This window comes from Hymenobacter aranciens (assembly GCF_030580865.1).
Classification (GTDB): Bacteria; Bacteroidota; Bacteroidia; order Cytophagales; family Hymenobacteraceae; genus Hymenobacter; species Hymenobacter aranciens.
In genome coordinates this window covers 57,672-172,302 of record NZ_JAUQSY010000011.1, presented here as the reverse complement: position 1 = coordinate 172,302, position 114,631 = coordinate 57,672, and the positions used below count along the sequence as shown (strand labels likewise).

Annotated in this window: 104 protein-coding genes and 1 other RNA gene (2 of these 105 only partly in view); 67 read left to right on the top strand and 38 right to left on the bottom strand. The window is 60.7% G+C overall.

Annotation, left to right across the window (positions count from 1 at the left end; translation table 11 throughout):
* From Q5H93_RS17140 to Q5H93_RS17065, 16 genes are all read left to right on the top strand, one after another.
* Positions 1-926: the 3' portion of a leucyl aminopeptidase family protein gene (locus Q5H93_RS17140; protein ID WP_305007844.1), read on the top strand. 535 nt of this gene lie to the left of the window's left edge; only the last 926 of its 1,461 coding nucleotides appear in the window; the start codon falls outside the window, past its left edge; the stop codon is at positions 924-926.
* 2 nt (positions 927-928) lie between these two features.
* Entirely contained in the window at positions 929-1,189 is a 261-nt protein-coding gene (locus Q5H93_RS17135; RefSeq protein WP_305007843.1) for an Imm32 family immunity protein, read from the top strand.
* 3 nt (positions 1,190-1,192) lie between these two features.
* On the top strand, positions 1,193-2,221 hold the full coding sequence (gene pdxA, locus Q5H93_RS17130; protein WP_305007842.1) for a 4-hydroxythreonine-4-phosphate dehydrogenase PdxA: 1,029 nt from the start codon (positions 1,193-1,195) through the stop codon (positions 2,219-2,221).
* A gap of 185 nt (positions 2,222-2,406) precedes the next feature.
* Positions 2,407-2,844: a YceD family protein gene (locus tag Q5H93_RS17125; RefSeq protein WP_305007841.1), complete on the top strand. Its 438-nt coding sequence runs from the start codon at positions 2,407-2,409 to the stop codon at positions 2,842-2,844.
* 64 nt (positions 2,845-2,908) lie between these two features.
* Entirely contained in the window at positions 2,909-3,139 is a 231-nt protein-coding gene (gene rpmF, locus Q5H93_RS17120; protein ID WP_305007840.1) for a 50S ribosomal protein L32, read from the top strand.
* Between the two features lie 118 nt (positions 3,140-3,257).
* Complete coding sequence (gene plsX, locus Q5H93_RS17115) at positions 3,258-4,199, top strand: phosphate acyltransferase PlsX (RefSeq protein WP_305007839.1); 942 nt, start codon at positions 3,258-3,260, stop codon at positions 4,197-4,199.
* Between the two features lie 106 nt (positions 4,200-4,305).
* Positions 4,306-5,313: a beta-ketoacyl-ACP synthase III gene (locus tag Q5H93_RS17110; RefSeq protein WP_305007838.1), complete on the top strand. Its 1,008-nt coding sequence runs from the start codon at positions 4,306-4,308 to the stop codon at positions 5,311-5,313.
* 165 nt (positions 5,314-5,478) lie between these two features.
* Positions 5,479-6,042, top strand: coding sequence for an elongation factor P (gene efp / locus Q5H93_RS17105; RefSeq protein WP_305007836.1), 564 nt, complete (start codon positions 5,479-5,481; stop codon positions 6,040-6,042).
* 104 nt (positions 6,043-6,146) lie between these two features.
* The gene (gene accB, locus Q5H93_RS17100) at positions 6,147-6,620 is read left to right on the top strand and encodes an acetyl-CoA carboxylase biotin carboxyl carrier protein (RefSeq protein WP_305007863.1); all 474 of its coding nucleotides are present in this window, start codon (positions 6,147-6,149) and stop codon (positions 6,618-6,620) included.
* A gap of 190 nt (positions 6,621-6,810) precedes the next feature.
* Positions 6,811-8,154, top strand: a complete 1,344-nt coding sequence (gene accC / locus Q5H93_RS17095; protein WP_305007835.1) for an acetyl-CoA carboxylase biotin carboxylase subunit — start codon at positions 6,811-6,813, stop codon at positions 8,152-8,154.
* Positions 8,155-8,243: 89 nt separating this feature from the next.
* Positions 8,244-8,747, top strand: coding sequence for a hypothetical protein (locus Q5H93_RS17090; protein ID WP_305007834.1), 504 nt, complete (start codon positions 8,244-8,246; stop codon positions 8,745-8,747).
* 76 nt (positions 8,748-8,823) lie between these two features.
* Positions 8,824-9,171, top strand: a complete 348-nt coding sequence (locus tag Q5H93_RS17085; RefSeq protein WP_305007833.1) for a hypothetical protein — start codon at positions 8,824-8,826, stop codon at positions 9,169-9,171.
* On the top strand, positions 9,171-9,542 hold the full coding sequence (locus Q5H93_RS17080) for a type II toxin-antitoxin system VapC family toxin (protein WP_305007832.1): 372 nt from the start codon (positions 9,171-9,173) through the stop codon (positions 9,540-9,542). Before Q5H93_RS17085 ends, Q5H93_RS17080 begins: the two co-directional genes overlap by 1 nt.
* A 4-nt stretch (positions 9,543-9,546) precedes the next feature.
* A complete protein-coding gene (locus Q5H93_RS17075; protein ID WP_305007831.1) occupies positions 9,547-10,155 on the top strand; it encodes a Uma2 family endonuclease in 609 nt (202 codons plus the stop codon).
* A gap of 6 nt (positions 10,156-10,161) precedes the next feature.
* A complete protein-coding gene (locus Q5H93_RS17070) occupies positions 10,162-10,545 on the top strand; it encodes a TonB family protein (RefSeq protein WP_305007830.1) in 384 nt (127 codons plus the stop codon).
* Positions 10,546-10,550: 5 nt separating this feature from the next.
* Positions 10,551-11,141: a hypothetical protein gene (locus Q5H93_RS17065; protein ID WP_305007829.1), complete on the top strand. Its 591-nt coding sequence runs from the start codon at positions 10,551-10,553 to the stop codon at positions 11,139-11,141.
* Positions 11,142-11,174: 33 nt separating this feature from the next.
* On the opposite strand, the gene Q5H93_RS17060 is transcribed toward Q5H93_RS17065, so the two are convergent.
* From Q5H93_RS17060 to dnaG, 6 genes are all read right to left on the bottom strand, one after another.
* Positions 11,175-11,858: a hypothetical protein gene (locus tag Q5H93_RS17060; protein WP_305007828.1), complete on the bottom strand. Its 684-nt coding sequence runs from the start codon at positions 11,856-11,858 to the stop codon at positions 11,175-11,177.
* A 420-nt stretch (positions 11,859-12,278) separates the two neighbouring features.
* Positions 12,279-13,502 (bottom strand): bifunctional 3,4-dihydroxy-2-butanone-4-phosphate synthase/GTP cyclohydrolase II, encoded by a 1,224-nt coding sequence (locus Q5H93_RS17055; RefSeq protein WP_305007827.1) that lies wholly within the window; start codon positions 13,500-13,502, stop codon positions 12,279-12,281.
* Positions 13,503-13,591: 89 nt separating this feature from the next.
* A complete protein-coding gene (locus Q5H93_RS17050) occupies positions 13,592-14,764 on the bottom strand; it encodes a glycosyltransferase (protein ID WP_305007826.1) in 1,173 nt (390 codons plus the stop codon).
* Positions 14,761-16,008 (bottom strand): glycosyltransferase family 4 protein, encoded by a 1,248-nt coding sequence (locus tag Q5H93_RS17045; RefSeq protein ID WP_305007825.1) that lies wholly within the window; start codon positions 16,006-16,008, stop codon positions 14,761-14,763. The genes Q5H93_RS17050 and Q5H93_RS17045 overlap by 4 nt, the downstream gene beginning before the upstream one ends.
* A gap of 32 nt (positions 16,009-16,040) precedes the next feature.
* Positions 16,041-17,117: a potassium channel family protein gene (locus Q5H93_RS17040; RefSeq protein ID WP_305007824.1), complete on the bottom strand. Its 1,077-nt coding sequence runs from the start codon at positions 17,115-17,117 to the stop codon at positions 16,041-16,043.
* 13 nt (positions 17,118-17,130) lie between these two features.
* A complete protein-coding gene (gene dnaG / locus Q5H93_RS17035; protein WP_305007823.1) occupies positions 17,131-19,188 on the bottom strand; it encodes a DNA primase in 2,058 nt (685 codons plus the stop codon).
* Positions 19,189-19,370: 182 nt separating this feature from the next.
* Between dnaG and Q5H93_RS17030 the strand changes: the two genes are divergently transcribed.
* Entirely contained in the window at positions 19,371-19,859 is a 489-nt protein-coding gene (locus tag Q5H93_RS17030; protein ID WP_305007822.1) for a hypothetical protein, read from the top strand.
* Positions 19,860-20,335: 476 nt separating this feature from the next.
* Positions 20,336-23,116, top strand: a complete 2,781-nt coding sequence (gene leuS, locus Q5H93_RS17025) for a leucine--tRNA ligase (protein WP_305007821.1) — start codon at positions 20,336-20,338, stop codon at positions 23,114-23,116.
* A gap of 151 nt (positions 23,117-23,267) precedes the next feature.
* Here the strand turns inward: leuS and Q5H93_RS17020 are convergent, their stop codons facing one another.
* From Q5H93_RS17020 to Q5H93_RS17010, 3 genes are all read right to left on the bottom strand, one after another.
* Positions 23,268-24,668, bottom strand: coding sequence for a discoidin domain-containing protein (locus Q5H93_RS17020; RefSeq protein WP_305007820.1), 1,401 nt, complete (start codon positions 24,666-24,668; stop codon positions 23,268-23,270).
* Positions 24,669-24,985: 317 nt separating this feature from the next.
* Complete coding sequence (gene ffh / locus Q5H93_RS17015) at positions 24,986-26,356, bottom strand: signal recognition particle protein (RefSeq protein WP_305007819.1); 1,371 nt, start codon at positions 26,354-26,356, stop codon at positions 24,986-24,988.
* A gap of 49 nt (positions 26,357-26,405) precedes the next feature.
* Positions 26,406-26,834 (bottom strand): hypothetical protein, encoded by a 429-nt coding sequence (locus Q5H93_RS17010; RefSeq protein WP_305007818.1) that lies wholly within the window; start codon positions 26,832-26,834, stop codon positions 26,406-26,408.
* Positions 26,835-26,907: 73 nt separating this feature from the next.
* Between Q5H93_RS17010 and Q5H93_RS17005 the strand changes: the two genes are divergently transcribed.
* Entirely contained in the window at positions 26,908-28,224 is a 1,317-nt protein-coding gene (locus Q5H93_RS17005; protein ID WP_305007817.1) for a glycosyltransferase family 4 protein, read from the top strand.
* A 15-nt stretch (positions 28,225-28,239) separates the two neighbouring features.
* On the opposite strand, the gene Q5H93_RS17000 is transcribed toward Q5H93_RS17005, so the two are convergent.
* Positions 28,240-29,127, bottom strand: coding sequence for a hypothetical protein (locus tag Q5H93_RS17000; protein WP_305007816.1), 888 nt, complete (start codon positions 29,125-29,127; stop codon positions 28,240-28,242).
* On the bottom strand, positions 29,127-30,599 hold the full coding sequence (locus tag Q5H93_RS16995; RefSeq protein ID WP_305007815.1) for an MBOAT family O-acyltransferase: 1,473 nt from the start codon (positions 30,597-30,599) through the stop codon (positions 29,127-29,129). The genes Q5H93_RS17000 and Q5H93_RS16995 overlap by 1 nt, the downstream gene beginning before the upstream one ends.
* Before the next feature lie 264 nt (positions 30,600-30,863).
* On the opposite strand from Q5H93_RS16995, the gene pseB reads away from it, so the two are divergent.
* Entirely contained in the window at positions 30,864-31,883 is a 1,020-nt protein-coding gene (pseB, locus tag Q5H93_RS16990; RefSeq protein WP_305007814.1) for a UDP-N-acetylglucosamine 4,6-dehydratase (inverting), read from the top strand.
* Positions 31,884-32,218: 335 nt separating this feature from the next.
* On the opposite strand, the gene Q5H93_RS16985 is transcribed toward pseB, so the two are convergent.
* The gene (locus Q5H93_RS16985) at positions 32,219-34,048 is read right to left on the bottom strand and encodes a T9SS type B sorting domain-containing protein (protein WP_305007813.1); all 1,830 of its coding nucleotides are present in this window, start codon (positions 34,046-34,048) and stop codon (positions 32,219-32,221) included.
* Positions 34,049-34,519: 471 nt separating this feature from the next.
* Between Q5H93_RS16985 and pseC the strand changes: the two genes are divergently transcribed.
* The 10 genes from pseC to Q5H93_RS16935 all read left to right on the top strand — a co-directional run bounded on the left by pseC (position 34,520) and on the right by Q5H93_RS16935 (position 45,166).
* Complete coding sequence (pseC, locus tag Q5H93_RS16980; protein ID WP_305007812.1) at positions 34,520-35,698, top strand: UDP-4-amino-4,6-dideoxy-N-acetyl-beta-L-altrosamine transaminase; 1,179 nt, start codon at positions 34,520-34,522, stop codon at positions 35,696-35,698.
* A 45-nt stretch (positions 35,699-35,743) separates the two neighbouring features.
* A complete protein-coding gene (locus tag Q5H93_RS16975; RefSeq protein ID WP_305007811.1) occupies positions 35,744-36,397 on the top strand; it encodes a pseudaminic acid biosynthesis-associated methylase in 654 nt (217 codons plus the stop codon).
* 1 nt (position 36,398) lies between these two features.
* Entirely contained in the window at positions 36,399-37,133 is a 735-nt protein-coding gene (locus Q5H93_RS16970; RefSeq protein WP_305007810.1) for a cytidylyltransferase domain-containing protein, read from the top strand.
* 29 nt (positions 37,134-37,162) lie between these two features.
* Entirely contained in the window at positions 37,163-38,206 is a 1,044-nt protein-coding gene (gene pseG / locus Q5H93_RS16965) for a UDP-2,4-diacetamido-2,4,6-trideoxy-beta-L-altropyranose hydrolase (protein WP_305007809.1), read from the top strand.
* 28 nt (positions 38,207-38,234) lie between these two features.
* On the top strand, positions 38,235-38,804 hold the full coding sequence (locus Q5H93_RS16960; protein ID WP_305007808.1) for a GNAT family N-acetyltransferase: 570 nt from the start codon (positions 38,235-38,237) through the stop codon (positions 38,802-38,804).
* An 84-nt stretch (positions 38,805-38,888) separates the two neighbouring features.
* The gene (gene pseI / locus Q5H93_RS16955) at positions 38,889-39,932 is read left to right on the top strand and encodes a pseudaminic acid synthase (protein ID WP_305007807.1); all 1,044 of its coding nucleotides are present in this window, start codon (positions 38,889-38,891) and stop codon (positions 39,930-39,932) included.
* Positions 39,932-41,224 (top strand): glycosyltransferase family protein, encoded by a 1,293-nt coding sequence (locus Q5H93_RS16950; RefSeq protein ID WP_305007806.1) that lies wholly within the window; start codon positions 39,932-39,934, stop codon positions 41,222-41,224. The genes pseI and Q5H93_RS16950 overlap by 1 nt, the downstream gene beginning before the upstream one ends.
* A 100-nt stretch (positions 41,225-41,324) precedes the next feature.
* Positions 41,325-42,638, top strand: coding sequence for a DUF7033 domain-containing protein (locus Q5H93_RS16945; protein ID WP_305007805.1), 1,314 nt, complete (start codon positions 41,325-41,327; stop codon positions 42,636-42,638).
* Positions 42,639-42,666: 28 nt separating this feature from the next.
* Complete coding sequence (locus Q5H93_RS16940; RefSeq protein WP_305007804.1) at positions 42,667-44,148, top strand: lipopolysaccharide biosynthesis protein; 1,482 nt, start codon at positions 42,667-42,669, stop codon at positions 44,146-44,148.
* 97 nt (positions 44,149-44,245) lie between these two features.
* Entirely contained in the window at positions 44,246-45,166 is a 921-nt protein-coding gene (locus tag Q5H93_RS16935; protein ID WP_305007802.1) for a hypothetical protein, read from the top strand.
* A gap of 39 nt (positions 45,167-45,205) precedes the next feature.
* On the opposite strand, the gene Q5H93_RS16930 is transcribed toward Q5H93_RS16935, so the two are convergent.
* Entirely contained in the window at positions 45,206-47,023 is a 1,818-nt protein-coding gene (locus Q5H93_RS16930; RefSeq protein WP_305007800.1) for an SWIM zinc finger family protein, read from the bottom strand.
* Positions 47,024-47,240: 217 nt separating this feature from the next.
* On the opposite strand from Q5H93_RS16930, the gene Q5H93_RS16925 reads away from it, so the two are divergent.
* Positions 47,241-47,789 (top strand): dihydrofolate reductase family protein, encoded by a 549-nt coding sequence (locus tag Q5H93_RS16925; protein WP_305007799.1) that lies wholly within the window; start codon positions 47,241-47,243, stop codon positions 47,787-47,789.
* 312 nt (positions 47,790-48,101) lie between these two features.
* Positions 48,102-48,647 (top strand): hypothetical protein, encoded by a 546-nt coding sequence (locus tag Q5H93_RS16920; RefSeq protein ID WP_305007798.1) that lies wholly within the window; start codon positions 48,102-48,104, stop codon positions 48,645-48,647.
* A 212-nt stretch (positions 48,648-48,859) separates the two neighbouring features.
* Here the strand turns inward: Q5H93_RS16920 and Q5H93_RS16915 are convergent, their stop codons facing one another.
* The 6 genes from Q5H93_RS16915 to Q5H93_RS16890 all read right to left on the bottom strand — a co-directional run bounded on the left by Q5H93_RS16915 (position 48,860) and on the right by Q5H93_RS16890 (position 57,305).
* Entirely contained in the window at positions 48,860-52,015 is a 3,156-nt protein-coding gene (locus tag Q5H93_RS16915; protein WP_305007797.1) for an efflux RND transporter permease subunit, read from the bottom strand.
* Positions 52,016-52,175: 160 nt separating this feature from the next.
* Entirely contained in the window at positions 52,176-53,264 is a 1,089-nt protein-coding gene (locus tag Q5H93_RS16910; protein ID WP_305007796.1) for an efflux RND transporter periplasmic adaptor subunit, read from the bottom strand.
* Between the two features lie 100 nt (positions 53,265-53,364).
* A complete protein-coding gene (locus Q5H93_RS16905) occupies positions 53,365-54,660 on the bottom strand; it encodes a TolC family protein (RefSeq protein WP_305007795.1) in 1,296 nt (431 codons plus the stop codon).
* 167 nt (positions 54,661-54,827) lie between these two features.
* On the bottom strand, positions 54,828-56,201 hold the full coding sequence (locus Q5H93_RS16900; RefSeq protein WP_305007794.1) for a sensor histidine kinase: 1,374 nt from the start codon (positions 56,199-56,201) through the stop codon (positions 54,828-54,830).
* Positions 56,202-56,279: 78 nt separating this feature from the next.
* Entirely contained in the window at positions 56,280-56,963 is a 684-nt protein-coding gene (locus Q5H93_RS16895; protein WP_305007793.1) for a response regulator transcription factor, read from the bottom strand.
* 3 nt (positions 56,964-56,966) lie between these two features.
* Positions 56,967-57,305: a tetratricopeptide repeat protein gene (locus Q5H93_RS16890; protein ID WP_305007791.1), complete on the bottom strand. Its 339-nt coding sequence runs from the start codon at positions 57,303-57,305 to the stop codon at positions 56,967-56,969.
* Between the two features lie 154 nt (positions 57,306-57,459).
* Between Q5H93_RS16890 and Q5H93_RS16885 the strand changes: the two genes are divergently transcribed.
* From Q5H93_RS16885 to Q5H93_RS16870, 4 genes are all read left to right on the top strand, one after another.
* Entirely contained in the window at positions 57,460-58,200 is a 741-nt protein-coding gene (locus Q5H93_RS16885) for an electron transfer flavoprotein subunit beta/FixA family protein (protein ID WP_305007790.1), read from the top strand.
* A gap of 129 nt (positions 58,201-58,329) precedes the next feature.
* Positions 58,330-59,307 (top strand): electron transfer flavoprotein subunit alpha/FixB family protein, encoded by a 978-nt coding sequence (locus Q5H93_RS16880; protein WP_305007788.1) that lies wholly within the window; start codon positions 58,330-58,332, stop codon positions 59,305-59,307.
* A gap of 277 nt (positions 59,308-59,584) precedes the next feature.
* The gene (locus tag Q5H93_RS16875) at positions 59,585-60,232 is read left to right on the top strand and encodes a bifunctional nuclease family protein (protein ID WP_305007787.1); all 648 of its coding nucleotides are present in this window, start codon (positions 59,585-59,587) and stop codon (positions 60,230-60,232) included.
* Between the two features lie 113 nt (positions 60,233-60,345).
* Positions 60,346-60,882: a YfiT family bacillithiol transferase gene (locus tag Q5H93_RS16870; protein ID WP_305007786.1), complete on the top strand. Its 537-nt coding sequence runs from the start codon at positions 60,346-60,348 to the stop codon at positions 60,880-60,882.
* 38 nt (positions 60,883-60,920) lie between these two features.
* On the opposite strand, the gene Q5H93_RS16865 is transcribed toward Q5H93_RS16870, so the two are convergent.
* Both Q5H93_RS16865 and Q5H93_RS16860 read right to left on the bottom strand, forming a co-directional pair.
* Positions 60,921-61,733: an ABC transporter ATP-binding protein gene (locus tag Q5H93_RS16865; RefSeq protein ID WP_305007785.1), complete on the bottom strand. Its 813-nt coding sequence runs from the start codon at positions 61,731-61,733 to the stop codon at positions 60,921-60,923.
* A gap of 97 nt (positions 61,734-61,830) precedes the next feature.
* The gene (locus Q5H93_RS16860; RefSeq protein WP_305007784.1) at positions 61,831-62,562 is read right to left on the bottom strand and encodes an MlaE family ABC transporter permease; all 732 of its coding nucleotides are present in this window, start codon (positions 62,560-62,562) and stop codon (positions 61,831-61,833) included.
* Positions 62,563-62,662: 100 nt separating this feature from the next.
* Between Q5H93_RS16860 and Q5H93_RS16855 the strand changes: the two genes are divergently transcribed.
* Positions 62,663-63,385, top strand: a complete 723-nt coding sequence (locus tag Q5H93_RS16855) for an SDR family oxidoreductase (protein WP_305007783.1) — start codon at positions 62,663-62,665, stop codon at positions 63,383-63,385.
* A gap of 9 nt (positions 63,386-63,394) precedes the next feature.
* Here the strand turns inward: Q5H93_RS16855 and Q5H93_RS16850 are convergent, their stop codons facing one another.
* On the bottom strand, positions 63,395-64,051 hold the full coding sequence (locus Q5H93_RS16850; protein ID WP_305007782.1) for a GIN domain-containing protein: 657 nt from the start codon (positions 64,049-64,051) through the stop codon (positions 63,395-63,397).
* 147 nt (positions 64,052-64,198) lie between these two features.
* Here Q5H93_RS16850 and Q5H93_RS16845 point away from each other — a divergent pair, with 147 nt between their 5' ends.
* From Q5H93_RS16845 to gldC, 6 genes are all read left to right on the top strand, one after another.
* Entirely contained in the window at positions 64,199-64,891 is a 693-nt protein-coding gene (locus Q5H93_RS16845) for an SDR family oxidoreductase (RefSeq protein WP_305007781.1), read from the top strand.
* Positions 64,892-64,908: 17 nt separating this feature from the next.
* Positions 64,909-65,814 (top strand): gliding motility-associated ABC transporter ATP-binding subunit GldA, encoded by a 906-nt coding sequence (gene gldA / locus Q5H93_RS16840; RefSeq protein ID WP_305007780.1) that lies wholly within the window; start codon positions 64,909-64,911, stop codon positions 65,812-65,814.
* A 110-nt stretch (positions 65,815-65,924) separates the two neighbouring features.
* Entirely contained in the window at positions 65,925-66,650 is a 726-nt protein-coding gene (gene gldF, locus Q5H93_RS16835; protein ID WP_305007779.1) for a gliding motility-associated ABC transporter permease subunit GldF, read from the top strand.
* A gap of 11 nt (positions 66,651-66,661) precedes the next feature.
* A complete protein-coding gene (gene gldG, locus Q5H93_RS16830; protein WP_305007778.1) occupies positions 66,662-68,392 on the top strand; it encodes a gliding motility-associated ABC transporter substrate-binding protein GldG in 1,731 nt (576 codons plus the stop codon).
* A gap of 480 nt (positions 68,393-68,872) precedes the next feature.
* Complete coding sequence (gene dnaN / locus Q5H93_RS16825; protein ID WP_305007777.1) at positions 68,873-69,997, top strand: DNA polymerase III subunit beta; 1,125 nt, start codon at positions 68,873-68,875, stop codon at positions 69,995-69,997.
* A 138-nt stretch (positions 69,998-70,135) separates the two neighbouring features.
* A complete protein-coding gene (gene gldC, locus Q5H93_RS16820; RefSeq protein WP_305007776.1) occupies positions 70,136-70,474 on the top strand; it encodes a gliding motility protein GldC in 339 nt (112 codons plus the stop codon).
* Between the two features lie 72 nt (positions 70,475-70,546).
* Here the strand turns inward: gldC and Q5H93_RS16815 are convergent, their stop codons facing one another.
* From Q5H93_RS16815 to Q5H93_RS16795, 5 genes are all read right to left on the bottom strand, one after another.
* Complete coding sequence (locus Q5H93_RS16815; RefSeq protein WP_305007775.1) at positions 70,547-71,089, bottom strand: DUF4890 domain-containing protein; 543 nt, start codon at positions 71,087-71,089, stop codon at positions 70,547-70,549.
* A 107-nt stretch (positions 71,090-71,196) separates the two neighbouring features.
* Positions 71,197-71,736 (bottom strand): dCTP deaminase, encoded by a 540-nt coding sequence (gene dcd / locus Q5H93_RS16810; RefSeq protein ID WP_305007774.1) that lies wholly within the window; start codon positions 71,734-71,736, stop codon positions 71,197-71,199.
* A gap of 39 nt (positions 71,737-71,775) precedes the next feature.
* Positions 71,776-72,678: a hypothetical protein gene (locus tag Q5H93_RS16805; protein WP_305007773.1), complete on the bottom strand. Its 903-nt coding sequence runs from the start codon at positions 72,676-72,678 to the stop codon at positions 71,776-71,778.
* A gap of 37 nt (positions 72,679-72,715) precedes the next feature.
* Positions 72,716-74,017 carry a glutamate-1-semialdehyde 2,1-aminomutase gene (gene hemL, locus Q5H93_RS16800; protein ID WP_305007772.1) on the bottom strand — a complete coding sequence of 434 codons (1,302 nt, stop codon included), beginning with the start codon at positions 74,015-74,017 and terminating at the stop codon, positions 72,716-72,718.
* A gap of 27 nt (positions 74,018-74,044) precedes the next feature.
* The gene (locus Q5H93_RS16795) at positions 74,045-75,805 is read right to left on the bottom strand and encodes an ABC transporter substrate-binding protein (RefSeq protein ID WP_305007771.1); all 1,761 of its coding nucleotides are present in this window, start codon (positions 75,803-75,805) and stop codon (positions 74,045-74,047) included.
* Positions 75,806-75,980: 175 nt separating this feature from the next.
* Here Q5H93_RS16795 and Q5H93_RS16790 point away from each other — a divergent pair, with 175 nt between their 5' ends.
* The 6 genes from Q5H93_RS16790 to dgt all read left to right on the top strand — a co-directional run bounded on the left by Q5H93_RS16790 (position 75,981) and on the right by dgt (position 83,161).
* Positions 75,981-76,658 (top strand): DUF1361 domain-containing protein, encoded by a 678-nt coding sequence (locus Q5H93_RS16790; RefSeq protein ID WP_305007770.1) that lies wholly within the window; start codon positions 75,981-75,983, stop codon positions 76,656-76,658.
* A 162-nt stretch (positions 76,659-76,820) separates the two neighbouring features.
* Positions 76,821-77,930: a hypothetical protein gene (locus Q5H93_RS16785; protein WP_305007769.1), complete on the top strand. Its 1,110-nt coding sequence runs from the start codon at positions 76,821-76,823 to the stop codon at positions 77,928-77,930.
* Positions 77,931-78,035: 105 nt separating this feature from the next.
* Positions 78,036-78,236 (top strand): hypothetical protein, encoded by a 201-nt coding sequence (locus Q5H93_RS16780; protein WP_305007768.1) that lies wholly within the window; start codon positions 78,036-78,038, stop codon positions 78,234-78,236.
* Between the two features lie 4 nt (positions 78,237-78,240).
* Positions 78,241-78,531 (top strand): type II toxin-antitoxin system RelE family toxin, encoded by a 291-nt coding sequence (locus Q5H93_RS16775; RefSeq protein ID WP_305007767.1) that lies wholly within the window; start codon positions 78,241-78,243, stop codon positions 78,529-78,531.
* A 104-nt stretch (positions 78,532-78,635) separates the two neighbouring features.
* A complete protein-coding gene (locus Q5H93_RS16770) occupies positions 78,636-81,662 on the top strand; it encodes a M1 family metallopeptidase (protein ID WP_305007766.1) in 3,027 nt (1,008 codons plus the stop codon).
* Between the two features lie 122 nt (positions 81,663-81,784).
* Positions 81,785-83,161 (top strand): dGTP triphosphohydrolase, encoded by a 1,377-nt coding sequence (dgt, locus tag Q5H93_RS16765; RefSeq protein ID WP_305007765.1) that lies wholly within the window; start codon positions 81,785-81,787, stop codon positions 83,159-83,161.
* A 152-nt stretch (positions 83,162-83,313) separates the two neighbouring features.
* On the opposite strand, the gene Q5H93_RS16760 is transcribed toward dgt, so the two are convergent.
* Positions 83,314-84,045 (bottom strand): type 1 glutamine amidotransferase, encoded by a 732-nt coding sequence (locus Q5H93_RS16760; RefSeq protein ID WP_305007764.1) that lies wholly within the window; start codon positions 84,043-84,045, stop codon positions 83,314-83,316.
* A gap of 133 nt (positions 84,046-84,178) precedes the next feature.
* Positions 84,179-85,714 carry a glutamine-hydrolyzing GMP synthase gene (gene guaA, locus Q5H93_RS16755; protein ID WP_305007763.1) on the bottom strand — a complete coding sequence of 512 codons (1,536 nt, stop codon included), beginning with the start codon at positions 85,712-85,714 and terminating at the stop codon, positions 84,179-84,181.
* A 242-nt stretch (positions 85,715-85,956) separates the two neighbouring features.
* Here guaA and ffs point away from each other — a divergent pair.
* The 5 genes from ffs (at position 85,957) to Q5H93_RS16730 (ending at position 88,806) form a co-directional block, all read left to right on the top strand.
* Positions 85,957-86,054, top strand: an RNA gene (ffs, locus tag Q5H93_RS16750) — signal recognition particle sRNA small type.
* 178 nt (positions 86,055-86,232) lie between these two features.
* Positions 86,233-86,889: a fructose-6-phosphate aldolase gene (fsa, locus tag Q5H93_RS16745; RefSeq protein ID WP_305007762.1), complete on the top strand. Its 657-nt coding sequence runs from the start codon at positions 86,233-86,235 to the stop codon at positions 86,887-86,889.
* Between the two features lie 101 nt (positions 86,890-86,990).
* On the top strand, positions 86,991-87,194 hold the full coding sequence (locus Q5H93_RS16740; RefSeq protein WP_305007761.1) for a fructose-6-phosphate aldolase: 204 nt from the start codon (positions 86,991-86,993) through the stop codon (positions 87,192-87,194).
* Positions 87,195-87,203: 9 nt separating this feature from the next.
* Positions 87,204-87,887, top strand: a complete 684-nt coding sequence (locus tag Q5H93_RS16735) for a cell division ATP-binding protein FtsE (protein ID WP_305007760.1) — start codon at positions 87,204-87,206, stop codon at positions 87,885-87,887.
* A 25-nt stretch (positions 87,888-87,912) separates the two neighbouring features.
* Entirely contained in the window at positions 87,913-88,806 is an 894-nt protein-coding gene (locus Q5H93_RS16730; protein ID WP_305007759.1) for a glycosyltransferase, read from the top strand.
* Positions 88,807-88,869: 63 nt separating this feature from the next.
* Here Q5H93_RS16730 and Q5H93_RS16725 read toward each other — a convergent pair whose 3' ends face one another.
* Positions 88,870-89,721, bottom strand: coding sequence for a DUF6565 domain-containing protein (locus tag Q5H93_RS16725; RefSeq protein ID WP_305007758.1), 852 nt, complete (start codon positions 89,719-89,721; stop codon positions 88,870-88,872).
* Positions 89,722-89,901: 180 nt separating this feature from the next.
* On the opposite strand from Q5H93_RS16725, the gene Q5H93_RS16720 reads away from it, so the two are divergent.
* Together Q5H93_RS16720 and Q5H93_RS16715 are read left to right on the top strand one after the other, a co-directional pair.
* A complete protein-coding gene (locus Q5H93_RS16720) occupies positions 89,902-91,050 on the top strand; it encodes a DegT/DnrJ/EryC1/StrS family aminotransferase (protein ID WP_305007757.1) in 1,149 nt (382 codons plus the stop codon).
* Positions 91,051-91,368: 318 nt separating this feature from the next.
* Positions 91,369-92,391, top strand: coding sequence for a Gfo/Idh/MocA family protein (locus Q5H93_RS16715; protein WP_305007756.1), 1,023 nt, complete (start codon positions 91,369-91,371; stop codon positions 92,389-92,391).
* On the opposite strand, the gene Q5H93_RS16710 is transcribed toward Q5H93_RS16715, so the two are convergent.
* From Q5H93_RS16710 to Q5H93_RS16700, 3 genes are all read right to left on the bottom strand, one after another.
* Positions 92,392-92,988, bottom strand: a complete 597-nt coding sequence (locus Q5H93_RS16710) for a DUF4276 family protein (protein ID WP_305007755.1) — start codon at positions 92,986-92,988, stop codon at positions 92,392-92,394.
* On the bottom strand, positions 92,985-94,268 hold the full coding sequence (locus Q5H93_RS16705) for an AAA family ATPase (protein ID WP_305007754.1): 1,284 nt from the start codon (positions 94,266-94,268) through the stop codon (positions 92,985-92,987). Before Q5H93_RS16705 ends, Q5H93_RS16710 begins: the two co-directional genes overlap by 4 nt.
* A gap of 101 nt (positions 94,269-94,369) precedes the next feature.
* The gene (locus Q5H93_RS16700; protein ID WP_305007753.1) at positions 94,370-95,071 is read right to left on the bottom strand and encodes a hypothetical protein; all 702 of its coding nucleotides are present in this window, start codon (positions 95,069-95,071) and stop codon (positions 94,370-94,372) included.
* 372 nt (positions 95,072-95,443) lie between these two features.
* On the opposite strand from Q5H93_RS16700, the gene Q5H93_RS16695 reads away from it, so the two are divergent.
* On the top strand, positions 95,444-96,487 hold the full coding sequence (locus Q5H93_RS16695; protein WP_305007862.1) for an NAD(P)-dependent alcohol dehydrogenase: 1,044 nt from the start codon (positions 95,444-95,446) through the stop codon (positions 96,485-96,487).
* A 162-nt stretch (positions 96,488-96,649) separates the two neighbouring features.
* Here Q5H93_RS16695 and Q5H93_RS16690 read toward each other — a convergent pair whose 3' ends face one another.
* Entirely contained in the window at positions 96,650-97,573 is a 924-nt protein-coding gene (locus tag Q5H93_RS16690; protein ID WP_305007752.1) for a DUF3078 domain-containing protein, read from the bottom strand.
* A gap of 219 nt (positions 97,574-97,792) precedes the next feature.
* Here Q5H93_RS16690 and Q5H93_RS16685 point away from each other — a divergent pair, with 219 nt between their 5' ends.
* Complete coding sequence (locus tag Q5H93_RS16685; protein WP_305007751.1) at positions 97,793-100,861, top strand: PD-(D/E)XK nuclease family protein; 3,069 nt, start codon at positions 97,793-97,795, stop codon at positions 100,859-100,861.
* Positions 100,862-101,014: 153 nt separating this feature from the next.
* Positions 101,015-101,449, top strand: coding sequence for a nucleoside deaminase (locus Q5H93_RS16680; protein WP_305007750.1), 435 nt, complete (start codon positions 101,015-101,017; stop codon positions 101,447-101,449).
* A gap of 146 nt (positions 101,450-101,595) precedes the next feature.
* Here the strand turns inward: Q5H93_RS16680 and Q5H93_RS16675 are convergent, their stop codons facing one another.
* Both Q5H93_RS16675 and Q5H93_RS16670 read right to left on the bottom strand, forming a co-directional pair.
* Positions 101,596-103,290, bottom strand: a complete 1,695-nt coding sequence (locus Q5H93_RS16675) for a phosphoglucose isomerase-related protein (RefSeq protein WP_305007749.1) — start codon at positions 103,288-103,290, stop codon at positions 101,596-101,598.
* Positions 103,291-103,457: 167 nt separating this feature from the next.
* Positions 103,458-103,964 (bottom strand): cupin domain-containing protein, encoded by a 507-nt coding sequence (locus tag Q5H93_RS16670; RefSeq protein WP_305007748.1) that lies wholly within the window; start codon positions 103,962-103,964, stop codon positions 103,458-103,460.
* Positions 103,965-104,231: 267 nt separating this feature from the next.
* Here Q5H93_RS16670 and Q5H93_RS16665 point away from each other — a divergent pair, with 267 nt between their 5' ends.
* Both Q5H93_RS16665 and Q5H93_RS16660 read left to right on the top strand, forming a co-directional pair.
* On the top strand, positions 104,232-106,019 hold the full coding sequence (locus tag Q5H93_RS16665) for a chloride channel protein (protein ID WP_305007747.1): 1,788 nt from the start codon (positions 104,232-104,234) through the stop codon (positions 106,017-106,019).
* Positions 106,020-106,214: 195 nt separating this feature from the next.
* A complete protein-coding gene (locus Q5H93_RS16660) occupies positions 106,215-107,456 on the top strand; it encodes a BaiN/RdsA family NAD(P)/FAD-dependent oxidoreductase (RefSeq protein WP_305007861.1) in 1,242 nt (413 codons plus the stop codon).
* A 197-nt stretch (positions 107,457-107,653) separates the two neighbouring features.
* Here Q5H93_RS16660 and Q5H93_RS16655 read toward each other — a convergent pair whose 3' ends face one another.
* Positions 107,654-107,908 (bottom strand): ATP synthase subunit B family protein, encoded by a 255-nt coding sequence (locus tag Q5H93_RS16655; RefSeq protein WP_305007746.1) that lies wholly within the window; start codon positions 107,906-107,908, stop codon positions 107,654-107,656.
* A gap of 192 nt (positions 107,909-108,100) precedes the next feature.
* On the opposite strand from Q5H93_RS16655, the gene Q5H93_RS16650 reads away from it, so the two are divergent.
* A complete protein-coding gene (locus tag Q5H93_RS16650; protein ID WP_305007745.1) occupies positions 108,101-109,558 on the top strand; it encodes a diadenylate cyclase in 1,458 nt (485 codons plus the stop codon).
* Positions 109,559-109,910: 352 nt separating this feature from the next.
* On the opposite strand, the gene Q5H93_RS16645 is transcribed toward Q5H93_RS16650, so the two are convergent.
* Complete coding sequence (locus Q5H93_RS16645) at positions 109,911-110,900, bottom strand: aldo/keto reductase (protein WP_305007744.1); 990 nt, start codon at positions 110,898-110,900, stop codon at positions 109,911-109,913.
* Between the two features lie 395 nt (positions 110,901-111,295).
* Between Q5H93_RS16645 and Q5H93_RS16640 the strand changes: the two genes are divergently transcribed.
* From Q5H93_RS16640 to Q5H93_RS16620, 5 genes are all read left to right on the top strand, one after another.
* Positions 111,296-111,718, top strand: a complete 423-nt coding sequence (locus tag Q5H93_RS16640) for a hypothetical protein (RefSeq protein WP_305007743.1) — start codon at positions 111,296-111,298, stop codon at positions 111,716-111,718.
* Between the two features lie 7 nt (positions 111,719-111,725).
* Positions 111,726-112,370: an SCO family protein gene (locus Q5H93_RS16635; RefSeq protein ID WP_305007742.1), complete on the top strand. Its 645-nt coding sequence runs from the start codon at positions 111,726-111,728 to the stop codon at positions 112,368-112,370.
* A 145-nt stretch (positions 112,371-112,515) separates the two neighbouring features.
* Positions 112,516-112,905, top strand: coding sequence for a c-type cytochrome (locus tag Q5H93_RS16630; protein WP_305007740.1), 390 nt, complete (start codon positions 112,516-112,518; stop codon positions 112,903-112,905).
* A 58-nt stretch (positions 112,906-112,963) separates the two neighbouring features.
* Complete coding sequence (locus tag Q5H93_RS16625) at positions 112,964-113,905, top strand: enhanced serine sensitivity protein SseB C-terminal domain-containing protein (RefSeq protein ID WP_305007738.1); 942 nt, start codon at positions 112,964-112,966, stop codon at positions 113,903-113,905.
* A 146-nt stretch (positions 113,906-114,051) separates the two neighbouring features.
* A protein-coding gene (locus Q5H93_RS16620) for a T9SS type A sorting domain-containing protein (protein WP_305007737.1) crosses the window boundary here: on the top strand, positions 114,052-114,631 show its 5' end (the start). The gene runs 1,097 nt beyond the window's last position; the window shows 580 of its 1,677 coding nt (coding positions 1-580); it begins with the start codon at positions 114,052-114,054; its stop codon lies off the right edge, out of view.

The following is a 114,631-nucleotide window of genomic DNA, read 5'->3' as shown; positions in this document are numbered from 1 at the left end:
ACAAGCTCAACGCCCAGCAATTGGCCGACCGCATGGCCGCGGCCGGCGACGAAGTCGGCTACACCACCGACATCCTCGACCAAACTAAAATCGAGAGCCTGCGCATGGGCGGCCTTATCGCCGTCAACCTGGGCTCGCCCGAGCCCCCCACCTTCAGCATCCTCGAATACAAGCCCGCCGGCGCCAAAAACGACAAGCCCTACGTGCTGGTCGGCAAAGGCGTCGTGTTCGACACCGGCGGTCTGAGCCTCAAGCCCACGCCCGGCAGTATGGACATGATGAAGTGCGACATGGCCGGCGGCGCCGCCGTGGCCGGCACCCTCTACGCCCTGGCCAAAAACCACGTGCCCCTGCACGTCATCGGCCTCGTGCCCGCCACCGACAACCGCCCCGGCGGCCTGGCCTACGTCCCCGGCGACGTACTCACCATGCACTCCGGCCTCACCGTAGAAGTGCTCAACACCGACGCCGAAGGCCGCCTCATCCTGGCCGACGCCCTGAGCTTCGCCAAAAAATACGACCCGGCGCTGGTCATCGACCTCGCCACCCTCACCGGCGCCGCCGTGCGCGCCCTCGGCATCGAAGCCTCCGCCATGATGGGCACCGCCGATAAAGCCACCCTCGACGCCCTCGAAACCGCCGGCTACCGCGTCCACGAGCGGCTGCTGAACTTCCCGCTCTGGGACGAATACGCCGACCACATCAAGTCCGACATCGCCGACATCACCAACCTCGGCAAGGCCGAAGCCGGCCACATCTCGGCCGGCAAGTTCCTAGAGCGCTTTGCCGTGGGCTACCCCTGGGTCCACCTCGACATCGCCGGCCCGGCCTACCTGACGGCGCCCAATAATTACCGCGGCAAAGGCGGCACGGGTACGGGCGTGCGGCTGCTGTACGAGTTTTTGACGAGTCAAATCAGCCATTAACCATGGAGTTTACCATAACATTACCAGACTATAATCCTTACGTAGGGTTCGAGTTCACTTGGGTTGATGACTGTGAGATAAAAGTCGATTTGGGGCATGACGGAGTTGTTATTACAGGTAACAAAGCAGGCCTCATCTCTCTAGCCGCTCAGTTACTCACCTTGGCTCAAGACGACTTTGGTGATGGCTATGACTTCCATCTTGATAAGTACAATGCGCTGGAAGATGATTCCATCGACTTAATTGTCGTTAAGACAAAATAGTATATGTCCCACCCCCTCCCCCGCCTCGGCTTCTCCGTGGGCGACCTCGCCGGTATCGGCCCCGAAGTCATCTACAAAACCCTGCTCGACGAGCGGCTGCTCAACATCTGCACGCCGGTAGTCTACGGTACCGCCGCCGCGCTCTTCGATGACTTCCCCGCCGCGCCCGACGCCGAGCACGTCACCTTCCGCCAGCTGCGCGATGCCGCCGACATCGCCCCCGGTCGCCTCAACGCCGTGACCTGCTGGGAAGAAGACTTCGTGCTTACGCCCGGCCAGCCTTCCACCGCCAGCGGCCGCGCCGCCCGCGAAAGCCTGCTCGCCGCCAGCCGCGACCTCAAGGCCGGCAAGCTCGACGGCATCGTCACCGCGCCCATCAGCAAGGAAAACACCCAGGCCGACGACTTCCGCTACCCCGGCCACACCGAGTTCCTGACCAGCTACTTCGGCGCTGCCGACAGCCTCATGGTGCTGGCCGATGAAACCCTGCGCATTGCCACCGTCACCGGCCACATGCCTCTCAAAGACGTGTCGGCCAAGCTCACGCCCGATTTGCTGCGCACCAAAATCCGCCTGCTGATGAAGTCTTTGCAGCAGGATTTTGGCATTCAGAAACCGCGCATTGCCGTACTTGGCCTCAACCCCCACGCGGGCGAAAATGGCTTGCTCGGCCGCGAAGACCTCGACGTAGTGACGCCCGTGGTGAAGCAGTTCGGCCACGACGGCCACCTCGTGTTCGGCCCCTACCCGGCCGACGGCTATTTCGGCACCGGCCAGTTCCGGCAGTTCGATGCCACGCTGGCCCTCTACCACGACCAGGGCCTCATTCCCTTCAAGCTCATGGCGTTCGAGCGCGGCGTCAACTTCACCGCTGGCCTGCCGGTGGTGCGCACCTCGCCCGACCACGGCACCGCCTACGGCCTGGCAGGGCAGTTCCGGGCCAGCGAAGAGTCGTTCCGCGCCGCCGTGTACATGGCCGCCGAGGTGTGGCGAAAGCGGCAGGAAGCCGCGCAGCCCCGCTCGGCCCGGTAGACCTATCGTGCTGAGAGTGCCCTTTGTGTGGCGTTTTATTTGGCTAAATGCCGGATTTTCGCTACTTTTGCACCCCCGCAAACCGGCTAGCCGTGAAAAAAGACCATCGTTACGACCTTCCCATCTTCAAACTGGCGCTCGGGCAGCACCGGTTCGAGTATGAATTGGGAGCCGACTTCTTTGCTTTGTTCGAACAACCCCTCTGCGAGGGCCAACTCCACGCGGTGGTTGAGTTGAACAAGACCGAGCGCGTGATGACGCTTGATTTTCACATCACTGGCACCGTGCAGCTGGTCTGCGACCGCAGCTTGGACGAGTTTGACCAGCCGCTGGACCTCAACGAGCAGCTGCTGGTGCGCTTCGGTGACGAGGCCAAGGAACTTGATGACAACGTGATGCAAATCACGCCCGACACGCAGGTTCTGCCACTGGCCCAGCACCTGTACGATTACATCGGCCTGGCCCTGCCGATGAAGAAGCTGCACCCGCGCTTCCAGAACGAGGACGACGATAACCCCGACGCCGAAACCAAGCTCATCTTCACCACCCGCTCGTCCGACGACGAGCCCGATGACGACGAGCCGGCCGACCCGCGCTGGGCCGCCCTCAAAAACCTGAACTGAATCCGTCAGCGCCCCGAGTCGCTTCCCAAACTCTTAACTTAAAACTCATAATTCATAACTCCTCATGGCTCATCCTAAGCGCCGCACCTCCTCCGCCGTTCGCGACAAACGCCGCACGCACTACAAGCTGACTCCTAAAGCGGTGACCCTCTGCCCGAACACCGGCGAGCTGCACCTGCGCCACAAAGCCTACGTAGTGGACGGCGACCTGTACCACAACGGGCAGCTGGCCATCAAAAACTACTCGAAAGTGGCCGCCGCCCCGGCTGCCGATACCGACACCGACGAGGAATAGCCGTAGAGGTTGTTACTTCGCGGTACCAGCAAAGTCCGGCTTCGCTGCCTTCCCAGACAGCGAAGCCGGCTTTTTTGGTGACACCCTATCCGCCTGACCTCTCCAAACACCTCGTTTCATGAAAATTGCCCTCGACGCCATGGGCGGCGACTTTGCCCCCGAGGCCGCCGTCGCCGGGGCCGTGCTGGCCGCTGAGCAGCTGGCTGGCAAGGCCACCATCGTCCTCATCGGCCAGGAAGACGCCGTGCGCCCCTTCCTGCAGCAGCACGGCGCCGCCGCTGCCAGCCTCGAATTTGTGCCCGCCTCCCAGGTCATCGACATGGGCGAGCACCCGGCCAAAGCCTTCCAGCAAAAACAGGATTCCAGTATTGCCGTCGGCTACAAGATGCTGCTGGCCGGTGAGGTCGAGGCCTTTTGCTCGGCCGGCAACACCGGCGCCATGCTGGTCGGGGCCGTCTTCACGGTGAAAAACGTGCCCGGCGTAATGCGTCCGGCCATTGCCAACTTTCTGCCCAAGCTGCACGGCGGCTTCGGTATCCTGATGGATGTGGGCGCCAATGCTGAGTGCAAGCCCGAAATGCTGGAGCAGTTCGGCGAGCTCGGCTCGCTATACGCGCAGTACGTGCTGGGCATTGCCCAACCCAAGGTTGGCCTGCTCAATATCGGCGAGGAGGAAGGCAAGGGCACGCCCGTTATTCATGCCGCGCACCAGCTGCTGAAGGTGAATCCGCACATTCAGTTTGTGGGTAATATCGAAGGCCGCGACCTGTTCAACGACAAAACGGACGTGGTAGTGTGCGACGGTTTCACGGGCAACATCGTTCTGAAAATGGCCGAGTCCATCTATGATATCATGGACGAAAAAAGCCTGCACGAGCCGTTTTTCGACATGTTTAACTACGAGACTGTGGGCGGCTCGCCCATTCTGGGCATCAACGACAACGCCATTATCGGGCACGGCCGCAGCACCCCCCGCGCCATCAGCAACATGCTGATGCAGGGCTACAACATGGCCGATTCCGGTATCGTGGACCAGATTAAGGCCACGTTTAAGTCGTAATTAAGTTCTACTTGAGCTTCGGAAAGTCCGGCCCCGGCCGGACTTTTTTGGCTCCCTTCGGCGGCGCAGGCGCGCACTTCCCGCATCCCGTCCTATTTTTGCCCACATGAAGATTACTGCCGCCATTACCGGAGTAGGCGCTTACGTGCCCGACTACGTGCTAACCAATGCCGAACTCGAAAAAATGGTGGACACCACGGACGAGTGGATTACCACCCGCACCGGCATCAAGGAGCGGCGGATTCTGAAGGGCGAAGACCAGGGCACTTCGGTAATGGGCATCGGCGCGGTGAAGGACTTGCTGGCCAAAACCGGCACCGACCCCAAGGACGTGGAGCTGCTGATTTGTGCCACCGTGACGCCCGACGTGCTGTTCCCGGCCACTGGCAACATCATTTCGCATAAGTGCGGCATCACGAATGCCTTTAGCTACGACATGAACGCGGCCTGCTCGAGCTTTCTCTACGCGCTGGCTACCGGTGCGCAGTTCATTCAGGCGGGTACGTATAAGAAGGTCATCATCGTTGGCGCCGATAAAATGTCGGCCATAGTTGATTATGCCGACCGTGCCAACTGCATCATTTTTGGCGATGGAGCTGCGGCCGTATTGCTGGAGCCCAACACCGAGGGCTACGGCGTGCTCGACCAGATTCTGCGCACCGATGGCAGCGGTGAGGCCTTCCTGCACCAGAAAGCTGGCGGCAGCCGTCGCCCGCCGACGCACGAAACCATCGACCGCAAAGAGCACTACATCTACCAGGAGGGCGCCACGGTGTTCAAATTCGCCGTGACCAACATGGCCGACGTAGCCGCCGAGGTGATGGAGCGCAACCACCTCTCGAAAGAAGACGTGGCCTGGCTGGTGCCCCACCAGGCTAACAAGCGCATCATCGACGCCACCGCCAACCGCATGGGCGTGGGCCCAGAGAAGGTAATGCTCAACATCCAACGCTACGGCAACACCACCAGCGCCACTATTCCGCTCTGCCTCTGGGATTATGAGAAGCAGCTCAAGAAGGGCGACAACCTGGTGCTGGCGGCCTTCGGCGGCGGCTTCACCTGGGGCTCGATTTACCTGAAATGGGCCTACGACGGCGCTTCTGTAAGTAGTTAATAATTAACAATGAATAATTAAAACTTGGTAGCCGACGGCTTTCAGTTTTAATTTTGTAGCTTTCCCTACCTAACCACCCATCAAGCTGATTAAAAACGGAGAAGTAAAAGCTAAGCCATTGGGCCAATTTTTAATTCTTAATTTTTAATTCTTAATTAAAATCCAATGGCATCCACCGCCGACTTCCGCAACGGCCTCGTATTGAATTACAACGGCGAGTTGCACGTTATCACCGAGTTTCAGCACGTGAAACCGGGCAAGGGCCCGGCTTTTGTGCGCACCAAGATGCGCAACATCAAAACCGGCCGCACCATCGACAACACCTTCAACGCTGGTGTTAAAGTGGAAACGGCCCGCGTGGAGCAGCGCCCCCACCAGTTCCTCTACAAGGACGACTACGGCTATACGTTCATGAACAACGCCGACTTCGAGCAAGTGGTGTTGCCGGAAGCCATGGTTCCCTTCGCCGACCTAATGAAGGAAGGCCAGGAAGTGACCATCCTCTTCCACGCCGAAACCGAGCAGCCCCTCACCGCCGAGCTGCCCGCTACCGTCGACCTCGTGGTGACCTACACCGAGCCCGGCCTGCGCGGCGACACCGCTACCAACACGCTGAAGCCCGCCACCGTCGAAACCGGTGCCCGCATTCAGGTGCCGCTGTTCGTGGACACCGACACCAAAATCCGCATCAAAACCAGCGACTACTCCTACGTGGAGCGCGTGAAGTAATTTTCGGTAGAGACGCAATATTTTGCGTCTCGTCGTCCGCGCCGTCTGGTAGTCGTTCAACGACGAGACGCTCCTTTCCTATGTCATCTAAAAAAGACCCCGCCTTGAAAGCTAAAGAATTACAAGAACTGCTTGACTTCATCGCCAAGTCGGGCCTCAACAAGGTCAACATCGAGACCGAGGAATTCAAAATTTCGGTGCAGCGCGAGCCCAACACCAAAACCACGCAGGTGATGAGCCACGCCCCGGCCCCGGTGCACCACGCCCCCGCTCCGGCGGCGGCAACCGCCGCCCCGGCAGCTGCTCCGGCCGCCGCCCCGGCCGCCGAGGCTCCCGCCGCCAACCACACGGCTCTGAAGGCGCCCATGATTGGCACTTTCTACCGCAGCAGCGGGCCCGACGTGGCTCCCTTCGTGCAGGTGGGCGACATGGTCGAGAAAGGTCAGGTTATCTGCATCATCGAGGCCATGAAACTCTTCAATGAGATTGAGGCCGAGCAGAGCGGCCGCATCGTGAAGGCGCTGGTAGAAAACGCCACACCGGTGGAATACGACCAGCCGCTGTTTTTGATTGAGTAGGTGCTGAACGTCATCCTGAGCTGACCGCAGGGAAGCGAAAGGACCTCGCCCGCTTCGTTGGGGTGGTAATTTCTTTTCGTCGAACGATTGAGATTACTGCTGCATGCGGCGCGGATGAGGTCCTTTCGCCGCTTCGCGGCTCAGGATGACGTTCTGATTTTTCCCTCCCTAGACTTTCCCACCCCTCCCCATGTTCAAGAAAATACTCATCGCCAACCGGGGCGAAATTGCCCTGCGCATCATTCGCACCTGCAAGGAAATGGGCATCAAAACGGTGGCCGTGTACTCGACCGCCGACAAGGAAAGCCTGCACGTGAAATTCGCCGACGAGGCAGTGTGCATCGGGCCGCCCGCCTCCAAGGACAGCTACCTGAGCATGCCCAACCTCATTGCGGCCTGCGAAATCACCAACGCCGACGCCATTCACCCGGGCTACGGCTTCCTGAGCGAAAACGCGGAGTTTTCGCGCATCTGCCAGGAAAACGGCATCAAGTTCATCGGGGCCTCGCCCGAGATGATTAACAAGATGGGCGACAAGGCCACGGCCAAGGACACCATGAAGAAGGCCGGCGTGCCCTGCGTGCCCGGCTCCGACGGCCTGCTTGACTCGGTGGAGCAGGGCAAAAAGATTGCCGCCAAAATCAAGTACCCGGTGATGCTGAAGGCTACGGCTGGCGGCGGCGGGCGCGGCATGCGCGTCATTAGCTCGGAGGACGAGTTCCAGAAAGCCTGGGACGACGCCCGCACCGAGTCGAAGGCGGCCTTTGGCAACGACGGCATGTACCTGGAGAAATTCGTGGAGGAGCCCCGCCACATCGAAATTCAGGTGGTGGGCGACCAGTACGGCCACGTGTGCCACCTTTCGGAGCGCGACTGCTCCATTCAGCGCCGCCACCAGAAGCTGGTGGAAGAGTCGCCGTCGCCGTTCATGACCGACGACCTGCGCACGCGCATGGGCGCGGCCGCCGTGAAGGGCGCCAGCAGCATCGGCTACGAGGGCGCGGGCACCATCGAGTTTCTGGTGGACAAAAACCGCGACTTCTACTTCATGGAGATGAACACCCGCATCCAGGTGGAGCACCCCGTGACGGAGGAAGTGGTGAGCTACGACCTCATCAAGGAGCAAATCAAGGTGGCAGCCGGCATCCCGATTTCGGGCGCCAACTACTTCCCCAAGCTCCACGCCATGGAGTGCCGCATCAACGCCGAGGACCCGCGCCACGGCTTCCGCCCCACCCCGGGCAAGATTACCACCTTGCACATCCCCGGCGGCCACGGCGTGCGCGTCGATACCCACGTGTATGCGGGCTACACCATCCCGCCGAACTACGATTCGATGATTGCCAAGCTCATCACCGTGGCCCAGAGCCGCGAGGAGTGCATCGTGAAAATGAAGCGCGCCCTGAGCGAGTTCGTGGTGGAAGGCGTGAAAACGACCATTCCCTTCCACTTGGCGCTGATGGACAACGAGGATTTCAAGGCTGGGAATTTCACCACCAAGTTTTTGGAGACGTTTGATTTCTCGGTGGTGTAGCACAGGCCACAATAGTTGACTTTGCAAAACGTCTGGCCTGTAAAAGCCAGGCGTTTTTGTTTATTTGCGCTGCCTTTAGCCTTTCTCGCATGCGGAACTTTATCCTTGGCCTGCTCTGCCTAACCTGCTGGGGTTTCTACTCCCCTGCTTGTTGGGCGCAGGTTAGGCCTGCCATTCAAAAGCTAGCCCGTGCCATAGCGGCCGATTCTACGGTTGATGCCGAACGCGTAGGGCGAGGTGGGGTAGAAACGGAACAGTACCGCCGTTACAAGCAGCTCCTGGCCCTGGCTACCGATGCCGAACTGCTGACCCTAACTGACCACCGTAGCCCGGCCGTGCGGTGTTACGCTTACCAGAGCCTCTGTCAGCGCAACTCGCTATCAGTGCTGTCAACTTTGCGCAAGCATGAATGTGATACCACGATGATAAAGGCTCGAGTCGGCTGTTTCGGGCTTTACATGCCCGTTATCGTGAGCATGAAACAAGATTTTGAGGCTTGGCAGAAGAAACAGCCACAGCCACTGGCCGCTGCTGATACATTGTTGCTCTCCCGTATCGACCAAGCTGATTACGAACGAAGAAAAGCCACCTGAATACGCCGCAAGCAGCACGCCGGACGCTGAAGTATATTTTGAACAGCCCCTGCCGATTCCGCGTTATCTTGCCACTATGAGAACCATCACCCTCACCGCCGAAAACGAGCAGGACTACGAGCTGGTGCTGAAGCTAGCGCAGCGCCTGGGCCTGGAGTACCGCGAAGAAACGCTGGCCGCCCCAGCTGCTGAATCAGCCGCGCCTTATTCTTTACCCGATTTGAGTCACCTTTCCCGTGAGGAACTCCTTGCTGTTATTGACGAAGGCGGCGATGGTAAAAGCTTTCCGGCCCCGTTGACGGAAGCTGAGCGTCAGCACCACTTGCGCATCCTGGCCCAAGGCGGTAGCGGCAAAAGCATTCCCGACCCGCTGGCCTGGCAACGTGAAATCCGGGCTGACCGTCCGCTGCCAGGCCGCGACTGATGGCTTACCTGCTCGACACAAACCTGCTGATTTACTCAGCCGATGCCACACACGCTTTCCTGCGGACGCTGGTGCAAGACCCGCAGAATTTCATCTCGCTGATTTCAAAAGTCGAAACCCAGGGTTACCATCGGCTCGACCCTATCGACGCGAATTATTTCCACTCTCTGTTTGCCTTAGCTACGCTGCTGCCGGTTACAGCTAGTATTGTGGAAGAAGCTATTCGGCTGCGACAACAGCGGCGCATGACGCTGGGTGATTCGCTCATCGCAGCTACGGCCATCGAATTTGGCTTGACGCTGGCGACGCGGAATGTTAGTGATTTTGCGTGGATTCCAGGGCTGACTGTCTACAATCCCTTCGCTCCCTGATTTCATGTCTGCCGCCCAACCCGCCCCCCGCCGCTACACCGTCGACGAATACTTCGCCCTCGAAGAGCAGTCCGACATCCGCCACGAGTATTACCACGGCGAAATCTTCCCTCTTGACGACCCCGCCGCCAAGGCCGGCGGCACCAAAGCCCACAACCACCTAGTGCAAAACTGTGCCTTCGCCCTGAAGCTGGGGCTACGCGGGCGCAGCTGCGAAGTGTTTGCCGAGAACGTGCGGCTGGCCGTGGACGAGGGCCAGCACTACAACTACCCCGATGTGGTAGTAAGCTGCGACCCCACCGACGACGACCCGCGCATCATCCACCGCCCGGTGCTCATCGTGGAAGTGCTGTCCAAAAGCACCGAGGCCCGCGACCGGGGCTGGAAATTCGAGCAGTACCAGCAGCTTCCGTCCTTGCAGCAATACGTGCTGATATCCCAAAACCGCATTTCCGTGGATAGCTTCACCCGCACCCCGGCCGGTTCCTGGGAACTGCGGCCGCTGCGGCAACTCACCGACACCCTGCGGGTGCCCTCGCTGGGACTGGAGATTTCCGTAGCCGACCTCTACGAGAACATGGACCTCCCGCCCCTGCGCCTCGCCGACCAGTAGCCCCGCATGAAACTCCTGCTCCTGACCCTGGCCGCCGCCCTGCCGCTGCTCCCGGCCCGGGCCCAGACCACGCCCGCCGCCCCCAAGCCCGCCCTCGCCGCCCTGCCGGGGCCGCCCCCTCCGGCCCCAGTCCCCCTCGACACCACGGGCTGGCGCTTCGCGCAGATGCCCCGCGTCGAAGCCCTCGACGACCACTCCGGGGCGGTGCGCTTCCGCATCACCCTCAACGAAACCGGGGCCGTCGAGCGCGTGGTAACGCTGCAAAGCACCGTGTCGGCCGCCCAGCAGCAGCTGTGCCGCGAGGCCCTGGAGCGGGCTACCTTCGTGCGGCTGTCGCCCACCGCCGGCCGCAGTTCGGGAGAGTACACCTTTCGGTTTACCGTGCGCTGACCCCCATGCGCTTGCTCAACGAAATCCTGGCCGACATGAGCCCCACCGAGCGGCTCGTCATGGCCGGGCTGGGCGGCGGGCTGGGTTTGCTGGTGCTGTATTTTTTCGGCGCGGGCATTCAGCGGGCCCTCGAGCTGCTGCTGTCGGTGGCCCTGACGGTGGCCTACTTCGCCTGGCTCTACGTGAAGCGCCACGAGCGCCACTGGCTGCCGCTGGCCGTGCAGCTGAGCTGCCTGCTGCTGGTGGGCCTCACCGACAAGTATGTGTTTCAGCTGGCCCAGGTGGAAAGCTACAGCCGCGAGGTGGGCTGGTTCAGTGACAGCGTGTCCTACTCGCCCAATTACGTGGGCGAGTGGATTCCGCTGGTGCTGGTGCTCCTCAGCCCCCTGCTGGGACTGCTGGGCCTGTGGATAATGCTGTCGGCCAACCGCGCCCGGCAGCTGCTGCACTACGTGGCCCTGCTGGTGGTGATGTATCCGGCCCTGGCATTTATGGTGTTTATCGCCGTCGAAGGCAACCTGAAACCGCGCTTTTCGGAGGGGGCCGAGCGGCCGGCCATCGGCACGAAGCACGTGCGCAACGACACGAAGTACTAAAAAAGGCCCACCGGATGGCGGGCCTTTTGCGGGCTATTGGGCGGGCTTCTCCCCTTTCTTCTTCTTCTTTTTGCCGCCCGTATCGAGCAGCGCCCGGGCCTGCTTGTAGCCCTTATACAGCTCCGGGTTTACCGTCTCAAACACGCCCATGGCTTTGTCGAGCTCATAAATCTGCGTCATCTGCGCCTCGTGTACTTCCTCGTAGGTGGCGTTGGCGTTTTTGCGGGCGTCGAGCAGGGTCTGGGTATCGGGCAGGCCCTTTTGAAAATTCTCGGCCTCGGCTTTCGCCAGGTTCAGAAACTCGGCGTCGATGGCGTAGTCCTCCAGCTCCTGGGCGTGGGCCTTGGCCTGGGCCAGAATCTGCTTGCCCACCCCAGCCTGCAGGTCGGGGCGCAGGTTGCGAAACTTGGTGCGCCCGATGGTGACGAGCCCCAGTAGCTCCATGTCGTTGGCGGCGGCAGCCAGCATCTGCATCGGCCCCAGCAGCGAGAAAATCCGTGTCTCGAACACCGCCTGCTGCTGGTTGCGGCGCTCGGTCACTTGCTTGGTTTCGGTGGCCGTGAGGCCGGCCTTGGCCTGCACCGCGGGCAGGCCGGCCACCACGTCGGCGGCCTCCTTACCGGCCACTTTGCTTTTGCCGATGGTAGTGAGATTGGTTTGGAGCCAGGGATGCAGGATGCCCATCATCCGGAACTGGTCGGCACGGAACGAATGCATAAACAGTAAGTAAGTTAAGGTGAGAATTACGGCCGTCAAGGTAAGCGTTATTTTCCAATTCTCACCGGTTCATTTTCCCAGTCGCGGGCGGTGGGTTTCGTTCGCAGGCCTTGCCGGGGCCCCCGCACCCCTTGCCGGCTGCTGTTCACCGCTTGCGCCGCCTTCCGCAGGCCTTGCGCGGCTCTCCGCAGCCCTTGCCGGCGGCTCCTCACGCCTTGTCCGGCTTTTTTCAACGCTTGCCGGCGCTTCCTCAACCCTTGTCAGCCTTTCCTCACGCCTTGCCAGGGCTTCCGCAGCCCTTGCCGCGGCTTCCTCACGACTTGTTGCCACTAATTCGCCATTTGCCAAGCAGTTACCAGCCAGTCTTCAACAAAAAAGCCGGCCCAGAGCCGGCTTTTCCGTCAAAAATAACCCGCTGGCCTACGCCGCCGCCCCATCCGGCAGCACGCGCATGATGTCGTGCCCCAGCTTGTCGCGCTTCGTGGCCAGGTAGCCCTCGTTGTGGGCGTTGGCCGCAATCTCAATCGGCACCGTCTCCACAATCTCCAGCCCGTAGCCAATCAGGCCGGTGCGCTTGCGCGGGTTGTTGGTCAGCAGGCGCATCTGCCGGATGCCCAGGTCGCGCAGAATGGCCGCGCCCACCCCGTAGTCGCGCTCGTCGCTCTTAAAGCCGAGGTCCTCGTTGGCCTGCACCGTGTCGCGGCCCTGCTCCTGCAGCTTGTAGGCTTTCAGCTTATTAAGCAGCCCAATGCCGCGTCCCTCCTGGTTCATGTAGATGATGGCGCCGCGGCCCTCCGCCTCAATCTGGCGCATGGCCTGCTGCAGCTGCGGCCCGCAGTCGCAGCGGCACGAGCCGAAGATGTCGCCCGTCACGCACGAGCTGTGCACCCGCACCAGCACCGGCTCCGGCCCCGAAATGTCGCCCTTCACCAAAGCCAGGTGCTTGGCATCGTTCGAGCGCTGCGTAAAGGCAAACAGGTCAAAATCGCCAAACTCCGTCGGCATCTTCACCGAAATCTCGCGCTGAATCAAGCTCTCCTGCGCCAGCCGGTACTTAATGAGGTCCTGCACCGAAATCAGCTTCAGGTTCCAGCGCTTGGCCACCTCGCGCAGTTCCGGCAGCCGCGCCATCTCCCCATCCTCCCGCAGAATTTCCACCAGCACGCCCGCCGGCTCGAAGCCCGCCAAGCGCGCCAAGTCAATGGCCGCCTCGGTGTGCCCCGCCCGGCGCAGCACGCCCTCGCGCCGCGCCTTCAGCGGGAAGATATGCCCCGGCTTGCCCAGCTCCCCGGGCTTCGTATCGGGGTCGATGAGCGCCAGAATGGTCTTCGAGCGGTCCGAAGCCGAGATGCCCGTCGTCACGCCATTCTTCAGCAAGTCAATACTTACCGTGAACGGCGTGGCGTGCAAAGCCGTGTTATACCCCACCATCAGCTCCAGCCCCAGCTCCTCGCAGCGCTCCTCAATCAGCGGCGCGCACACCAGCCCCCGCCCGTGGGTGGCCATAAAATTGATGACCTCCGGCGTGGCCGCCCGGGCGGCGCAGATAAAATCCCCTTCGTTTTCGCGGTCCTCATCGTCCACGACAATCACAACTTTGCCGGCCCGAATGTCTTCAATGGCGGCTTCGATGGTATCAAGCATTTGTGTAAGCTATTAGCTAATAGCTGCTAGCTGTTAGCTGTTATTTGAGAAAAAGGAGTTGCCGGGAGCTAAAAGCTAACGGCCATCAGCTAACAGCTAAATAAGGCCGTCAGTTTATCAGTCGCCGCCGTCCAGTTATACGTTGATTTGACAAAGGTATGCCCCTGCCCGGCCAGCTGCGCCGCCCGCCCCTCCTCGGCCAGCAGCCGGCCGATAACCCCGGCCAGCCCGGCCGCCGTTTCGGCCACCTCCAAATCCTGCCCCGGCCGCCCGCGCAGCGCATTATTGGCTAAAGGCGTGGTTACGCAGGGCAGCGCCATTGCCATCGCCTCCAGCAACTTATTCTGCAGGCCCGTGCCCACCCGCATAGGCGCCACAAACACCCGCGCCGCGGCGTAAGCCGCCCGGATATCGGGCACCCAGCCGCTCACCGTCACCGCCGCCGAGGCCAGCGCCAGCACCCGCGGCGCCGGCGTGGTGCCCGCCACCAGCAGCCGCGCCGCCGGGTGCTGCTGCCGCACCAGCGGCAGAATTTCCTCGGCCAGGTAGCAGGCCGCATCCACGTTGGGGTGGTAAGCCATGTTGCCGCAAAAGAGCAGGTCGTACTCCTTTTCGGCCGCCGGCCGGGGCTGAAAAAAGTCCGTATCGATGCCGTTTAGCACGATGTGAATCCGCTCCCGCCCCGGGTGCTGAATCAGTTGCCGGTCCTGGTCCGAGATAATAGTGTGGTGCCGGAACCAGTCAAACGCCGCCGCCTCGTAGGCCGTCAGCCGCCGCGCCTCCAGCGCCCAGATGGCCCGCTGCCAGGCCGGCGCCTGCGTGGCCCGCCGCCCCATCCCGGCCGAAAACACATCCATGTAATCCAGCGTCATGGGCCACTGCCCGGCGTGCTTGCGCAGGTACTCGGCCATGCGAATCAGCTGGCAGTACACGTGCTCGGGCCGGAACGTACGCAGCATCTCATCCACCCGGCGCTGCGCCCCGGCATCGTAGAAGTAGCCCACCTGCAGCGGGCGCCCCGTGGCCAGCGCCCGCGCCATACTGCGGGCAATGCCCGGCCGGCGCAGCCGCTGCACCACCAGCCCGCCCCGGCACAGCGGCCGCACGGCCGCCTCCATCTCGGCCGTCACCACCTCATCGGAGAGGGCAAAGAGGCAGATTTCGTGGTCTTCGGCCAGGCAGCGCAGCTGGTGGTAAGCGCGCAGCTTGTCGCCCTTGTCGAGCGGATACGGGAAGCGGGACAGGAGTATTAGTAGCTTCATGCGCCGCCCGTGGTGGTGCCGGTCCGTTGGTCCAGCAGTTGTTGATAAAGCGCCAGCAGGCGCTGCGTCACCCGGCGGGTGTCGTATTCGTTGTGCGCCGTGCGGGCCGCCGCCGCCCCCACGGCCGCCAGCGGCAGCCGCCCGTGGTAGTAGTCGCGTAAGGCGTCGAGCCAGGCGGCGGGCGAGTCGCGCAGCAGCATATTGTCGCCGTCGCGTGCCACGATGCCCTCCGCTCCCAGCGCCGTGCTCAGAATAACCTTGCCCAGCGCCATGCCCTCCACCACTTTCACCCGCATACCGCCGCCGCTCAGCAGCGGCACCAGCATCAGCCCATACTGCTGCATAAAGGCCGGGGCCGACTCCACAAAGCCGTGAATGAACACTTTATCCTTACCCGCCGGCCGCTCCGTCAGATGCGCCGGCGGGTGCGAGCCCGCCACGTGCAGCTCCAGTTCCGGCATTTCGGCGTGGGCCAGCGGCCATATTTCGCGCAAAAACCAATCAACGCCCTCCAAATTAGGCAACCAGTTGAGCGAGCCGATGAGGAACACCGTGCGCGGCCGGGGCGGCTCAGGGGCCGGCGTCAGGCGCGTGAGGTCGAAGCTGGCGGGGATGAAAGCAATGGGTGCCGTGCAGCCCAGCGCGCGCAGCCGGGCAATATCTTCCTCCGTGATGGCAGCCACGCCGTCGAAGCGCGGCAGCTCGCGGCGCTCCAGCTGCTCCAGGCGGGCAGCCATATTGCGGAGGTACCATTTTTTCAGCGGGTTGCCGGCCCGCGCCGCCAGCATCTGCCAGATGGTGTACTCGATGTTGTGCGCCCGCAGCACCAGCGGCGGCAGCTGGCTGCCTGCGGCCTGCTGGTGCAGCAGCTCCAGGTAAGGCGCCACAAAGGAGCCCTCAAACTGCACCACATCAACCGCATTTTCCCGCAGCAGGGCCATCAGCGCCGCCAGCAAGGCCGGGCTGATAAACCGCGCCACGTTATAAGGCTCGTGGCTGAGCAGCAGGTTCCGCAGTGCCTGCAGCGGCGACAGCTGCGTGTCCACGTCCACCGTCACCAGCCGCACGTTTGGCCCCAGGTGGTCGAGGGCCGTGGCCAGCTGGTGGTGCTTGGGCGTATTGGCGGCCAGCACCGTCACGCGGTGCCCGGCTTCGGCCAGCCCGCGCACCGTCTCGTACATGGCAATGGCCCCGCCATCGTGCGGCGGGTAGGGTACGCGGGGACAGAGTTGCAAAATGTGCATCAGAAGGGCAAAGATACCGCCGGGGGCCGGGCTTACAGCTGGCGGAACTGCACCTCGAAACTTTCAATCTGGCTTTCGCTGCCCAGCACCAGCAGCACATCGCCGTCCAGGGGCACGTAGTCCACCGGCGGGCTCACCAGCAGCGAGCCCTCAGCCGTACGCATGCCGATGATGGTGGCCCCGGTGAGCGAGCGCACGTCGAGCTCCCGGATGCTACGGCCGCGCAAGTCCCTACGCAGCTGCTGGTAGCTCATTTCCTCCAGCCGCAGCCGGTCGGCGCTCATGCCTGAAATCAAGTCCAGAAAGCGAATCACCTCGGGCCGCACCACCAGCTTGGCCATGTGCGAGCCCCCTATTTCGTCGGGCATCACCACCGAGTTGGCCCCGGCCGTGAGCAGCTTGCTTTCCGAGGTTTTGAGCGAGGCCCGGGCAATGATTTTCAGGCGCGGGTTCAGGGCCCGGGCCGACAGCGCCACGAACACGTTGTCGGCATCCTTGGGCAGCGCCGTGATGAGCGCCGAGGCGCGTTCCACGCCGGCCTGCTTGAGCACCAGGTCGGTAGTAGCGTCGCCGGCCACGGTGTAGATGTTGCCGCCGGCCACGCCGTCGCCGTCGTAGTCTTCGCCGGTCTGGCCGTCGGCGTGGCTTTTCATCAACTCCTGGTTTAGCTCAATCACCACCACCCGCACCCCGCTGGCGCGCAGCTCCTGGTAAGCACGGCGTCCGTTGCGCCCAAAGCCGCACACGATAACGTGCCCGCTAAAACGCCTGATTTCCTGGTCAGTTCGAATCATCTTGTAAATTTTGCGTAGCTCGCCCCCAAAAATAAACGAGGAAAAGGCCGACACGAGGTAGGCCACCACCACCAGATTGTAAAGGATATAAAACGAAACGAACAGCCTTCCACTCTCCGAAAACGGGTGAATTTCGCCAAAGCCCACCGTGGCAATCGTCGTCACGGTCATATAAAACGCATCGACCGGCCGGTAGTGCTCAATACCCATAAAGCCCGCCATGCCAAACAGTAAGCTTGACACGGTGAGCGCAATGGCCAGCACTATCTGGTTGAGCTTGACGCGCTGCAGCAGCGAGGATGGGGGCGTTTCCAAGGTGCAAAGAACGTCAGGAGCCGCGCCCAATCACCGTACCCAGCATGGCTCCCAGCTCATTATCCAACTGTTTTAGCGTTTTCACCTCGCCCAGCAGCCCAAACATCTCGGCCTCGTCCAGCCCCGGCTGGCGCAGCCGGTCCATCACCTTATCCAGCTTGCGCTGCACCTGGCACTTGTTGAGGCGCAGGATGGCGTTGTCGCAGGCCTGCTGCGGCAAATCCACTTCGTTAAACACGTAGATTTCCTTGGTCCGCCAGTTGGGGCTCAGTTCATAGCGCTCCGTGGCGAGGTCAGTAATAAGCGTGCGAACCTCGCTCCGGTCCGTCTGCACCAAGTTGCGCACTTCGGGGAAGCGGCCGGCCATCAGCTCCTGGTAGCACATGGTCCACACCTCGGCATAGAGCGGCGTTTCGAAGGGAGTTTCGCCGTACTGCCCCACCAGATACGCCGCCACGCTCACCTCCTCGCTGATTTCGCGGGCCGCGTACAGCACCAGCAGGCGCAATACCTCGCGCTCACAGGTTTGCAGCACGTCGGGCACCACGTCGAACTCGCCGAAGTCCTCATCGGTCTGGCCCGCGGGCGCCGATTGCAGCTCCGACGGGTCGGCCCCGTACATCAGGGCCAGCTCCTCGTCCTCGGCCGACATCGGGCGCGGCGGCTGCGCCGCCGGGCGGCCCGACTGCTGGCCCTGGCCTTGCGGGCGGGCGGCGTTGCCCTGCTCCGGGCGAGGTGCCGGTTTGCTCTGCACCACCTTGTTGTATTCGGTGATAAGCACCTGCTCATCGATGCCGAATACCTGGGCCGTCTGCTGCAAAAACACCTGCCGCTTAATGGCATCCGGCACCTTGGCAATGCTGTGCAGCACGTCGCGGATGGCCTCGGCCTTCTTCACCGGGTCGCCGGAGGCCTCGCGGGCCACGAGCGTGGTTTTAAAGGTGATGAAGTCCTGACTCTGGTTTTCGATGTAGTCGCTGAAGCGCTTGTCGCCCACCTTGCGGATGTAGGAGTCGGGGTCGTCGCCATCGGGAAAGAGCACCACACGCACGTTCAGCCCACCTTCGAGCAGCAAATCCGTCCCGCGCAAACTGGCCTTGATGCCAGCCGCGTCGCCGTCATAGAGCACCGTCACATTGTCGGAATAGCGCTTGATGAGACGTATCTGTCCCTCCGTGAGCGAAGTGCCCGACGAGGCCACCACGTTCTTAATGCCGCCCTGGTAGAGCGACAGCACGTCGAGGTAGCCCTCCACCAGGTAGCAAACCTCCTCCGTGCGAATAGCCTGCCGGGCCTGAAACAGCCCGTAGAGCACGTCCGACTTATGGTAAATATCCGACTCCGGCGAGTTCAGATACTTGGCCATCTTATCGTCGCGCTTCAAAGTGCGCGCCCCGAAGCCCACCACGCGGCCCGAGATGTTATGAATCGGGAACATCACCCGGCCGCGGAACCGGTCGTAGCGCCGGCCGGTGTCGTGGCCCTGGTCGTCCTCGCGCTTCACCACGAGGCCGGTTTTTTCGAGGTATTTCTGCTGGTAGCCAGCGGCGGTGGCCGCTTTCAGCAGGTCATCCCAGGCATCGAGCGAGTAGCCCAGCTCGAAGATCTGGATGGTGCTCAGGTTCAGGCCGCGCTCCTTAAGGTAGCCGTAGCCGATGCCCATACCTTCCTCGGTGTTGAGCAGCCGCTGGTGGTAGTGGTTCTTGGCCCAGTCGGAAACGATGAACTGCGAATCCCGCTCGTTCTGCTCCAGCTGCTGCTGGGGCGTTTTTTCCTCCTCCTTTATCTCGATGCCGTACTTGCGGGCCAGGTGCTTGAGGGCCTCGGGGTAGCTGCTGCCCTCGATTTCCATGATGAAGCGCACCGAGTCGCCCGACTTGCCGCAGCCGAAACACTTGAAGAATCCCTTGCTTGGCGTGACCGAAAATGACGGCGACTTTTCGTTGTGAAACGGGCACGGCGCCCACAGATTCTGGCCCTTGCGCTTGAGCTGCACGTAGTCGCCCACCACCTCCACGATGTCGGCGGCGTGCATTATCTGGTCAACGGTTTCTTTGGGAATCAAGGCCATACACAACTCGTAGCCAGCACCGGCTACGCACAAAAACAGCTTACGAAAGCAATTGCCCCATCAATACCAATCAAAAAGCCGGGCACCGGACCCGCTTCCTCTCTACAAATCTACGGCCCGGCTCGCTGGGAAATGCCGACTTTTTTCCGTTCTTGTTACCCAGAACTTTCACTCTCCAATCCATGAGCATGTTCGACTTTTTTCAGACCCAGCGCCAGCTGTGGCTGAACCAACCGACCGAGCACTCGCCCGAGTACGTAGCAGGCGGCGTAGTGGCGCTCGACCAGGCCGAAACTGCCTTCCTAGTCGAGCCCCAGGATAACCCCAATCAGGCAGACCACCAACTGCAACGCAAGCTGGACACCGCCCTGCTCAAGCTCCAGCGCCAAAATACGGAGCTGCAAAAGCAACGGTCGGCCAATCATAAGTTGCAGAAAAAACTAAATGAGATAACCCGAGAGCAGGAAAAGCGCCCCAAATGGGGTTCCCGCGCCCGCCGGCACCTGCGGCAGCTCAATGCCCTGGCCACCGACCCGCAGCAGTCGGCCGAAGCCCGGCTTGAAGCCCTCACGCACCTCATCGGCGATTTTTTCGCCCAGGCCCTGAACGAGCAGGCCGCCCAACAACAGCAAGCCGCACAAAACCCACCCTTGGCTGAACAAGACGACTAGCGCGTTGCCAGTTATTTTTGGTAAGTTTGCGCAATTTCTGCCCCGCTGCCGAAGTTAAACTCCCAAAGTAGGAAGGACTTTCGCCCTCCCTGCCGGCTACTGGCTTACTGGTGCAACAGCACGTAAGTGCTGCCCGCTATCAGTAGCCAACAACCCAGCTGCATCAGCAGCCTGACCGGGAGCCTGACGACGATTACCACGTAATCATCGCCGCTGTTTGGTTTGTTCCTCCTGGTTTCAATATTGAGTATGAACAAATCAACCACTTTCTAAGCCTGTGGTCTGCCGGCCACGGGCTTCGCCTTTTTCAGCTGGAGCCGAAAAAAGTGCCGTGGCGGCGGGAGAAAATGCGCATGAAGCATTTAGCCGCAGGCCCGCACAGTGAGACAAAACTAGCACAAAATTTCTCTGGCTAGCAAAAACGCTTCCCTCGCATCAGCCCCTGCGTACCTTTGCCCGAATAACCTTCGCGCAAGATGCCCGCTTATCATCCCTCCGACATCGAAAAGAAGTGGCAGGCCCACTGGAACGACCACCATACCTTTCGGGCCGATAACGCCTCTGAAAAGCCTAAGTACTACGTGCTCGACATGTTCCCATACCCCTCCGGGGCCGGGCTGCACGTGGGCCACCCGCTGGGCTACATCGCCTCCGACATCGTGACGCGCTACAAGCGCCTGCAGGGCTTCAATGTGCTGCACCCCATGGGTTTCGACTCCTTCGGCCTGCCCGCCGAGCAGTACGCCATCCAGACCGGCCAGCACCCGGCCCTGACCACGGAGCAGAACATCGCCACCTACATCAAGCAACTCAGCAGCCTCGGCTTCAGCTACGACTGGGACCGCGAGGTGCGTACCTCCGACCCCGAATACTACAAGTGGACGCAGTGGATTTTCCTCCGCTTGTTTGATGCCTGGTATAACCTCGACACCAACCGCGCCGAGCCCATTGACACGCTTACTACTAAGTTTGAGGACGACGGCAGCCACGGCGTGCGCGCCGCCGGCGACGGAACCGAACGCCCGAGCTTCACCGCTGGCCAGTGGCAGCAGCTAACTGAGCGCCAGCGCATGGCCACGCTCCTTCCCTACCGCCTGGCCTATCAGCAGGATACGTATGTGAACTGGTGCGCCGGCCTGGGCACGGTGCTAAGCAACGACGAGGTGAAGGACGGCCTCTCGGAGCGCGGCGGCTTCCCCGTCGAGCGCCGCCTCATGCCGCAGTGGAACCTGCGCATCACCGCCTACGCCGACCGCCTGCTGGCCGGCCTCGACCACATCGACTGGCCCGAGGCGGTGAAGGAAATGCAGCGCAACTGGATTGGCCGCTCGGTAGGTGCCGAGGTGAGCTTCCCGGTGCAGGACCGTGAGGACGTTGATATCAAGGTGTATACCACCCGGGTCGATACAATTTACGGGGTGAGCTTCCTGGTGCTGGCCCCCGAGCACGAGCTGGTGAACGAGCTCACCACGCCCGCCCAGCGCGAGGCCGTGGCCGAGTACATCGCCGCCACCAAGCGCCGCTCGGAGCGCGACCGCATGGCCGACGTGAAGGCCGTGTCGGGCGTTTTCACCGGCGCCTACGCCCAGAACCCGGTGAGCGGCGCGCCCGTGCCCATCTGGCTGGCCGACTACGTGCTGGCCGGCTACGGCACCGGCGCCGTGATGGCCGTGCCCAGCGGCGACCAGCGCGACTACCTTTTCGCCAAACACTTCGACCTGCCCATCGTCCAGATTCTGGACGGCCAGCAGATTGACCAGCAGGCCGACCCCACCAAGGAGGGCCGCTACGTCAACTCCGGCCTCATCGACGGCCTCGGCTACCACGATGCCACCGAGAAGCTCATTGCCTACCTCGAAGAGCATGGCCTAGGCCGCGGCAAGGTCAATTTCCGCCTGCGCGACGCCATTTTCGGCCGCCAGCGCTACTGGGGCGAACCCATTCCCATCTACTACAAGGATGGCACGGCCTACCCGCTGCCCGAGAGCGAGCTGCCGCTGGTGCTGCCCGAAATCGATGAGTACAAGCCCACCGAAACCGGCGAGCCGCCCCTGGGCCGCGCCAAAGACTGGAAGTACGAGGGCAAGTACGACTATGAGCTGAGCACCATGCCCGGCTGGGCCGGCAGTAGCTGGTACTACCTGCGCTACATGGACCCGCAGAACACCGCCCGCTTCGTAGGCGAGGAGGCGGAGCAATACTGGCAGCAGGTCGATTTATACCTCGGTGGTGCTGAGCACGCTACCGGCCACCTGCTCTACTCCCGCTTCTGGCATCTTTTCCTGAAGGATTTGGGACTGGTGAGCGCGCCCGAGCCGTTCCAGAAGCTGATTAACCAGGGGATGATTCTGGGGCGGTCGAATTTTGTGTATCGTATCAACGGCACTAACAAATTTGTAACGTCCTCCAGGAAGAGCGAGTACGAAACCACTGCCCTGCATGCCGACGTCAACTTCGTTGACAACGATGTGCTGGACGTCGAAGCCTTTAAAAACTGGCGTGAGGAATATGCCAACGCTGAGTTTATCCTCGAAGACAACGGCACTTACGTCTGCGGCGTGGAAGTCGAAAAGATGTCCAAGTCGAAATATAACGTCGTCAATCCCGACACGCTGATTGAGAAGTTCGGTGCCGACGCCCTGCGCCTCTACGAGATGTTCCTCGGGCCGCTGGAGCAGTTCAAACCCTGGAACACCAACGGTATCAGCGGCGTGAGCGGCTTTTTGAAGAAGTTCTGGCGCCTATTCCACCCCGAAGACGGGGCCTTGGCCGTGACTGACGAGGCCGCTACGCCCGCCGAGCTCAAAACCCTGCACAAGGCCATCCGCAAGGTGGAGGAAGACATCGAGAAGTTCAGCTTCAACACCACCGTGAGCGCGCTCATGATTACGGTGAACGAGCTGACGGCCCTCAAGTGCCACAAGCGCGCCGTGCTCGAGCCGCTAGTGGTGCTCATCTCGCCCTACGCCCCACACCTGGCCGAGGAACTCTGGGCTGAGTTGGGCCATGAAGCCGGCAGCATCAGCAGCGCGACTTACCCCGAGTTCCGCGAGGAGTACCTGGCCGAAGCCAGCGTGACCTACCCACTGGCCGTCAACGGCAAGGTGCGCGAGCAGCGCGAGTTTCCCGCCACCGCCACGGCCGCCGAGATTGAGGCGGCCGTGCGCGAATCCGATTTCCTGGCCCGCTTCGGCGAGGGCAAGGAGGCCAAGAAGGTGATTGTGGTGCCGGGGCGGATGGTGAATGTTGTGGTGTAATCATCTGTCATGCTGAACGCAGTGAAGCATCCTTTCACGCTTAAACGAAATCGTTGAGGCGCGAGAGGATGCCTCACTGCGTTCAGCATGACAGCAAAAAAGAGCCCGCTGAGTAGTCAGCGGGCTCTTCCTTTTTTACAAGTGGTACTTGTTACAAGGCCTTCACTACGCGGGCGCGCTGCACCGGTTGGCCGTTGCTCAACAAGTTGAGCATATACACGCCAGCCTGACAAGAGCTCAGGTCGAACGTGAAGCTGCTGGCGCTGGCCATTTCGCTCAGCGTGCCGGTGCTTACTACCTGACCGTTGCTGTTTATAAGGGCCCAGGCGGTGGGGGCGGCGTTGCAGGTCACGGTCACGCGGTCGGTGGCGGGGTTGGGGAATACCTCGCAGGCGGTGATAGTCGTCGGGGCAATTATTTTCACGGCGGCTATGGGGCTGTAGCTCACGCTGCCGTCGAGGTCGGTTTGCTGGAGGCGGTAGTAGCTGGTGCCGGCCAGCGGGGCGGCGTCGCGGTAGCCGTAGCTGCGTGGCGTAGCGCTGGTGCCCGCGCCAGCCACGGTGCCCAGCGCGGTGAATTCGCGGCCGTCGGCCGAGCGCTGCACCTCGAAACCGAGGTTGTTTTTCTCCGAAGCGGTGGCCCATTTCAGGTTCACGACCTGGCTGGTGGCGGTGGCCGCAAACGACGTGAGCGTGACGGGCAACGGCGTCGGGAAGGTGCCGTACACCCGCATCTCATAGAGCGAGAAGCCGTAGCCGGTACCGCGGGTCACGCCGTACATTCGGATGTAGCGGGCCGCACCGGTTACGGCCAGGTCGTTGAAGCGCAGCGAATTGTTAGTAACCGTATTGGCCGTAGTCCAGCTAGTGCCGTTGCTCGACAGGTCGATGTGGAAGTCCTTGCCGTAGGCTGTTTCCCAAACCAACGTCACCTGCGTGACATTGGCGCTGGCCCCCAGGTCGACATAAATCCACTGGTTATCGGCCGAGTTGCTGCCCCAGCGCGTGGCAGTGTTGCCATCGAAAGCCTGGGCCACCGGAAAGCCGCCCTGCGTGGTGGAGGCCGCGCCGGTCTTGTTCAGCGCCAGGTTGCTACCGGGGCTGTTAGTGTAGTTAAACACTTCCACTTCATACAGTGAGTAGCCATACGAGGTGGCCCGGGCCGTGCCGTACATCCGCACGTAGCGGCCGGTAGTGCTCAGGTTGGGGTACTCATTGACGGTAGTGGCGTTATTCGTAGTAGTAGCCACGGTGGTCCAGCTGGTGCCGTTGGTCGATACCTGAATGGTAAAGTCCCGGCCGTAGGCGTTTTCCCAGGTCAGGCGCACCCGGTCGATGGTTTGCACCGAACCTAAGTCCACGGCCAGCCACTGCGGGTCGCTGGAGGCGCTTTCCCAGCGGGTGTTGCCGTTGGCGTCCACGGCGTTGGCCGAGGGCTGGTTGTTGGAAGAAGCCGAAGTCGTTTTGCCGAGGGCCAGGTTCTGGGCCTGCCCCGGCTTGCTGGCCAGCAGGCAGGCGGCTAGTAGCCAGGCAAAGAGGAACAGGCTTTTCATAGCTTTGATAACTTGAGGGTTGGAACTGGGTCAAAATTACCAATAGCCTATACCCCTAATCAAGCCAGACTCGCCCGACCCAGTGTTTCAGCCGTTCATCACCGGTATTTCCTCGGCGACTGACAGCACGCTGTAAAATAGCAAAAAGCCCCAGCTCAGAGAGCTGGGGCTTTAATAACCAAAACACCTTAAAAACTATTCTTTCACGATAGGGCAAACAAAAACCGAACCGAAAGATTCCAGGCGCCGCAAAAATTTCTTAGCAAAACTTTTGACACACTGTTTTTCAAAGCATTTTGGCGCTGAACACTATGGGCTTATTGGCCAAACATGCCGCCGCCACCGCCGCGCATGGCGCCACCCATCATCTTGGCCATCTGGGCCATGCCGCCCTTGGTCTGGCTCATTTTGTTCATGGTACGCATCATTTTGCGCATGTCTTCGAACTGCTTCATCAGGGCGTTTACCTGCTGAATGTCAGTACCGGAGCCTTTGGCCAGGCGACGCTTGCGCGAGCCGTTGATGAGGTCGGGGTTGGCGCGCTCCTGCTTGGTCATCGAGCGGATGATGGCTTCCACGGGCTTGAAGGCGTCGTTGTCGATTTCGACGTCCTTGATGGCCTTGCTCATGCCCGGAATCATGCCCATCAAGTCCTTGATGTTGCCCATCTTCTTGATTTGCTCCAGCTGGCCGAGAAAGTCATTGAAATCGAACTGGTTCTTGCGGATTTTCTTCTCAATCCGCTTGGCTTCCTCTTCGTCGAACTGCTGCTGGGCGCGCTCCACGAGGCTGATAACATCGCCCATGCCCAGGATGCGCTGGGCCATCCGGTCGGGGTAGAACATGTCGAGGGCCTCCATTTTCTCGCCCGTCGAGATGAACTTAATGGGCTTCTCGACCACCGACCGGATGCTGAGGGCGGCCCCACCGCGCGAGTCGCCGTCGAGCTTGGTGAGCACCACGCCGTCGAAATTCAGCCGGTCGTTGAAGGTTTTGGCGGTGTTCACGGCATCCTGACCCGTCATCGAGTCCACCACGAACAGCGTCTCGGAGGGGTTGATGGCCGCTTTCACCTGCTCGATTTCGCGCATCATCTGCTCGTCCACAGCCAGGCGGCCGGCGGTGTCGATGATGACGACTTTCTTGCCGTTTTTGCGGGCGTAGTCGATGGCGTTGCGCGAGATTTCAACCGGGTTTTTGTTCTCGGTTTCCGAGTACACCTCCACGCCGATTTGCTCGCCCAGCACTTTCAGCTGGTCGATAGCGGCGGGGCGATACACGTCGCAGGCCACTAGCAACACATTGCGGCCCTGCTTTTTAATAAAGTTGGCCAGCTTGCCGGCGAAGGTGGTTTTGCCCGAGCCCTGCAGGCCCGAGAGCAGCACCACGGCCGGGTCGCCCTTGATGACGATGTCCTTTTTCTCGCCGCCCATGAGCTCGGTCAGCTCATCGTACACGATTTTGACCATCAGCTGGCCCGGCGACACGGCCGTGAGCACGTCGCGGCCCATGGCGGCGTCCTTAATCTTGTCGGTTACTTCCTTGGCAACCTTGTAGTTTACGTCGGCATCGACCAGCGCCCGGCGAATTTCCTTGATGGTGCTGGCAACGTTGATTTCGGAGATGGAGCCCTGGCCTTTCAGGGTTTTAAAGGCCTTGTCGAGCTTGGAGGAGAGGTTATCGAACATGAATCGCGAATTGGCGAGTTATTTAGTGATTGTGAGGTTACCAGGCTGCTTATGAAGCTTTGGGTAACACGATATTTTCCAGAGCCCGCAAACGTTGGTCAAGCTCCGCATTCGTAGGTTGTAGTGCGCCTTCTACATGCGTCAGGCGCAAGCTATTATTGTCGGCAACCTCAGTCAGGCGACCGGTTTGGTCAAATGTATTTCCTAGCCGACGGTTGATATCACCAACTTGCGTTTTGACTTCACGCATGTCTGTTTTCAATTCGGTCACTTCTTCCGTTAGGTGGTCAACACGCTCCGTCAGGTGGTCAACACGCTGATTGGTGCCTCTTACCTCCGTAGTCAAATCAGTCAACTGACTTGATAAGCGGCCAAATCCATCGTGCATCACCGTAATCAACTGCTCGAAACGGCGGTCGGTGTCGCGCATGTAATCACTCATGAGCGCCATAAATTCCAGCATGCGGTCCTCGTTCATATGGAATAGCAGTTAGCGGCCAAGCCTCAAAGTTACGGGAGAAACTCAGGTTGTAAACGTAGCTTTGCGCGTTTTGATTGCTACCCCCCTCCGCCTGCTCGTCATCACCTACTACTGGCCGCCCTCGGGCGGGGCCGGCGTGCAGCGCTGCCTGAAGTTTGTGAAGCACCTGGCCGGCTTCGGCGTGGAGGCCACGGTGCTGACGGTGGACCCCGCCCAGGCCACCTACCCGGTGCGCGACGAAAGCCTGCTGGCCGAAGTCCCCGCCACGGTGCGCGTTATTCACACGGCCACGTCGGAGCCGTTTGAATCGTATAAAAAACTGACCGGCAAGGCTGTGCCCTACGGCGGCTTTGCCAACGAAGGCAAGCCCGGCTTTACGCAGCAGGTGCTGCGCTTCGTGCGCGGTAACCTCTTCATTCCCGACCCGCGGCGCGGCTGGAACCGCCACGCCCTGCGCGCCGTGGACCAGCTGTGGGCCGCCGGCGAGCGGTTTGACGCCGTGCTGACTTCCTCGCCGCCGCACTCCACGCAGCTCATCGGGCTGGCCTTGCAGCGGCGCTACGGGCTGCCCTGGCTGGCCGATTTGCGCGACCCCTGGGCCGATATCTACTACGCCAAAGACCTGCACCGCACCAGCCTGGCCGCCTGGCTCGACACGCGCTACGAGCGGCAGGTGCTGCAGCAGGCCACGGCCGTGCTGGTGACGTCGCCCGAAACCAAACGCTTGTTTCTGAGCAAAAACCCGGCGCTGCCGGCGGCCAAAATCCACGTCATTCCGAATGGCTACGACGAGTCGGACTTCCGGCAGCCCTCGCAGCCGCCCACAGACTGCCTGCGCATTACGCACACCGGCACCATCACCGAGCTGTACCACATCGACCAGCTGCTAAGGGCCATTCGGACCTGCGCCGACCAGCATCCCGAGGTGCCCATCCGGCTGCGTTTCGTGGGGCAGGTGAGCGCCGAGCTGCGGCGGCAAATCAGCGACAACAAGTTGAGTGAGCGGACGGAATTTGTGCCCTTCGTGCCGCACGAGGAGTCGGTGGGCTACCTGCTGCGCTCGTCGGTGCTGCTGATGGCCATTCCCGATGTGGCGAATAATTCCGGCATTTTGCCGGGCAAAGTATTTGAGTATCTGGCATCTAATAAGCCGGTGCTGTGCGTGGGCCCGGCCGGCTGCGATGCCGACAACCTGCTGCGGGAGTGCGGGGCGGGGCGGGCCCTCCCCTACGCCGATTACGAGCTGATGCTGGAAACGCTGGAGGCGTTGGTAGCCCGCTGGCGCGTTAATCCGGATGTGGATTTGCCAACGCAGCAAAACCAGCGCTACTCGCGCCGGGAGCTGACGGGGCAGCTGGCCGCGCTAGTGAAAAAAATTGTGCGTTAGCAACTTACTTAACCACTACCGAAGGGCGGCCGCTAACTGCCGACTGAAGGCCGCCGCCGCCTCGCGCTGCAAATGGTTGCCGTCGGTAGTGGCGTAGGGCTGGGCGCTGTAATCAAGGTAGCGTACTTGTTGCTGCCGGGCCAACTGCTGCATCTGCGCGGCAAAGTCGGGCTGGAATTCCTGCTCCAGCTGCCGCAGCGGCGGGCCGACGGGCAGGCGCACCAAATACACGCGGCCGTGCTGGCGGAGCAGCTCGATGGTCTGGCGCAGGGCCGCCAGACGGCCGGCAGAAAGGTGCTGTGCGGCCATCAGCTTGCGGTAATCCAGCACTTTGCGGGCAGTGCGGGCGCGCACGGTGGCGCTGTCGGTGGCGATGCGGACTTCGAGCCAGCCGTCGGGGTGCAGGCGCTCGGTGGCGGTGGCGTAGTCGAGCAGCAGGCGGTAGAGCGGCTTGGTCTGGTAGCGCGTGAGGTACGGCAGGTTGGGATTCTGGCTGACCTGGCTGAGCTGGCCAATGAAGGAGCTGGCCTCGGGAAACTGCTCATTGACAGCGGCCAGCGACCACGGGTCCACCGCCACGATGAACAGGCCGTTCCTGGTTTCGGGCTTCAGCTTGCGGCGGATACTGGCCAGGTAAGCCGGGCCGTAAGGCGAATGCGTGAGGGTGAAGGCATAGTTCAGCAGCGGGCCATCGAAAGCGAAAGGAGCCTGGCTGGTAATAATATCGGGCCGGATGCCCTGCGCCGCCCGCGAGGTGCCCACGATGAGCGAGCCCGCCGGCGGGCTGGTGAAGCGCGCATAAAACGCATCGACCCGGCCGTTGCGCAGCACCGGCAGCAGCGCTAGCAGCCCCGCTCCAGCCGCGACCGTTAGCAATAGTAAGCGAATCAACAAGCGCCGCATCAGAACTGGAAATAAATAAATTGCGTGTTGTTGAAAATCCCCAGGTACACAATCAGCAGCGTCAGGGCCACGTAGCCGCTCCAGCGCCAGGCCGGCGGGCGGTGCGACCACCAGGCCTGCAGGCTCCGGTGAATACCGAAGTACTCCACGCCCATCATCAGCCCGATGCCCAGCACTGCCGCCAGCAATTCGGGCCGGTAGTGCTGCGAGAATTCCAGCAGCAGCTGGCCGATTTCGCGGCCGTTCAAATGGCCCCAGCCTTGCGGCAATTGTTTGGTGATGTAGAGCGCATCACTCAGACTATTAGCCCGGAAGAATATCCACGCATACGCCACCAGGGCGAAGGTGATGAGCCCGCCAACTCCGCGCCGCAGCGCCGGATGCGCCGCCAGCCCGGTGGCCTGCGCCAGTTGCTCGCGCCAGGGCCGAGCCCAGGTGCTGAGCACCAGATAAGCGCCGTGCAGGGCGCCCCACACCACGAAAGTCCAGTTGGCGCCGTGCCAGAGGCCGCTTACCAGGAACACCACGAAGAGGTTGAAGTAAGCGCGGGTGGGGCGCACGCGGCTGCCGCCCAGCGGGATGTACAGGTAATCGCGAAACCAGCTCGACAGTGAGATGTGCCAGCGCCGCCAGAACCCGGGCACCGAGGCCGAGAAGTAGGGCTGCCGGAAATTGAGGTTGAAATCGAAGCCCAGGATGCGGGCGGTGCCGCGGGCCAGGTCGGTGTAGCCGGAGAAGTCGCCGTAAATCTGGAAGGTGAAGGCCAGGGTGGCCAGCAGCAGCAGCGGGCCTTCGGGGTGCTGGTGGGGGTTGTTGAAGATGGGATTGACGAGCAGGGCCAGCCGGTCGGCCACCACCACTTTTTTGAACAAACCCCAGGCCATGAGGCGCAAGCCGCTCACCACGCGGGCATAATCGAAGGAATGCGTGCGCCGGAACTGCGGCAGCATGTGCCCGCCGCGCTCGATGGGCCCCGCCACGAGTTGCGGGAAAAACGCCACGAACAGCGCGAACCGGCCGAAATTCCGCTCGCCCTCAAGCTTGCCCTGATACACATCGATGATGTAGCCGACGGACTGGAAGGTGTAGAACGACACGCCCACCGGCAGCAGCAAACTCACCGTGGGCACGGCGGCTGTGGGCAGGTGTAGCGCCTGCGCCAACTGCAGCGCCGAGTCGCGAAAGAAGTTGAAATACTTGAACACGAACAATGTGCCCAGGTTGCTGGCCAGGCTAAGCCAGAGGTAGGGCCGGCGCCGGGCTTTATCGGGCAGCTGGCTCATGCGGTAGCCGCTGTAGTAGTCGATGAGCGTGGTGGCGAGCAGCAGCAGGGCGTACTCGGGGCGCCAGCTCATGTAGAAGTAGTAGCTGGCGATGAGCAGCAGCGGATTGCGCCAGCGCGGCGGCAAGCTGAAATACAGCCCGACGACTATCGGGAAAAAGACGAGGAAATGGAGAGAGTTGAAAAGCATTCGGCGGGGCTGGCCGCCAAAGTTCGGGATTCGGAGGGGATTAGTAGAACGACCGAAAAAGAACGTCATCCTGAGCCGAAGGCGAAAGGACCTCGCCCACGCCGCGTGCAGCAGTAATTGATTACCACCACAACGAAGCGGGCGAGGTCCTTTCGGCGCTCCGCGCCTCAGGATGACGTTCTATTTGCTTCTCCTCCCCGCCCCGCCCGCCTGCCAACGCCCTACGCACTACTTTTGCAGCCCTGTTTCGGCTCTTTTATTCTCATGGCTCTCGACCTCAATCATAAGTCTATTCTCGTTACCGGCGGCACGGGCTCGTTCGGCAAGCAATTCGTGCGCACGGTGTTTGAGAAATTTCCGCAGGTGAAGCGCCTCGTGGTTTTCTCGCGCGACGAGCTGAAGCAGTACGAGATGAGCCAGGAATTCAGCCCGACCAAGTACCCCGCCATCCGGTACTTCATCGGCGATGTGCGCGACCCGGAGCGCCTGCACCGGGCCTGCGAGGGCATCGACATCGTGATTCACGCCGCCGCCCTCAAGCAGGTGCCGGCCGCCGAGTACAACCCGATGGAGTGCATCAAAACCAACATCTTCGGGGCCGAGAACGTGATAAACGCCGCCCTCGACTGCGGGGTGAAAGACGTGGTGGCGCTGAGCACCGACAAGGCCGCCGCGCCCATCAACCTCTACGGCGCCACCAAATTGTGCTCGGATAAATTATTTGTGGCGGCCAACAACATGAAGGGCAGCCGCGATTTGCGCTTCTCGGTGGTGCGCTACGGTAATGTTATCGGCTCGCGGGGCTCGGTGGTGCCGTTCTTTTTGCAGGAGCGGCACAAGGGCGTACTGCCCATCACCCACCCCGACATGACGCGCTTCAATATCTCGCTCGAAGAAGGTGTTGACCTAGTGCTCTATGCGCTGGAGCACGCCTGGGGCGGCGAGATTTTCGTGCCGAAAATTCCGAGCTACAAAATCACCGAAGTGGCCCGCGCAATCGGCCCCAACTGCGAGCAAAAGATTGTGGGCATTCGCCCCGGCGAGAAGCTGCACGAGGAAATGATAACCGAAACCGACGCCCTGAGCACGGTGGAGCTGGACCGCTATTACGTCATCCTGCCCTCCACCCCACCCTGGGACGTGGATAAATTTATTGCGCATTTCCACGGCACCCGCATGCCCCTGGGCTTCCACTACAACTCGGCCAACAACGAGGAATGGCTGGATGCGGAGCAGATTCGGCAGGAAATCCGGCTGCACGTGGATGCCGACTTTGTAGCTTAGGCCGACGTAGCTTTTGGCAGGTAACTCTGCGGTCCTGGAAGCCTCCTCTGCTGCTTTGGCGGGGAGCTCTGCGGGCTTATAATCCTACTCTGCTCTCTTGGAAGGCCTCTCTGCTGCTTTGAAATACTACGCTGCTGCCATTTTAGCCAGGTCTGCGGTCCTGGATGGCAGCTCTGCTCCTTTGAAAGCCTGGTCTGCGGTCTTGAAATCCTACTCTACGGCCATTTTATCCTACTCTGCTGGCTTAGATAGCTGCTCTGGAAACAATGCGAGCCGGAAAGCAGCCTTTTCAGGGCTTTCCGGAGCATCGTAAGGAATAAGTCCAATTTCTATTCCTAACGCAGTACTTCTACCCAGCCTTTGTAGCGCTGGCCGGTCTGCGGATTGGTCAGCAGATAGTAATACACGCCATCGGCCAGCCCCTCGGCGGCCCAGGAGTTGTCATACTGCGCGTGCTGGTACACCTCGCGGCCCCAGCGGTTGTAGATGCGAATAGACCACTCGGGTGCCACTAGGCCTTGCAGCACGAAAGTCTGGTTGGCTCCGTCGCCGTTGGGGGTGATGATGTTGGGGATGCGCATGGGCACGCAGGCGTCCACGGTCACCGCTACCGAGTCGCGGGCGGTGCAGCCCTGGGCATTGCGCACTTCGAGCCGGTAAGTGCCCGAGATGCGGACGGCAAACGTGGCGGCGGTGCTGCCGTCCTGCCAGCGGTAGGTGCTGCCGGCGGGCTGGGCATTGGCTTGCAGCAGGAGCGGCAGGGCTTGTTGGCAGAGGGTCGTATCGGCCCGCAAGCGCACCGTGGGCCGGGGCTGCACCTGCACTTCTACCGAGTCGTAGCCACTGCAGCCCAGCGGCGTAGTCACCCTCAGCACGTAGAGCCCGGCCTGCCGGACTTCCAGCGCGGGGCTGGTCGAGCCATCGGACCAGTGGTAGGCCATACCCGCCGGGGTGCTGGGGCTGCTCAAAGTCACCGACTCCCCGGCGCAAATCGTGCGCTGGGGAGGGCCCAGGTTCACGACCGGAATGGTCCCCACCGTGATGGTGTACTGGCGGGTCAGCACGCCGGCAGTGGTTATCACGGTCAGCGTTATGGTGTAGATGCCAAAGGTTTGGTAGACGTGCGCGGCGGTCGGGGTAGTGGCAGTATTGAATACGCCCGAACTGGGGTCGCCAAAATCCCAGGCGTAGGTAGCCCCGGCCGGAGCGTTGCTCAGGGTGCTGCTGACGGGGACCACGCTACCGACGCAGGCGTTGGCGGGAATGCTCAGGGCCAGGGTAGGGAGCAAGGGCTTCGCGTAGCGGTTCGGAAAATTCGGTAGTCCCTGCCGCGCCCGCCTGGTACCGAGCGAGGCCCCACTGGCCACCAGTCCGCAAGTAACAGCAGTACCGTTTGGGTTTGTAATAGCCGCCAAGAAAGTAGACTGTTCCACGGCTACGTACAGCACATTGTCAGGGCCGCGGACAATAGCACCAGTGTAGTTGCCCGGCGACCCGACATACTGCGCGCTCAACGGCGAAGCCAGCAGATTGACCTGACGAATGGAATTGCCGGTCAGGTCTGTCACATAGAGCTTGCTGCCATCGGGCGAAAACTCCAGGCCATAGTAATAAGGGGCCGAGATATTCACCGGTTGGAAGTTACTGATTTGACCGGTAGACGGGTTGAAGTCAAACACATCCAGCCCTACTTCCCGGATGGCCGAAGCCAGCCGACGCCCATCGGGCGAGGCTCGCAGGTAGCCCACGGCATTGCCATTGCCAAAAGAGCCGCCCCCGCCCACATGAACGGTACCCAGATTACTCACTACGGGTGTCATAGTCAAACCGCTTGCTGTCAGCAGATAGCTAAAGAAAGCATTGGAGCCGTAGGCGTGTACCACAATCCAGTAATCGCGGCCATTGGTGTGGCGCACGGCCGTCAGCTTTTCCGTCAGCTTTACGTTGTTGGGCGCAGGCACCGCCACTTCCTTTACAGCTCCAATATCCCCCAGGCCGCCCCGTAAGGTCATATCTACAATCGAATAGCGCAGGCCACCAACTAAGTTATTATCAACTGCGTCGACCGTAAACAGATACTGCTGGCTACTGCTGCCCGGGCTGGGCAGTAGCAGGGCCGATTGCGTGGCCGAAACGTGACTGTGGGCCAGGATACCATTCGGCATCAATGTGTTGAAACCATCCCACACCCGTTCGCCATCCGTGAAACACAATAAGTTGCCCAACGAATCGGATACCGTTGAGCAGCCCTCCCGCCCGTCGCGGCCGGTGAGGGACAGAGGGCTACCGGCGACCGGCGTGGGGCTGCCCGCCGCCGGAAAAACCAGTCCGGCTTACACACTAAAGCGCCAATTGGCCATTTGGCGTTGCGCCAGAACCGTTTGCTGCCAGCTCACCAAAGCCAGCAGTAGTAAAAGTAACTTGTTTTTCATTTGAAGTTTAAATCCTTAACTCAAAGGTACTACTCAATTACTTTTGCCTTCCACCACCCCGCGCCCAACCTGCCGCCTATCTTTGCCAGGCCGTTGCAGCGCCGTTTCCGGCAACCGCCCCGACGCAGACTAACCCCTGCCCTTTCCTTCGGATTACTGAGCGGCTTCCGTTTCAACTGCTGTCGCACTGTACTGCTTACTCTTATGTCATTTCAGCCTGAGGCTCCTATCCCCTATGGCCGCCAGCACATCACCCCCGCCGATGAAGCGGCCGTCCTCCAGGCCCTGCACGCCGATTTCCTGACCCAGGGCCCGCGCGTGGCCGAGTTCGAAACCCGCTTTGCTGAGTACATCGGCGTGAAATACGCCGTGGCGTTGAGCAACGGCACGGCGGCCCTGCACCTGTGCGCAATGGCGCTGGGCGTGCAGCTGGGGCAACGCGTCATCACCACGCCCATCACCTTTGCCGCCAGCGCCAACTGCGTGCGCTACTGCGGCGGCGAAGTGCACTTTGCCGACATCGACCCCAGGACCGGATTGCTGGATTTAGATTTGGTGCGCCAATTATTAGAGGCGCATCCTAAAGGACATTTTCATGGCCTGATTCCGGTTGATTTTGCCGGGCTGGCCGTGAACCTGGAGAAGGCCCGCCAGCTGGCCGACGAGTTTGGCCTCTGGATAATCGAGGATGCCTGCCACGCGCCGGGCGGCTTTTTCGTGGACAGCCAGGGCCGCGAGCGACGTTGCGGCAGCGGCCAGCTGGCCGAGCTAGCCATCTTCAGCTTCCACCCCGTCAAACACATCGCCACCGGCGAGGGCGGCATGATAACCACCAACGACGAGCAGCTCTACCGCCACCTGCTGCGCCTGCGCACCCACGGCATCAGCCGCGACGAGGCCACATTCGTGAACCCCGGCGAGGGCGGCTGGTACATGGAAATGCAGGAGCTCGGCTATAACTACCGCATTTCGGACCTCAACTGCGCCTTGGGCCTGAGCCAGCTGGCCCGCGCCGATGAAGGCCTGGCCCGCCGCCGCCAGCTGGCCGCCCAGTACGACGACGCCTTTGCCAACCTGCCCGGCGTGACGGTGCTGGCCCCCGGCGCGCCCGGCCACGCCTATCACCTCTACGTCATCCAGATAGCCGACCGGCGCGGCTTGTATGACTTCCTGAAAACCAGGCAGATTTTTGCTCAGGTGCATTACATTCCGGTGCATCGCATGCCCTACTACGAGGGCCTGGGCTGGAAAAAGGGCGACTTCCCACTGGCCGAGAAGTATTATGCCCACTGCCTCAGCATCCCGATGTTCCCCATGCTGACGGACGAGGAGCAGGAGTACGTCGTGGCCTGCATCAAGGAATTTGTTGAGCAAGGAAGTTAAATCCCCGACAATTGCTCATTGCTCATTATTAATTGCTCATTGCTAGTGCAACACACCCAACAAGAAGACTTCTGGTCCGGCGACTTTGGCCGCCATTACACCGACCGCAACTCGCGCCCCCTGGCCGAGTGGAACGAGTTTTACGAAACCTGCTACGGCCACACCAAGCTCGACATGAACGCCGCCTTCCTCGGCGAGCTTGACCGCGAGGCGCGCATCCTGGAAGTGGGCTGCAATACCGGCATGCAGCTGATGGGCCTGCAGCACCAGGGCTTTCAGAATCTGTACGGCATCGAGCTGCAGCACTACGCCGTGGAAAAAGCACGTGACTTCGTGCGCGGCGTGAACGTGCTGCAAGGTAGCGGCTTCGACTTGCCCTTTAAGGATGGCTTCTTCGATGTGGTGGTTACCAACGGGGTATTGATTCACATTGCCCCCGACGATTTGCCGCGCATCATGGGTGAGATGGTGCGTTGCTCGCGGCGCTACATCTGGGGCTTCGAGTATTTTGCCCCCGAAACGACGGCCATTCCCTACCGCGGCAACGAGGGCTTTTTGTGGAAAGCCGACTACGCCCAATTGTTTCTGGACCAGTTTCCGGAGTTGCGCCTGGTGAAAAAGCAGCAGTACCCCTACATCAACGCGGCCGAAAGCGGCAACGTGGATGCCATGTACCTGCTCGAAAAAGTCGGGGCTTAGCATGCACAGCGTCGGCATTATCTCGCAGGTGCGCATGGGCAGCACCCGGCTACCGGGCAAAGTGCTGCTGCCGGCCGCCGGCCGCCCCCTGCTCGACTACCACGTGGCCCGGCTGCAAGCCAGCGGCCTGCCCGTGCTGCTGGCCACCACCACCGAGCCCGCCGACGACGTGCTGGCCGACTACGCCACCGCCCACGGCCTGCCCTGCCACCGGGGCTCCGAAACCGACGTGCTGGCCCGCTACCACGAAACCGCCCAGCGCTTTGGCCTCGACGTGGTGGTGCGCGTAACCAGCGACTGCCCGCTCATCGACGGCGAGCTCATCGGCCGCGCCGTGCAGCGCTACCTGGCCGCCAACAACCCACTGCTCTACTATTCCAATGCCCTGGAGCGCAGCTTTCCGCGCGGCCTGGATTTTGAGATTTTCTCAGCCGAGCTGCTGGCCGAAACCTACGCCCAGGCCACCCTGCCCTACGAGCGCGAGCACGTGACGCCCTACCTGCGCAGCAACCCCGCCACCCAGGGCCGCGTGACCTTGCAGAACGAAGCCTGGCCCGGCGGCGACTTCAGCCGCTTCCGCATCACGCTCGATACGCCCGAGGACTACGAAGTCATCCGGGCCCTGATTGAGCGCTGTGGCGCGGCCGAACTGAGCACGGCCGAGCTGCTGCCAGTGCTGGAGGCGCATCCCGAAATCATGGCGTTGAATGCCCACGTCGAGCAGAAAACGACATAGTTACCAGCTTTAGCTTAAAGGCCTGCTGCATGCCTGTTACCGCCGCACTTCTTCCCCGCCTGGTGCTGCGGGCCGACGGCAACAGCCGCATCGGCCTGGGCCATGTGATGCGGTTACTAGCCTTGGCCGACATAGTGCGCGATGCCTTTGCCACGGTAATCTTTGCCACCCGCGATGCCAGCCTCGCGCCACTACTGACCGAAGCTGGAGTGGAGTTCGTGCTCATTCCCGAGCTATTGCCCCAGACCGAAGCAAGCTGGCTGCGCACGCGGGTGCTGCAAGCCACCGACGTGCTGATAGCCGATGGCTACGCTTTCGATGCCGACTATCAGCAGGAACTCCGCAGAGGGGCTGGTCGCCTGGTATACGTCGATGATTTGCGCGCCTGGCCGGTGGTGGCCGATGTGCTTATCAACCACAGTCCTGGCATCATGCCCGGGATGTACGACTTGACCCGGCCAGGCGCGCAACTGCTACTCGGCCCGGCGTATAGCTTGTTGCGTCCGGCCTTTCGGGCAGCTGCTGCACCACCGCGCCCGCCGCACCCGATTCGGAAGCTGCTGCTGTGTTTTGGCGGGGCCGACCCCTTGCATCTCACCGCGCGCTGCCTGCGCCTGCTGCTGCATGAACCGGCATTAGAGGAAATTGGCCTACTGGCTGGCCCCGCCAATCCCGACAGCTCGGCCTTGCAACAATTGGTGAAACAGGCTAATGGCCGGGCCATACTGCATCCGCCCGCTGGGGCCCAAGAGCTGGTAACCTTGCTCCGGAATTACGATGCCGTGGTGTGCCCCTCCAGCACCATTCTGATTGAGGCACTGGTGCTGGGCACGGCAGCCCTTACGGGGTATTACGTCGAAAATCAGCATCATCTGGCCGATTTCGTGCATGCTCACCAGCAGGCTTATTCGGTGGGTCACTTCGCCGTGCTTGACGATGCCGCGTTACTAACCCGCCTGCGGGCCGGGTTGCATTTCCTGGCTCACACGCCCCGGCCCCCCTACGCCCCGCCCCTGCGCACGGTTGAGCTGCGGGCCGCCATTGCGGCCCCGCTGCCCGCTTCTGACGGCTAAGCCCGGCCGCTGGCGTAATTTTGCCCGCATGGCAACCCTTCCCGACGACCTGGTGCAGCTGCGCCACGCCTACGAATCTGAGCACCTCTTCCTGCGCCCGCTGCGGGCCGCCGACTTCGATGAGGCCTTCCTGAGCTGGTTTCAGGACGAGGAGTTGATGCGCTTCTACACCAACTCGCGGCAGCAGCACACCCGCGAGTCGCTGTGGCAGAGCATTTCGCAGGGCGCGGCTGCTGGCACATCCTACACCTTCGCCATCATCGACAAGGACAGCGACGCCTGCATCGGCACCATCAAAGTCGGGCCCATCAACCGCGACCACCGCATTTCCGACCTCGTCGTGCTCATTGGCGACCGGCGTTACCACGGCCGGGGCCTGGCCATCGAGGCTATTCGATTGGGCAACACGCTGGCATTTCAGGAGTTCGATATTCGTAAGCTGTTCGGGGGCATGTTCGAAACCAACCAAAGCTCCTATAAAGCCTACACCCGCGCCGGCTGGGTCGAGGAAGGCCGTCTAAAAGGCCATTACCTGGTAGATGGCCAGCCGGTTGACCGTATTCTGGTGGCGTGTTTCAATCCTGTTTATTTTAACTAGTAGTCAGTATTGAGTAGTGAGTAGTTGGACACGCAATGTTCTGTCCGACTACCCGCTACTAAGTACTGACTACTACCTACTAACATGTCAGAAATTTCCATCGGCGGCCGTCTTATCGGCCCCGCCCACAAGCCTTTTATCATTGCCGAAATGTCGGGCAACCACAACCAGAGCCTTGACCGGGCGCTGGCGCTGGTAGATGCCGCCGCCGCCGCGGGCGTCGATGCCCTTAAGTTACAGACTTACACTGCTGATACCATCACGATGGACACCGGCTTTGCCATCGATGAGGAAGGCCGCTCGCTGTGGGAAGGCAAGAATCTGTACAAGCTCTACGAGGAAGCGCACACGCCCTGGGCCTGGCACGCCGAGATTTTTGCCCGCGCCCGGCAGCACGGCCTGCTGGCGTTCAGCTCGCCGTTTGACGAGACGGCGGTGGATTTCCTGGAGTCGCTGGACGTGCCGGCCTACAAAATTGCCTCTTTCGAAAACGCTCACTGGCCCCTGCTACGCAAAGTAGCCGCCACCGGCAAGCCGGTGATTGTGAGTACCGGGGCTGCCTCACTGGCCGAAATTGACGATGCCGTGCGGGTGCTGCGCGCCGCCGGCTGCCGCGAGCTGGTGCTGCTCAAATGCACCAGCACCTACCCCGCCTCGCCCGCCAACACCAACCTGCGCACCATCCCGGTGCTGGCCGAAACCTTCGGCTGCCCCATCGGCCTGAGCGACCACACGATGGGCGTGGGCGCCAGCGTAGCGGCCGTGGCCCTGGGCGCCTGCGTCATCGAAAAGCACTTCACCATGAGCCGCGCCGAGGGCGGCGTCGACTCCGCCTTTTCGCTGGAGCCGCAGGAGTTGGAAAGCCTGGTGGAAGAAACCGAGCGGGCCCACCAGGCCCTGGGCGGGGTGCAGCTCTGCATTCAGGCCAGCGAGGAAAAAAGCCGGCTGTATAAGCGTAGCATCTACGTTTCCAAGCCCATCGCCGCCGGCGAGGAGCTAACCACCGACAACCTGAAAATCATCCGCCCCGGCGACGGCCTCTGGCCCCGCTACTGGGACGTGGTGCTAGGCCGCCGCGCCACCCGCGACCTGCGCCCCGGCACCCCGCTAAGCTGGGACGCGCTGTAATGACGCAACTTATCCTGCGGCTGCGCAACATCCTGCAACTGCGTTTTACCGACGTTTTTGCGGGCATGACCCCGGCGGCGCTCAACACAATTTCCCCCGCCAACCCGCTCAAGCGCCTGGCCCGCGTGCTGGGCTACACCGGCCTGCGGCTGGTGGGCAACATGTTCCGCCCCATCAAAAACCCCGAAAACCTGCACGGCGCCGTGTGGCTCTACGTGGTGAGTGCCAACAACTACGAGGCCCTGCAATTTGTGCAGCAAACCCGGCCCGATGCGGTGCTGCTGGCCGGGCAGGCTAAGAACATCGGGCGCTACGGCAAGGTAGTCAACCGGCTTTCGTTGCGGCGCAAGCTGTTGTATTACTGGCAATATCCACTGGTGCTAACTGGTTTGCTGCTCTCCGAAGGCCGGCGGGCCTGGCGCTTTTTCGACCTCATCTACTACGCCATCGGCTACTATGAGGTGTACCGCCGGGCGCTACGGCACTACCGGCCCCGCGCCGTTATTTTCTCCAACGACCACAACGACGATACCCGCGCCCTGCTGCTGGCCTGCCGCGCCGAGGGCGTGCCCACGGCCTACGTGCAGCACGCCAGCGTGAGCAGCAGCTTCCCGCCCCTGGGCTTCGACCTCAGTTTGCTTGAAGGCCAGGACGCGCTGGACAAATACCGCCTCTGCGGCCCCGTGGCGGGCCGGGTGGAGCTGGTAGGCATGCCCAAAGCTGATACTTACCTTGCCCAACGCAATACTGCGCCCGCCGTGCGCCGCGTGGGCCTGGCCTGCAACATCCACGACCCGCTACCCGCCATAACCGCCACGCTGCTGTTTCTAAATCAGGAGTTTCCCGACCTAATTTTCACGCTGCGCCCCCACCCCAGCGACACCCGTGACTTCGGCCCGCTGCGGCAACAGCTGCCCACGTTACGCTGGTCCAATGCCCGCGAGGAAAACGTCTTCGACTTCCTGCACCAGCAGGATGCGCTGGTGGCCGCCGACACCTCCACCCACCTCGAAGCCACGCTGCTGAACGTGGCCAGCGTCTATTTCCGCTTCGCCGACAACCCACTTACCCGCGACTACTACGGCTACGTGGCCCACGGCCTCATTGACGCGGCCGCCGACCTGCCGGCCCTGGCCGCCTGGCTGCGCCACTACCAGCAGGCCAAGCCGCTGGACCTCTACCGCCGCGCCGCCTACTACAATGCCACCCTGGGCACGCCCGACGAGGGGCGCAGCCAAGCGCTAGCCGCCCGCCTGCTGGCCGGGTGGCTGGCCGTCCCGGCTTCGCGCTAAGGCGGCCTTACCTTTGCCGCTCATGGCGCAGGCTGCATCTTCTTTCACTTTGCCCCCGCTGGCGGCGGTGCCGGTTTCGCAAGCGGCACGACTAGCTTATGTGCTACAGCATTTTGCACTGGCACACGAAGGCTTGCCCGAGGACCTGCCCATCGGCTACGATACGGCCAGGGGCGGCGTGGTGCTTGATGACAACTCGGCCGGCTTTTTCGTGAAAACCGCGCCTTACCCAGCCGCTCCCAACTGGCGCGAATGGAGCGGGCAACAGGTGCCGTTTTTCTTCGACCCGCACCCTGAAAAGCCGCTACTGGAGCTGGCCCCCGGCACCGCCTGCATCAACGCCGATATCATCTCGGCCGCCTTTTACCTGCTCAGCGGCTGGCAGGAGTATTTTTCGGCCGAGCGCGACCGGCACGGGCGCTTTCCCTACGCGGCCAGCGTGCAGCGGCAGTACGGCTTTGTAGCCCTACCGGCAGTGAACTACTACTTTGACGTGCTACGGGTGGCGCTGGAGCACGTGCTGGGCCAGCCGCTACGGCCCCGGCGCTGGGGCGGGGCGCGGACGAAGTTTGCCGCCTTCGTCAGCCACGACATTGATACCATCCACGGCAGCTGGAAAGCTCCGGCCAAAGCCGCGCTCCGGCAACGGCAGCTGTTGACATTCGGGCGCTTACTCTGGCAACGCCTGCGCCAGCCCGATGCCTGGAATAACCTCGAAACCGTAGCCGCCGCTACGGCGCACTACGGGGCGCGCTCCACGTTTTTCATCCTGCCCGAGCACCGCCCGGGCCCCGACGGCACGCCGCAGGCCGATTATGAAATCTCGCCGCAGCTGCTGGCCCGGCTGGAGGCGCTGGAAGCCCAGGGCCACCCCTGGGAACTGCACGGCAGCCTCGGCACGGCCACCGAGCCGGAGAATCTAGCCCTTGATGATTACCGAATTAAGCACCATGCCCGCGGCATCCGGTTTCATTACTTGCGCTGGGAGCCCCGCCGGACGCCACAGCTGGTGGAAGGCATTTTTGAGTTCGATTCGACGCTGGGCTTCGCCGAGCATTTTGGCTTTCGCCACTCCTACTGCCATCCGTTCTACCCTTTTGATTTCGAGCAGGGCCGGGCCTGTCGCTTCCTCGAAATCCCGCTGAATGTGATGGATGCCACCCTGTACCATCCCAACTATCTGCAGTTGGCCGCCGCCGAAATCCTGCCGGCCCTTCAGCCGCTGTTCACCGAAATCGAAAAGTTCGGCGGCGTGGCAACTATCCTTTGGCACAACGACCATTTCGACCCGGCCAACGAAACCACCGGCCCCGCGCAGTTCCGCGAAATCATGCGCCACTTGCAGCAGCGCGGCGCGGCCTTCCTCACCGGCCGTCAGGTTACCGACCAGTTTTCCAACTGGCGACCGGTCTAAGCACTCACCATCTCACCATTTCACCACCTTGGGCCTCGTTCAACGCCAAAGCCTGCGCAATACGCTGATTTCCTACGTCGGGCTGATTATTGGCTTTGTCAATACGACCATTATTCTGCCCCGGCTGCTGTCGTCTAGCCAGTTGGGGCTTACCACAACGCTGGTAGCTATTGCCACGCTCGGGGCACAATTGGCGGCGTTCGGGCTGGCCAGCACCACCATCCGCTACTTTCCCTATTTCCGCAATCAGGGCCGGGCACACGCCGGCTTTCTGCCGCTGCTGCTGACGCTGCCGCTGCTGGGCTTTGGAGTAGTGGCGAGCGTTTTATGGCTAGGTAAACCGCTGATACTGCAGCTGTACCACCGCGACACGGCGCTGCTGGCGCCGCACTACGGCGTGGTGTTCGGGCTGGCGGGCGTCATGTTGCTATACGCACTGTTCGATGCGTTTTTGCGGGCCTTGTTCCGCTCGGCTTTTTCGTCCTTCCTGATGGAGGTGGTTATCCGCCTGCTCATTGTGGCGGCGGCGGCGGCCTATTGGCAGGGCTATCTGAATTTCAGCGGCTTCGTGCTGGCCTACGCCGGCAGCTACGCCGTGGTGGCGCTGCTGCTGCTGGTGTATGTAGCCGCCATCGGCGAGCTGAATCTGCGGCCCCAGCGCCATTCTCTGCGCATCAAACCATTGCGCGAGCTGGTGGGCTTCGGCGCTTTTGCCCTGCTCAGCAATATCTCAGGCACGGTGCTATTAACCATCGACAACCTGATGGTCGGGGCCAAGCTCAGCCTGGCGGCGGCCGGTGTCTACGCCATTGCCACCAACATCAGTACGGCCCTCACCCTACCCTTCCGCGCCCTCAACAAAACGGCCTTCCCCCTCATCGCCGAATACTGGAAAGACGGCGCGATGGACAAAATGGCTGATTTCTACCGCCGCAGCACCCGCGTGGGCACCATCGTGGGCTGCTACCTGGCCCTGGGCATTGGCCTGAATCTGGACTTCATCTACGGCCTCATCCACCGGCCCGAGTATGCCACGGCTACCACGGCCGTGCTGCTGCTCTTACTGGGCCGCCTCATCGATGGCATCACCGGCGTCAACGGCAGCATCGTTCTCACTTCGCCCCGCTACCGCTACGACTTGATTTTCAACCTCTCGCTCTCGGCCTCCATCGTGGGTTTGAACTGGTTGCTCATCCCGCGCTACGGCCTCACTGGGGCCGCGCTGGCCTACTGCGTGGCCATCAGTAGCATCAACCTCATTCGGACAGCCTTCGTGTGGTACGTCTACGGCCTGCAGCCCTTCGACCGGCGCATCGGCCTCATTCTGCTGGTGGCGGCGGTGGCGGGCGCGGTGGCCTGGGCGCTGCCCACCCTGCCCAATAGCTGGCTGACGCTGCTGCTGCGTGGGAGCACGCTCACCATCATTTTCGGCCTCGGCCTGCTGCTCACCCGCACCGCGCCGGAGCTGAATAACTTGATAACGCGGGTGCGCCAGCTAATAAAGCATTAATTTGCAAATGCATACTCCGTGACCCTACCTTAATTCATTCGCCAAATTAAACCACTTTTATTGCAGCCTATTTTTCGAATTTTAACTCCCCTGCTCCATGCCCGCACTGGACTTTACTAACCGAAAGCCGCAACTAGCGCTCAATGAGCTTCCTTCTAATGCTGGTCTGGCAGAATTATTTGCCGGAGCAGATAAAGTTGTCATTAAAGACGGCGGAGTTAGCGGCGAAAAAGCCATGTCTGACACTATTTTGCTGGTGCTTTCGAATGCAGATAAGGTCATTGATTTCCAGGCATTATTGCAGATTATCGAACCTACCACCAGCTTTTATTGCATGTGTTTGGGGACGTATGCTATTGAACTTTATGCTGGCACGCTTATTAGGGCAACCATTGGGTTTCACCACGAGGTTTCCATTCGTTATCACGGCTGGCATGGCGATGCCGAGCTTGCCAACAGCGATGAGCTTCTGGAGTTTCTCGCCCGTCAAGGATTCACGAAGCCGCTGGAAGACCAAACAGCAGCCAAGCGCAGAATGGAAGCCGACCAACTTGCCGAAAAACGGTGGCTACGCACCGCGCCTAAGTCAGTCAGCAAGTACTGGGAGCAAATCAAAATGATGGACTACAACAGCCTGCCCGCCCTTATCAATGAGCTTAACCAGGAAATCCCTGAACGAGAGCAGCGAATAATTACGCTACTTCAATTATTTGGACAAACGGACAATTTCTGGACCGCTTATCCCTCTTATGAAGAACTGCCCAACGTCATCCTGCAAACAGTTGAACTACCAGCAATTATTATAGCCTATATCCATTCTGACCGAAATTATAAAAGCCGGAAAGGGCTTGGTCGGTTTTTATGCTCGTTTGATGCTAAGCAACACAGGAAAAAGCATCTACCTCATATTACATCGGAAGTAATTAGTGATTTGGAAGAATGCTTTGAATGGCTAGGCGAAAAGCGTGGCATAAATGAGATTTTCAGCCTAAAAAACGCGAAGGCCAAGGCAGGCTAAGGTTTGCAGCGCTGCTGTTTCGTACCGCCATCCTAAACACTACTGCTTCTTCTTCCTGCCCCGCCGGGCTGGCGCTTCAGTTGGCAACTCAGCCTCCGGCAGCAGCCCCTGCGTCCGGAGCGCATCGCGCAGCCCGTGCAGCGTGCGAAACTCCTCGCGCAGCGCCTGCGCCAGCCGCAATACTGGCTCGGAGAGGCGCGGTGCCGCCCGGCGCACCGTCGCCAGCCAGCTCGCCAGCCGCTGATACAGAAAGCCTCCGCGCTGGACTCCGCCCCGGCCCATGAGGTAGGCGGGCAGGCGGGTTTCCAGCTCCAGCATCAGCGGCAGCGGGTTCAATTCGGCCATTCGGGCCAGCGCCAGGTCCATCTCGTCGGGGCGCGACACGGCCAGCCACTCCAGTTCCAGCACGAATTCGCGCAGCACCCCGGCATCTGAAGCTTGAAACAGCAGCTCGGCCGCGAAACCTACGCCGTAGCGCGTGGCGCGGGCCCGTGCCACGGCCACCTGCACCAGCCCCGCCAGCTCGGCGGCCGACAGCAGCGGGCGCAGGCGCTCCACATCGGCCAGACTATGATTGGCCAACGCGCGGTGGCGCAGGGCGGCCCGGTAGAGGCTGGGGGCTTGGGCAGGGCCGAAGGTGTCGAGGATGTAGCCCTCAAACCGGTCGGGCCAAGTGGCGAAGGCAGCTTCGGCGGTGCGCAGCAGGGCGGGCTGGTCGGCCTGATTGCGGTAGTAGTGCAGAAGCTGGTCGGCCACGGCGGCATCGGTGGGCAGCAGGGTTTCGGCGGCGGCCAGCCAGCGGCGGTCGTCGGCCTGGGTGCGGGCCAGCTGCAGGTTGAGGCGGGCGCGGGTGTCGGGCGTCAGCGGGGTTTTGGTCAGGGCTTTGTGCAGCAAGGGGGCGGCCGTGGCATCGGCGGCCAGGGCCAGCAGCAGGGGCAGCCAGCTTTCTTCCCAGGGCTGCCAGCGGCCGGGCGGGTCGGCGAGGTAGCTGCTCAGCCACTGCAGGGCAAGCTTCAGCTCGGCGGGCGGCAGCACGGTGCTGAGCAGCAGTTCGGGCCAGTGAGCGGCCTGCAGGTCGGCGTGCCAGCGCAGCAGCACCTCGGTGCCGTAGTCACCAAATGCGCCGCAGTCGTCGCTGGCCGGCGCTTCCACTTGAAAAATAGCCAGGCAGGCCATAGCCCAGTATTCCAGCGTCCGCGTGAGCTTGCCCGCCCTGGCCAGCGCCAGCAGCTCAGCGGCAAAGGGTTGCAGCTCGGCACTCACCTCGTCGAGGGCGGCCAGGGGCAGGTTTTCGCCTTCGCCGTAGTCCTCGTAATCCCGGTCGTAGCGCTCCCAAAACTCCTCGCCGAACTCCAGCGCCTCCAGCGTTTCGCGCAGCCGCTCGGTAAGGGTTGTCGGGTCGTCGGCCGCCGGGGCTTCGTCGGCCCCGGGCGCGGCCCCGAAGGCTAAAAACTGCTGGGCCAGGTCGGCATTTTTGGCTAGCGCCTGCTCCAGAAAACGCAGCTTCTCAGCCGTCGAATACCGCTCCCAGGCCTGTTGCAGCCGGGCGGCAGGCGCGGCGGCCGGCGCTGCCGGGGCCGGGACGGTGTGCGGGTAGCCATCCAGAATAGCCAGCCCCAGCGCCACGGCGTGCTTGCAAATGCCCTCAAACTCATACGGGCAGTCGCAGCTGAATTCTGCGTCGCCCTGCGCCAGCCAGGCCGCCACATTGTACGAGTACGTGCCCTTCACCCGCGCCAGAAACCGCGTCGGCCCCGCCTGCTGTAGCTTCTTCACGGCCCCGGCCTGGTACAGTTCCTGCCCCCGGTCAAATACCTTGTCGGTGGCCAAGTGGCGGAGGCGCTGGCGGGTGAGCATATTCTGTTGGATTGTATGTTTGTGAATGGCTTGCTATTGCTGGCGCAAGTAATATTCAAAGGTGAGCGGCGAATAGTGTAGAGACGCGACCCTTCGCGTCTTGTCGTCTGCGCCGAATGGCTGTTCTAATGATATCGTTCAACGACGAGACGCGAAGGGTCGCGTCTCTACACGCCACCGTCGATTTCCTAAACAGCTTGTGTTCAACCGTCCTTCCATGCGCAAAGTAATCTACTCCATCAATCTGACCATCGACGGCTGCTGCGACCACACCAAAGGCATCGCCGATGACGAGCTGCATCACTTTTATGCCAACCTGGTGCGGGAGGCGGGCGTGCTGGCGTATGGCCGCATCACTTACCAGCTGATGGTGCCCTACTGGACCGATATCGCCAACAATCCAGACGGCCAACCCTCCGCCGATGTCGCATTTGCCCAAGCCTTCGACGCCACCGAAAAAGTCGTTTTCTCGCAATCCCTAGCCGAGCTCACCGATAAGAACTCACGGCTGGTGCGCACCAAGCCCGAGGATGAAATCCGCCGCTTGAAACAGGAAGCGGGCGGCCCCATCCTGCTGGGCGGCGTAACCCTCCCCTCCTACCTGATACAGCGCGGGCTGGTCGATGAGTTGATTTTCGTCGTGCATCCCGTCCTGGCGGGCGACGGCCGGCGCTTGCTCGAAGGCAGCAGCCTGCAGGAGCAATTGACGCTGGTTGATTCACGGGTTTTTCAATCGGGCTGCGTGGTGCTGCACTACCGGAAATAGGGAGGTAGGCAGTTTGTAACTGTACCACAATCCCTTAAAACAAGGAATTCTAACTGGTGAAACGGTTGGCGCTTCAGAAATCTGCTGGCACATACATCTTACAGACACATGAGTATTTAGTGCTTGTGGCTACCTTGTGGAGGTTATACAGCCATTGGTCATCAGATAACATCTATCAACGATTCTTGCACCTGTGTATTTCTACAAGTTGGCAGCAGCACTATGACAGCATCCTATTCAATCATTCTACTAATTTTATTTTCTGTATTGTTCAGCAGTTGTGAACAATCCAATAACAAATCACTTTAGCAAATGGCTAAGAAAAACTACTTTGACAGCAGCAAAAAAGTATTTGTCAAATTATACAAAAAGCGAGGTTCTACTTATTCCTACTGGGAAGTTTGGAATACAGATAACAAAAATGCAACAACCCATTGGGGGAAGCTGGGTAAGCTGGGTAAACAAGAAGGTGTTAGTGCTGCATCTTACCCAGAGTTCAAATCTAAAATCAACTCTTTGATTGCCGACAAGGAGAATGAATGCTATGCTGAAATCCCCGAAGAAAAACAGTTCACAGTTGTTGTGACATTTAAGCTGAAAACGTGGGGGACAACGGCAGACCTTGATAGAAGAGAACAGATAAGGAGCATTTTGACAGAACATCTAGGATGGACTGGCAATGGTCGTTGTGACGATGGTGACATTGGCAGCGGAGAAATGGCGCTCTATGCTGACGTTATCGACCCATACTTAGCAATAAAAACAATCTCGAAAGAATTCACAACCAAAAAAGTAACCGAAGAACATTCTTTCACTATTATGCAAGGTGACACAATCATAGAAAGAATAAACCAGTAAGCACAAATAGCTAATTGTTTTCTTAAAAAGCAGTAAAAACGCCAGAACGACTTCGTTCTGGCGTTTTCACTCCAACACCTCACGCCCCCACTAACACCGGCTCCTGCCGCTCCGACAGCGTCGGCGTAGGCCCATCCTGCCGCATTTCGCGGTAGCAGAAGGCAAAGGTTACATGGGAGTAGCCGGTAGCAGGAAGGCTGGTCAGGTTAGGCCTAGTGGGCTGCTTGCAACGGCCCCGTCGTCGCGTTTTCGGGGTGGCCGTAACGCGTGTGCTCGCTGCGATAAAACCGCTCGAAAACCAGCGGGAAGATAAACAGCGTCAGCACGGTACCAGTAATCAGCCCGCCGATAACCACGATGGCCAGCGGCTTGGAGGTTTCCGAGCCAATGCCGGTACTCAGGGCGGCGGGCATCAGGCCAATAGTGGCCATGAGGGCCGTCATCACCACCGGGCGCACGCGGCTCACCACGCCGTCGTGGATGCTGTGGTCGAGGCTGTACTTTTTGACCAGGTTTTGCTTGAAGACGGAGATGAGAATCACCCCGTTCTGAATGCAGATGCCGAACAGCGCGATGAAGCCGATACCCGCCGAAATACTGAAGTTAGTGTGCGTGAGGAGCAGCGCCGCAATGCCGCCGATGATGGCGAAAGGCACGTTGAGCAGCACCAGCCCGGCATCCTTGAGGTTGCCAAACAACACGAAGAGGATGAAGAAGATAAGCCCAAGCGAAACCGGCACTACCTGGGCCAGACGCTGGGTGGCGCGGCGCTGGTTTTCGAAGTCGCCGGTCCACTTCATCTCGTAGCCTTTGTTGAGCTTCACCACTTTATTCACCTTCTGCTGGGCCTCGGCGATGGTCGAGCCCATGTCGCGGCCCCGGATACTGAACTTCACGGCGGCGAAGCGGCGGTTGTCGTCGCGGTAGATGAGGCTGGGGCCGGTCACTTCGCGAATATCAGCTATCTGACTCAGGGCAATGGTCTTGCCATTTTGCATGGGCACCTGCAACAGCGCAATCTGGGCCGAGGTCTGGCGGAACTGGGGCTCGAAGCGCAGGCGGATGGGGAATTTGCGCTCGCCCTCGTAGAGTTGGGTGGCTTGCTTGCCGCCCACGGCCATTTCGAGCACGGCGTTGGCATCGGCCTTGTCCACGCCGTAGCTGGCCATGCGGCGCTCGTCGAGGTCGACGTGCAGCTCGGGCTGACCGATATTGCGCAGGACGCCCAGGTCATCAACACCTTGCACATTTTTCAACACCTCGTACACCTCACGGGCTTTGCCTTCGATGGTGGGCAGGTCGGCCCCGTAAATCTTGACGGCGATGGAGCCTTTCACGCCCGAGGCGGCTTCCTCCACGTTGTCGGTGATGGGCTGCGAGAAGTTGAAATCGACGCCCGTAAAGCGGTCCAGCTTGCCCTTCATACGCTCGATGAGCTCCTCGCGGTAAGCCTTGGATTTCATTTTCTTCTGCACCTCCGGCGTGTGCTTGATTTGCACCAGAAACTCGTTGTTGTAGAATCCTGTAGGGTCGGTGCCGTCGTTGGGGCGGCCAGTCTGGCTCACCACATCGCTCACCTCGGGGAAACTCAGAAACACCCGCCGCATCTCGTTGCAAAGGTCGTTGGAGGCTTTCAGATTGATGCTCAGCGGTAGTTGGGCCCGCACGTAAATAGAGCCTTCGTTCAGCTCCGGCAAAAACTCGGAGCCCAGGAAATTGAAGCTGAACAGACCAACAGCCGTCACGGCAAAGGCAATGATGAGACTGGCAGTTTTGCGGCCGTAGGTGAAGCGAAAGAATTTTTCGGCACCCTTATTCACACCGCGCACGAAGAAGTTATCCTTCTCCACCACGTTCTTATTCAGCAGCATGCTCACCAGCACCGGCACCAGCGTGAGCGTGAACACCAGCGCTCCGAGCAGGGCAAAGCCCAGCGTCCAGGCTAGCGGCGAGAAGACTTTGCCTTCCACTTTCTCGAAGGAGAAAATCGGCAGCAACGCGGTGATAATAATGGCCTTGGCGAAGAATATGGACTTACCCATGTCGCGCCCGGTTTTCTTAATCAGGCTGCGCTTGGCCAGCTTGTTGAAGCGGTCCATACCCAGCTCGTGCGCCCGGTGGTCGAGCGCCACGAAAAGTCCTTCCACCATCACCACCGCCCCGTCGATGATGATACCGAAATCGATGGCGCCCATACTCAGTAGGTTGGCACTCATGCCTTTCAGCCGCAGGCAGATGAAGGCGAAGAGCAGCGCCAGCGGGATAATCACCGACACGATGACCGTGGTGCGCCAGTCGGCCATGAACAGGAACACGATGACCGTGACGAGCACCACGCCTTCCAGCAGGTTGTGAATCACCGTTTCCGTGGAGAAATCGATGAGCTGCTGACGGTCGTAGAAGGTCTTGATTTTGACGTCCGAAGGCAGAATCTTCGAGTTCAGCTCCTCGACTTTGTCGTGCAGGCGGTTGATGACTTCGGTGGGGTTTTCACCCTTGCGCATCACCACGATGCCTTCCAGCTTGTCGTCTTCGAGGCCGCGGCCTACCTGGCCCAGCCGCGAGAGGGCGCTTTCGGTCACGTTGGCAACGTCGCGCACCACAATGGGCACGCCATTCACGTTCTTAATGACCGTGTTGTTGATGTCGCCGATATTGTTTAGCAACCCGATGCCGCGCACCACGAAGTTCTGCTGGCCTTGGTTTATCACGTCGCCGCCCACGTTGATGTTCGAGCGCTGCACGGCGTTATACAGGTCGAGCGGCGTGAGGCCAAAGTCCTGGAGTTTACCGGGATTTACCGAAATCTCGTAGTCCTTCACCTCGCCGCCGAAGCTGTTCACGTCGGCCACGCCGGGCACGGCTTTCAGGTTGCGCTCCACCACCCAGTCCTGCAGGGTTTTGAGTTCGCGGGCAGATTTTTCCTTGCTTTCCAGCGTATAGCGAAAAATTTCGCCGGTGGGGCCGTAGGGTGGCTGCACCTCGGGCTCGGCGCCCTCGGGCAAATCGACCTCGCGCAGCTGATTATACACTTGCGGGCGGGCAAAAGCGTCGTCCACGCCGTCATCAAAAATCACCTTCACCACCGACAGCCCGAAGAGCGTGGTGCTGCGCACCGAAGCCTTCTTTTGCACCGGGTTCAGGGCAATTTCGATGGGCACCGATACGAATTTCTCCATCTCCTCGGCCGAGCGGCCGGGCCACTGCGTGATGATGGTGATTTCGGTGTTCGTTACATCGGGGAAGGCCTCGATGGGCGTATTGCTGTAGCTTACCACGCCCATCACAATCACCAGCAGGGTGAGAAGGAATACGAAGCCCCGGTTTTTCAGCGAAAAGGCAATGATGCCCTGGATGAACTTGTTCACTGCTTTAGAATTATGAGTTATAAGTTATGAATTATGAGTTGGGCAAAGCGCGGCCAGAACGGCCCGCATTAGGGTCGCTTGGGGGCTGAATCAGGAGTAATGAGCACCAGTCAAATCGGACAACTCACAACTCATAATTCATAACTCATAATTAAAAGGGCTAATCGTTTAGCTCGTCATACACCAGCAGTTGTTCCTTGGCAATGATGATGTCATTCGGCTTCAGTCCTTCACTCACGTAGCTCACGTCGCCCACGGTTTTGAGGATGGTCACGGGGCGGGTTTCCACGTGCTGCCGGTCCTTGTACACCATCACGAAATTGCGGTCCTTGTCGAATACCACTGACTTGGCCGGAATAGCCATAGCCTGCTGGTTTTCGGTGTTTTGAATGCGCACCTGGGCGTACATTTCGGGCTTGAGCAGGTAGCCGGGATTGTCGAGGCGCACCCGTACTTTCATCACCTTGCTCTCCGGGTCGAGCACGTTGAACACCTTGTCGACCTTGCCGCGGAAATGCTTGTCGGGATAGGCCAGCGTAGTTACGTCGGCATCGTAGCCTACCTGCACCTTCGAGATGTCCGATTCGAAGACGTTGGCCAGCACCCACACCTGGTCCAGGTTAGCGATAGTGAAGAAGTTATCGACATTGTTGTCGTTATACTGCATGCTTTCCGTCACGTTCTTCTCCGTGATGAAGCCCGAAATTGGCGCTTTAATAGTGTAGCGGCCATCCTGCGTCACGTTGTAGATACCCAGCTGCTTGCGGCTGCGGTTCACGTTTCCGGCGGCGCGGCGGGCTTCCTCACGGGCCAGCACCACGTCGCGCTCCGAGGCCAGTCCCGCCTGAAACTGGTCCTCGGCCACGGCGAGGTTCTTTTTGGCAATAGCCAAATCAGTACCGGCCGAGCTACTCTGGTTTTGAATATCAGCGATTTCCCCCGAGCGCACCACCGCCAGCAGCTGGCCTTTGGTAACGTGGTCGCCGAGTTCCACTTTGAGGTCTTCTACCACGCCGCCCACCAGCGGAAACACCTTGGCCGTCTGGTCGCCATTGCTCACCACCTGACCCGAGAAGGTCAGCTCGCTGAGCACCGGCTGCAGGCGCACGGTGTCCAGCTCAATTTGCTGCATCATCGTGTCTGACAGCTCGAAAGCAGCCTTTTTTTCTTCGGTTTCTTCGGCGGGAGCCGGCTTCTGGCAGGCGGTCAGGGCCAGGGCGGCGAGCAGGGAAAGGGAGATGCGGTTCATATCAGGTTTCTGGTTTCTAGTTTCTGGTTGTTGGTTTCTGCTGTAAGCTCCGATTCCTTTAGACTGTCAACCAGCAACCAGAAACCAGAGACCAGAAAGTCTATTCGGCCCGGAACACCGTTTTGCCGACGGCGAAATTGATTTGCTCGAACGCCCTCATTCGGCTGGCTCGCAGCGCGTTTAGCTGCACCACTTCGTTTTTGTAAGCTTCGTAAAAGTCTAGGTACTCCACCACGCTGATGACGCGCTTGGCGTAGCTTTTCTCGATGCCTTCCATGAGGCGGGCGAAGGGCGTGGTGTTGCGGTCGGTGTTTTGGTAGAGGGCATCGGCGCGGACGGCCACGTCGTAGGCCTGGCGCACCTCGGCCTGCACCCGTAGGCGCTGTTCGTCGGCCTGGGCCTGGGCCCCGGCAATCTGCGCCTTGGCAGCCCGGATGTTGCCCTGGTTGCGGTTGAAAATCGGCACGGCCATGCCCAGCGTCAAGGCGCTGTAATTGTTGATGTAGGAGCCGGCGCGGTCGTAGGTGTAGCCCACGGCCAGGTCGGGCGTAGCCAGCTTGCGCTGCAGGGTCAGGTTCAGGTTTTGCTGCTCTACGGTGGCTTGGCGGGCGCGCAGGTCGGCGCGCACGGTCACGGCCGTATCGGCCAGCGTGGCTTCGGGGTAAGTCGCCAGGCTCAAGGTCTTCAGGCGGGCAGGGTCAAGCAGCGGGCGGTAGCGCGTATCGGCGGGGTCGCGCAGCAGCACGTGCAGGTCGGCCTGCTCGCTGCCCACGTCGGCCAGAATAGCCTGCCGCTCCGTTTGCAGGTCAAACAAAAAGGCTTTCAGGCGAATAACCTCTTTCAAAGCCACGTTACCACGCTCGTACTGCGTCTGGTACAGTCCCACGGTGCGGCTCAGCGAGTCAATTTCAGCGTTGTAAATCCGCAGCGTCTGCTGCTTGAAATACAGGTCGTAGAACGAAGTGCGCAGCTCGTAGCGCAGGTTGCGCAGCAAATCCTGCAAGTTGAACTGCTCTACTACGGCGTTTTGCTCGGCCACGCGGCCGGCCGCCTTGCGCCGCCCAGCCAACGACACCAGTTGCTGAAAATTGGCGGCTACCTGCGTGCCGGCCGTGCCGGTGGGCACCTCCCGCCGCATCACCTTCCGCCCAATCAGGTCCTGCTCCAGATACACCGTTGGATTGTCGACCAGCCGCGCCTGCAAGGCCTGTGCCTGGGCCACCGACACGTTGTATTGCTGGGCAATAAGGGACAGGTTATTCTGCGTGAAGCGCTGCTCCGCCTCGGGCAAGGTGAGGCGCAAGGTATCGGTAGCAGCAGTAGCCAGCAGGTTCTGGGCCCGGCTGGTAAGGGAAGCGGCCAGCAGGCCGGCGGTAAGCAAGAGGTAGCGGAGCATGGAAAAGGGGGCGTCTGCAAGAACTGATGCAAAAGTCCCCTCCCCGAATTAGGCCCGAATTAGAGGCGCATTAGAGGCGGATTAGAATGCCGTTTTTTTCGAAAAAACCGCAAAAAAAGTCGTTGCCGTTGCTCCCACGCGTTAGAAACGCGAGGGAGCAACGGCAACTAGTGCTCTTTAAACCACACCTCCGCCACCGTGCCGCGCCCCAGCTCCGAGCGTAGCTCCAGCCGCCCACCGTGCAGCTCCAGAATGCGCTTGGCCAGCGGCAGGCCCACTCCGTGCCCCACCACTCCGCGCACGTGGGCCGAGCGGAAAAATGGCTGGAATACGTTCGCCAAATCGGCCCTGGCAATGCCTAAACCCTGGTCTACCACCCGCACGCGGCAGCTACCAACGGGCCCGTCACAACGCAGTTCCAGCCGCACCGGCTGGTCGGCTGAGTATTTCAACGCATTGTCAACCAGGTTGCCCAGCGCCCGGCCCAGCAACGCCCGGTGTCCCTTGATTTCCAGCGTAGCCGGGTCGTCGGGCAATGCGCCCAAATCAACCTGCACCCGGCTGCGTAAGGCCGGCGGCACGGCCTCCCGCACCTCTACCAGCAGCTCATCCAGGCGCACATCTTCCGTCAGGGCACTCCCACCATCGGCCTGGGCCATATCCAGCAGACTGTTGATGAGCACTTTCAACTGTTGCAATTCACCGAGTACCGAAGCGACACCCTCCCGGTAAGCCTCCGGACTGCGCTCCCGCGTCAGCAGCACCTGCAGCTCGCCGATGCTCGACGTGAGGGGCGTGCGCAGCTCGTGCGAGGCATTGCTGACGAAGGTACGCTGGCCTTCGAAGCTGGTTTCCAGTCGTTCCAGCAGGCGGTTGAAAGTACGCGCCAGCCGCAGCAAATCGTCTTGCTCGCTCACCGGCAGTTGGGTTTCATCCACCCGCAGGTGCAAATCCTGAGCGGTAATACGGTCCACCTGGTCGTTCATCGCCGCGATGGGGGCCAGCGCCCGCCCCGCAAACAGCCGCCCCACCCAGTAAATCACCACCAGACTGCCCACAAAAATCACCGCCATTATGGTAATCAGGTAATTCAGCCGTTTCTGGCCCGACGAATTCTCTGCCGCCGCCACAATAATGAAGTCGCCCTGATTATCATGGTAAAACAGTCCAACGGCCTTGCGTTTCCCTAATTCAAAGAAAATCTCCTTGTTCAGAATAATGCGCGCCAGTACGGCATCCGGCAGCTGCACCCGCTCATCCTCCGCCACAAACCGCACTTCCCCATTGGCATCATACACCTGCAAAATCTCGCTGTTCAGTGATTGCAGGTACTTTTTCTCGAAATCCCGAAAGGCGCTGGCCCGCATCTCGTCCTTTTCTAGGTAGATGTAGCCCGTAATCTGCGCCCGTTCCCGCAGCCGCTGCCGAAACTCCCGCAAGGTGTAGCGCGCCTGAAACACGAACACGACCGTGAGCGTAGTAGCCAGCAGCACCGCCACCACGCCCACAAACAGCCAGGTCAGTCGATTACGGATGGTCATTTTTTAATGGTTAATGATTATTTGTTAGTGATTAATTGGAAGGGCGTCGTCAACCGTTAACCATTAACCACTAAAAGACTATTCTTCACGCAGCACATACCCCATCCCTACCACGGTATGAATCAATTTCTTGCCAAATCCTTTATCGACCTTATTGCGCAAATAATTCACGTACACGTCAATCACGTTCGAGCCCGCGTCGAAAGCCTCTTCCCAGGTGTGTTCCGCAATTTCTCCCCGGCTCAGCACCCGGCCCTGGTGCCGAATAAGCAACTCTAACAAGTTGAATTCGCGGGCCGTGAGTTTGATAGCCTGCCCGGCCCGAGTCACCGTTTTGGCGGCAGTGTCCACCGTCAGGTCGGCCAGGTTGAGTTGATTTCCTTTCGCCTCTCCCCTATTCCGACGGCGCGTAAGGGCGCGCACCCGGGCCAGTAGTTCCACGAAATCAAAGGGTTTTACCAGGTAGTCATCAGCGCCGCCGTCGAAACCCAGCAGCTTATCCTGCGTGGTGCCCAGCGCCGTGAGCATCAGAATGGGCATTTCCTGGTCCTGCGCGCGCACGGCTTTCAGCACCTCCAGGCCGCTCAGGCCGGGCAGAATTACATCCAGAATGAGCAGGTCGAACGCGTGGCCCAGCGCCAGGCGTACGCCGAAAGGTCCATCATAGGCGACCTCCACCTCGAAGCCTTCTTCCTCCAGTCCGCGCCGGATGAAAGCGGAAACTTTCGGCTCGTCTTCAACTACTAAAATACGGGTTGCCATAACTTAGTCGTCTTCGTAATCCAGGCCCAGGCAGCTGTTCAGCGCCTGTAGCAGTTCGCTGGCCGCGTGTTGCTGCCCGGCTTTCTTGGCTACCATGATGCCTTTGCGGTACACCGGTTCGGCTTCCTCCTTCTTGCCAAAACCTTCCAGTAGCTTGCCGGCGTGGTAGTAAGTTCCCACGTAGTCAGGATGCTCCGCCAGTAGCTTTTCGTAGTACTCCCAGGCGCGCAACGGCTCCGTGGCGCGGTATTCGGTAGCGATGGCGTAGATGGTGAAGGGGTCGGTAGGGTCGTCTTCGTAGAAGGCTAGCAGCTGTTGCAGGCGGGAGGGAGTATCGGACATGGGACGGGGAGTTTTCTCTATCTTTGGGACAAAATTGCGGCTTTTCCACTCCCCCGCAATTCCATAGCTCCGGGCCTTGTGCCGTCCGGGGGCTAGGAATTGTTATGCAAGCCGACTACTTTTGCCTCTCTTTGCCCACCAACTCCCTCTTTAGATGAAATTTTTGGTCTGCATCAGCAACGTGCCCGACACGACCACCAAAATCACCTTCACGCCCGACAACAAGGAATTTAACAAAGCCGGCGTGCAGTTTGTGATTAACCCCTGGGACGAATACGCTCTCACCCGTGCCATCGAGCTGAAGGAAGCCGCTGGCAGCGGTACCGTCACGGTACTCAATGTGGGTGAGGCCGATACCGAGCCCAACATCCGCAAGGCCCTGGCCATCGGTGCCGATGACGCCATCCGCGTCAACGCCCACCCGCAGGATGCCTACTTCGTGGCCGAGCAAATTGCCGCCATCGCCAAGGAAGGCGCCTACGACGTCATCCTGATGGGCAAGGAAAGCATTGATTACAACGGTTTCCAGGTGCACGGCATGGTGGGCGAGATGCTCGGCATCCCGACGGTAGCCCCGGCCATGAAGCTGGATATGAGCGGCAACACCGCCACGCTGGAGCGCGAAATCGAGGGCGGCAAGGAAATCGTGAGCGTGAACACGCCCTTCGTGGCCAGCTGCCAGCAGCCCATGTGCGAGCCCCGCATCCCCAACATGCGCGGCATCATGACGGCCCGCACCAAGCCCCTAAAAGTGGTAGCCGCCGTCGGCGAGCCTGCCCGCACGCAGGTGTCGGAGTTTGCGCTGCCGCCCAAGAAGCAGGGTGTGAAGCTCATCGATGCCGCTAATGCTGGCGAGCTGATTAAGCTCCTCCGCAACGAAGCGAAGGTTATTTAATTCATTCGTCTGTCATGCTGACGAAGGAAGCATCTTATCACGGCTGCTTTCGTTGGCACTTTCAAACCCTGACGGCGCACGCGTGATAAGGTCCTTCGCTGCGCTCAGGATGACAAAAAAACACATTCCATGTCTGTTCTTGTAGTTGTTGAATGCGACAAAGGCGAAGTGAAAAAATCTTCGCTCGAAGTAGCCACTTACGGCGCCAAAGTCGCCGCCCAGCTGGGCACCACCGCCACGGCTATTGCCGTGGGCGAAGCCACCGAGGCTAACCTCGCCAAGCTCGGCGAGCAGGGCATCGCGAAAGTGCTCTACGACGCCGAGCCGCGTCTGAAAGACTTCGTTAACAATGCCTACACCAAGCTCATCGCCACGGCGGCCGAGCAGGAAGGCGCCAAAGTCATCGTGCTGGCCAACTCCAACATCGGCGCGGCCGTGGGCTCGCGCCTGTCGGTGCGCCTGAAAGCCAGCCTGGCGACCAACGTGGTGGACCTGCCCAAAACCGACGGCGGCAGCTTCACTGTGAAGCGCGGCGCCTTTTCGGGCAAAGCTTTCGCCGACGTAACCCTGAGCGGCGACCGCAAAATCATTGCCGTGAAGAAAAACTCGCTTGAGGCCCAGCACGAAGCCGGCAAGACGGCCGAAGTAAGCAGCTTCTCGGCCCAGCTGTCGGATGCTGACTTCGCCGATGCGCCCAAGCAGGTAGTGATGCAGGACCAGGCTGGCGGCGTGCTGCTGCCCGAAGCCGAGCGTGTCGTGAGCGGCGGCCGCGGCATGAAAGGCCCCGAAAACTGGCACCTCATCGAAGACCTGGCCAAGGCCCTGGGTGCGGCCACGGCCTGCTCGAAGCCGGTGTCGGACGTCGACTGGCGCCCTCACCACGAGCACGTTGGCCAAACCGGTATCACCGTGTCGCCGAATCTGTACATTGCCTGCGGCATCTCGGGCGCCATCCAGCATTTGGCGGGCGTTAATAGCTCGAAGGTCATCGTGGTTATCAACAAAGACCCCGAAGCTCCGTTCTTCAAAGCAGCCGATTATGGCATTGTGGGCGACGTGTTCGAGGTGCTGCCCAAGCTGACGGCGGCGGTGAAAGAACTCGGCTAGGTCGCGAAAATTCCTTGAGAACGTCATGCTGACGAAGGAAGCATCTCGCCTGCGTAACTAATCCTTGCGATTGAGGTTACTGCGGCGGGTCAGATGCTTCGCTGCGTTCGGCATGACGTTCTTTTTTTGTACCTGACCGAGCGTTCTTTTTTTCATTTTAGCTCGCTTCCGGCGCCGCTTCCGCGGCAAGTTCTGGCCATTTTGCCTTTATTTGTCGTAAGAAACGCTCTTCTATTCCTGTCCCCGGCGCCAGTGGCGCCAAAGACCTTCCAATCCCTTGAAAAAAATACAGCTTGAAATTCTGGGCCTCTCGTCCAGCCAGTCGCAGTCGGGGTCGTTTGCCCTGATTCTGGGCGAGAAAAACGGTAGCCGCCGGCTGCCGATTATTATTGGCATGTTTGAGGCTCAGAGCATTGCCATCCAGATTGAGAAAATCAGCCCCAACCGGCCCCTCACCCACGACCTATTCAAGGCCTTTGCCGAGCACGTGCACGTGGTGATTCTGGAGGTGATTATTTCGGACCTCAAGGAGGGCGTATTCTACTCGCGCATCGTGTGTTCGGACGGCGCTACCACCTTCGAGATTGACGCCCGGCCCTCCGATGCCATTGCCATCGGCCTGCGTTTTGGGGTGCCCATTTTCACCGTCGAAAGCGTACTTAGTGAAGCCGGCATCATCCTGACCGACCTTGATGAGGGCGAAGAAGGCGCCGAAAGCGACGAGGAAGAAGATGAGGACGATGAGGATGATGATGACCTGCCGCCCGCCCGCAGCAGCCGTCAGCCTGCCGAGCCGCGCGAGCCCAGCGGCCAGGTGTCCTTCGAAGAACTATCCAAAATGCTGGCCCAGGCGCTGGAAAAGGAGGACTACGAAAAGGCCGCTAAAATCCGCGATGAGCTTAACAAGCGCGGCCCGCAATCCTAGACCGCAGATTTAACGAATTTTAGCGAATTAAACGGGTTTTTGTGGGTCCGCTTGTTCTTAAACATTGCAAACGCCACCCTTCCCGGGGTGGCGTTTTTGCTTTCTTTGCACCCATGACTACTTCTGTTTCCGACGAACTGCTGCGCTACCCGGTGGGGCAGGCGCAATTGCCCGAGGGGCCACTCTCGGCGGCCGGGCGCACGGCCCTTATCCAGGAATTGGCAGAGCTGCCGGCGCAGCTCACGGCGATGGCCCGCGCCGTGGGCGGCGAGCGGCTGCAATTCCCCTACCGCCCCGGCGGCTGGACGGGGCGGCAGGTTATTCACCACGTCGCCGATTCGCACCTGAATTCTTACGTTCGCTACCGCCTGGCGCTGACGGAGGACAACCCGACGATTAAGCCCTACGATGAGCAAGGATGGGCCGAACTGCCCGACGTAGCGGCCACGCCTATCACGGTGTCGTTGAGCATGATTGAGGCGATGCACTCGCGCTGGGTGACGCTATTGCACCACCTCACGGATGAGCAGTGGCAACGCACTTTTTACCACCCTGGCTACGACCGCACTTACACCCTCGACCAGGCGCTGGCGCTGTATGCCTGGCACGGGCGGCACCATTTAGGGCATTTGAAACTATTGATGGCCTAGAGAACGTGTACCCAGACCTTCGCTTCGGGGTACACGTTTTATATACCGCCGCCTTCGTAGCTTTCCTGGAAAGCGGCCAGGCCGCCTTCGTTTTCTTCGTCCACGCGCTTGGCGGCGCGCACCAGGCTGCTGCTGAAGATGAATTCCTGCAGCTCGGGCACCTGGGCGGTAAGGATTTCGTCCTTCGTGCCATCCCAGAGCTTCATGCCTTTGTGCAGGAAGATGATGTGCTCGCCGATTTCCACTACCGAGTTCATATCGTGGGTGATAATGACGGTAGTGATGTTGTATTCGTGGGTGATTTCGTGAATCAGCTCGTCGATTTTGATGCTCGTGGCGGGGTCGAGGCCGGAGTTGGGCTCGTCGCAGAAGAGGTAAGTGCAATTGGGGGCAATGGCGCGGGCGATGCCGACGCGCTTCTTCATGCCGCCGGAAATTTCGGAGGGCATTTTGTTGCCCGCGCTTTCCAAGCCCACGCGCTTGAGGCAGAACTCGACGCGGTCGCGGCGCTCGGCGGGCGTCATTTCGGGCGTCAGCATCTGGAGGGGGAATTCCACGTTCTGGGCCACAGTCATGGAATCGAACAGGGCCGAGCCCTGGAAGAGCATCCCGATTTTGCGCCGGATTTCCTGGCGGATGTCGATTTTATTGTTCGTGTACACCGTGCCATCGAAGGTGATGGAGCCGATGTCGGGCTTCATCAAACCCACGATGCACTGCAGGAGCACGCTTTTGCCGGTGCCGGAGCCGCCGAGCACGAGGTTGCACTTGCCGGTTTCGAAGGTGCAGGTGACGCCCTTCAGCACGGGGTTGCCATCGAAGGCCTTCTGGACGTTGGAAACTTCAATCATGGGAACAATGAGTGAATGAGTGAATGGGCGAATAGGCGAATGGTTGAGGCGTTGTGCTCATTCATCCATTCAGCCATTCGCCCTTTCACCCATTGAATTACAGCAGAACGGCCGCCAATACGTAGTCGGCCAGCAGGATGGCGATGATGGAATTGGTAACGGCGGTGGTGCTGGCCGCCCCTACTTCGAGGGCGCCGCCGCGGGTGTAGAAGCCTTTGTAGGCCGAGATGCCGGAAATCAGGAAGGCGAAAACCACCGATTTGATGAGGGCGAAAACGATGTTGTAGGGAATGAAGGCGTCGCGGATACCTTCGACATATTCTTCGCCCGTCATGGCGCCGGAGAGGGTGCCGGCCAGGTAGCCGCCGATAATGCCCAGGCCCATGGCCATGATAACGAGCAACGGGAAGGTGATGATGGCCGCCAACATGCGCGGCAGCACTAGGTACGAAGCCGAGTTGATACCCATTACCTCCAGCGCATCAATCTGTTCGGTGATGCGCATGGTGCCCAGGCCGCCGGCGATGCTACTGCCCACTTTGCCCGCCAGCACGATGCAGGTGATGGTGGGCGCCAGCTCCAGAATGGTCATTTCACGCACCATATAGCCAATGGTAGACTTAGGAATGAGCGGATTGGTGAAGTTATAGGCAATCTGAACGCAGGTAACCGCCCCAATGAAGGCTGATACAATGCTGACAATGACCACCGAATCGACCCCGATGAGAATGGCTTCGTCGATGGTGCGGTTCCAGAGAGTAGCGAACCGCTCTTTGCGCACGAGCATGTTGCGCAAAAACAGCACGAACGAACCTAATATTTTAAGCATGAAAAAGAAGCAAGAAGGGTAAACCACAGCCCGGAACTGGCGGTTGCAAGCAACTGCCGGCCGGGTTATTGGTCAGCTTACGTAAAATCAACTGTTGATAGTGGAAGCACCGCAAAAATTAGTCGTCGTCACGGGCGGCAGCAAAGGTATTGGGTTAGCCGTAGTCCGGCGCTTTCTGGCGGCGGGCTACGCTGTGGCTATCTGCGCCCGCTCGGCTCAGGATTTAACAGAGGTGACGCAGCAGGCGGGAAAAGATTTTCCCAGCGCGCCGCTCCATGTTCTACCGGCCGACTTGAGCCAGGCCGCCGACTGTGCCCGCTTCACCGATTTCGTGCTCAACCTTGGGCTGCCGGTAGAAGTTTTGGTGAACAACGCCGGGGCCTTCCTGCCCGGCCGCCTGCAGGACGAGCCCACCGATGGCTCGCAACTGCGCCAGATGCTGGCCGTCAACCTGCTCAGCGCCTATGACGTGACGCTGGCGCTGTTGCCGGGGTTTATCGAGCGGCGGCGGGGTCACATTTTCACCATCTGCTCCACAGCCAGCATCATGGCTTATCCTAATGGCGGCTCCTACGGCATTGCTAAACACGCGCTCTACGGCTTCACCCGCAACCTCCGTGAGGAGTTGAAGGAACAAGGCGTGCGCGTGACGGCGGTGCTGCCCGGCGCGACGCTCACCGCCAGTTGGGCGGGTGTCGATTTGCCAGCCGAGCGGTTCGTTCGGGCGGAGGATGTAGCCGAAGCAGTTTTTTCGGCCCATCAGCTTTCGCCGCAGGCAGTACTGGAGGAATTACTGATTAGGCCGCAGCTGGGTGATTTATAGGAAACTCAGCTATTCTGGTTGGGCCGAGCCGAAGCCCTTAATCTGCAAGTCCTTGGTTGCCGGATTGCCGGAGTAGTATACTGTTCCAGTGCCCTCCACACTGCCCCCCACAATGTCCTGTGCCCGCACATGCGCATCGCCGTTGCTGTCGCGGGTAGTTTTGAAATAATTCCGACGCGTTTGCAGGTCGTGGGCAAAGAGGCGGCCATTGCCACCCAGCACCCAGGTAAATTCCTCCATCGTACCCCGCAGCGTTATGTCACCCAGCTCAAACATATCCATGTTCAGGTAGTTGCCTTGCAATTCCAGGTTTATGTCGCCAGCACCCAGCAGGTGCAAAAACAGCGTGTCCTGCCGGAAAACCCCTACTGAGCTGATATTACCGTACCCATTCAGGCGCACATCGCGCAGCTGGGGCACATGCAGGGTCACTTCCCGGGGCACGTCGTAGCTGCGAGCCCAGTTGCATTTGCTGGTATTGGCAATTTCGAGGCCATTGCCTTTTATGGTAAACGTGATGTCGGCCAGTAGATTCTCGCCCGACCGCACCTCGGCGTAGGTTTCGGTATCCTGCACGATTTTCAAGTCAACGTTGTCGTAGGTCGTAACCAGCAAGATATCAGTGGGTATTTCACGGCGCTCCGTCACAATGTCGCCGGTGCGCATAAGGCAATCAGTGCCGTGACCGGGGCCGCAGGTAGTAAGTAAAAAGCACAGCCCGGCCCCAAGTATTCCCGCAAACCATCCGCTGCCGCTAACTTGCGTCCGGAAATTCGTATTACCCATTTTCCTCATTCTTTTTCCAAAGATAAGATGGAGTTATCAGGCAAAGTCGCCATTGTAACCGGCGTCAGCTCCGGCATCGGCCGGGCCGTGGCCGAAGCGCTGCTGGCCAAGGGTATGGCTGTGGCCGGCTGGGGGCGTCACGCTCCCGAGGGCCTTACGCACGAGCGTTTCCAGTTTTTTACCTGCGATGTACGCGACGAACACAGCGTCATTGAGGCTTTTACGAACACCCAGCGCGAGCTAGGTCCGGAAATCCAGGTGCTGGTCAATAACGCGGGCATTGGCAAATTCGGCGCCGTAGCCAACTTCAAATCAGAAGATTGGCACGACCTATTCGATACCAATGTGCATGGCCTGTTTTATTGCACCCGCGTTGCTTTGCCGCAAATGCAACAGCAAAAAGGAGGGCACATCGTGAACGTGGCTTCGCTGGCGGGCACGGCTGGCTCGGCCCACATGGCCGGCTACTGCGCCACCAAATACGCCGTGCGCGGCTTTTCCGACGCGCTGTTTAAGGAAGTGCGGCCGCAGGGCATCCGCGTTACCTGCGTGATGCCGGGTTCGGTCGAAACGAACTTTAATGGCGCGGAGCCCGGTTCGGAGCCCAACCCGCACAAGATGCAACCGGAGGATATTGCGGCGGCCATTGTGCACGCGCTGGCAGCGCCGCAGGCCACGATGATTTCGGAAATCCAATTGCGGCCGACTAACCCCAAGTAACTTCTTATTTTTTATCTGTGGTTGAAGTCAATCAATTAATAAAGACCTACGGCGCTCAAAATGCCGTCGATGATATCAGCTTCACCGCTGAAAAAGGTGAGATTGTAGGCTTTCTGGGCCCGAATGGCGCGGGCAAAAGCACAACCATGAAAATCGCCACCGGCTACCTCCCCCCTACGGCGGGCACAGTGCATGTGGCGGGCCACGACGTGGCCACCGACAGCCTGGCTGTGCGTCAGCGCGTGGGTTACCTGCCCGAGCACAACCCGCTCTACCTCGACATGTACGTGCACGAGTATCTGGAATTTATCGGCTCGGTGCACGGCCTGAAAGGCAGCAGCCTGCGCAACCGCGTAGCCGAGCTGGTGCGCCGCGTGGGCCTGAGCCGTGAGCAGAACAAGCTAATTGGCGCCCTCAGCAAAGGCTACCGTCAGCGCGTGGGCCTGGCCCAGGCCCTGATTCACAACCCCGATGTGCTCATTCTGGACGAGCCCACCACTGGCCTCGACCCGAACCAGATTCTGGAAATCCGCCAGCTCATCCGTGAGGTGAGTGAGGATAAGACCGTTATTTTCAGCACCCATATTCTCCCTGAAGTCACGGCGCTGTGCTCCCGGGTCATCATCATCAGCCGCGGCAAGCTGGTGGCCGATGCCCCGGTAGCCGAGCTGGCCGCGCGCGCCGCCGGCGAAACCGTGGTGCGCGCCGAGTTTGAGGGCACGGTGGACATAGAGGCACTGCAGCAGTTGCCGGGCGTGCATAGCGTAACAGCGGAGGCCGGTGCTTACGTGCTCCGCAGCTCCGCCGGGCGCGACCTGCGCCCCGCCATCTCGCGGCTGGCGGCCGAGCGCGGCTGGCTGCTGCTGGGGCTGCGCCAGGAGCAGCAAAGCCTGGAGGAAGTGTTTGGAGAATTAACCCGCTAACTGTCAAGCTGACGAAGGAAGCATCTTATCACGGCTGCTTTCGTCAGTACTAGATTTCGACCTGACACAAGCGTGATAAGATGCTTCCTTCGTCAGCACGACACACGTCAATGCTTACCATTCTCCGCAAAGAATTCAATTCCTTCCTGAACTCGCCCGTCGCCTACGTGGTGCTGGGCGTGTTCCTAGTGGCTACCGGCCTGTTCGTCTGGGTATTTCCGGATAGCAGCGTGCTCGACTACGGCTACGCCGACCTGCAGACGCTGTTCGGACTGGCGCCGTGGATATTCCTGTTTCTCATCCCAGCCATCACCATGCGTACCTTTGCCGAGGAAAAAAAGGCAGGCACCATCGAGCTGTTGCTCACCCGCCCGCTCACCGATGGGCAGATTATTGGGGGCAAGTACCTGGCCTGCTTTCTACTGGCTTTGCTGGCGCTGATTCCAACACTGCTTTATTACTTCTCGGTGTATAAGCTGGGTAGCCCCGAGGGCAACATCGACTCAGCTGCTACGGTGGGCTCTTACCTGGGGCTGGCGCTGCTGGCCGCAGTGTTTGCGGCCATTGGCATCCTGGCTTCAGCGCTCACGCGCGACCAGATTATTGCGTTTCTGGTGGCGGTGGTTGGGTGCTTTCTGGTGTATTCGGGCTTCGACTCATTGGCCTCGGTGCTGGATGGTAGCGCTGCATATTATGTTAGCCAGCTGGGTATTGCGGCACACTACCGCGATTTGAGTAAGGGCCTGGTCGATTCGCGGGACTTGGTTTATTTCTTTAGCGTGGTGGCCGTGGCATTGCAGGCCACGCGGGTAGTATTGCGCAGCCGGAACTGGTAATGGAACAAACAATGGCTGATTCTCTCCCTGCTCCTGCCGTTGCGGCAGTGCCTTCGCGTAAGCGCCGCGATTTGCTGCGTTTTGTGGCCGTGCTGGGCGGCTTGCTGCTGTTCAATTTCGTGGCTCAACGCTTCTTTTTCCGCCTCGATTTGACGGAGGAAAAGCGCTACACCATGTCGCCGGCCACCAAAAAGCTGCTCAGCAACCTGCAGCAGCCAGTGACGGTGACGGTGTACCTCACCGGCGACTTCCCTCCTTCCTTCCGCCGTCTGGAGCAGGCCGTGCGCGAAACCCTGACCGAGTTCCAAGTGTACGGCGGTTCCAATCTGCACTTCATCTTTATCGACCCCAGCGCCGCCAGCACCGAAGCGGCCCGTAGTGAATTTTATACCAGTCTGTTCAAAAAAGGTCTGAAACCCACCAACCTCGGCGCGACTGAAAACGGCAAGCGCGTCGAGAAAATCATTTTCCCCTGGGCCACCGTCACGCTCAACGGCCGCAGCAAAAACGTGCTGCTGCTGCGCGGCAACCAAGCCGAAGCCCCCGAAGTGCGCCTCAATCAAAGCATTGAGGGCCTGGAATACGAGCTAGCCAACGCCATTCGGGTGCTTACGCCCGACCTGCGCAAGCGCTTGGGCGTAGTGATGGGCCACGACGAACTCACCAATGAGCAGGCTGGCGACATGCTCGGCGCCTGGCAGCAGCAATACGACGTGTTCCGCGTCGACCTCAGCAAAGTGCGCGACTTGAAAGCGCTGGACGCGTTGGTGGTGGCCCAGCCCAAAACACCCTACTCTGAAGACGAAAAATTCAAGCTTGACCAGTTTATCACCCAGGGCGGCCGGGCGCTGTTTTTCGTGGATGCCTTGCGCGTAGACCTCGACAGCGTGAGCCGCAACGGCGTGGCCCTGGCGACGCCCTACGACCTGAACCTGGACGACTTGTTCTTCAAATACGGTGTGCGCCTGAACCAGAACCTGGTGCTGGACCTCAACAGCGGCCAGATTCCGCTGGTGACCGGCATGGACGGCAACCGCCCCAAAATCGAGCCCATGCCCTGGCAGCTCTACCCGCTCATCAACAAATTCAGCAAGCACCCTATCACCCGCAACCTCGACGCAGTGTATCTGAAATTTGCGGGCAATATCGATACAGTGAAGGCGGCCGGCATCCGCAAAACGGCGCTGCTCAGCACCTCGCGCTACACGCGGGTGTTGCCCGCCCCGGTGCCCATCAACTTCAACGATGCCCGCCTGGAGCCCAATCCGAAGCTGTACCAAAACAGCTTCCAGAATGTGGGCTACCTGCTCGAAGGCCAGTTCACCTCGCTCTACGCCAACCGCGCCAAGCCGGGCACCATGCAGTTTCAGCCCGAAAAAGCAGCCGAGGCGCGCCCATCCAAAGTCCTTCTCATCGCCGACGGCGATTTTATCCGCTCCGACATCGACGCCAAAACCGGCAAGCCTTACCGCCTGGGCTACGACCGGCTGGCCAACACCGAGTTTGCTAACCGTGAGCTGGTGCTCAACGCCACCGATTATCTGCTCGACGAAAGTGGCCTCATTTCCGTGCGCGGCAAGCAAATCACCCTCCGCCCCCTCGACAAGGTGAAGCTGGCCGAGCAGCGTCGCGGCTGGCAGCTGCTAAATATCGGCGCGCCGCTGGCGCTGCTGGCGCTGTTTGGCGCCGTGCGGGTGTGGCGGCGCAAGCGGCGGTATGCGTCGTTTGGGGCACAATATTGACTGTAAGCCTGAATAATGAGCTATAATCAGGAGCGTCAACCTAAATTCACAAAGCGTGAACTGGTCGAAAGCGCGCTTTGAAAAGGCAAAGAGCAAAGCGCACATTATAACCTTCAGTTACCCACCGTTAATATCTATGGAACGGCAACTGTCAAACTACTTGATGGACAGTTCCGCGTCCTTATCAGGGAAATCCATGACCCGAGTAGGACGGATGAGTATGAGTTCGATGTTGATGAGTCGCATAGCTGTGCCGACTTAATCGCCGTCGGAACGTTGCTATGGCAACGACTAGAGATTGTTCTGAGTGACTTGGGACCTTCCAAAGGCAATAAGCACTTTCACTAAGGGCTCTTTTCTGTTGGGTTTTATCAGCTAATTTTTACCTCCAGTAAATCGTACAGCAAATAAGCGAAGCTCCCTTCCAAACCCCGCCCCGGCCGCGTATCTTTGCCCTCCATCCCAAAGCCCTCCTCTCGCATGAAATTCATTGTTTCGTCCTCGGCGCTGCTCAAACAGTTGCAGAGCATCAACGGCGTGGTTACGAACAACCCCGTGGTGCCCATCCTGGAGAATTTCCTCTTCGAAATCGAAGCCGGCAAGCTCACCATCACGGCTTCCGATTTGGAAACCAGCATGATTACCGAGCTGCCCGTGGAAGCGCGCGACACCGGCCGCATTGCTGCTCCCGCCCGCATCCTGCTCGATACGCTCAAAAACCTCCCCGACCAGCCCGTGACCTTCACGCTGGACGAGGAGACCTACACCATCGAAATTGCCTCGTCCAACGGCCGCTACAAGCTGGCGGGCGAGAATGCCGCCGACTTCCCCCGCGTGCCGGTGGTGAAGGGCTCGGCACCTATTGAGATTCCCTCGTCGTCGCTGGCCCGCGCCATCAACAAGACCATCTTCGCCGTGAGCACCGACGAGCTGCGACCGGCCATGACGGGCATCCTGGTGCAGCTGGCTGATAACCAGGTTACCTTCGTCGCCACCGACGGCCACCGCCTGCTGCGCTACCGCCGCCAGGACGTGGGCGCCGGCCAGACGGCCAACCTCATCATCCCGCGCAAGGCCTTCAACCTGCTGAAGAGCACTTTGCCCTCCGAGGCTACGCCGGTGAAAGTGGAGTTCAACCAGAGCAACGCTTTCTTCTCCTTCAACCAGATGCGCCTCGTGTGCCGCCTCATCGACGAGCGCTACCCCGACTACGAGAACGTTATCCCGGTGAGTAACCCCAACAAGCTCATTATCAATCGCCAGGAGCTACTGAACTCGGTGCGCCGCATCAGCATCTATTCCAACAAAACCACCCACCAGGTGCGCCTGCGCCTGGCTGGTTCGGAGTTAGTGATTTCGGCCGAAGACCTGGATTTCAGCAATGAAGCCAAGGAAACCCTGGCTTCCCAATATGACGGTGAGGACATGGAGATTGGCTTCAACGCCCGTTTCCTCATCGAGATGCTGTCGAACATTGATTCGGATGAAATTACGCTGGAGCTGAGCACGCCCAACCGCGCCGGCCTGCTCATGCCCACACTTGCCGACGATAACGAGAGCATTCTGATGCTGGTGATGCCGGTGATGCTCAATAACTACGTTTAATTAACGATTGTGCTTACTTAGAACGTCATGCTGACGAAAGAAGCATCTCGCCCGCGCAACTAATTCTCAAGATTGAGGTTGCTACTGCCGACGAGATGCTTCCTTCATTAGCATGACGTTCTTTTTATCTTTTGAAAAATGAAAAAATCAGAAATCCGCTTCAGCATTGCTCTCGACGACCAGAAAGTGCCTGAGGCCATTAGCTGGTCGGCTACCGATGCGGGGCCCAACATTCACTTTGCCAAGGCCATCAACATTGCGCTGTGGGACCGGGAGCAGGCCGGCACCATGAAAATCGACCTCTGGACCAAGGACATGCCAGTGGACGAGATGAAGCGTTTCGTGGTCGATAACATTGGCTCGATGGCAGAAAACATCGTGACAGCCACCGGCGATAAGGAAATGGCCGAGCAGATGCGGGCCCTGTGCAAGCAGCTTTCGTTGTATCTGGACAAGCAGGAGCAGCAGCAGCAATAACCGTCACTGCAACGCACAAGAAAGCCCTTCCATTGCAAAATGGAAGGGTTTTTTCAATAGTCAAGCCTTTGCTTACTTTAAGCGAGCGTTACGCCCCAGATTGCCAGCAGGCCGTGGCGTCTTTTTGGTAGTGGGGGAAATTACGGCATCGTTGGCACGCATGGGCGCAGGATTCTGCACCGATTCGGCTAGCAGGATGCTGGCCGACTGATTAGCATAGTCGCGGTCGTATTTGTAGTAAGTGGAGCGGGCACCGAAGTACGTGCTATACTGGTCGTTGCTAAGCACAGCCTGGAGCTCCTTGTCACGTTCCTTGCACACGCCGTGACATTCATCGTCAATAACTTTGGCGTTGCCTGCGTTTTTACGCTCGATGGCGGCCATCTTCGCCACTTTATCGGCATTTATAGCTCGCAAGCGGCTGGCCTGGTAACCATTGAGGTGCAGGTCGCGCACCATGCGGTCGGACAGACGGTCGGCACGCTCGGCAACGGGATTAAGGCGGGGGGTAGGCTGAGTTTTATCCTGCACGGCTGCGGACGGCGCCTGCTGGGCAAATGCAGGAGCGGTGGCGAGGGCTAGTAGCAGGGCGGCGAAAAGCGGTTTCTGGTTCATGGTCGAAGGCTTTTTAGACAACAGATACGCAAGTTCCGGGCCAGCTAAAGCTGCGCCGGTGCCCGTTTCTAACGGGCAAAACCGCCGCACGGTTCAGGAAAGGCTGCTTAAAAGCTGTTTTTCCACATCATTGACTCGACCGGACGGTCAGTCTTGTCGTTGTACTTGGCGTTCTGCTTGCGGTTGTAGAAGGTAACGACTTCGCCCTGCACGGTGAAGTAAATTAATTGGCCGATGGGCATCCCCCGATACACCCGCACGGGCATTGACACGCTGATTTCCAAGGTCCAATGGTTGCAGAATCCCACATCGCCTTTGCCGGCGGTGGCGTGGATATCGATGCCGAGGCGTCCTACGCTGCTCTTGCCTTCGAGGAAGGGCACGGTGGCGTGGGTTTCGGTGTATTCCTCGGTTACGCCCAGGTAGAGCGTGCCGGGCTGCAGCACAAAGCCTTCTTCGGCGTCGATTTCGAAGGTATCGATTTCGTTGTGCCGGCGGGCGTCGAGCACGGCGTCGCGATAGGTGGCGAGGTAGCGGCCGAGGTGAACGTCGTAGGAATTGGTACCCAAGCAGCCGCGGTCGTAGGGCTCGATAACGATGGTGCCTTTTTCGATTTCAGCCAGAATTTGCTGGTCGGTTAGAATCACAAGGATGGTGGATTGGTGGGGTGGTGGATGGGTGACGTGCTAGCGGTCGTCGCGGTCGTCGTCGTAGCGCGAACGAGGTGCTTCTTCCTCCTCTTCGTCGTCCTCGTAATTATCGTGCAGGTCGGTGGAAGGCGTGGGGCGCAGGCGGTTGAAGAGACTGCGTGGGGTTTCGGGCTCGGGTTCCGGCTCAGGCTCGTAGGCTAGGTTGTTAACGCGGCGGCTGAGCGTGGGCAACACGTTGACGATGAGGTGCAGCAGCGCCAGGAAGCTACCCAGGCTGAGCAGCAGCGTGAAATAGTCGAGCCAGTCGTGGCGTGGGGCGGGGCCACCGACGGGCGTAGCTACGGGCGGCTCGTCGGTTACCACCGTGGCCTCGGCGTCAGCGTCGCCGTGGGTGGTGAGGGGCGCGGTTTCGGCGGGGGCGTCGGCATCCACGTCGGCGGGGGGCACGGCGGCCACGTCTTCGGGGTTGCCAGAGTCGTTGAACTGCGCGGCGGCCTGTTTGATGAGGCGCTGCTCGGCGCGGATAAGGGCCACCCGCTCGTCGCGCGGCAGGTTATGGATAAAGAACTCGAAGTTCTTGTCCAGCAGAATGCTGTTGAGTTGTTTATCGAACTCCGCCAGCGTCATCGGCCCATTGCCGAAGCGCGATTTGTAGCGTTCGGCAATGCCATTATAATTCAGGAATAACTGCTTCAGACCCTTGTTATCGCCGAAGCCATCGAATTTCTTGCGGGCGGCGGCGGTGCGGAGCGTCAACGGGAATTTGCCGCGGGTAAACGACTTGTCATACACCGTTTCGAAGGTGCGGAAGTTAAGCTCGTCCACCGTTTTGTCGAAGAGGCGCTTATTGGCCTCAGCCGGCGTTTCGGCGAAGGCCGTGAGGCGAAGCAGCAGGAACAGCGTGAGCAGGAAACCGGATTTGGGCATGAGCGTGGGCATTATTCAAAGCTGTTAGCCAACAGCTATTAGCATAAAACTAGCTCAGGTTGTGAGCTTCAATGAGCGACTCACGGCAGGCCGTGAGGTATTTGTCCACCAGCTCGTCGGTGATGGCAGTGGAGACAAACAGCGTCTCGTACTGCGAGGGTGCCAGGTAGATACCGCGCTCTAGCATGGCGTGGAAATAGCGGGCAAAAGCCGCCGTGTCCGACTTCTTGGCATCGTCGAGATTAGTTACCGGCTCCGATGTGAAGAACAGGCTGAACATGGAGCCCACCTGGTTTACCGTATAGTGCAGGCCCAGCTCGGCAGCAATCTGGCGGGTGCCGTCGGCCAGGCGGGTGGTAGTAGTGTTGAGTTGCTCGTAAATGCTCGGATTTTCGTGCAAATAACGCAGCTGGGCCACCCCAGCGGCGGTAGCCAGGGGGTTGCCGGAAAGCGTACCCGCCTGGTATACCTTGCCCGCCGGTGCCACCCAGTTCATGATGTCCTCACGGCCGCCGTAAGCACCCACGGGCAGGCCACCGCCAATGATTTTGCCCAGCGTCACGAGGTCGGCCTTGATGCCGAACAGCTCCTGCGCGCCGCCCCGCGCGAGGCGGAAACCGGTCATTACTTCGTCGAAAATCAGCACAATGCCGTGCTGGGTGCAGAGCTCGCGCAGGCTCTGCAGGAAGCCCTGTGCAGGCGGCACCAGGCCCATATTGCCCACTACCGGCTCCAGGATGAGGGCGGCCACCTGGTTAGGATTGGCGGCGATGAGGGCTTCGACGGCCACCAGGTCGTTGTAGGGCGCAGTGAGCGTATCCAGCGCCACGCCTTCTGTCACACCGGCCGAGTCGGGCTCGCCCATCGTGAGGGCACCGCTACCGGCCGCGATGAGGAAGGCGTCGCCGTGGCCGTGGTAACAGCCCTCGAATTTAATAATTTTGCTGCGTCCGGTGTAGCCCCGCGCCACCCGGATGGCCGACATGCAGGCCTCAGTGCCGGAGTTTACCAGCCGCACTTTTTCCACGCCCGGCACCATCTCGCGGATGAGCTCGGCCATTTCGACCTCGCGCCGGGTGGGCGCGCCGAAGCTCAGCGAATGGGGCAAAGCCTCGCGCACGGCATCGAGCACTACGGCCGGGGCATGCCCCAGAATCATTGGTCCCCAGGAGTTGATAAAATCAACGTAGCGGTTGCCGTCGACGTCGGTGAGCCAGGCACCTTCGGCCGACTGCATGAAAACAGGGCCACCGCCCACGCTACGAAAAGCGCGCACCGGAGAGTTTACGCCACCGGGAATGAGGGCTTTGGCACGGTCGAAAAGGGCAGCGGAGGTGGTTTGATTGAGCATTGGGCAAGAGTAAAGCGAAACGAAGTTTTACCGCACCACCTGAAGCTCCAGATTTTCGAGCTTGGTGATGGGCACTAGCTGATTATCATGCGCACCGTTAGCGTAGCTTTCACCTTCGAAAACAGCGCCGGTGACAGGGCCAGCGGTGGCCAGGCTGGGTTGGAAATTAGGCCCGTATTGGTGGAGAGTGGTACCGAAGAACAGCAATAGCTCGAAGCCTTGGCTGGCGAACACGGAAGGCGGCAGATGCTGTTGCGCCAAGTACAGTTGGCGGAAGCGGCGAAAGCCCAATGCCTGGTCGTTATAATACTTGGGGTGAATAAAATATACGCCCGGCCCACCGAGTCGTTCGATGTCGAGACGGGTGTTATCGAGCCAGGAAGCAGGGCAGAGCAGCGGCGGGCGCGCCACTACCGGCGGCGGCACGGGCCGGGGGGTGGCGGGCGTTTTGGACGGGACGGGCTGGGCCACGCCCAGCGCAGACAGCGCGGTCATTGTGTAGGGACCGGTGCGGCGGTTGTCGGAGGCCACTACGAGGTGGCTGGCGCCGCCCAGGTCGAGGCCGGCAAAGGCCGCTTTCAGGCTTTCATCCACATCGGGATTGAAGCGGCGCAGGGCACTGATTTTGCCGCCCTGCGCTTCGTAGGTTTCCTTGTAGGCAGCGGCAAAATCGGCTTCGTCCTTGCTGTCTTCGTGCAGAATAATGCCGGGCTTGCCACTGCCGAAGGCCGTAAGGGCAAACTGCGCGGCTACCCGGCCCTGCGTCGCGGCGCTGGGACTAAAGAGGTAATGCCAGGAGTTATCTACTACCAAATCAGCGTCCTGCGACAGCGGATTGACGCAGGCAATCTGGTGCTCGCGGGCGTAGCGGGCCAGCAGCTTGGCGCCCGATTTATAGATGGGCCCCACAATCAAATCCATGCTGCCCAGCTCGGGCAGAGCCAGCACCTGCTTCAGTTTCAGGGTGTCGGCGCCGGTATCGTAGGCGAATAGCTGCACCGGGTGGCCGGCGCGCTCCAGCGAGTCCTGGGCCAGGCGCAGGCCGGCGTAGAGGTCGGTGACGAACTGGTTTTTGCGCTGGGTTTGCCAGCTGGGGTCGTTGAGCTCGAAGGGCAGCAGCACGGCCACGCTGTAGCTGCTTTTGCGGGCGGCGCGGGGGCGCGGAGCGTAGCGGCTGCGGTCGAGGTTGAATTTGGTTATCAGCTCTTCCAGCTGGGGACGGTCGGCCTCGGTGAAGAGGCCACCGGGGCCGAGGCGCTCGGCGTAGGCGCGGGCCAGGGTGGCATCGGCGGGGTAACGCTTGAGTAGGCGCTGCCAGGTGGCGCGGTCCTGAATGCGAGACAGATAGGCCGTTTTCATAGCCTCGCGCTCGGTGGTGAAGCGGTCGGCGGGAAGCTGCGCTAGCGCCTTCAGCGCAGTGTCAAAATCCTCCTGCTCAAACGATACCTGCCCCTGCAGAAACAGCGCATCAGGCAGGTTGGGGTACGTGGGATACTCAGTGCGCAACAGGTTGAGCAGCTGTTCGGCTTCGGGCCACTGCCGGAGGCGGGCGGCAGCCACGGCGCTGAGATAGGCCGCATCGGCGGCGCGGGCAAAGCGGGCGGCGGGCGCGGCCAGGGGTTCCAGCTCCTTGAGGGCAGTTTCGTAGTGGCCCTGGTCGAGCTGGGATTTGCCGCTGCGGTAGCGCAGGTCCTGCGCGGCCGGGCTGGTGGCCAGCTTGGTGGTGCCAGCGGGCTGGGCCAGGGCCGAAGCCGTTACCAGCAAGCCCATTACCGCACCAGTTGCCATTTTCCGAAGCGGAGAAAAAAACATCATCAAACCGAAGCGAGTTAGCCTAACCATGCGGAAAGGTGGGCAAAATTAGCCACAAACCCCGCCCGAATTCCTATAAGTAGCAACCGGAACGATACTTGCTGCGACCTTTTCGGCGTTATCTTCCCTCCTGCCCCCTTATTTATTGCCCATGCAGCCCTCTGCCCTCTCCCTGAGTCGCCCGCGTTTAACGCTCCTTTTTGTCCTGGCGTTATCGGTGGCCTTGAGCGTGTTGCTGGTAGCGGGGCGCGTGGTATTGTCTGGCCGCTGGCACTTCGTATTCATGCTCTGGAATTTGTTTCTGGCGTTGGTGCCCTACGGTTTGAGCACGCTGCTGGGATTGGCGCGGGGACGGTTGCGGGCGCGGCTTTTATTGCCGGTAGGCGCGATATGGCTGCTGTTTTTTCCCAATGCGCCCTACATCATCACCGATTTATTTCACCTCGACACCCGGCCGGACGTGCCGCTGTGGTACGATTTAGCTTTGATAATGAGCTGCGCTTGGAACGGCCTGATGCTGGCCTATGCCTCGCTGAGCGACATGCAGCAGCTGGTGCAGCGCCGCCTGGGTTTCGGGGCGGGCTGGGCATTTGCCACGCTGGCCCTGATGCTGAGCAGCTTCGGCATTTATCTGGGGCGCTACCTGCGTTTTAATAGCTGGTACGTGGTAACGAACCCGCTGACGCTGTTTTACGACATCGTGGACCGGTTTGTCCACCCCTTCGCCTACCCGCGCACCTGGGGCGTGACGGTAGTGTTTGGCGTGTTTCTGCTGGTGGGGTACGCTACGATTCGGGCGCTGGGCCGGGCGCAGAAGGAAGATTTATAAAGTCCTTGACTAAAAAAGCACTTTCCCGATAAAACATATTGACCATCAAATAGTAGCTTGGAAAATCACAGCGGCTTTTTAAGCAAAATCGAAGTCTGATTTTACCCGCGAAAGTCTGACACAGATGGTGTGCGGCGTCCATCGGCCCAATAAGTTTGAGCCATGAACGCACAATTCCTCGCTTCGGCCGACCGAAGCTCCGCTTGGCTGACCAAGCTCATTTTCTGGATGGGTACCACGGTGCTGGCGCTGCTGCTGGCCGGACCGGCGGCCGCCCAGGCCTCTTTCGCCGACCGGGCAGCTTCGTATGAAGCCCAAAAGACGATGACCATCAGCACCATTCGTTTCCCCGAAACGAAGGCGGCCACGCTGAATTTCATTCGGCGCCGGGCCACGCAGCTGCAGAAGCAAGAAGAAACCCCCGAGCAGCTGGTAGCGGAGTTTTCGCTGCCGCTCAGCGCCGTGCCGGCGCTCGATTCGCTGGTGGGCACCTTCGGCTACGTGCAGGAAAACAACCTGAACCGCCGCAACCAGGAACCGCGCCTGGAGGAGCAGAAAAGCGAAGTGCGGGCCGACTCGCTGCGCTTGGTGCGCCTGCAGGAAAAGCTGCTGCTGGCCGAACCCAGCTCGGCCAAAGCCCTAGAACTGCAAACCCAGATTGACGCCAACGAGGCCGCCTTGCGCCGCCAGCGCCTCGACCGCAGTCGCTACGCGCAGCATGAGGGCCACGCCTACGTGACCCTGCGCCTGTTCGATGAGGTGAGCTTCCCGGTGGCCAACCGCAAGGTCAACTTCGTGAACATGCCGGGCGTGGAGTTTGGCTACCTGTTCGTGGCCAACCCCAAGCTGGGCCTGAGCGCCGCCCGCTACCAGGGCTATTCCATCAAATACCTCGTGACACGCGGCAAGAGCTACTTCAATCTCGGCATTTACAAGCCGGTGAGCCCCAGGGCGGAACCATCCGATTCATCGTTTATCAACGAGATGGCCGTCATCAACTTCGGGCAGGATTTTTACCCGCGCAATTTCGGCCGGGGCAAGCGCCGCTTCTGCAACCTCTACACCAGCTACCAGCTCGGCGGCTTCATTGCCAACCGCCAGGGGGCCCGCAGTGAGTTCATTCCGAACCTCAATCTGGGTATGGGCGTGGAAGTGGTAAAAACCAAGCACGTGCTGCTCGACTTGAAGGGCAGCTACTTCGTGCCGCTGCACGGCGATAGCCGCAGCCTGCGCGGGGTGCTGGCACAGGGGGCGTTCAACTTTGTGTTTTAAAAGCCCGGCGGCCTATCTTGCATTGCGTATTTTCTTTGTTGCCAGCGGAAGAAGCGAAACTTATTCCGCTGGCAACAACTTTTCTTACTGCAAACTTCGATTACCATGCAAGTAACCATCCCCGACGAGGCCCTGCGGGCGGCGCTAAAATCGACGCTGACTGAAATGCTGCAGCAGCGCGACGCCGCAATCATGGACGTACTGGCCGAGCTTCTGGAAGAAGCAGCTTTGGGTAGTGCAATGCGCGAAGGCGACCAGCACGACCTGGTACCCGCAACGGACGTGTGGCAGGCTTTGCAGAGCTAAGCTGATGGAATTGCAGTTTGAGCGCACATTCTTAAAAGATGTGCAGCGGCTGAACGACAAGCGTATCAAGGAGAAAACGGCAGCACTACTGGCGCAACTACAGCAATGGCCTACCCTTGAAGCGGTGCTGGCGAATGCCGGGGATGTGAAAAAGATGCAGGGCTTCGACGGATATTATCGCATTCGCCTGGGCGACTTCCGGCTGGGCTTTGCCATCGATACTTTACCAACGGGGCCAGCCTTACGTCTGATTCGACTACTGCACCGGAAAGAGATGTACCGGTATTTCCCTTGAGCAAATTGATTGGAGTTTGAGGACCGCAGTTTCTGGGTGTTGCCCGCCCCGGCCGTACTTTCGTCGGCCCGAACTGCTTCGGCTGCCCTCCATTTTCCCGCTGCGTGAAAAAACTGCTCCTCACTCCGCTTCTGCTGCTACCCGTTCTGACTTTCGCCCAGAAGAAGCCCACTCCCAAATCCAAACCTAAAACCACGGCCGTGGCCCCGGCCGCGCCCTACTTCCAGCAAGAGGTCAAGTACACCATCGACGTGCAGCTCGACGACCGCAAGCATCAGCTGCGCGGGCGCGAGGAGCTGGCCTACACCAACAACTCACCGCAGCCGCTGACATTCATCTGGTTTCACCTCTGGCCCAACGCCTACCGCGACAACCATACGGCCTTCGCGGCCGAGCAACGCCGGCACGGCAGCCTCAAGTTTGAGTTTGCCAAGCCCAACCAGCGCGGCTCTATCGACAGCCTGAATTTTGTGGTGAACGGCCAGCCCGCCAGGCTGGAATACGACCCGATGAACCCCGACATTGCCAAGCTGGTGCTGCCGCAGCCGCTGGCGCCGGGCGCCACGGCCACCATCGCCACGCCGTTTCGGGTGCAGGTGCCGGGCTCGTTTTCGCGGCTCGGGCACGTGGGGCAGAGTTACCAGATTTCGCAGTGGTACCCCAAGCCAGCGGTGCTCGACCGGCGCGGCTGGCACCCGATGCCCTACCTGAGTCAGGGCGAGTTTTATTCGGAGTTTGGCTCATTTGATGTCACCATTACGCTGCCCACCAACTACACCGTAGGCGCCACCGGCGAGCTGCAAAACCCCGACGAAAAAGCCCGCCTGGCCCAGCTGGCGCTGGCCGACGTGACCAAGAAAACCAAGGAGGATTTTGGCAAGGACATGGCCTTTCCGCCCTCCGATGCCAGCACCAAAACCCTGCGCTACGTGCAGGACCGCGTGCACGACTTCGCCTGGTTTGCCGACAAGCGCTTCCACGTATTGCAAAGCAGCGTGACGCTGCCCTCGGGCCGCAACGTGCAGTCGATGGTACTCTTCACCAACAAGGAGCCCCAGAAATGGATAAAGGGCCTGCAGGATGTCAACGACGCCCTGACCTACTACTCGCGCTGGGTGGGCGACTACCCCTACGCCAGCGCCACGGCCGTGGATGGCGCTCTGGTGGCCGGCGGCGGCATGGAGTACCCGATGGTGACCGTGACCCAGCCCGGCGCCATCGTGCACGAGGTAGGCCACAACTGGTTCTACGGCATCCTGGGGTCCAATGAGCGCGACTTTCCGTGGATGGACGAGGGCGTGAACTCCTACACCGAAAACCGCGTGAGTGAGCTCGACACGCTTAAATCCAGCGGGATGGCGTCCATCCTGAAATCGCCCAAAATGAGTGCCCGCCTCGGTATCGACAAGCTGCCGCCGGCCGCCCTGGCCCAGGTGCCTTACCAGATGCTGGCCAGCCGCGGCCTCGACCAGCCGGTGCAGGGCCCCTCGTCGGCCGACTATACCTCGCTCAACTACGGCTTCGTGGTGTACCAGAAAACGGCCTCGCTGCTCAAGTATCTGGCGGGCTACCTCGGGCAGGAAAAGTTCGACCAGGCCATGCGCCTGTACTACCAGCGCTGGCAGTTCCGGCACCCCTACCCCGAGGACATGCAGGCCGTGTTTGAGGAAAGCACGGGCCAGAAGCTGGGCTGGTTTTTCAAGGACATGCTGACCGGCACCCAGCACTACGACGCCGACGTATTCGCCATCGCCACTTTCCCCGACGTGGTGAAAGTGTTGGCCACCACGAGCTCGACCACGCCCTGGTCGGTGCCGGTTTCCAGCGTCGATGCCCAGGGCAACATCCTCGAAACGCAGTGGACTGCGCCCTTCGGCAACGTCGAAGAAGACCCCGAAGAGGAAGTAACCAGCCAGGTCGACTTCCGGGTACAGCGCGACAAAATCGCGGCTCTGGTGGTGGATGCCGGCTACCTCACTCCCCAGCTCAACCGCCGCAACGACCGGCTGCGCCTCGAAAACGGCCTCTTCGACCGCTCGGAGCGGCTGCGCCTGCGCCCATTGGCCAGCGTGGAGCGCTGGGACCAGGCTGCCATCAACTGGATGCCGGTGCTGGGCGCCAACACCTCCGATAAATTCATGCTGGGCGCGGCCTTCTACAACAGCCCGCTGGTGCCCAAGCAGCTGCAGTACCTGGCCATGCCCATGTACAGCTTCAGTCGCAACGAGCTCAACGGCATCGCCAACCTGCAACTCAACGTGCTGCCCCGCCGCCGCGCCCGCCAGCTCACGGCCAGCATTCTGGCCCAGCGCTTCGAGCGCTACCTCAAGATTGAGCCCAGCCTGCGCTTCGATTTGCCGCACCGCGTGGGCTACGGCCCCTACCACCAGGTGAAGCTGGCCCTCAGCTCCATCGACCTGCAGGACATCGACCAGACCAGCAATATTGTGTCGCTGGAATACAGTGTGCGCGGCGGCAATGCCCGCCACCCCTGGACGGCCCACGCCGAGCTCAACCGCCTGCTGGCCAACGACACCCAGGACAACAGCGACGCCGCCATTCTGCTGCGCGCCGAGGTAACCGGGCAGCACTTCTACGCGCCCAAAAAGCGCATCCAGCTCCGGGCCTTCGGCGGCGGCTTCCTATCACAACAGCCCGGCTTCCTGATGGGCCTGAGCGGCAGCTTCGACTACCGCCGCCAAACGGCCTTCCTCGACCGCCAGCAGATTTCCAACACCTTCACCCAGTTCAATCACCAGACCGACAACCGCGACGGGGGGTTCAAGGCGGTTGTGCCGGTAGCCAGCGATAAGTGGCTGGCTGCCCTCAACCTGCAGGTGGACGTGCCCGGGCTGCCGCTGGCCGTATTTGCCGACCTCGGCGGCACCAGCCAGCCCATTAATGCCTACGGCTACGCCGGCTCCGATGTGCTCAATCATCAACTATTCTACGACGCCGGCCTCACCGTGCCGCTGTTCCGCAACTTCCTGGAGTTCTACATTCCCGTGGCCGGCACCCAGTTCGGCGGCCTGCCCGAGAGCCGCCAGCAGTTCACCGACAACATTCGCTTTGTCCTAAATCTAAGCCAGTACAGCCCCTTCCGCCAGCTCGACAAGCAGCTCACGCGGTAGCGCAAGAAGAACGTCATACTGACGAAGGAAGCAGCTTATTACGCTCGAATTGGGCTGGCGTAATAAGCTGCTTCCTTCGTCAGCATGACGTTCTGGTTTTTTGACGTTTTACTTTCTCTATTATGTCCGCTACCCTCTGGCTTTCACTCCTCTCCCAGCGCCGCTACCCCAACCAGCAGCTGCCGCCCGCCGACGCAGCCCCGGTGCGCGGCGCCTTCGTGCAGGACTACGACCGGGTGGTATTCTCGTCGGCCTTCCGGCGCCTGCAGCGTAAAACCCAGGTGATGCCCCTGCCCGAAACCGACTTCGTGCACACCCGCCTCACCCACTCGCTCGAAACCGCCGTCGTGGGCCGCTCCCTGGGCCGCCAGGCCGCCCGCCTGCTACTGGAAAATGACGCCGAGCTGACCCGCACCCTGCCCAATTTCGACCAGGACTGCGGCGACATCGTAGCCTCCGCCTGCCTGGCCCACGACATCGGCAACCCGCCCTTCGGCCACTCCGGCGAAGACGCCATCTCGGCCTACTTCACCAGCGAGGTCGCTCAGCGCTTCCTCGGCGGCCTCTCCCCCGCCCAGCTGGCCGATTTGCAGCACTTCGAGGGCAATGCGGCTGGCTTCCGCATCCTCACCCACACCTACGCCGCCCACAGCACCGGCACCGCCGGCCTGGGCCTCACCTACGCCACCCTCGGCGCCTTCACCAAGTACCCCAAGCCCTCCGTCGTGCCCGCCGCGGCCCGCACCGGCGGCACTTCCGAGAAGAAATACGGCCACTTCCAGGCCGAAAACCCGCGCTTCCGCCACCTTGCCCAGGAGCTGGGCCTGCTACCCAAAGACGCCGCCAGCGGCTTCTACCACCGCCACCCGCTGGCCTTCCTCGTCGAAGCGGCCGACGACCTCTGCTACCGCATCATCGATTTCGAGGACGGCCTCAAGCTCGGCCTCATCGCTCCCGAAACCGGCCTGCCCCTTCTCAAAAGGATGCTCAACGACCCGCCCGGCCGCCAGGGCAGCGTGCAATGGCACGACTGGCGCGAGGAGCTTGGTTACATCCGCGCCCGTCTCATTGGCAAGCTGGTCAACGAGTTGTCACATCTCTTTGCCCGCTACGCCCCCGCCATCCTGCGCGGCCACTACGACCAGCCCCTCATCAAGGAAGTCAGCTGCTACGCCGACCTGCAGGAAGTCCAGCGCCTCAGCATCGAGCGCCTCTATCGCTCGCGCCCCGTGCTCGAAATTGAAGCGGCAGGATTCGAAGTCCTCGGCGGCCTGCTCGACGCCTTCCTCACCGCTACCTTCGACATGCAGCAAAACCACCGCTCCCGCAAACTGCTCGATTTGGTCCCAAACCAGTTCCGCGCCGTGGGCCCCCAGACCGGGGCCCCGGCCTACGAGCAGATTCTGCTGCTCACCGATTTCGTGAGTGGCATGACCGACCAGAATGCCCTGAGCCTCTACAAAACCATCAAAGGGATTGAGTTGCCGAAAGGCTTTTAGCCACTTCTTCGGCAGGGGTGATGGCGCGGGACTCTACCCCGTGCCGGATATGCGCGGGCCTCTGGCCCGCAACGCCAGAACGATTCATGCCACGCAGTCCCGCGCCGGCTAGAGGCCGGCCAACAGTCGGCACGGGGCAGAGTCTCGCGCCATCACCCCTGCGCCAGAAACCCCGCTTCATCCTCGTGCAGCCACACCATATTGGCCAGTAGCTGCTCCAGCAATTTCCGCCCTTTCCACACCGACTTCAGCCGCTCCCGAATCTGCGCGGCCGTTTGCACAAATTCCTGCTCGGCCGCTGTTTCGTGGCTTTCCGAAAGCATCAGCTGCTCGGCCATTTCACGCGTCATCTCGGGGTGAAACTGCAGGCCAATCACGCCGTCGCCCCACACGAAGCCCTGCGTGGCGCAGCCTGCCGACATCCCCACGCGCATCGCCGCCGGCGGTACCGTCAGCGTGTCGCGGTGCCAGTGCAACACGGCCGCCTTCTCGGGCCACCCGCGCAGCAACGGATGCTCCAGCGACCGGCTCGAAAACCGCACCGTCCAGAACCCGATTTCCGGCTCCGGGTTGGGCCGTACCTCGCCGCCCAGGGTCTCGGCCAGCAGCTGCGCGCCCAGCCCCAGGCCCAGCGTGATTTTGCCTGTGCGTAGCACTTGCTGCAGAAACTCCTTTTCTTCCCGCAGCCAGGGAAAGGCCGCTTCGTCACCAACGCTCATCCGGCCGCCCAGAATCAGCAGCCCGTCGAAATCAGCCGGTGCCGGAAACGTTGGATTGGGTTCAAATAGCTTGGTAAATGCCAGCGAATGACCATTGTCTTCCAGCCACTCGGCTACATGACCGGGGCCTTCATTAGGTTGGTGTTGAATACAATGCCAATTCATGTTTTTTAGCTTGTGCTTATAAAAGAACTGTCATGCTGAACGCAGGGAAGCATCTTATCACGCTGGAACGATGCAGTAATTAAACCGTCCCAGCGTGATAAGATGCTTCACTGCGTTCAGCATGACAAAAGCCCTATTCCCACTCAATCGTCGCTGGCGGCTTGCTCGAAATATCGTACACCACGCGGTTAATACCGCGCACCTGGTTGATAATCTTATTGCTCACCTCGGCCAGAAACTCGTAGGGCAGATGCGCCCAGTCGGCGGTCATGCCGTCCACGCTGGTCACGGCGCGCAGGGCCACCACGCGCTCGTAGGTGCGCTCGTCGCCCATCACGCCCACGCTCTGCACGGGCAGCAGCATGGCGCCCGCCTGCCACACGTGCTCGTAGAGGTTGTGCTGTTTCAGGAGGTTGATAAACACGCCGTCGGCGCGCTGCAGCAGGTCTACTTTCTCAGGCGTGATGTCGCCCAGGATGCGGATGCCCAGGCCGGGGCCGGGGAAGGGGTGGCGGTTGAGAATTTCGCCCGGCAAGCCCAGCGTGGCGCCCACCTCACGCACCTCATCCTTGAAGAGCATGCGTAGCGGCTCCACAATTTTGAGGCTCATCTTCTCGGGCAGGCCGCCCACGTTGTGGTGGCTTTTGATGGTCACGGCCGGGCCTTTCACCGATACCGACTCGATAACGTCGGGGTAAATGGTGCCCTGCGCCAGCCAGCGGGCGCCCTGCACCTTCTGCGCCTCGCGGTCGAACACTTCGATAAACGTGCGGCCGATGGCCTTACGCTTCAGCTCGGGGTCGGTCAGACCTTCCAGCGCGGCGTAGAACTCGGGCGCGGCGTTCACACCGGTCACGTTCAGACCCAGACCTTCGTAAGCCTTAAGTACGGTGGCAAACTCGTCCTGCCGCAGCAGGCCATTGTCCACGAAAATACCGTGCAGGCGCGGGCCGATGGCGCGGTGCAGCAGCAGGGCCGCCACGCTGCTATCCACCCCGCCCGAGAGGCCCAGAATCACCTGGTCGTCGGGGCCAATGGTGTTTTGCAGCGCCAGTACGGCCGAATCCACGAAGTGCTCCGAAGTCCAGCTTTGGTCGCAGCCGCAGATGTTTACCACGAAGTTGCGCAGCAGCTGCTTGCCTTCGGTGGAGTGCGTCACCTCGGGGTGAAACTGGATGCCGTAAGTATCCTGCCCCGCGATGCGGAAGGCGGCCACGGCCACTTCCGGCGTGCTGGCGATGATGTCGTAGCCCGCCGGCAGACTCTTAATCGTGTCGCCGTGCGACATCCACACCTGCGAATCCTGGTGCATATCGGCCAGCAGCGGCGAGCCCGCGTTCAGCTCCGTCAGGCGGGCGCGGCCGTACTCGCGGATGGTGGCGGGCAGCACCTCGCCCCCGGCCTGGTAGGCCAGCAGCTGCGCGCCGTAGCACACGCCCAGCACCGGCACCCGGCCCAGAATGTGCGAAAGGTCAGGATTGGGCGCATCTTCCTCGCGCACCGAGCAGGGCGAGCCGGAAAGAATAACGCCCCGAATATCGTCGCTGATGACGAGGTCCGGGGCGTGGGTGTAGGGGTGGATTTCGCAAAACACGTGCAATTCGCGGACGCGTCGTGCTATCAGCTGCGTGTACTGCGAGCCGAAATCGAGGATGATGAGTCGTTCCATATTGGGGCACAAAGGTAGGGCACGAAGCTCCCCTGCTTTTCAGGGAGGGGATATTTTTGTGCGGCAAAAATTGGGTTGGTTCGGGCAAGAAAGTTGGTGGGTGATGTAATACGCTGGGCTACTTTCGTTCGGGCTTCGTTCCGACGGGCGAACCACCCCCGTTCGCCGCTCTTCGCGGCTCACATCCCCTCCTTTCCAAGGAGGGGAGCTTTGTTCTCGCTGAATCATTGCGTACCTTTGCAGCGGCAAGTCAGAACGACCAGCTCCTGCTGAACTCCCCCAGGACCGGAAGGTAGCAAGGGTAGGTGGTTGTAGCGGTGCGATTTTGGCTTGCTTTTTTTTGTCTTTTCGTGTCGGCCCCAGGGTTTGCTCCGTTCGTCAGTTGGCGATGCAGTGAGTAGCTTTGGGGCCGAATCCTTTTTGGTCGGCAGGAAGTATTCAGTAGTCGGTAAGCCGATTTTCCGGCTGAGTTGTTCTGACTACTACGTACTCACTACCGACTACCAACCCCCTCCCCCATGAAGTTCTTCATCGACACCGCCAACCTCGACGAAATCCGCGAAGCCGTAGCCCTCGGCGTACTCGACGGCGTAACCACCAACCCCTCGCTGATGGCCAAAGAAGGCATCAAAGGCGTGGACGCCGTGATGGCCCACTACCGCCAGATTTGCGAAATCTGCGACGGCGACGTTTCGGCCGAAGTGATTGCCACCACCTACGACGAAATCATCCGCGAAGGCGAGGAACTGGCCGACCTGCACCCCAACATCGTGGTGAAAGTGCCCATGATTAAGGACGGCGTGAAGGCTATCAAGTACTTCTCCGACAAAGGCATCCGCACCAACTGCACCCTGATTTTCTCGGCCGGCCAGGCCCTGCTGGCCGCCAAAGCCGGCGCCACCTACGTGTCGCCGTTCGTGGGTCGGCTCGACGACATCGGAGCCGACGGCCTGCAGCTCATCGAGCAAATCGTGCAGATTTTCGGTAACTACGGCTATGCCACCGAAGTGTTGGCCGCCTCGGTGCGCCACGTCCCGCACCTCATCCAGTGCGCCGAAATTGGCGCCGACGTGGTGACCTGCCCGCTTAACGTCATCACCGGCTTGCTGAAGCATCCGCTGACGGACAGTGGCCTGGCCACCTTCCTGGCCGACCACAAGAAAGCAAACGCGTAATGGTGAGTTATGAGTTAAAAGTTATGAGTTATGAATTGTCTGTCGACCACTCGTAACCAGTAACTCAAAACTCATAACTTTTAACTCATAACTTCCCCATCGTGTACATCATCAAAGTAAAAGGCAAGGCCAAAATCCCCGATTACATTCAGCTCCGCGACGAGCAGTTTGTGCTCATTGCCTATTTCCGCGCCGACCGGCCCCTGAAAGACCTGCACCGCTACGGCCTGGAGGGCAAGGAAACTGAACTGGCGGCAGTGATTGAAGGGCTGGAGTTCGGCAAATTGCGCCCGTTGGCGCTGTAAACCCCGCTTATGACTGAGCCCGTACTGGAATTGCGCGAAGCGACTATTCAGCAGGAAGGACAGCCCGTGCTGGCCGACGTGTCGTTTGCGCTGCAAAAGAGCGAGTTTTCCTATCTGGTGGGCCGCACGGGCTCCGGCAAGTCGTCGCTGCTCAAGACCTTGTATGCCGATTTGCCGCTGCTAAGTGGTAGCGGCACCGTGGCTGGCTTTGCATTGCCGAAGCTGCCAGCCAGCAAAATCCCCTACTTGCGGCGCAAACTGGGCATTGTATTTCAGGACTTTCAGCTCCTTTCAGACCGCACGGTGGCCGAAAACCTGCTGTTCGTGCTCAACGCCACGGGCTGGAAAACCAAGACCAGCAAGCAGCAGCGCATCATCGACGTACTAGGCCGCGTGGGTTTGACGGGCGCCACCAACCGCCTGCCGCACCGCCTCTCGGGCGGCGAGCAGCAACGCGTGGTCATTGCCCGTGCCATGCTCAATGAGCCAGTACTGTTATTGGCGGATGAGCCCACCGGCAACCTCGACCCCGAAGTATCGGACGATATCATGCGGCTGTTTGCGGAAATTAATAATTCGGGCACCGCTATTCTGATGGCGACGCACAATTTTCAGTTGATTGATAAATATCCGCACCGGGTGCTGACCTGCAAGGATGGGCAGCTACTGGATTCGGCGAGGAGTCTTAATTAATAATTAGTAATTATTAATTAAGAAAATGGCGGCCGGATTATCGGTATTAATTCCGGTGTATAATCGAGCAGTTACCGAATTAATTGATTCGCTGCTGGACCAACGCACCGACTGGCTGGGGCCGCTGGAAATTATTTTACTGGACGACGGCTCGGCGGAAGAGTTTCGACTTCAAAACCGGCTGTTAGCAGCTTTACCAGGGGTAGTTTACCGCGAATTACCACAGAATGTGGGCCGCGCCAAAGTGCGCAATCAATTGGCAGCCGCCTCGCAACACGAGTGGCTGCTGCTGCTCGACAACGACAGTCTGCTGCCCGACCAGCAATTTCTGGCCCGCTACGCTGAGGCCCGCCACCAAGCGGCCGTGCTCATTGGGGGCACTTGCTACGAAGCCACCCCGCCCGCCGATGCTGCCTTATACCTGCGCTGGCTCTACGGCCGGGAGCGCGAGGCGCGGCCCGCCGCCGTGCGCCAGGCGGCACTTTATGGCCAATTAACTATTAACAACGCGCTGATTCGCGCCGACGTTTTTCGGCAATTCCCTTTGGATGAGCGGCTGACGGGCTACGGCCACGAAGACACGAAATTTGGCGTAGAGCTGGCGGCGGCGAAGGTGCCGGTGCTACACCTCGATAACCCGGTGTTACACGATGGCCTGGAGCCTGCGGCCGTGTTTCTGGCTAAAAGTGAGCAGGCAGTGAGCAATCTGGCCCAGGTCTACCGGGAAGACGGGTTGGGTGCCGATTCGCGGCTGCTCCAAACGGCATTGCAGTTGCGGCGGCGGGGGCTGGGGGCATTGGCACTCACTACATTGTACGTAGTGGCGTCCCGGTTGCGACGGCAGTTGCTGTCAGCTCAGCCACGCCTACGAAACCTTGATTTGCTGAAGCTCTACTGGCTGCTGCGCGAGTTAGACTGAACGAAAAAGACCAGCCTCCTAAAAGTAGGAAACCGGTCTTGTGGGTTATCTCGGAACTACGCGTTATTTGTCGTCCTTGCCGTCAAACACGTCTTTTACGGCGCCGCCAACGGCTTTACCGGCTTTCTTCACGTCGTGAGCGGTGTTGTCGGCGGCCCGGCGCACTTTGCTGCGCTCATCGGCAGTTTCGGCCTTGGCTTCGGCGGTTTCTTGTTTGGCCTCACTGCTAACGGCATCGGCGCCCTGCTCGGCCCGCAGTTTGGTTTTATCCCAGGATTTTACCCCGGCATACTCCAGCTTGGATTTCTGGATGGCGGCCAGGTCGCGGGCCGGAATGTCGCCCTTCACCTTGTCGTAGGCTTCGTCGAGGGCGCGCCATTCATTGTTCACGTTGCGCCAATCATTGATGTCGTATTGCTCTTTATGCGCTTTTACAGTAGACACAAAGCCTTCGTATACCGAGCGGGCGTTGGTGGCCGTCACCGTAGCGGCGGGGTTGCTGGGCTTGTAGTATTGGCCCATCACCACCGCGCCATCGGCGGTAGCGGTGCTGCGGCTGTTCCAGGCGGCTTCGCGCTTGGCGTAGGCGGCCTGGTAACGGTCGCGCAGGGCCTGCATTTCCTGGCGGCGGGCGTCGTCGTACTGCTCGGCGTACTTATCCACGGCGGCCGATTTGGCGTCGTAGTCGGCCTTGAGCTCGGCAGTTTCGCGGTCGTAATCGGCCTCCAGTTCGTCGCCCACGGCATCAACTTTGGCCTCGGTATTGGCCACGAAGGTTTGGAAATCATTGTAGGCCTGCTGACTGTCGGCCGAGGCTTCCTGCTTTTCGGCCTGCGAGCAGCTGGTGACGATGGTGCTGCCGCCCAGCAGCAACGCGGCGGCCAGGGCGGAGAGGGTGAGGTGCTTTTTCAGCATGGGAATTCAGAACTAAGGCTCCGGACGGAGCGGATGGAAAATGTAAACCAGCAGGGCAATGCAACTGCCCGCCGGCCGTTTCTAACGCAGAGCTTCCGGTCGGGGTTATCTCCGGCCCGTGCCGCCGGCCCCGCCGGGCCGGTTTCTATCTTTGAGCCTAACTCCTCTTCCCCGCTCCTCGTGTCCATTCTGCCTGCGCCGCCCTCCCCCATCCAACTACTTGACCTGGCGGCCGAACATGCCGCCCTGCAGCCCGCCCTCAACGAAGCCCTGCAAGCCACCCTGGCCGAAGCTGCCTTCATCCAGGGCCCCGCCGTGCAGCGCTTTGCCGCCGAGCTGGGCGAGTACCTGGGCGGCACCCACGTGGTGCCCTGCGCCAACGGCACCGACGCCCTCACCCTGGCCCTCATGGCCCTCGACCTGCCCGCCGGGGCCGAGGTCATCATCCCCGCTTTCACCTACGTAGCCACGCTAGAGGCCGCCGCCTTGTTGGGCTTGAAGCCCGTGCTGGTTGATGTACTACCCGGCACGTTTAACATCGACCCTGCCGCCGTCGAAGCCGCCCTCACGCCGCGCACCGGCGCCATTATGGCCGTGCATCTCTTCGGTCAATGCGCTGACCTGGAAGCCCTGCGCGCCATCGCCACGCGCCACGGCGTACCGCTCATCGAAGACAACGCCCAGGCCATCGGGGCCTCCTTCCGCTTCGCCAGCGGCGAAACCTCCTACGCAGGGGCCGTCGGTGCCATCGGCACCACCTCCTTCTTCCCCAGCAAAAACCTCGGCGCCCTCGGCGATGGCGGCGCCCTGCTCACCCGCGACCCCGCCCGCGCCCAACTGCTCTACCAGCTCGCCAACCACGGCCAGAGCCGCAAGTACCACCACCAGCGCATCGGCCTCAACTCGCGCCTCGACACCCTGCAGGCCGCCCTGTTGCGCGTGAAACTGATGCGCCTGCCCGCCAACACCGCCGCCCGCCGGGCCGTGGCCGCCCGCTACGATGCCGCCCTCGCTGCCCTGCCCGGCCTGCGCATCCCGGCCCGCGACGAGCGCAGCACTCACGTCTTCCACCAGTACACCTTGCAAATCGCCGACGGTCGCCGCGACGAGCTCCAGCAGTACCTCAAGCAGTGCGGCGTGCCCACGATGATTTATTACCCCTTACCCGTACACGCCCAGCCGGCTTATGAATACCTGGGCTACCGCACGGGCCAGTTCCCGGTGGCCGAGCGGCTGTGCCGGGAAGTGCTGTCGCTGCCGATTCACCCGCTACTGACGGGGGAACAGCAGGAGTACATTGTTGAGCGTATCCATTCGTTCAGTAATTAGACGGTGCTATGCAGCGCTACAAGAAACTGTATTTGTTTTACCTGCTCATGACTGCTAGCTTCTTAATTTTCATTACTTGGCTTGCATCAAATTATTTTAAGGATTGGTGCTAATTAATTCTGTTACAAACCAGCCGCGAAGCGGCGATATGTTGGTAGTATCAAACGGCATTACCAGCATGAGCCGCAAAGCGGCGGCACTATTCACCAGGCAAATAGTACCGCCGCTTTGCGGCTCTGTCCACCTAGTCATTAATTCAAGCTACCAACGTGCCGCCGCTTTGCGGCTAATCCGCATATTTCTTGCGCAAAGCAGCTAATGCAAAACACTAATTCCGTCCGCTTCGCCATCTGCGGCCTCGGCCACATCGGCCGCCGCCACGCTGCACTCGTGGCTCGCCACCCCGAGGCCCAACTCGCCGCCCTCATCGACGTGCGCGCCGAGCTCCAGGCCGGCCTCGCCGCCGAGTTTCCCGGCGTGCCCTTCTTCCCTTCCCTCGAAGACTACCTCCAAAGCGGCCCCGCCGCCGACGTGCTCACCGTAGCCACGCCCAACGGCCTGCACGCCCCCCAGGCCCTCGCCGGCCTGCGCCACGGCCTGCACGTCGTCATCGAAAAGCCTATTGCCCTGCGCAAGGCCGACGCCGAAACCATCGTCCACACGGCCCTGCAAACCGGCCGGTTGGTCTTCGGCGTCATGCAAAACCGCTACTCGCCCCCCGCCGCCTGGCTCAAGCAAATCTACGATGAAGGCCGCCTCGGCCAAATCTTCCTCGTGCAGCTCAACTGCTTCTGGAACCGCGACAACCGCTACTATAAGCCCGGTGGCTGGAAAGGCACCCAAGCCCTCGACGGCGGCACCCTCTTCACCCAGTTCAGCCACTTCGTCGATTTGCTCTACTGGGTGTTCGGCGACATCACCAACCTCACCGCCCGCTTCCGCGACTTCACCCACGAAGGCCTCACCGAGTTCGAAGACAGCGGCCTCGTCACCTTCGACCTCGTGCGCGGCGGCAGCGGCACGCTCAGCTACAGCACCGCCGTGTGGGACCGCAACCTCGAAAGCTCCCTCACCGTGGTGGCCGAGCACGGCAGCCTGCGCATCGCCGGCCAGTACATGGACAAGGTCGAGTACTGCCACCTCCAGGGCTACGACATGCCCGCCCTGCCCCCCACCAGCCCCGCCAACGACTACGGCCCCTTCCAGGGCTCGGCCGCCAACCACGTCCAGGTTATCGAAAACGTGGTCGATACCATCCAGCGCCGGGGCTTCGCCACCACCAATGCGCTGGAGGGGCTGAAAGTGGTGGAGATGATTGAGCGGATTTATGCGCTGCGGTAATTATTTCGGCAGCTTCGCCGCAAAGGCCGCATCGAATTCCCGGAAGTAGGAGCATTTACGCAGTAATTCGTCGTAATCAAGCTTCGCCGCTAATTCGGCGCTGTGATTGGGCGAATACCGTTTACCGGCTTTCGGCTTATCGGTAGCCGATATCAATTTCAGCTTCGGCTCTTTTATTGTCGTTGGGTCGCCCTTCGCCGTCAGCGATACCCCATAATGCCGATTGAACGTCTCAATATCGGCCCATAGTAGCGCCTCGAATTGCTGAATGTGTAGCAGGAACAGAGCCTCCTTTCCCACTACCTTTTTAATATCCGCAAACTCCTGCTGCCGCTCCCTGTGCTTGGCTGCATCCGAATCCGGCGCATCCAAATCGCGGATGTACACCACCAGCCGTGGCTTCTTTTGTTCGTAGTTCGAGGCTAACATCCGCTGCGTTTTGGCGCTGCCCAGCCGGTCACCAGTCTGGCGCTTCACCAGCTGAAAAGCCGTGAAACGCCCCGCGTATCGATGATTCAGCAGCTCTACCACCGCGTCGGTATCATTGGGGTTCTCCCCAATCAGCCCCACCGTCAGCACCCGTCCCGGCTTCTTCATGACGCCGACTGACTCTTTTCCTCCAGGCTACTGTAGAGCCAGAAGTCGCTCAGATAGCCCACATCTTTCATGAATTTCTGGGCCGTAGCAATTTTCTTCTTGGTCAGCTTCCGAAACTGCGTGCCCTTCTTCTCGTCCAGCTCACAGATGGTAATGCGGTCCAGCTCGTCGGCATTCAGCATGTCCAGTACCTGTGGTGAGTGCGTGGTAATAATTATTTGGTGCTTCTCGGATTGCTCACGGAGGAAGCTGAGTAGTAAATAGAGTTGGTCGGGGTGAATACCTAGTTCGGGTTCTTCGAGAAGGATTGTTTGAGTTGAGTCGTTTAACCCATATCCTTTGCGGCTCTTCTTAGCCAAATAATACTGGATGGGAGCTAGAACTTCCGAAATAATATAGAATAAGCGCTGCGTACCACTCGACAAAGCACTAAATGGTAGCCAAACTCCATTAACACAAAACTCCATAACCAAGCCTTTTACCAATATCTCATTCTGCTGTTTATTATGGTAGATTCTAATAGAATCGCTAAGCCTCACATCACTAATTGGCGAATATTGTTTAAGAGCATACCGTATGCGCTCAAGATTAAATTCGGCAATTTTCCCAATAATATCCTCTACAATATTCACACTAATTAAGTCAGTGCTTTCTACACCATGTTCCAAATATGCATTAAATACAGAATGCTGAATACCATCAATAATAGTTCTGCCCAGCCTTGTATAATGGCCCGCAGTTCCCATTGCGTAATTTTCAATTGACAACTCCGCATCGGAAGCTATTAACTGGTACTCACTTGGAATACCATGGTTAATAACTAGAATCTTGTTAGGAGGAGAAATCTGTGATTTCTCCTCCTTTACCCTTTTCTTATTGGTATCCAACCAGAAATTTACCAGCAACTCTTCGGTAAAGTAATCTATGCCATCAATTTTTAGTGAAGCTTCAATTCTATTCTTGTTCATCTCATGGATGAAACTAGCTTTTTTAGCGTCAATACGTGCTCTAGTGAGTCTTACCTCCAGCGTATGAGGACCACTAAATACAAATTCGTTCCAACTACCCAAGTTGGAATTTTGGTTTGCAACAGCATTTCTTAATACTCTAACAAGATTAGTCTTCCCCGCCCCATTCTTCCCAATAATAATATTCAGCCCCGGCTTAAACTCCACCTTCGCATCCCGAATCGACCGGAAATCCTTAATGTGCGCCCGCTGCAAGTAATACGGCTGCGCCGCAGCAGTTTCTTCAGTGACAGGTTTGGTCTTTTTAGCCATTACAAAAGCGAAAACAGGTAAGACAACAAAGATAGGCCGCCCCCCAAACAAAAAAAGCGCCGGAGCCTCCCAGCCCCGGCGCTTTCCATATCCCGGCAGCCCTACGCCCCTGGGTCATTCTTCGGCTTCTCCCCCGCCACCACGCGCTTCGTCACGGCCCGCGCCTCATACTGCTGCCGCTTCGTCTTCTGCTTCTTAAACAACAGCCGCCCCGTCCGCATTACCTTTGCCAGCAGGGCATCAAACGCCTCGTAGTCGCCATCCTCCACCTCGGTGGTTTCGATGCTGGTGTTCTCGCCCGTGTTCTGCAGCAGGTTGTCATCGTCAATCTCCTCCGTCAGCTTCTTCAAATCCACCAGCTCCTGCGCCTCGTAGCCCTTATCCTCCAGCACGTCCTGATTGTCCGCGATGGCCGTCGCCAGCGTCCCCAGACGCTTGCTCACCCCCTCCGCGTCGCGCGCGTTAATCCGGTCGCGCAGCCCCTTTAGCCCAAAATCCTTCACTTTCACTGTTAGAGCCTTCGCATCCACCAGCCCCAGCCGGATTTCCAGCAAATCCAGCAGCGGCTTCACCTTATCCATCGATGCATACAGCCGGGCCGTCACCTGCGAGCCCGCTCCCGTCCGCAATGCTGCCCCCGTCGCCCCCTTAATCTTCGCCCGCGCCGCATCGAAGGTCGTCAAAAACTCGTTGTCAAACTCCTTTTTGGCCACCGCCTGAAAGCGCGGCAGGTCGGCCGCAAACGACTCGCGCACGAAGCCGCCCGCCGTCCACATGTTCTCTTTGGTGAATTGGTAACGCATAAAATGAATGAGGTAAAAGGGTGAAATGAAGCAACTCAGGCCCACAGATGCCCAAGCCCCGGCAATGTAGCAAGAATAGCTGAATTAACTTCAACCACTCACCTGTTGTCCCGCCCCTTCGACACGCTGTCCCGCCCCCTCGACACACTGTCCCGGCCTACCGACACGCTGTCCCACCCCTTCGACATGCTGTCCCGGCCTACCGACACGCTGTGCCGCCTTTCCGACACGCTGTCCAAGCATTCCGACACGCTGTCCCATGCCTTCGACACATTGTCCCACGCTTCCGACACGCTGTCCCAATCTTTCCCCAAGCTCAACCTAACAATTCCCCCCTCTCCCTGCTTACTCCCCCAAACACCAGCTAATAGTATGTCCCAAGCCCACGCCTACGCCGCCCAATCCCCCACCACCGACCTCGCCCCCTGGACCCTCGAACGCCGCCCCGTCGGCCCCCACGACGTCCAGATTGACATCCACTACTGCGGCGTCTGCCACTCCGACCTCCACCAGATTCGCAACGAGTGGTTCCCCGGCATCTTCCCCATGGTGCCCGGCCACGAAATCGTCGGCCGCATCACCCAGGTCGGCGACCATGTCCGCAACTTCAAAGTCGGCGAGCTAGCCGGCGTCGGCTGCCTCGTCGATTCCTGCCAGGAGTGCGCCAACTGCGAGGCCGACCTCGAACAATACTGCCTCGACGGCAACACCCAAACCTACAACAACCTCGACCGCCAGGGCCGTCCCACCTACGGCGGCTACTCCACCAGCATCGTCGTGCGCGAAGAGTTCGTGCTCCACGTGTCGGATAAACTAAACCTCGCCGCCGTCGCCCCCCTGCTCTGCGCCGGCATCACCACCTACTCCCCCCTGCGCCACTGGAACATCGGCCCCGGCCACAAAGTCGCCGTCGTCGGCCTCGGCGGCCTCGGCCACATGGCCGTCAAGTTCGCCGTCGCCTTCGGGGCCGAAGTCACCGTCCTCAGCACCTCCCCCAGCAAGGAAGCCGACGCCAAAGCCCTCGGCGCCCACCACTTCGTCGCCACCTCCGATAAAGACCAGACCAAAGCCGTGCGCGGCAGCTTCGACTTCATCCTCGACACCGTCTCGGCCGAGCACGACATGAACATGTACCTGTCGCTCCTCAAAACCGACGGCTCCCTCGTCCTCGTCGGCGTCCCCACCGAGCCCCTCAAAGTCCAACCCTTCAGCATCATCGGCGGCCGCAAAACCCTGGCCGGCTCCAGCATCGGCGGCATCAAGGAAACCCAGGAAATGCTCGACTTCTGCGCCGAGCACAACATCACGTCCGACATCGAGCTTATCGACATCAAAGACGTCACCGCCGCCTACGAGCGCATGGTGAAAGGCGACGTGCGCTACCGCTTCGTCATCGACATCGCCACGCTGAAGTAAGGCCAGAACGACAAAATCAGCACGTCATCCTGAGCCGAAGGCGAAAGGACCTCGCCCGCTTTGTTGTGGTAGTAATTAATTACTGCTGCACGAGGCCCGGGCGAGGTCCTTTCGCTTCCCTGCGGTCAGCTCAGGATGACGTGCTGATTTTGTCGTTCTACCCTACTTCTTCTCCTCCTGAAAATTCTGAAACGCATAGGCAATGCCAATCGTCAGTCCCTGCGAATACTGCACCTCCTGGTCCTGGTCGTAGTCATACAGCGCAATGCCGTTCAGCGCCACGTTCACGTACTTGCCCACCTTCGCCGTCAAGCTCACATCCAGCCGGTGGTCAAGCTCCCGAAAAGTTAGGTTCTCATAGTTGGCAAACAGCACGTAGCGCGCCTTCACGTTCACGCTCGGGCTGATGTTCTTGTCCACCTCCGCCAGCACCTGCGCCGCCAGCATCTCGAAGCGCGTGCTGTGCCCCGGGTTTACGCCATACGGCGTATCGCCCAGCGCCTGCACAAACCGGTCGGCCCGGTTTACCACCGTCAGCCGCGGCGCAAACGGCGCCAGCCGCAGCTTAAACGAATACGGCGTATGGTACTCAAATCCATATGCCGCCGTGATAAACGCCGGCGCAAACACATCCGACACCAGCCGCGCCTGCTCCACCCCCGCCGAGTCCTTGTCGTAATCATACCCCCGGGCAAACTGCGTCAGCAGGTTCAACGACAAAAACATGTCCCACTTCTTGCTCAGCGCCCGCCCATACTTGGTATCGAGGTACAGCCGGTCCTGCGTCTTGCGGTAGCCCAGCCCCTGCGTCTGCGAAAACGCAAACAGAAAATCGGCCTGATTATCGAACGAGTGCGGTCCTACCCGCCGGTTGGCCTTCACGTTGAATAAGGCGTTGAAGCCAATGCTATTCACGCCGCCCCCGCGCCAGTTGTCGCTTATCAATGACTCGTTGATGCCCAGCCCCGCCTTGCCCCACTTGCGCCAGGCCGGCGCCACCGGTTTGGTCGAGTCCGGTGTCACCAGTTGCCCCGAAGCCGTCAGGCTTAGCAGGAAAAGCAGAAAGGTCGCGTAGCAGATTCTCATAGCAGCAAGTCGTAAAGTTGAAGCTGCAAAGAAAGCACCCGCCGCCGCTGGCGCGCGTCTCCGACGCGTGCCTACTGGGCCCGAGTCTCTGACTCGCCGCCAGAACGAACGGCCCAGACGGCGCAACCGAACGAGTCAGAGACTCGAAGCCAACCGGCACGCGTTGGAAACGCGCGCCAGCAAGGGACCTGGTGTTATCTTGCCAGTATTCTTAGCACTATGCCTCCTACCCCCCTAGCCGCCGCGGCTGCCCCCGCGGCCGCTGCTCCCCCCGCCCCCGTTTCCTTCCTTGCCGCCACCGCCCGCCACCTCATCGAGCAGTACGGCCACGGCCCGCTCGATGAATTATCGGAACTAATCATCGTCGTCCCCACCCGCCGCGCCGTCGTCTACCTCAAGAACGAGCTGGCCCTGGCCCTGCCCCCCGGCGAGCCCTTCTGGGCCCCGCGCGTGGCCGCCATGGAAGACTACATGGTGGAGCTCTCCGGCGTCCAGATTGAAGAGCCCATTGCCCTGCAGCTGCTGCTTTTCAGCATCCTCAAGAAGTACGACACCGACCTCCACTTCGACGCCTTCGTGGGCTGGGCCGGCCTTCTGCTCAACGACTTCTCGATGCTCGACCAGAACCTGGCCGATACCAAGAAAGTCTTCGACTACCTCTCCCAGGCCAAAGCCCTCGAACGCTGGCAGCTCGACCAGCTTCCCGAAAACGGCGTGGCCCGCCGCTCGTTCAGCTTCTGGGACCAGCTCGAAAAGGTCTACCATAAGCTCAAGCGCCGCATGCTGGCCCAGCACCTCGCCTACCCCGGCCTGGCCTACCGCACCGCCGTTAAGAAAATCCGCAAGCAGCTCGAAGACACCACCGCCCCGCCGCCCGCCCGCCACATCTTCGTCGGCCTCGGCAACCTCTCCAAGTCCGAAGAAAAGCTAATCAACCTACTCCGCACCGCCGGCCGCGCCGAAGTCCGCTTCGACGCCGACCCCTTCTACCTCGACGCCGACTCGCCCAACCGCGCCGGCCAGCACCTGCGCCGCTACTTCAGCAAGTGGGACCTCCCCCGCGAGGCCGTCGGCGGCGGCGTGGAGTGGCTGCGCGGCACCCCGCACCACGTCCGCTACCTCGGCGTGGCCAACCCCAGCATGCAGGGCAAGCTGGCCGGCCAGCTCCTCGCCGAAGCCCGCCAGCAGTACCCCGAGGCCAGCATCGCCGTCGTCCTGCCCGACGAAACCCTGCTCCAGCCCGTCCTCCACGGCCTGCCCCCCGACGCCGTGCCCGACTTCAACGTCACCATGGGCCTGAGCTTCCAGAGCACCCCGCTGTTCAATCTGGTTGATTTACTGTTCGAAGTCCACCTCACCGGCATCCGTGAGGGCAGCGAGGAAACCGGCTATGGCGTGCCCCGCTACCACCACCTGGCCGTCACCAAGCTGCTCAGCCACCCCTTCCTGCGCCGCTACCAGCAGTTTCTTAACAAAGACCCCAACGACAAGTACCACCACGTCCTCGACCACATCTGCCGCGAAATCGTGCGCCTCAACCTCGTGCTGCTGCCCGCCACCGAGCTGCTCAAGCTGGGCAAGCACCACCCCCTCATCGAGGCCCTCTTCAAAACCTGGGACGACTGCGACGACATCATCCGCGCCTGCTACACGCTAATTGACTTGCTCAAGCAAGTGTATTCGGACAAGCAAACCGGCATCGAAGCCGAGTACCTGTTCCTGTTCTACACCCTCGTCAGGCAGCTCGACTCGGCCTTCGAGTGCCACGAGCAGCGGCTTTCGGTACGCTCCTTCCGCCGCTTCCTCTACGACCAGATGGCCCGCACCCGCCTGCCATTTTCGGGCGAGCCCCTGGCCGACGTCCAGATAATGGGCCTACTCGAAACCCGCGCCCTCGACTTCGACCACCTCATCATCCTGAGCTGCAACGAAGGCATCCTGCCCGCCCCCAAAAAGCAGCAGTCGCTCTTCCCCTTCGACCTCCTCGCCGAGTTCCGCCTCCCCACCTACGCCGACGCCGAGGCCATCACCGCCTACAACTTCTGGCGCCTGCTCCAGCGCGCCCGCCGGGTCGATTTGGTCCACGTCCTCCCCGGCGCCGAAGGAATCAAGAGCGGAGAAAGAAGCCGGTTTTTGCTGCAGTTGGAGAATGACCTGAAGCCGCAGAACCCGCAATTAATTCTTGAGGATTTGACCGTAGAGGCCGCTTCGGCAGAGGTGTTGGGTGTTCGGTGTTCGGTGTCAGGTATTAGGGAACAAGAACCCAACACCCAACACCGAATACCCAACACCCAACACCCAAATCCGACCAGCCCCGGCGACCTGGTTTTGGAAAAAGACCCCGAAATGCTCGCCGCCCTGCGCGGCGTGCTCGAACGCAACATCTCCCCCTCCCGCCTCAACGACTTCCTGGCCTGCTCCCTGCGCTTCTACTTCTCCAAAGTAGCCCGCTTCCACGAAAACGAAGCCGTCGAGGAAACCCTCGAAGCCAGCTCCTTCGGAACTATGATTCACGAGGCGCTCGAAATGCTTTTCAAGCCCTACGAGCAGGATGCCCAGCCCATCACCGCCGCCGATATCCCCCTGCTCATCAAGCGGGCCGATACCGAAGTGCAGGCCGCCCTGCGCCAGGAAGAATCCGAAAAGCAGGCCCGCGCCGACGAAGGCCTCAACCACGTCTACGGCCAGGTAGCCACCCGCCTCGTCGTGCGCCTGCTCGAAAGCCAGCTCCACCAGCCCGGCCTGCTCCCCATCCGCCTCTTCGGCCTCGAAAAAGCGCTGTCCGCCACCGTCTTCGTCGACGTGCCCGGCCAGCGCCAGCAGCTCGCCGTGCGCCTCTTCGGTCTCGCCGACCGCGTCGACCAGCTCCCCGACGGCCGCCTGCGCGTGGTCGACTACAAGTCCGGCCTCGTCAAGAAAAACGACCTCCAGCTGCGCGGCTACCGCGACCGGCTCAGCCCAGCCGAAGCCGTCGACCGCCTGCTGCACGAAGCCAGCAGCAGCGCCGATAAAGTGCGCCAGCTCTGGCTCTACCGCCTCATGCTGGCCCACACCGAAGACCGTGAAACCGCCGACACCGCCATCCTCTCCCTCCGCAACCTCGACGAAGGCCTCCTCTCCGCCGACCTCAGCTTCCTCACCGCCGAGGGCGAAGACTTCCGCCTCGTTTCCGAAGATTTAGTCCGTAAGATTGTGCTGCGAATCCTCGACCCCGCCGAGCCCATCCGCAAAACCGACGACTTCACCAAGTGCGAGCATTGCCCTTACAAAGGGATTTGTGCCCGGTAAGCCTGCTGCCCTCGCGTTTGTCATGCTGACGAAGGAAGCATCCTCTCGCGCATCAACGAGGCAGCAGACCCTTCTGGCGCGAGAGGATGCTTCCTTCGTCAGTATGACAGTTCCTCATTACTTTCCCATCCACTAACACCCCTAGAAAACCTCATGGACCAATTCATGCAAGCCGCCATCGACGAAGCCCGCCTGGGCCGCTCGCAGGGCGGCATTCCCATCGGCTCGGTACTCGTGCGCGATGGCCAGCTCGTGGCCCGCGGCCATAACAAGCGCGTGCAGGAAGACTCCGCCATTAAGCACGGCGAGATGGACTGCCTCACCAACGCTGGCCGCCAGCGCAGCTACCGCGACACCGTCATCTACAGCACCCTGATGCCCTGCTTCATGTGCGCCGGCACCATCGTGCAGTTCAAAATCCCCAAGGTCATCGTCGGCGAAAGCCGCACTTTCGACGGCGCCCGCGAATTCATGGAAAGCCACGGCGTCGAAGTCATCGACCTCGACCTGCAGGAGTGCGTCGACATGATGAACGAGTTCATCGAAGCCGAGCCCACCCTCTGGAACGAGGATATTATGGAGCTGTAAGCAGTTCGCTTAAACAATAAAAAGGGGCGTCGACTGAAATTCAGTCGACGCCCCTTTTTATTGAGTTAAAAGTTAAAAGTTAAAAGTGAGGAGTTAAAAGACTAGTCTTTTAACTCCTCACTTTTAACTTTTAACTTTTAACTCAACTACAACGCCGCCAGCACCGTTTTCAGCCCCTCGGCCGCATCGCCGCCGAGGTGAATATGCAGGGCCCGCCGGTCATAGTCGCGCAAAGCCGTCAGGTCGCCCTGGGCCTGGGCGCTTTGCAGCGTGCCGAAGGTGTAGGAGCGACCGGGCAGCGGCACATCCACGGCATTGTCGCCGGTGAACTGCAGGAACAAGCCGGTGTTCGGCCCGCCCTTGTGGTACTGCCCAGTAGAGTGCAGGAAGCGCGGACCATAGCCGAACGTAGTAGCTACGTGCAGCTTCGCCTGAATTTTCGCCCGTAGCTCGTCAAATTCCTTGTTCAGTTCCGGCGTTTCGGCCAGGTAGGCCTGGATAGCCACGTAGTCGCCGGGATGGGCTTGGCCGAAGAACTGCTGCAACAGCGCGGCCGCGTCGGTGCCTTTAGTGCTACCGTAGTAGCTCAGGTTGTTTTCGCTGAGCGTGGCTTCTTCGGCGGGCAGCTTACCTTCCTCGGCCACAGTTTTCATTAGCTTGTCGGTAGCGGTTTTAGCAGCCTGCACGTTGGGTTGGTCGAAGGGGTTGATGCCCAGCACGACGCCCACCACGGCCGTGGCAATTTCCCAGCGGTAGAACTCGGCCCCGAGGTCCAGCGCATCCTGCATCAGGATGGTGATAACCGGGTGGCCGGCCTCCTGCAAAGCTTTCAGCTTCGGTGCATTGGCCGCGTCGATGGCCGGCTGGTAGCCCACGTACACAAACACGCGGTCTTTGCCATACACGCCGAGGTCGTCGGCCAGCGGCTCGCCCGCTACGGGCAGAATGCCAGTGCCCTGCTTGCCCGTGCTTTCGGCGATGAGCTGCTCCAGCCACAGGCCGAAGCTGTCGAGGGCCGGCGGCACGATAAGCGTCAGCTTGTCGCGACCCTGCTGGGCCAGCACGCCGAGGGCGGTGCCCAGCTCCAGGCCGGGGTTGTGCTCGGTGGCGCCATCGGCGCCGGTGGCCTGCATCATGCGCAGGGCGCGGGTCAGGATTTCGCCGATGTTCAGCCCATAGAGGGCGGCCGGCACCAGGCCGAAATACGTCAGGGCCGAGAAGCGGCCGCCTACTTCGGTGAAGTTCAGGAAGATTTTGCGGTAACCCTCGGCCGTGGCAGCCGTGATGAACTTAGAACCCGGGTCGGTGATGGCCACGAAGTTCTCGCCCGCCTTGTCGCCCTTGATTTCCTTGAGCTTGGCGTAGAAATAGTCGCCAAACGCCAGCGGCTCGGCCGTGGTGCCCGACTTGCTGGCCACCACAAACAGCGTCTCAGCTAGCGGCACCGAATTTTCAATCTCGCGCACCGTGCCCGGGCTGGTAGTATCCAGAATCGACACCGGCAGGCCTTTGTCGCTACGGGCGCTGGTTTTTTCGAATACGATGGGCGCCATCGAGCTGCCGCCCATGCCCATTACCACCACGTGCTTGAAGCCGGCAGCCCGCACTTCCTCCACGAAAGCCTCGATTTCGGGAACGGCTTTTTTCAGGTCTTCGGCCACGCGCAGCCAGCCCATGAAGCTACGGATGCTCTCCTGCGCCTCAGCGTCGGAGGTCCACAAGGTGGCATCTTTTTGCCAGAAGCGGGAGTTGAAGTCGGCAGCGGTAAGCTCCTGGATTTTAGTATCGACAGCGGCTTGGTAAGAGCCCAGGGCCAGCGTCATGGGGGCGGTTTCGCTCATTTTTTGTTGAGTCGGGTTAGAGTAAATTTTTATATCTGTCATGCTGAGCGCAGCGAAGCATCCTCTCAGGTTTAAACGATTGAATTACTGCTTCGTTCAAGCCTGAGAGGATGCTTCGCTGCGCTCAGCATGACATGTTCTTTTTAGTGTCGTTCGGTTAACAACCGCTAGCGGCCAAAATCGTCCTGCACGCGCACAATATCATCCTCATCGGAAGGCCGCTCGGCGTCGGTATGTTGCCAGATTTCAGCCACCACGCCCCAGCCATCGAGGCCCACGAGGCGGTGGCGCTCACCCTGTTGCAGCACGATGCGCTCGCCGGGGGCGTAGGATTTCACTTCGCCCTCGGCATCGGTGGGGCTGGTGGCCACGCCCACCGGGCCCTGCACCACCTGCCAGATTTCGGCGCGGCGGTGATGGTACTGCCAGCTCAGGCGCTGGTGGGGCGCCACCAGCAGCACTTTGGGGCTGAGCTGCCCCGAAATACGCAGTCTGTCAACCGACAGACCATCGAAATAGGCATCAGCAAATTGCTGGGCCTGTGCTTCATCGAGCACAAAGAAGCCACCCCAGGGACGGCTTTGGTCCTGACGGGCAATGGTGAAGCCCTGGCCGCGCAGGCGGGCGGATATTTCGGCGAAAAGCGCAGTTTTGGGGTCGGCTGAATCGGTCATGAAGAATGCAGAACAACACGGCTGCCAATCGGCTAACCGGGCCGAAAGATAGGAACCCGATTTTTTTCACCCGAAAACCGGCCGGGTTATTTTTGAGTGAGCTGCTCATTCCCCTTAACTTGCCTCGCACAAAACCACCGGTTTACTATTGCTGCGCTCAATTAATTGGGGAGTCGTTGCAACGGCCGGCGCCCGATTGCACTCTGATAAAACAGGCATCTGCAAGCCGCGCTTTTGCGTTGGTTAAAAACCACCCTTTCCGTTGCCATGTCCCAAAACGCCGTTCACCGCTTGTTGCGTCCGCTGCTGCGCTGGCGGAGCCGCCATGTAAGTGAACGGATGTACATGCTCATACTGAGCATTTTTGTGGGAGCCGGCGCGGGCTTGGCGGCCGTGTTGCTAAAAACCAGTATCCAGGCCGGGGCCACTCTGCTGCAAAGTGGCATCGACGAGCCTAAGCGGGTATTCGCACTGTCGCTGTTTCCCGTGGTGGGCATTACGCTCACCGTATTGGTAACCAAATACCTGCTGGGCGGACAGCTGGGCCGGGGTATCGGCCCCATCATCTACAACACGGCCCGCGAAGGCAGCATCGTGCCGCGCTCCAAGCTGTATTCGCAGCTCATCACGGCCTTTCTCACGGTCACCTTTGGCGGCTCGGCCGGTACTGAGGCCCCAATTACCGTGACAGGCGCGGCGCTGGGCTCCAATGCGGCTCGGGTGCTGCGGCTGGATAGGCGGCGGCGGCGCCTGCTCACAGGCTGCGGGGCGGCGGCGGGCGTGGCCGCCATCTTCAACTCGCCCATTGCGGGCGTGCTGTTTGCGGTCGAAACCATCCTGTTGGAGCTGCCGGCGCAGTATTTCATTCCGTTGCTCATTTCCTCAGCCACGGCCACCGTGGTTTCGAAGGCGCTCTACGCCGGGCAGCCCTTCGTACTCATCACCACCAGCTGGCCGGTCGATGCGGTGCCGTTTTACGTGCTGCTGGGGCTATTCACGGCCTTCTTTTCGGTGTACATGATTCGCTCCTACCACTGGTTCGAGCGGCTGTTTGAGCGCTGGCCGGGGCTCGACTGGCGCAAGGTGTTGCTAGGTGGCGCGGCGCTGGGCGGACTCATCTTTCTCTTTCCCACGCTCTACGGCGAGGGCTACGCCACCGTGGAGCTGCTGCTGGCCGGCCAGGCCCAGAAGCTGACGGACGGCAGTATATTCTCGGTTTACCAGGATAATAGCCCGTGGATGCTGCTGGTGCTGGTGCTCTTCAGTATGCTGCTGAAAGTGGTGGCTACCAGCATCACCGTAGGCGCGGGTGGCAACGGGGGCATGTTCGGCTCCTCGCTGTTTTCGGGGGCGCTGGCAGGTTTCTTTTTCGCCCGTCTGATTAACATGAGCGGTTTGATTCAGATTCCCGAAGTACACTTCGTGGTGCTGGGCATGGCGGGCACGCTGGCGGGCGTCATCCACGCGCCGCTCACGGCCATCTTCCTCATCGCCGAAATCACGGGTGGCTACGCGCTGTTTGTGCCGCTGATGGTGGTTACGAGCAGCTCCTATCTCATTACCAAGTACTTCGAGCCCTACTCGGTGTACACCCGCAAGCTAACGCTGAAAGGCGTAGACGTGTACGCCAACCGCGACCGTGGCCTGCTGTCCAAGCTCGACCCGCGCCAGCTGCTGCAAACCGACTTCATCCCTGTGCGCCCCACCGCCACGCTGGGCGAGCTGGTAGATGCCTTCCGCCACGCTTCGCGCAACCTGTTTCCGGTAGTGGAAGCCGGCGGCCGCCTGATTGGCGTCATCACGCTCGATGTGGTGCGCGACGCCCTCTTCGACGACGCCCACTACACCACCACCCGCGTGCGCGAGCTCATGATTCAGCCCCCCGCCGTGGTAGGCCCCGACGACGACCTGGAGCACACCCTGGAGCTGCTGGACCGCCACAATGCCTGGGCCTTACCCGTGTGCGAGGAAGACGGCCGCTACCTGGGATTCATCCTGAAATCGGCCATCCTGGTGCGCTACCGGAATCAGCTGATTCAGGAAAGCGAGGCGTAAAAACAGCCGCGAAGCGGCGATATGTTGGTAATCATACCAATGCTGAGTTGACCAGAGCCGCAAAGCGGCGGCACTTATTTACCTGGTTTACCTGGCGCCACGTGCCGCCGCTTTGCGGCTCTGATTGCTCTGCCACTACTTTTGCTACCAACGTCCCGCCGCTTCGCGGCTTTTTTCTTTCCTTCATTGCAAACTGTGGTTATAATCGGCGGCGGCCCGGCTGGCCTGATGGCGGCGCAACGCCTGGCCGAAGCCGGCCACCGCGTGCAGCTCTTTGAGGCGCAGGCCACCGTCGGGCGCAAGTTTCTGGTGGCCGGGCACGGCGGGTTCAACCTGAGCAATGCCGAAGAAACCAGCCGTTTCGCCAGCCGCTACGGAGCCGAGGCGGCACGTTTTCAGTCGCTATTAACCCACTTCTCCCCGACCGACCTGCGCGCCTGGGCCGCCGAGTTGGGCATTGCCACCTTCGTGGGCACCAGCGGCCGCATCTTCCCCGAAGCCCGGCACAAGCCTGCCGACCTACTGCGCGCCTGGCTGGGCCGCCTGCGGGCGCTGGGCGTCGAAATCAACGTACGGCACCGCTGGCTGGGCTTCGCGGGCGACCACGGCCTGCGCCTGCGCGGCGAAGCCAGCGGCCAGGAATTCACCCTGGAGCCCGCCGCCACGGTGCTGGCCCTGGGCGGCGCCAGCTGGGCTAAAACCGGCTCCGACGGCGCCTGGGCCCCGATTCTTCGCGAAGCAGGCGTGGCCGTGATACCTTTCGCCCCCGCCAACTGCGGCGCCGAAGTGTGCTGGTCAGCCTTTTTCCAGGAGAAAGTCGGCCGCGCCCCCCTCAAAAACATCGCTCTGCGCACTGACGCCGGCACCACCCTGCGCGGCGAGCTCATGCTCACCGACTACGGCCTCGAAGGCACGCCCGTGTACGCCCTGACGCCGCACGTCCGCGCCGCCCTGGCCACCGGCCAGCCCGCCACGCTCTGGCTCAACCTCAAGCCCGACCTCACCCCGGCCGAGTTGCTCGCCCGCCTGCGCCAGCCGCGCGGCAAGGCCTCGCTGGCCGATTTTCTCAAGAAAACCCTGCGCCTGAACGCGCCCGTACCCACGCTTCTGCGCGAAATCCGCCCGGAGGTAGCCACCCTTCCACCCGAAGAATTAGCCGCTCTGCTGCAAGCCTTGCCCCTGCCCGTGGCCGCCCTGCGCCCGCTCGATGAAGCCATTTCTACCGCCGGCGGCGTGGCTTTTGCAGAGCTAACGGAGGGCCTGATGCTGCACCGCCGCCCCGGCACCTTCCTGGCCGGCGAGATGCTGGACTGGGAGGCACCCACGGGTGGCTATTTGCTGCAAGGCTGTTTCAGCACGGGGACATGGGTGGCCAACGCGGTGCGGCAGTGGCTGGCAGAACGACAAGCTCCCCTCCTTGGAAAGGAGGGGATGTGAGGCGCGAAGAGCGCCGAAACGAAGTTCGGCGAAGCCAACGGGGGTGGTTGAACCGGCCGCGCCGTCAGAACAAGGCAGTAACTATTTTTCATTGCGGTAAAACCCCAGACGGCGCTAACGGCGCGACCGGGCGAACCACCCCCGTTTCAGCTACGCTGAAACATCCCCTCCTTTCCAAGGAGGGGAGCTTTGTTCTTTCAGCCCTCAGCCTTGTTCGCCTCCGCCGCATCGCGCAAAATCTGCCGTGCCTCATTCAGCAGCCGGCGCCCGGGGTCCAGCTCATCACGGGCGATGAGGGCCGTGAGCAGGAAAAACGAGACGATGGGCAGCACGCAGCCCAGCGCAAACCACAGCCAAAAGGAACGGTCGCGCGTGGCGGCGCAATAGCCCGTGAGCAGGGGGATAAACGACAGTGCCACGACCAGCACCAACAGCATGTCAAGTAAGGGCATAGTCGGTAAGGTTTAGGGCAACATCAGGGGCGGGCTTGGCTGTCCGAAGATACGCAAAGCGGCGCCGGATTGCCATGGCGAACGCGCTATTTTAAGGCAGTTTTAAGACAAAACGCCACTATTGCCGGTTTTTCTGCGTAGGGATGCGTATTGCTGAGCCCTACGCCGGGGTGCCGGCCGCTTTTCTGTCCGATGTGGGAACACCAAAGCCTCTTTAGAGTTTCAGCCCAGCTATTCGCTGATGGCGTTTTTAATTTGCTCGACCGCAACCTGCGGCCCGAGGTGTTTCTGCTGGGCTTTGCGGCCGCCAAGGAGGGCGACGAGCCCGGCGCCGTGGAGCTCGAGCCGCCCACGGTGCGCTACCAGCCCGACGATTTTGCCCAGGTGAAAGCCCGCGCCGCCAGCGCCGAGGCCAACGCCGGCCCGCGCGATAACGTGTACCACCTGCACCCCGGCGACCACGACCGCTTCGAAAAGCAGCACTGGTACGAGCTCATGTGCCGCGCCACCTCCGAAACCCTCTGCGCCCTCAACGAGGAACGCCAGGAAAACCGCTGCTCGTTCTGCTCCACCCCCGTCAGCCTGCAGGGCTACCTCGTGACCGTAGTATTGCAGCTGGCCGGCGACTGCTACGACGGCTACTACGTGCTGCCCAAGCAAAGCCACACCCGCCCCGGCAACCTGCCCCACGCGGCCGTGCTGGAGTTCTTACACGACTGCACCCGCGCCCTGCGCGAAGCCGACACGGCCGACAACGACCAGCCGATGCTCGACCGCGACTACAACGAGCTGCTGCGCTCGGCCGGCCGCCGGCTGATGCTGGGCGTGTCGCCGGGCAGCACCCACGGCCTCTACGATGCCTGCAATGGCGTGGCCGCCCTGCGCCACGAGGGCGACGAGGGCATCGGCACGCTGCTCGTGAGCCGGCGCCTGCACCCGGCCGTGGTGCCCGTGCTCACGCTCGAAACGCCCGTCACGCTGCGCGACCACCGCTCTGTGCGCAAGCTCCTGGAATTAAGCGAAGGCCACACGGCCCTGATTTCCGATGCCTCGCACATCTTCGGCCTGGGCCAGCCCGTGTCGGAGAATGACAGCCAGTACGAGCCCCTCGTGACGGTGCATTTCACCAACCACTACAGCTGGGAAGTCAGCCACGCCGGCCACGTGCTCATGCGCGTGGTGAGCAACACCCCGCGCCTGCCCCAGGGCAAGGTGGCCGCCGAAAACTTCGCCCGCGTGGCTGCCCTCGTCTTCCCCACCCTCAACCACGACAGCATCGACTACCTCTGGGACCTGGCCAAATCGGCCACCAGTCAGCCCACCGGCACCATCCTCGTCATTTCGGCCGGCGCCGCCCACGAGGCCCAGCGCCTCAGCCGCCAGAGCTTCCGCGTGGTGCCCCGCATCATGACGCCTTCGGTCCTGCGCCTCGTCACCAACATCGACGGCGCCGTGCTCATCGAGCCCAATGGCATGTGCTACGCCATCGGCTCTATCCTCGACGGCCTGGCCACCGAAAAAGGCGACTCCTCCCGCGGCTCGCGCTTCAACTCCGCCCTGCGCTACGTCAATAGCAGCCAGTACCCCGTGCTGGCCGTAGTGGTAAGCGAAGATGGCTGGATTGACCTGCTGCCGTCGGTGAATGGGTAGCCGTTGAGGCTGAAAGAACGAAACTCCCCTCCTTGGAAAGGAGGGGATGTTCAGCCGCCGGCTGAACGGGGGTGGTTCGCCCGTCCGCGCCGTTCGCGCCGTCTGGGCGGCCCTCACCAAAAGAGGCGACAGCCCGACGATTAAACTAAAAAAGCAGCGCGTTAAAAGGCATAAACACCTTTTAACGCGCTGCTTTCAATTTTTTATCCGCGCAAGACCGGTGCCCCCTCTCCGCAGGAGAGGGGGTCAGGGGGTGAGGGTGCGCCCAACCGGCGCGACCGGGCCAACCACCCCCGTTCAGCCGGCGGCTGAACATCCCCTCCTTTCCAAGGAGGGGAGCTTGTCGTTCTACCTACCCATTCACCGACCCCATCCCCGCCGCGGTATACCGCGTGCCCGCCGCCGCGCCCTTCGGCGCAATCTCGTCCAGCTCCGCCAACTCTTCCAGCGACAGCTGCACAAATAGCGCCTCCACGTTTTCCTCCAGATACTTCACCCGCTTGGTCCCCGGAATGGGCACCACGTCGTCGCCCTGCGCCAGCACCCAGGCCAGGGCCAGCTGACCGGGCGTGCATTCTTTCTGCGCCGCCATTTTGTTGATGCGGGCCACCAAATCGAGGTTTTTCTGGAAATTCTCGCCCTCGAAGCGGGGGCTGTGGCGGCGATAGTCGTCGGGCGCCAGGTCGTCGAATTTCTGAATCTGCCCCGTCAGGAAGCCCCGACCCAGCGGCGAGTAGGGCACGAAACCCACCCCCAATTCGCGGCAGGTGGGCAGGATTTCGTCCTCCGGCTCGCGGCTCCAGAGGCTGTACTCGGTTTGCAGCGCCGCGATGGGGTGCGTGGCCACGGCCCGGCGCAAGGTGGCCGGCGCCGCCTCGCTCAGGCCCAGGAAGCGCACCTTGCCCTCCTCCACCAGCCGGCTCATGGCCCCCACCGTCTCCTCGATGGGCGTATTCGGGTCCACCCGGTGCTGGTAGTACAGGTCGATGTAGTCAGTGCCCAGGCGCCGGAGGCTGGCCTCGCAGCTGGCCCGCACGTACTCGGGCCGCCCGTTGATGCCGCGCTTGGTGGGGTCGTTCGGGTCGCGCACGATGCCGAACTTGGTGGCCAGAATTACGTCGGCGCGCTGGCCTTTAAAAGCTTTGCCCAGCAGCTCCTCGTTTTTGAAGGGGCCGTACATGTCGGCCGTATCGAAGAAATACACCCCCAGCTCCAGCGCCCGGTGCAGGGTGCGCAGGCTTTCGGCATCGTCGGTCGGGCCGTAGAAATCAGACATGCCCATGCAGCCGAGGCCGAGGGCGGAAACGCGTAGGCCGGAGCGGCCCAGGGTGCGAGAGGTCATTTTAAGTAAGTGGAAGGGTAAACGGAACAGTAGTGCTTACGCAAACAACCGCCACCACGCTTCATTTGATTACTCCCTTCCGCATTTCTTCCGGCCCAGGTTCCGGATTTTCCGCCCCCACGCCCCCACTCATTTCTCCCACGCCCCGGGTTTCCGCACCCACGCCCCGGGCTCCGCTGTCACGCCCTGGGTTTTCGCACTCAGGTCACGAACTTCCGCACTCACGCCACGAGCTTCCGCATCCAAGTCCTGAGCTTCCGCACCCAAGTCACGCATTTCCGCACTCACGCCACAGGTTTCCGCACTCACGCCACAGGTTTCCGCACCCACGCCACGGCTTCCGCACCCAGGTCGCGTTTTTCCCGTTCCCCCGCCCCGCGCCGTACCTTTGCCGCATGAACGTTTCGCTGAAAAACCTGGGCCTGCTGCCCATCGTGGGCCTGCTGGCGCTGGGCCTCCTCAATGCCTGCAATCCGCCCGCCGAGCAGGAGCAACAATCCCCCATCGTTGCCGCCGAAGAAGCCGTGATGGTGCAACACGACTCCCTCATGGCCCAGATGGACAACCTCATGGCCATGCGCGAAAAGCTCAAAGCCACCGACCCAAAGGCCGCCGCCCCCTACCTGCGCGGCCTCCAGGCTGCCGACAACGCCATGATGAGCTGGATGCACGCCTACCAGGCCCCCGACAGCACCACCGCCGACGCCCAGCGCCTGGCCTACTTCCAGCAGCAGCAGCAAATCCTGGCAAAAGTGGCCCAGCAGCAAAAGTCCAGCCTCGACTCGGCCCAAACCTTCCTCCAGCAAGCCGCCAAATAGCCCCGCCATGCGCCTGCTCCCCCTGCTCCTGCTGGCCGCCAGCCTGCTCACCGCCTGCGCCGACGACAAGCCCCAGCGCCTGCCCATCCTCGGCGAGCGCGAGGTAGTGCCCCGCCCCGACGGCGGCCCCGCCGACACCATCTTCGCCACTGCCCCCGCCTTCCGCCTTACCAACCAGCACGGCCAAATCCTCACCAATAAATCCTTCGCCGGCCAGGCCTATATCACCGATTTCTTCTTCGCCACCTGCCCCGGCATCTGCCCCAAAATGCAGGGCGAGCTGCTCAAAGTGTACCAAAAGTATAAGCAGGAGCCCCGCCTGGCCTTCCTCTCCCACACCATCGACCCCGACCACGACTCGCTCGCCGTGCTGCGCGAATATTCCCGCCGCCTCGGCGTAGCCGATGCCCAACAGTGGCACTTCGCCACCACCAGCAAAGACACCGTCTTTGCCCTCGCCAAGGCCTACTTCACCGCCGCCATGCCCGACCAGGAAGCCCCCGGCGGCTTCGCCCACAACGGCACCTTCGCGCTGGTCGACGACCAGGGCCACATCCGCGGCCTGTATGATAGTCTGAACAAAACCGAAGTCGAGCGCCTGCTCAAGGAGCTGCCAATTCTGTTGGCCGAGATGAAGGAGCGGAAGCCGTAGGTGTTAGGTGTTAGGTGTTAGGTGTTAGGTGTTAGGTGTTAGGTGTTAGGTGTTAGGTGTTAGGTGTTAGGTGTTAGGTGGCGTACGAAAACCCAACACCAAAAACCCAACACCCGGCAACAAAGCAGTTATTTGTTAAGAATCCATGCCGCTCCGCCGCTTTTTTTTCCTTCTCCTTTTCCTCCCCGCCTGCTTCACCAACAAGCAGAACCAGGGCGAAAAGCTCTACGCCGAGCACTGCGCCAGCTGCCACGGCGACCAGGGCCAGGGCCTCGCCCAGCTCATCCCCCCCCTCGCCGGCGCCGATTATCTGAAAGAGCACCGCGACTACCTTCCCTGCCTCATCCGCCAGGGCCAGACCGGGCCCATCACCGTCAACGGCATCCAGTACAATCAGGTCATGCCCGGCCACGCCGAGCTCAGCCCCGCCAAGCTCACCAACCTGCTCAACTACATCGAAAACCACTTCGGCAACCACGCCACCCCGCGCACCATTGCCGAAGTTGACGAGCAGCTCCGGGCCTGCCCGCAATAATTCTGGCGGTAAAGTCTGGCATTCCGCGTAATTTGCACGTCTAAACCATCCCTCTATCATGGGCCTCCTCGATTTCCTGAAAAACAAACCCGCCGACGCCTCCACCCCGTCGGCCACCCCCAATCCGGCCGCGCCGACCACCCCGGCCGATGCCGCCGCCAGCGGCCCCCGCTACCAGGGCTCCAAGTACACGGCCCCGGCCGAGCCCATCGCGCCGGCCCAGCCCGCCTACGCCAGCGAGCCGCAGATTCCGCAGTTCCCCTTCGAGCCACAGAACGTGCTCGAGCAGCTCCTGCTGCTCGCCGTGACGGAGGAGCAGGCCCGCCCGCCCTTCTACCAGGCCCTGCTGCAGGAGGAAATCCTGATGATTCTGGCGCCTAAAGAAGGCCTGGAGCCCGGCGAGGTTACCATCACTGAGGGCCAGGAAATTCAGCTCCAGATTCTCAACGACGGCAAGCTGCCCATCTTCACCTCGCCCGCCCGCCTCACCGACGGCGGCCAGGACGTCCCCGTCAGCTACGTGCGCGTGCCCGGCCACGCCTTCTTCAGCATGACGCAGGGCCAGGATTGCGTGCTCAACCCCTTCTCGCCGGCCGGCAAGCCCCTGCCCAAAGAGGAAATTGCCGCCCTGCTCGCCGGCCAGCTCACCGGCCCCATGCCCCCGCAGCCCGGTGGCGAAGCCCAGGTGATGCTCAGCCAGCCCGCCGACTACCCCACCGCCCTCGCCGAGTCCATCAAAGCCTGGTGCGCCGCCCAGGACCACATCCAGGAAGCCTACCTGGCTCAGATGGTGATGAGCCACGAGCCCGAAGTGCCCCGCCTGCTCCTCGCCTTCACCACCACCAGCGCCGACCCCGCCTTCATGCAGGAGCTCGGCCCGGTGCTACAGGGCAACACCGCCCAGTTCCAGTTCGTTGATTTGATGGTGCTGGACAAAAACTCGGAGGAAGGCGTCAACCCCTATTTCCGCACCATCGAGCCGTTCTACACGCGCGGCTAGCACCTGTCATGCTGAGCAAAGCGAAGCATCTTATCACGCCGGAACGAGGCAATAACCCAATCGTTCCAGCGTGATAAGGTGCTTCACTGCGTGTACGCCAGATGAAGCATGACAGTTCTTTTTCAGTTTTCTTAAGAGCATTCCCCATGTTAAAACCCCTACTTTTTTCTGCAGTCCTGGCCCTCGCCCTCCCCGCCCAGGCCCAGTGGACCAACGACATCCTCCTCAACACCCCCGTGCAGGACGCCACCGGCACCGCCGAGGAAGCGCCCCTCAGCGCGCCCGGCCCGGCGGGCGGCACCTGGGTATCGTGGTTTGCCACCAGCCCCAGCACCAACTACACCATGCACCTGCAGCTGCTCGACCGCAACGGCAACAAGCTGCTCGGCCCGAACGGCCTGCTGGTAAGCAACCAGCCCCAGACCACCGCCACCTTCCGCTACGACCTCAAGAGCGACGCCGCCGGCAACGCCCTGCTGGCCTTCCAGGACCAGCGCAGCGGCGCCATGCAGTGCGTCATCTACAAAGTCAGCCCCACCGGCCAGCAGCTCTGGGGCGCCAACGGCATCCCGCTCCTCGACCCGGCCGCCGGCAGCGGCCTCGCGCCCACCATCGGCGTGCTGCCCAGCGGCAACGTGGTAGTGGCCTGGAACTCGGACAGCAACGTTGGCAAGCCGGCCGTGGCCTGGCAGAAGTTTTCGCCCGCCGGCACGCCGGCCTGGCCCG

Bases quoted from the DNA above. Each gene is read 5' to 3' on its own strand.
- Q5H93_RS16775 (WP_305007767.1), top strand. From the start codon at position 78,241: ATGGAATTGCAGTTTGAGCGCACATTCTTAAAAGATGTGCAGCGGCTG.
- Q5H93_RS16930 (WP_305007800.1), bottom strand. From the start codon at position 47,023: ATGCTCACCCGCCAGCGCCTCCGCCACTTGGCCACCGACAAGGTATTT.
- Q5H93_RS16910 (WP_305007796.1), bottom strand. From the start codon at position 53,264: ATGAACCGCATCTCCCTTTCCCTGCTCGCCGCCCTGGCCCTGACCGCC.
- Q5H93_RS16645 (WP_305007744.1), bottom strand. From the start codon at position 110,900: ATGACCTCTCGCACCCTGGGCCGCTCCGGCCTACGCGTTTCCGCCCTC.
- Q5H93_RS16925 (WP_305007799.1), top strand. From the start codon at position 47,241: ATGCGCAAAGTAATCTACTCCATCAATCTGACCATCGACGGCTGCTGC.
- fsa (WP_305007762.1), top strand. From the start codon at position 86,233: ATGAAGTTCTTCATCGACACCGCCAACCTCGACGAAATCCGCGAAGCC.
- Q5H93_RS16845 (WP_305007781.1), top strand. From the start codon at position 64,199: ATGGAGTTATCAGGCAAAGTCGCCATTGTAACCGGCGTCAGCTCCGGC.
- Q5H93_RS17030 (WP_305007822.1), top strand. From the start codon at position 19,371: ATGAGCATGTTCGACTTTTTTCAGACCCAGCGCCAGCTGTGGCTGAAC.
- Q5H93_RS17020 (WP_305007820.1), bottom strand. From the start codon at position 24,668: ATGAAAAGCCTGTTCCTCTTTGCCTGGCTACTAGCCGCCTGCCTGCTG.
- Q5H93_RS16790 (WP_305007770.1), top strand. From the start codon at position 75,981: ATGCAGCCCTCTGCCCTCTCCCTGAGTCGCCCGCGTTTAACGCTCCTT.
- Q5H93_RS17050 (WP_305007826.1), bottom strand. From the start codon at position 14,764: ATGAAGCTACTAATACTCCTGTCCCGCTTCCCGTATCCGCTCGACAAG.
- Q5H93_RS16985 (WP_305007813.1), bottom strand. From the start codon at position 34,048: ATGCCGAATGGTATCCTGGCCCACAGTCACGTTTCGGCCACGCAATCG.
- Q5H93_RS16805 (WP_305007773.1), bottom strand. From the start codon at position 72,678: ATGCCCACGCTCATGCCCAAATCCGGTTTCCTGCTCACGCTGTTCCTG.
- dnaN (WP_305007777.1), top strand. From the start codon at position 68,873: ATGAAATTCATTGTTTCGTCCTCGGCGCTGCTCAAACAGTTGCAGAGC.
- gldG (WP_305007778.1), top strand. From the start codon at position 66,662: ATGGCTGATTCTCTCCCTGCTCCTGCCGTTGCGGCAGTGCCTTCGCGT.
- pseG (WP_305007809.1), top strand. From the start codon at position 37,163: ATGCCTGTTACCGCCGCACTTCTTCCCCGCCTGGTGCTGCGGGCCGAC.
- Q5H93_RS16890 (WP_305007791.1), bottom strand. From the start codon at position 57,305: ATGTCCGATACTCCCTCCCGCCTGCAACAGCTGCTAGCCTTCTACGAA.
- Q5H93_RS16625 (WP_305007738.1), top strand. From the start codon at position 112,964: ATGGGCCTCCTCGATTTCCTGAAAAACAAACCCGCCGACGCCTCCACC.
- Q5H93_RS17065 (WP_305007829.1), top strand. From the start codon at position 10,551: ATGCGCTTGCTCAACGAAATCCTGGCCGACATGAGCCCCACCGAGCGG.
- guaA (WP_305007763.1), bottom strand. From the start codon at position 85,714: ATGGAACGACTCATCATCCTCGATTTCGGCTCGCAGTACACGCAGCTG.
- Q5H93_RS17045 (WP_305007825.1), bottom strand. From the start codon at position 16,008: ATGCACATTTTGCAACTCTGTCCCCGCGTACCCTACCCGCCGCACGAT.
- gldC (WP_305007776.1), top strand. From the start codon at position 70,136: ATGAAAAAATCAGAAATCCGCTTCAGCATTGCTCTCGACGACCAGAAA.
- Q5H93_RS16870 (WP_305007786.1), top strand. From the start codon at position 60,346: ATGACTACTTCTGTTTCCGACGAACTGCTGCGCTACCCGGTGGGGCAG.
- Q5H93_RS16865 (WP_305007785.1), bottom strand. From the start codon at position 61,733: ATGATTGAAGTTTCCAACGTCCAGAAGGCCTTCGATGGCAACCCCGTG.
- Q5H93_RS17060 (WP_305007828.1), bottom strand. From the start codon at position 11,858: ATGCATTCGTTCCGTGCCGACCAGTTCCGGATGATGGGCATCCTGCAT.
- Q5H93_RS17055 (WP_305007827.1), bottom strand. From the start codon at position 13,502: ATGCTTGATACCATCGAAGCCGCCATTGAAGACATTCGGGCCGGCAAA.
- Q5H93_RS16705 (WP_305007754.1), bottom strand. From the start codon at position 94,268: ATGGCTAAAAAGACCAAACCTGTCACTGAAGAAACTGCTGCGGCGCAG.
- gldF (WP_305007779.1), top strand. From the start codon at position 65,925: ATGCTTACCATTCTCCGCAAAGAATTCAATTCCTTCCTGAACTCGCCC.
- Q5H93_RS17090 (WP_305007834.1), top strand. From the start codon at position 8,244: ATGCGGAACTTTATCCTTGGCCTGCTCTGCCTAACCTGCTGGGGTTTC.
- Q5H93_RS16730 (WP_305007759.1), top strand. From the start codon at position 87,913: ATGGCGGCCGGATTATCGGTATTAATTCCGGTGTATAATCGAGCAGTT.
- Q5H93_RS17080 (WP_305007832.1), top strand. From the start codon at position 9,171: ATGGCTTACCTGCTCGACACAAACCTGCTGATTTACTCAGCCGATGCC.
- dgt (WP_305007765.1), top strand. From the start codon at position 81,785: ATGTCCGCTACCCTCTGGCTTTCACTCCTCTCCCAGCGCCGCTACCCC.
- hemL (WP_305007772.1), bottom strand. From the start codon at position 74,017: ATGCTCAATCAAACCACCTCCGCTGCCCTTTTCGACCGTGCCAAAGCC.
- Q5H93_RS17070 (WP_305007830.1), top strand. From the start codon at position 10,162: ATGAAACTCCTGCTCCTGACCCTGGCCGCCGCCCTGCCGCTGCTCCCG.
- Q5H93_RS16880 (WP_305007788.1), top strand. From the start codon at position 58,330: ATGTCTGTTCTTGTAGTTGTTGAATGCGACAAAGGCGAAGTGAAAAAA.
- Q5H93_RS16715 (WP_305007756.1), top strand. From the start codon at position 91,369: ATGCAAAACACTAATTCCGTCCGCTTCGCCATCTGCGGCCTCGGCCAC.
- Q5H93_RS16815 (WP_305007775.1), bottom strand. From the start codon at position 71,089: ATGAACCAGAAACCGCTTTTCGCCGCCCTGCTACTAGCCCTCGCCACC.
- Q5H93_RS16690 (WP_305007752.1), bottom strand. From the start codon at position 97,573: ATGAGAATCTGCTACGCGACCTTTCTGCTTTTCCTGCTAAGCCTGACG.
- Q5H93_RS16760 (WP_305007764.1), bottom strand. From the start codon at position 84,045: ATGAATTGGCATTGTATTCAACACCAACCTAATGAAGGCCCCGGTCAT.
- Q5H93_RS17075 (WP_305007831.1), top strand. From the start codon at position 9,547: ATGTCTGCCGCCCAACCCGCCCCCCGCCGCTACACCGTCGACGAATAC.
- rpmF (WP_305007840.1), top strand. From the start codon at position 2,909: ATGGCTCATCCTAAGCGCCGCACCTCCTCCGCCGTTCGCGACAAACGC.
- Q5H93_RS16635 (WP_305007742.1), top strand. From the start codon at position 111,726: ATGCGCCTGCTCCCCCTGCTCCTGCTGGCCGCCAGCCTGCTCACCGCC.
- Q5H93_RS16795 (WP_305007771.1), bottom strand. From the start codon at position 75,805: ATGGCAACTGGTGCGGTAATGGGCTTGCTGGTAACGGCTTCGGCCCTG.
- pdxA (WP_305007842.1), top strand. From the start codon at position 1,193: ATGTCCCACCCCCTCCCCCGCCTCGGCTTCTCCGTGGGCGACCTCGCC.
- dnaG (WP_305007823.1), bottom strand. From the start codon at position 19,188: ATGGCCTTGATTCCCAAAGAAACCGTTGACCAGATAATGCACGCCGCC.
- Q5H93_RS16850 (WP_305007782.1), bottom strand. From the start codon at position 64,051: ATGCGCACCGGCGACATTGTGACGGAGCGCCGTGAAATACCCACTGAT.
- Q5H93_RS16860 (WP_305007784.1), bottom strand. From the start codon at position 62,562: ATGCTTAAAATATTAGGTTCGTTCGTGCTGTTTTTGCGCAACATGCTC.
- Q5H93_RS16685 (WP_305007751.1), top strand. From the start codon at position 97,793: ATGCCTCCTACCCCCCTAGCCGCCGCGGCTGCCCCCGCGGCCGCTGCT.
- Q5H93_RS16920 (WP_305007798.1), top strand. From the start codon at position 48,102: ATGGCTAAGAAAAACTACTTTGACAGCAGCAAAAAAGTATTTGTCAAA.
- Q5H93_RS16630 (WP_305007740.1), top strand. From the start codon at position 112,516: ATGCCGCTCCGCCGCTTTTTTTTCCTTCTCCTTTTCCTCCCCGCCTGC.
- Q5H93_RS17010 (WP_305007818.1), bottom strand. From the start codon at position 26,834: ATGAACGAGGACCGCATGCTGGAATTTATGGCGCTCATGAGTGATTAC.
- Q5H93_RS16650 (WP_305007745.1), top strand. From the start codon at position 108,101: ATGTGGGAACACCAAAGCCTCTTTAGAGTTTCAGCCCAGCTATTCGCT.
- Q5H93_RS16995 (WP_305007815.1), bottom strand. From the start codon at position 30,599: ATGCTTTTCAACTCTCTCCATTTCCTCGTCTTTTTCCCGATAGTCGTC.
- Q5H93_RS16710 (WP_305007755.1), bottom strand. From the start codon at position 92,988: ATGAAGAAGCCGGGACGGGTGCTGACGGTGGGGCTGATTGGGGAGAAC.
- Q5H93_RS16970 (WP_305007810.1), top strand. From the start codon at position 36,399: ATGCACAGCGTCGGCATTATCTCGCAGGTGCGCATGGGCAGCACCCGG.
- Q5H93_RS16640 (WP_305007743.1), top strand. From the start codon at position 111,296: ATGAACGTTTCGCTGAAAAACCTGGGCCTGCTGCCCATCGTGGGCCTG.
- ffh (WP_305007819.1), bottom strand. From the start codon at position 26,356: ATGTTCGATAACCTCTCCTCCAAGCTCGACAAGGCCTTTAAAACCCTG.
- Q5H93_RS16895 (WP_305007793.1), bottom strand. From the start codon at position 56,963: ATGGCAACCCGTATTTTAGTAGTTGAAGACGAGCCGAAAGTTTCCGCT.
- Q5H93_RS16900 (WP_305007794.1), bottom strand. From the start codon at position 56,201: ATGACCATCCGTAATCGACTGACCTGGCTGTTTGTGGGCGTGGTGGCG.
- Q5H93_RS16695 (WP_305007862.1), top strand. From the start codon at position 95,444: ATGTCCCAAGCCCACGCCTACGCCGCCCAATCCCCCACCACCGACCTC.
- Q5H93_RS16735 (WP_305007760.1), top strand. From the start codon at position 87,204: ATGACTGAGCCCGTACTGGAATTGCGCGAAGCGACTATTCAGCAGGAA.
- Q5H93_RS16675 (WP_305007749.1), bottom strand. From the start codon at position 103,290: ATGAGCGAAACCGCCCCCATGACGCTGGCCCTGGGCTCTTACCAAGCC.
- Q5H93_RS16700 (WP_305007753.1), bottom strand. From the start codon at position 95,071: ATGCGTTACCAATTCACCAAAGAGAACATGTGGACGGCGGGCGGCTTC.
- Q5H93_RS16785 (WP_305007769.1), top strand. From the start codon at position 76,821: ATGAACGCACAATTCCTCGCTTCGGCCGACCGAAGCTCCGCTTGGCTG.
- pseB (WP_305007814.1), top strand. From the start codon at position 30,864: ATGGCTCTCGACCTCAATCATAAGTCTATTCTCGTTACCGGCGGCACG.
- Q5H93_RS16725 (WP_305007758.1), bottom strand. From the start codon at position 89,721: ATGCTGAAAAAGCACCTCACCCTCTCCGCCCTGGCCGCCGCGTTGCTG.
- Q5H93_RS16680 (WP_305007750.1), top strand. From the start codon at position 101,015: ATGGACCAATTCATGCAAGCCGCCATCGACGAAGCCCGCCTGGGCCGC.
- leuS (WP_305007821.1), top strand. From the start codon at position 20,336: ATGCCCGCTTATCATCCCTCCGACATCGAAAAGAAGTGGCAGGCCCAC.
- Q5H93_RS16780 (WP_305007768.1), top strand. From the start codon at position 78,036: ATGCAAGTAACCATCCCCGACGAGGCCCTGCGGGCGGCGCTAAAATCG.
- Q5H93_RS17085 (WP_305007833.1), top strand. From the start codon at position 8,824: ATGAGAACCATCACCCTCACCGCCGAAAACGAGCAGGACTACGAGCTG.
- pseC (WP_305007812.1), top strand. From the start codon at position 34,520: ATGTCATTTCAGCCTGAGGCTCCTATCCCCTATGGCCGCCAGCACATC.
- Q5H93_RS16655 (WP_305007746.1), bottom strand. From the start codon at position 107,908: ATGCCCTTACTTGACATGCTGTTGGTGCTGGTCGTGGCACTGTCGTTT.
- plsX (WP_305007839.1), top strand. From the start codon at position 3,258: ATGAAAATTGCCCTCGACGCCATGGGCGGCGACTTTGCCCCCGAGGCC.
- Q5H93_RS16950 (WP_305007806.1), top strand. From the start codon at position 39,932: ATGACGCAACTTATCCTGCGGCTGCGCAACATCCTGCAACTGCGTTTT.
- Q5H93_RS16665 (WP_305007747.1), top strand. From the start codon at position 104,232: ATGTCCCAAAACGCCGTTCACCGCTTGTTGCGTCCGCTGCTGCGCTGG.
- Q5H93_RS17000 (WP_305007816.1), bottom strand. From the start codon at position 29,127: ATGCGGCGCTTGTTGATTCGCTTACTATTGCTAACGGTCGCGGCTGGA.
- Q5H93_RS16670 (WP_305007748.1), bottom strand. From the start codon at position 103,964: ATGACCGATTCAGCCGACCCCAAAACTGCGCTTTTCGCCGAAATATCC.
- Q5H93_RS16885 (WP_305007790.1), top strand. From the start codon at position 57,460: ATGAAATTTTTGGTCTGCATCAGCAACGTGCCCGACACGACCACCAAA.
- accC (WP_305007835.1), top strand. From the start codon at position 6,811: ATGTTCAAGAAAATACTCATCGCCAACCGGGGCGAAATTGCCCTGCGC.
- Q5H93_RS17135 (WP_305007843.1), top strand. From the start codon at position 929: ATGGAGTTTACCATAACATTACCAGACTATAATCCTTACGTAGGGTTC.
- Q5H93_RS17110 (WP_305007838.1), top strand. From the start codon at position 4,306: ATGAAGATTACTGCCGCCATTACCGGAGTAGGCGCTTACGTGCCCGAC.
- Q5H93_RS16905 (WP_305007795.1), bottom strand. From the start codon at position 54,660: ATGCTCCGCTACCTCTTGCTTACCGCCGGCCTGCTGGCCGCTTCCCTT.
- Q5H93_RS16960 (WP_305007808.1), top strand. From the start codon at position 38,235: ATGGCAACCCTTCCCGACGACCTGGTGCAGCTGCGCCACGCCTACGAA.
- pseI (WP_305007807.1), top strand. From the start codon at position 38,889: ATGTCAGAAATTTCCATCGGCGGCCGTCTTATCGGCCCCGCCCACAAG.
- efp (WP_305007836.1), top strand. From the start codon at position 5,479: ATGGCATCCACCGCCGACTTCCGCAACGGCCTCGTATTGAATTACAAC.
- Q5H93_RS16935 (WP_305007802.1), top strand. From the start codon at position 44,246: ATGCCCGCACTGGACTTTACTAACCGAAAGCCGCAACTAGCGCTCAAT.